Raw genomic sequence first — 110,107 nt, forward strand, 5'->3', positions numbered from 1 at the left:
TAAGTGGAAGAACACAGGGCCTGACGTCTATACCGATTTGACAACGCCGCTCACGCCCATGCGGCGAGCGGTCGGTCCGCAGGTGAGTTGCTCGCGCTCGTGGATCCATTGGGCGAGGCGCTGGCTCGCCTCCGAGGTCGCGCCGTGCCCTCCATGGAGCCCGAGGCCGAGTCGTGGAGGGGCGCCCATCCGGCCGGGTCCGGCGGGCGTCACGCGCGACAGCCGGGCTCCGCCTACGGGTGGGGTGGGGCCGTCGAGCCGGGTGGTACGAGTTGTGAGGTGGCCACGGACTCCCGCGGCGGCCATGACGTGGTCGTCGTGGACGACGGCCGTCGGCCGATCCGACGCCAACAGCAGCGATCGTGTCGCGCGAGCCCGCTCCTCTCCCGCGATGCCGGACTCGACAGGCACTCCGCGGTCGAGGCCGAGTTCCGCCACCGCCCTCTCGGACGCCTCCGTACGGATGGCGCTGTGTCCCAGCCCGGCCGGCCCGCCCACCCGGGCGATGCGGCGGTGTCCGAGGACGGCGAGGTAGCGGACGGCCTCGGACACCGCGGTGGCGTCATCGGTCCCCACCGAGGGGAGACCGGCCGTCAGCGTGAATTGCCGACCGCCACCGCCGGCAGGCCGAGGCGTCAGAGCCGGGCCCGCAGGGAAGTCGCAGCGAGGGGCGGTGCGGTCCGGCAGGTGGCGCCGGGCTTCCGGGTTCGCACCGCCCGGCCACACCGCACTCAGTTCAGCGCGGCGAAACTCTCCACCGCCTGGGTCTTGCCGGTGACGATGATGACGTCGCCCTGGGCGATCACCGTCTCGGCGGTGGCGTGGGTGAAACCCTCGCCGGGGCGTTTGATGCCGACGACCGTCACGCCGTACTTGGTGCGGACCCCGCTCTCGCCGAGCGGGACGCCGGTGGCGGCCGCCGGCGCGACGGTCTTGACGAGGGCGTAGTCGTCGTCGAACTCGATGAAGTCCAGCATGCGTCCGGTCACCAGGTGAGCGACGCGCTCGCCCATCTCGTGCTCGGGGAGCACCACGTGGTGCACCCCCAGTCGTTCGAGGATCTGACCGTGCTGCCGGCTGATCGCCTTCGCCCAGATGTTGGGGACGTCGGCCTCCAGCAGGTTGGAGGCGATGAGAATGGACGCCTCGATGTCGGTGCCGATACCGACGACCGCGCTGGTGAACTCGTGCACGCCGAGTTGCCGCAGGACCTCGGGGTCGGTGCAGTCGGCGACCGCCGCGTGGGTGAGGTCGTCGCTGTACTTCTGGACCAGGTGGGGGTCGGTGTCCACGCCGAGCACGTCCCACCCCCGGCTCATCAGCTCGTTGGCCAGCGAACTGCCGAACCGGCCCAGGCCGATCACGGCCACGCGCTGGTCGCCGTACGGGGCGGGGTGTTCGGCCGCCCGCCGCCTGCGGCGGCGCAGGCGCAGGGAGTGCAGGTAGTTACCCAATGACAGGTCGCTCCTCAGGAAGCTGGTAGCGGCGGGTGCGGTCGCGCAGGGCGAGCGCCGAGACGAGGGTGACCGGGCCGAGCCGGCCGACGAACATGAGCACGATGACGATCAGCCGGCCCACGGTCGGCAGATCCCCGGTGATGCCGGTGGACAGTCCCACCGTGCCGAACGCGGACACCGCCTCGAACAGCACCTGTTCGAAGGGCGCGTCGACGACGGAGAGCAGGGCGAGGGTCGCGGTCATCACGAAGCCGACCCCGGCCAGCGCCACGGTCAGCGCCTGGCGCAGCACGTGCGGGGCCAGCCGGCGGCCCATGACCCCGGAGTGGGGTTCACCGCGCACCTCGGCCAGCATCGCGGCGCCCAGCACCGCGAAGGTGCTGACCTTGATGCCGCCCGCGGTGCCGGCGCTGCCGCCGCCGACGAACATCAGCATGCAGGTCAGCAGCAGCGTGGCCGCCGTCATCGAGCCGACGTCCACGCTGTTGAACCCGGCCGTGCGGGACATGGCGGAGTGGAAGAACCCGGCGAGGATCTTCTGGTGCGACGACAACGGCCCGAGGGTCGTGGCGTTGTTCCACTCCAGCACACAGGTCAGCAGGGTTCCGCCGGCGAGCAGGAGGGCCGTGGTGACGACCGTCAGCCGGAAGTGCAGGGACCAGCCACGCCGACCGGTGCGCTGCTTGCGCCGGTGGTGGCGCAGCAGTTCCAGCAGCACGGGAAAACCGATTCCTCCGAGGATCACCGCCACGGCGACGGGCAGTGTCACCCACGCGTCCCGCGCATAGCGCGTGAGGCTGTCGGGGTGCAGCCCGAACCCGGCGTTGTTGAACGCCGACACGGAGTGGAAGAGGCCGAGGTACGTGGCGTCCCCGATCGACTCCCCGTATGCGAAGCGCAGCCGCAGCGCCAGTACGGCCCCCACGGCCAGCTCCACGGCCACGGTGCACCCGGCGACGCCCAGCAGCACGCGCCGTACGTCGCCGATGTCGAGGCTCTTGGTCTCGGCCTGCGCCGTCAGCTGCATACGCAGCCGTAGCTTGCCGGAGAGCAGCAGTCCCAGCAGTGAGGCCATGGTCATGATGCCGAAGCCGCCGACCTGGAAGAGGGCCATGATCACGCCCTGTCCGAAGCCGCTCCAGTAGGTGCCGGTGTCCACGACCGCCAGACCCGTCACGCAGACCGCCGAGGTGGAGGTGAACAGCGCGGTCACCACGTCGGTCCGGATGCCGTCCTGGCTCGCCACGGGCAGCGTCAGCACCGCCGTACCGAGCAGGATCACCGCGCCGAAGGCCGTCACCACGGTGCGGGCGGGGTGGGCCATGACCAGTGCATGCCACACCCGGCCACCGCGCTCGGCGTGTCCCCTCACCCTCCGGCCCTTCCGCCTGTCGGTCACGCGGAGTCCCGCGTACGCGTACGTCGTGGATCCGACAGGTTGACGCCAAGATCCGGCAGGTCACCTTAGCCGAGCCCCTGCCGGGTGGGCAGGCGGGGTCCGATGTCGGCCGGGGAGGGACGGGCGTGCCTGGAGCCCGGCGCGCCCCGGCGTCGCCGCCCCGGGGCGCCCGCGCCCGTACGGCCGGGCGCCGTCACCGCTCGCACCGCCGCGTGCGGGGCGGCGAGTCGGAGGCGGCCCCGTCCCCGCCGGCCCGGGCCGGCCGGATGCTCAGCGGCGGGTCCTGGCCCGCTCCAGAGCCGTGACGCCCACAGCCGCCAGGCCGGTCTGGATGGCCAGTTCGATCCAGTCGACGCCCCTGGTGTCGGCGACCCCGACCCCCGCGGCGATCGCCGTGCCGACGAACGCTGCCGCGATGCCGACGAGGATCGTCCAGAACACGCCGATGTGCTGACGGCCCGGCACGACGAGTCGGCCGAGGACACCGATGACGACGCCGATCACGATCGCGCTGAGAATTCCCGAGATCTCCATGCCAACCCCCTGGATGCCTGCCTCTGCCGAGCGGTCTTCCCCGACTCAGTCTTCCCCCGGGCGGACGGAGCACTCGCTTCGGCGGCGACCCCTGTCCAAGTCGGCCGCTGCCACGGTGAAACCCACCGCCGGAACTTTCCGGCGTGGCCGCTAGTTTCTACGTTGCTGTAGATGAAGCTGGGGCAGCGGGTCGCCGTCGGGCGGCCCGGCCCCGATCGACGTATGGAGTTCTCATGGCCCTGTGGGACCGCATCAAGGAGTCCGCATCGACGATGCAGACTCAGCTCGTGGCGAAGAAGAACGACCTCAAGAGCGGCGCCTTCCGAGACGCGAGCATGGCGATGTGCGCCCTGGTCGCTGCGGCGGACGGCACCATCGACCCCTCCGAGCGGCAACGCGTGGCCCAGCTGATCGCCACCAACGAAGTGCTGCAGAACTTCGACGCCGACGATCTGCGCCGCCGCTTCGAGGACAACCTCACCAAGCTGACCACCGACTTCGCCTTCGGCAAGGTGAGCGTGTTGCAGGAGGTCGCCAAGGCGAAGAAGAAGCCCGCCGAGGCGCGTGCCGTTATCCAGATCGGCATCGTCATCGGGGGCGCAGACGGCGACTTCGACAAGACCGAGCAGGCCGTCGTCCGTGAGGCGTGCTTCACCCTCGAACTGCCGCCGCACGAGTTCGACCTCTGACCGCCCTACCGCCCGCGCCGGGCGCACGCCGACGACACCGGCCCGGCGCGGGCGGGCGACGGCGTGGCGAGCGGGTCGACGCGGGGACGGATCCGGGCACGCCCTGCCGTGCGCCGGCCGGGCCACCGGTTCTGAGGGGCGGGCACCCCGCCGCGCGGCCTTCGGGCCGGGCTCGGTCGCCATGTGACTGAGCGTTGTACTTCTTCGGGCCCGGCTGCGCGCCGCCGTCAACGCGGTCTTCACCCGCCTCTCCCGCCGCAACCAGTCACTGATCGAACGCCAACTCGCCCTGATCGGGGACCTGGAGGACCACGAGACCGACCCGGACCAGCTTGCGAACCTGTTCAAACTGGACCACCTCGCCACACGGGTGCGCCGCAACGGCGAGAACCTGCTGGTGCTCGGCGGCGAGAAACCCGCCCAGCAGTGGGACCGGTCGCTGCCCTCGTCGACGTGGTCCGGGCGGTCGCCTCCGAGGTGGAACAGTACGAGCGCGTCGAGCTGTCCGGGGTCCCGGAGGTGGAGATCGACGGCCCGGCGGTGACCGACCTGGTGCATCTGCTGGGCCGAACTCCTGGAGAAAGCCACCACCTTCTCCTCGCCCCGCTCCCCGGTGCGGGTGACCGCGGTCCGGCTGCCCGACGGGCGGGTCACCGTCGAGATACCCGACCAGGGCATCGGGCTGACGCCCGAGGACTTCGCGGTGCTGAACCACAAGCCGGCGCAGCCGCCGGCCGCGGATGGCGGCGTCTACCAGCACATGGGGCTCTTCGTGGTCGGCAGGCCGGCGGACCGGCACGGCATCACCGTCCGGCTGCGCCCGTCCGGCGCCCGGTCGGGCACCACCTGCCTCGTGACGCCGCCCGCCACGGTCACCCACCGGCCGCCCGGCTCCCCCGCCACCGACACCCTGGCCCTGACCGTCGTCACCGCCGTGTCAGCGCCGGCTGGCACCGGCGGCGTCACCGACGACGAGGACCCGTTCGCCGCTTACGAGGCGTGGGACGACCCGCGGCCCGGCGCTCGCCGCTGAAGCCGGACGGACCCCCCGGCCGCGCCCCCGGGGGCGTACTGCGTGGATGACGGCCCGGTCCACGCCCCTCAAGCGGGCTGCGCCGGCCCGGTGGAGGTGACCACCCACCCCACCGACCACGCCACCGCGGAGGCCGCGTACGCGCAGGCCCCGAGGTGCTCGGCGAGGGCCGGACCCCAGCGGTGGTCCCGGACACGATCAGGACGGCAGTCACGGTCAACGCGTTCCACCGGGTCCCGCCGCCGAGCGGGCATCCGCTGCACCGACCGGGGAACCCGGGGCTCGTCCCCGTCACCAGGAGACGATCATGACCTGGCCCACTCCCTCCCAGGCCGAGGGCGAGCGTGACCCCGAGGACCTGCCCGTCGAGCCGGACCGCACGACCCCGTCCCAGGCCGAAGGTGAGGACGAGGACGAGGACGGCGGACAGACCGACGACGTCGTCTGAGGCCCGCCGCCCGGCCTGACACGACTGACACTCCTCGCCCGCCCGCGCCACTCGTCCGCGTCCGGACGCCCGCCCGCTCACTCGATCTCGTGAGGCCGCCGCCGCGTCCCCCGCCGTGGTCGCCCCGGCCGGTAAGACTGTGCCCGGGACGACCGAGGGGGGTCCGTGGCGCAGCCGCTCGCACATCTTCACAGCCGCCTCCGCAGCAGCCGGTCAGCCCTGCTCACCGCGCTCGTCACGCTGCTCGGAGCCGTCCTCGGCGGAGCGCCGCCGGCCCGTGCCTCGACCTGGACCGTCGTCGCGCCGGGTGTGCTGTACCGGGCGTACGAACTGCGGGCGGCGGCCGGGCCGGCCCGCGCGCACGTGCTGGGCGTCGATCTGACGGACAGCGGGGCGCGGCTCGGCCTGCTCTCTCCTGGGGTGGTGGCGGGCCGGGCAGCCGTCTCCCGGATGGCGGACCGCCGGGGGGCGGTCGCGGGGGTCAACGGGGACTTCTTCGACATCAGCGAGGCACAGCACCCGGGGGTGCCGGCGACGGGTGCGAGCGTCGGTCCGGTGATCGTGGACGGGCGGGTGCTGAAGGGGGCGGTGCCGGACGGCCAGCGGTTCGGGCCCGCGCTGCCGCCGGGGACGTCGACCCGGGACGTCGTCGGCGTCGGTACCGACGGCCGGGCCCGCACGGACAGCCTGTCGTTCTCCGGCTCGGTGGCGACCGGTTCCTGGTGGACCCCGCTGGCCGGGCTCAACCAGTACGCGCTCCCGGAGGACTCGATCGGCGCGTACGACCGCCGTTGGGGCTCGGTCTCCCGGCTGCGGTCGGTCTGCGGCACCGACACCGAGCGGTCCGCGCCGTGCGCCGCGGACGCCTACGAGGTCACGGTGCGCGGGGGTGTGGTGGTGTCGGCCGCGACCGCCCCGGGCAGCGGTCCGATCACCGCGGGCACCACCGTCCTGGTGGGCCGGGAAGCGGGGGCACGGCGGCTGCGCGCGCTGGTCCGGGGGGCCCGGGTGTCGGTGCGGTACGCGCTCACCTCGGCCCGCGGGGTGTCGTACCGCTTCGCGCTGGGCGGCTACCGACTGCTGTCGGGCGGGCGCCCGCTGCCGGGAGTGGACGGCACGACGTCGGCGGTGCGTACCGCCGTCGGGATCGCCGACGGCGGGCGGCGGGTGCTGCTGCTGGCGCTGGACGGCGCTCCGGCCCACCGCTTCGGCCTCACGATCGCCGAGGTCGCGGACGTGCTGCGGGGGCTGGGCGCCACCGAGGGCTTCAGCCTGGACGGTGGCGGCTCCTCGACACTGGTGGCACGCCCGCCGGGAGCGGACTCCGTGACGGTGCGCAACCATCCGGCCGGGGGTGTGGAACGCCCGGTCCCCAACGGCATCGGGGTGTTCTCCCGGTGACCGCTCCGCTCGTCAGGGCCGCAGGCTGCTGACGAGGTCGGCCGTCGCGGTGATGCCGCTGCTGATGGTGGGGGCCATGCTGGTGCCGGCCAGGAAGAAGCCGAGCAGCAGGCAGACCAGCGCGTGCGAGACCTTGAGTCCGCCGTTGCGCAGGAAGATCACTGCCAGGACCAGCAGCAAGAGCACCACCGAGATGGAAATGGCCATCGCCAACCTCCTCCGCTACGTCCGCTTTCGCGGCGTTCGGCCGCAAGTGTGGCGTAGCGGAGGGCGGGTCGGTGCTGCTGAGCCGTAGGCCGATCGGGTGGTGTCCTCGGACGGCGGGTCAGGGGTGGGCGTCGAGGAAGGCCTCCAGCCCCGCGAGGTCGTCGGTGTTGAGGTGATCGACGCCCGCGGCGAGGAGTTCGCCCCACAGGGCGTCGCGGGCGGGGCCGGGCAGGTCGGGGGTGGCCCAGAACCGGACCCGCTGCCCGCGCCGGTGGGCCGCCGCGGCGACGGCGTGCAGCTTGCGGCGTTCGGTGTCCGGGAAGGTGCCGGTGCCGAGCCAGGTGAAGGTGTGCGTCCAGTTGTCACTGATGAGGGGGATGAAGGAGGCGGGCGTGGCGGAGCCGAGGTCGGTGAGGCGCCCGTCGTAGAAGGCACGGCGGACGGTCTGGGCTGCCATGGGCTCTCGGGCGGCGCGGTCCCCGGAGACGACGACGGTGACCGGGCCGGGCCGCACCCGGCCGTGGGCGTACGTCGTGAAGAGGTGGGGGTAGCGGCGCAGCAGTCGGTCGAGGACGAGGTAGGTGGCGACGCCCTCGGTCTTGAGGTCGACGAGCAGTTGCAGCGGCCGTCGCCGACCCCGGTACACGGAGCCGTGGTGGGCCCTGACACGGGCGGCGAGCGGGTCGAGGTAGAGGGCTTCGAGGCTCCGGGCGGGGTCGAGGTCCTCGGGGTCGTGGGCGACCAGAAGCCGGTCCCCGACGAGGTAGACGTCGGCCTCGACGCTGCCGAAGCGGTGATCGAGGGCGTCGAGGAGGGGGCGGTGGTGTTCGTAGTCGTTGTGGGCGTGCGCGCGCCACAACGGGCGGGGGCCGTGGTGCTGTTCGCCGGCCAGCGCGGTGCCGGCGGGCAGCGCGACCGCCCCCGTGAGGGCGGCGCCGAAGGTGGTGAGGGCTCTGCGGCGGGTGGTGAGGGGCATGCGGCTGACTCCCTGTGGACCGGACAGGACCACAGGGAGTATGCGATCGCGATCACCCCAACCAACCCTTCCGGGACAGGAGTTGGCCGGACCGCCGCCACGCGTTCACCCCTTCGGCCGGAACCTCAGGGGGCCTGGAGGCCGACCAGATCGGCCAGAGCGGCGCGGTGCGCGCCCGCGGTGCCGAACGCGATCGAGTCGGCCTTGGCCCGCTTGAGGCAGAGGTGCGCCGGGTGCTCCCAGGTCATGCCGATCCCGCCGTGCAGTTGCAGCGCCTCCTCGGCCGCTCGTACGGCGACGGGTGCCGCGTAGGCCTGGGCGACGGCGACCGCCACGTCCACGTCCCGGCCCGCCGCGAGGGCGCCGGCCGCGTTGCGGGCGGCGGCGCGGAGGCTCACGACCTCCAGCCACAGCTGGGCGAGCCGGTGCTTGAGCGCCTGGAAGCCGCCGACCGGCCGGTTGAACTGCTTGCGGTCCTTGAGGTAGCGGACCGTCTCGGTCAACGACCGGTCGGCGAGCCCCAGTTGCTCGGACGCGAGCAGTCCGGCACCGGCACGCAGGGCGCGCCGAACGGCGGGTTCGGCGGGGCCCAGGCGGCGGGCACCGCGCGCACCGTCCAGGACGACGCGCGCCACCGGCCGGGTCAGGTCCAGGGACGTCTGCGGGACGATCGTCGCGCTGTCGGCGGCGAGGGCGTACAGGCCGCCGTCGTCCGCCGGGACGAGGAGGGTTCCGGCGACGGCCGCGTCCGCGATGCCGGTCAGCTCGCCGTGCAGCGCCCCGTCCCGGACCTCGACGACCGGGAAGGCGGCGCCGGGGGCGGTGTGCAGGCCGACGCAGAGCGCGGCGACGGACGAACCGGTCGCCAGCAGGGTCAGCAGGTCGTCCCCGCCGCACTCCAGCAGTGCCTCGGTGGCGACGACGGCGCTCGTCAGGAACGGCACCGGAGCGACGAACCGCCCCAGCTCCTCCAGGACGACGGCGGCCTCCCGGTGCGTGGCGCCCTGGCCGTCCAGTTCCTCGGGGATCAGCAGGCCGGCCAGGCCCATGCCCTCGGTGAGCGCCTTCCACGCGGCGATGTCGTGCGGGGTGTCGGACTCGGCGCGGGCGATCAGCCCGGCCGTGTCGCAGTGGTCGGCGAGCAGGTCCCGCACCGCGGCGCGCAGCGCCTCTTCCTCCTCGGTGTGGAGGAGATCCGGCTGTGTACTCATCGGGCGAGGTCCTTCCAGGCGACGTCCTTGTCGGTGCGCGGCTCGGCGGGCAGGCCCAGGACGCGCTCGGCGACGATGTTCAGCAGGACCTCGCTGGTCCCGCCCTCGATGCTGTTGCCCTTGGAGCGCAGGTAGCGGTAGCCGGCCTCACGGCCGGTGAAGTCCACCAGTTCCGGGCGGCGCATGGTCCAGTCGTCGTACAACAGGCCCTCTTCGCCCAGGAGTTCCACCTCAAGGCCGCTGATCTCCTGGTTGAGGCGGGCGAAGGCGAGCTTCATGCCGGCGCCCTCGGGGCCGGGCTGGCCGACGGCGAGCTGCTGGCGCAGCCGTTCGCCGGTGAGCCGGGTGACCTCGGCCTCGACCCAGAGCCGCAGGAGGCGCTGGTGCAGGTCGTGGGTGCGCAGTTCCGGGCGTTCGCGCCAGGTCTTCGCGACGGGGCCGATCATGCCGCCCTCGCGGGGCAGCCGCATGCCGCCGATGGCGACGCGTTCGTTGTTGAGCGTGGTCTGGGCGACCCGCCAGCCGTCGCCCACCTCGCCGAGCCGGCGGTCGTCGGGGATGGGGACGTCGGTGAGGAACACCTCGTTGAACTCGGCCTCGCCGGTGATCTGGCGCAGCGGGCGCACCTCGACGCCCGGGTCGGTCATGTCGCACAGGAAGTAGGTGATCCCGGCGTGCTTGGGGACGTCCGGGTCGGTGCGGGCGATAAGGATGGCCCAGCGGGCGACGTGGGCGCTGGACGTCCACACCTTCTGTCCGTTGACGACCCAGGTGTCGCCCTCGCGCACGGCGCGGGTGCCGAGCGCGGCGAGGTCGGATCCGGCACCCGGTTCGCTGAAGAGCTGGCACCACACCTCTTCGCCGGTCCACAGGGGGCGCAGGAACCGCCGCTTCTGCTCCTCGGTGCCGTACTTCAGGATCGTGGGGGCGGCCATGCCGAGGCCGATGCCGATGCGGCGCGGGTCGTTGTCGGGGGCGCCGGCGGCCTCCAGTTCGGCATCGACGACGGCCTGCAGGGAACGGGCGGCGCCGAGTCCGCCGAGACCCTCGGGGAAGTGCACCCAGGCCAGGCCGGCGTCGAAGCGGGCGCGCAGGAAGTCCAGGCGGTCGGTGGTGGCGGGCGGGTGCGCGGCCAGCAGTCGCGCGGTGCGGGCCCTGAGTTCTGCTGCGTCGGTCATGCTGCGTCCTCCATGAGTACCGCGACCCTGCCGGTGGTGACGCCGTCGGCGACCCGCTGCACGGCCGCGGCGGCCCCGCCCAGCGGCACCCGGTCGCTCACCAGCGGCCGGATGGCGCCGCGTGCGGCGAGTTCGGTGAGCTGTTCGTGGCAGTGCTGGACCAGTTTCGGGTTCTTGGTGTTGTACAGGCCCCAGTGCAGGCCGAGGATCGCGTAGTTCTTCACCAGGGCGTGGTTGAGGGCGGGGGTGGGAATCGTGCCGCCGGCGAAGCCGACGACCACGATCCGGCCCTCGAAGGCGACGACCTTGGCGGACTGTGCGTAGGCCTCGCCGCCGACGGGGTCGTAGATCACGTCGGCGCCCCGGCCGCCGGTGGCCTCCTTCACGGCGGCGACGACGTCCTCGGCACGCCGGTCGACGACGACGTCGCAGCCCAGGTCGCGGGCGACGGCGGCCTTCTCCGCGCCGCCGACCACGCCGATGACGGTGGCGCCGGCGGCCTTGCCCAGTTGCACGGCCGCGCTGCCGACCCCGCCCGCGGCGGCGTGCACCAGCAGGGTCTCCCCGGCTTCCAGACGCGCCCGGCGGTGCAGCCCGAACCAGCCGGTCTGGTAGCCGATGTGCAGGGCGGCCGACTCCGCGTCGTCGAGGCCGGCGGGGGCGGGCAGGAGGGCGGCGGCGTCGGCGACGGCGTACTCGGCGAAGCCGCCGTGCGGCAGCGCGGGGGTGGCGAGCACCCGGCGGCCGTCCGGGGTCTCGCCGCAGATCTCCACACCGGGGGTGAAGGGCAGCGGCGGCCGGACCTGGTAGTGGCCCCGGCACATCAGCACGTCCGGGAAGTTGATGTTCGCGGCGCGCACCTTGAGCAGGACCTGGCCCTCGCCGGGGGTGGGCCGCTCGACCTCGCCGAGCCGCATCACCTCGCTCGGCTCGCCGTTCTCGTGCACCTGCCATGCCTGCATGCGGAGCCTCCACGGGACTGCTTCGTCTGACCGGGTCGATCGCATACTAAGCGGTCGCTTGCCGATCAGGGAACAGTCGCGGAGGTCACTTCCCGGAGGCCGGCCGCGCCCGGACGTGCATCCGCTCCCCCTGCGGCCCGAACAGGCTGAGGAACTCCACCGGCCCCTGCCCCGTCGACCCGAACCAGTGCGGCACGCGGGTGTCGAACTCGGCGGCCTCCCCGGCCGTCAGCACCACGTCGTGCTCGCCGAGGACGACCCGCAGCCGCCCGGACAGGACGTAGAGCCACTCGTAGCCCTCGTGGGTGCGCGGTTCGGGTTCCGCCTGCTGCTGCGGCACGAGGATCTTGAACGCCTGGAGGCCGCCGGGCTGCCGGGTGAGCGGGATGTAGGTCCGCCCGTGCCGCACGATCGGTTCGGCCCGCACCCTGGGGTCACCGACCGGCGGGGCGCCGACCAGTTCGTCCAGCGGCACCTGGTGGGCCTGGGCGATCGGCAACAGCAGTTCCAGGCTGGGCCTGCGCAGTCCGGACTCCAGGCGGGACAGGGTGCTCACGGAGATCCCGGTCGCCTCGGACAGCCCCGCGAGCGTCACCTCCCGCTCCTTGCGGATCCGTCGCAGCCTCGGACCGACCTCGGCGAGCACATCATCGGTAGTCATGACATCTATTGCAGGAACGGCAAACAAGCTTGTCAATTCCGCACCCTCACGGCGACCGTGTCCGCATGACCGAGACCTACGAAGTGATCGTGATCGGCGGCGGCGCGGCGGGCCTGTCCGCGGCGCTGGTCCTGGGCCGGGCCCGGCGCCGCACCCTCGTCGTCGACGCGGGTGAGCCGCGCAACGCCCCAGCCGCCCACATGCAGGGCTTCCTCTCCCGGGACGGCATGGCGCCCGCGGAGTTCCTCGCCGTCGGGCGCGAGGAGATCGCCCGTTACGGCGTGGAGCTGGTCCGCGACCGGGCGGTGGACGCCCGCCGCGATACCGGAGCTCCGCCCGCGGGCCGGGATCGGGGCTTCGCCGTCACCCTGGCGGGCGGACCGACTGTGCGCGCCCGACAGCTGGTCGTCGCGACCGGCCTGAAGGACGAGCTGCCCGAGGTGCCGGGCCTCGCCGAGCGGTTCGGGCGGGATGTGCTGCACTGCCCGTACTGCCACGGCTGGGAGGTGCGCGACAAGGCGTTCGGCGTGCTCGCGACCACGCCGATGAGCGTGCACCAGGCGCTGATGGTCACCCAGTGGTCGAAGGACGTGACGTTCTTCCTGCACTCGGTGGCCTCGGACGAGCTGTCCGACGACGATCTGCGGCGGCTCGCGGCGGCCGGGGTGAAGGTGGTGCCGGGCGAGGTGGCGGGCCTGGTCGTCGAGGACGACCGGCTCACCGGCGTGCGCCTCGCCGGCGGCGCCCCCTCTGGGGGAAGCGCGGTCCACGCCCGCGACGTGCTGTTCGTGGCTCCGAGGGCGGTGCCCCGGACCGGACTGCTGGAACGGCTCGGCGCCGAAATGCGCGAGACACCGTTCGGCCGCTACCCGGTGATCGACGAGCGGGGCCTGACGACCGTGCCCGGCCTGTGGGCGGCGGGAAACGCCAGCGGCTTCTCCGAACAGGTGGTCAACGCGGCCAGCCGCGGCTACCGGGCCGGCGCGGCGATCAACGGGGAGCTGCTGATGAGCGACCTGGACTCCGCGGTGGGGAGGTAACCGCCGCGCGGGCGTTGCACCATGGCTGCATGTTGCTGATCCGGCTCGCCGACGTGTCCCGGGAGGTCGCCGCCACCTCGGCGCGCTCCCGCAAGATCGCACTGCTCGCCGACCTGTTCCGCGAGGCGGGCCCCGAGGACGTGCCGGTCGTGATCCCGTATCTGGCGGGCCGGCTCCCCCAGGGCCGCCTGGGCGTGGGCTGGAAGGTGCTGGGCCGGCCGGTCGCCCCGGCGCCGGAGCCGTCGCTGACCGTGCGCGAGGTGGACGCCCGCCTCACCGAGCTGGGCAAGGTGTCCGGCCCCGGCTCCCAGGGCGAACGCACCCGGTTGGTCGGCGCGTTGATGGGCGCGGCCACCGAGAGCGAGCAGCGCTTCCTGGTCGGCCTGCTGACCGGCGAGGTCCGGCAGGGCGCGCTGGACGCGCTGGCCGCGGAGGGGCTGGCCCGGGCGACGGGAGCGCCGGCGGACGAGGTGCGGCGGGCGGTGATGCTGGCCGGGGGGCTGCAGCCGGTCGCCGAGGCGCTCCTCGCGGACGGACCGCAGGCGGTGGACCGGTTCCGGCTGACCGTCGGCCGCCCGGTGCTGCCGATGCTCGCGCACACCGCGTCCTCGGTGGCCGAGGCGGTGGAGCGGCTGGGCGACTGCGCGGTGGAGGAGAAACTGGACGGCATCCGCGTCCAGGTCCACCGCGACGGCGACGACGTGCGCCTGTACACCCGCACCCTGGACGACATCACCGACCGGCTGCCCGAACTGACCGCCGTCGCACGGGAACTGGGCGGCGGCCGGTTCATCCTGGACGGCGAGGTGATCGCCTTCGACGAGCGGGGCCGGCCCCGCTCCTTCCAGGAGACCGCCGGGCGGGTCGGTTCGCGGGTGGACGTGGCGACGGCCGCGCTGGCGGTTCCGGTCTCGCCGGTGTTCTTCGACGTGCTGTCGGTGGACGGCCGCGATCTGCTCGACCTGCCGTTCACCGAGCGGCACGCGGAGCTGGCCCGGCTGGTCCCCGAGCCGATGCGGGTGCGCAGGACGGTGGTGGCGGGGCCGCAGGACGTGCCGTCGGCCCGGGAGTTCCTGGCGGACGCCCTGCGCCGCGGTCACGAGGGGGTGGTGGTCAAGGCCCTCGACGCGCCCTACAGCGCGGGCCGGCGCGGCGCCTCGTGGCTGAAGGTGAAGCCCGTGCACACCCTCGACCTGGTAGTCCTGGCCGCCGAGTGGGGACACGGCCGGCGCACCGGCAGGCTCTCCAACCTCCACCTCGGCGCCCGCACGGCCGACGGCGGCCTCGCCATGCTCGGCAAGACCTTCAAGGGCATGACCGACACGATGCTGGCCTGGCAGACCGAGCGCCTCCAGCAGCTCGCGGTCGAGGACGACGGCCAGGTGGTCACCGTACGCCCGGAACTCGTCGTGGAGATCGCCTACGACGGTCTGCAGCGCTCCACCCGCTACCCGGCCGGCGTGACCCTGCGTTTCGCGCGCGTGGTGCGCTACCGGGAGGACAAGCGTCCCGAGGACGCCGACACGGTGGACACCCTGCTGGCCGCCCACCCGGAGGTGCGGCCGTGACAGCCGGGCGACACAGCGCCGGACTGCTGCTGTTCCGGCACGCCGGCGGCGGGCTGGAGGTGCTGCTCGGCCATATGGGTGGTCCGTTCTTCGCCCGGAAGGACGCCGGGGCGTGGACGGTGCCGAAGGGCGAGTACGAAGCCGGTGAACCCGCCTGGGACGCGGCCCGCCGCGAGTTCCGCGAGGAACTGGGGGTGGCGCCGCCGGACGGCGAGGCGATCGGCCTCGGGGAGGTGCGCCAGCGGGGCGGCAAGGTGGTCACCGCCTGGGCCGTGGAGGCCGACCTGGACCCGGCGAGCGTGGTCCCGGGCACCTTCACGATGGAGTGGCCGCCCCGCTCGGGCCGCGTGGCGGAGTTCCCCGAACTGGACCGGGTCGCCTGGCACGGCCTGGACCGCGCCCGGGAGCTGATCGTCACCGCCCAGCGCGCGTTTCTCGACCGGCTGGCGGAGCACTCGGCCTGAGCGGCCGGGTACGCGTTGCGGCGGGCCCCGCCGCGCGGGAAGGTCGAAGCACAGTCAGCATCTCAGGAGGTCGGTCATGCCCATCGCGACGGTGAACCCGGCGAACGGCGAGACGCTCAAGACGTACGAGCCCATGGGCGAGGAGGAGCTGGAGCGCCGGCTCCAGCTCGCGGAGGCCACGTTCCGGACCTACCGGACGACGTCGTTCGCCGAGCGCGCCCGGCTGCTGACCCGGGCCGCCGAACTCCTCGACGAGGACCAGGCTGACATCGCCCGGACGATCACCACGGAGATGGGCAAACCGATCGTGCAGGCCCGCGCGGAGGCGGCCAAGTGCGCCAAGGCGATGCGCTGGTACGCCGAGCACGCGCCGGGACTGCTCGCCGACGAGGAGCCGGCCGAGGCCGACGTGAAGGACTCGGGTGCCTCACGGGTCGTGGTGCGCTACCGGCCGCTGGGCCCCGTCCTCGCGGTCATGCCGTGGAACTTCCCGCTGTGGCAGGTGGTCCGGTTCGCCGCGCCGGCGCTGATGGCGGGCAACGTGGGCCTGCTCAAGCACGCCTCGAACGTGCCGCAGACCGCCCTGTACCTGGAGGAGCTGTTCCACCGGGCGGGCTTCCCCGAGGGCTGCTTCCAGACGCTGCTGGTCGGCTCGGCCGCGGTGGACGAGATCCTGCGCGACGAGCGGGTCAAGGCCGCCACGCTCACCGGCAGCGAGCCCGCAGGCCGGGCCGTCGCCGCCACCGCCGGAGAGATGATCAAGAAGACCGTGCTGGAGCTGGGCGGCAGCGACCCGTTCGTCGTCATGCCGTCCGCCGACCTGGACCGGGCCGCCGAGGTCGCGGTGAACGCGCGGGTGCAGAACACCGGGCAGTCGTGCATCGCCGCCAAGCGCTTCATCGTCCACTCGGAGGTGTACGACGCGTTCACCGAGCGGTTCGTCGACGGGATGAAGGCGCTGAAGGTGGGCGACCCGATGGACGAGGCAACCCAGGTGGGGCCGCTGTCCAGCGAGCGGGGCCGGGACGATCTGGAGGAACTGGTCGACGACGCGCGCCGCGCGGGGGCGACGGTGCTGTGCGGCGGCCACCCGCTGCGCCGGCCGGAGCTGCCCGGCTGGTACTACCCGCCGACCGTCCTGGCCGGCATCACCCGGGAGATGCGCATTCACCGGGAGGAGGCGTTCGGGCCGGTGGCCACCCTGTACCGGGCCGCCGATCTCGACGAGGCGGTACTGATCGCCAACGACTCGCTGTTCGGGCTGAGCTCCAACGTGTGGACGCGCGACGAGGCGGAGGCCGAGCGGTTCGCCCGGGATCTGGCGGCCGGCGGCGTGTACGTCAACGGCATGACCGTGTCCCATCCGGCGTTCCCGTTCGGCGGCGTGAAGCGGTCGGGGTACGGGCGTGAGCTGTCCGGGCACGGAATCCGGGAGTTCTGCAACATCACGACGGTTTGGCACGGTGCGTGAGGATCGCGCGGCTACGATCTGCGCTTGTGAACCGCGAAGTGACTCTGCCCCTGATCGTCGACGACCAAGGCTCCCTGCAGGTGGCGGCCGCGGATGTGAGCAGGTTGCTGCGGACCGTGGGGACGCGGTGGGTGCGGCTCGTGGAGGCCGGGGAGGATCTGGACGAGGACACGGTGGCCGCGCTCACGATCGAGCTCGCCAAGCTCGCCGACCGCATCGACGTGGCCTGTATCGCGCACAGCAGCGGGGCGCCGTAGTCCCCTCGTTGGAGTAGCAACACGCGAGATCGTCGCCCTCCCGGGTGATCGTGGGTGGAGCACCTTCTGAGGTGAACCACCTTCGAAAGCAGGCACGGTTCATGGCGACTCTGTGCAGACCCTCGGTGTCCGTCCCGGAGCATGTGATCACGATGGATCAGACGCTGGAGCTGGCGCGCTCCCGTCACGCGGATCATCCTCAACTGCCGCTGGCGTTCCGGTTGATCGAGAACACGGGAGTGAAGACGCGGCACATCGTGCAGCCCGTCGAGGAGACCCTCAGGCACCCCGGCTCCGAGGAGCGCAACAAGCTGTACGCGAAGGAGGCCAAGGCCCGCGTGCCGGCAGTCGTCCAGCGGGCGCTCGACGACGCGGAGCTGCTCACCACCGACATCGACGTGATCGTCTACGTCTCGTGCACGGAGTTCATGATGCCCTCGATGACGGCCTGGCTGATCAACGAGATGGGTTTCGACAACACGACCCGCCAGATACCCATCGCCCAGCTGGGCTGCGCGGCCGGCGGCGCGGCGATCAACCGGGCTTCTGCACGGCCTATTCCGAGGCCGACGCCCTCATCGTGGCCTGCGAGTTCTGCTCGCTGTGCTACCAGCCCACCGACCTCGGTGTCGGCTCGCTGCTCTCCAACGGCCTGTTCGGCGACGGCATCGCGGCCGCCGTGGTGCGCGGCCGGGGCGGTGAGGGTGTCCGGCTGGAGCGCAACGGCTCGTACCTGATCCCGAAGACCGAGGAGTGGATCATGTACGACGTTCGGGCCACCGGGTTCCACTTTCTGCTGGACAAGCGGGTGCCGACCACCATGGAGCCGCTGGCCCCGGCGCTTCGCGACCTGGCCGGGTCCCACGGCTGGGACGCCTCCGACCTGGACTTCTACATCGTGCACGCGGGCGGCCCCCGCATCCTCGACGACCTGAGCAGGTTCCTGCGGGTCGATTCGCAGGCCTTCCGGTTCAGCCGCGCCACGCTGACCGAGTACGGCAACATCGCCAGCGCCGTCGTGCTGGACGCGCTGCGCCGGCTGTTCGAGGAGGGCGGCGTCCGGAACCGGGCGCGCGGACTGCTCGCCGGGTTCGGTCCCGGCATCACCGCGGAGATGGCCGTCGGCCACTGGACCTGCGAGGACGAGACGACATGAGCGACGAGACACTCACCGACAGCCGCCCCCCGGTCCGGCAGTGGCCCGCCCTGGACCTGACCGGTGCGGACTTCGACCCGGTGCTGACGGAGCTGATGGCCGAGGGACCGGTCACCCGGATCCGGCTGCCCAACGGCGAGGGCTGGGCCTGGCTGGCCACCCGGATGGACGATGTGCGCACGGTCACCAACGACCCGCGCTTCAGCCGGGAGGCGGTCATGGACCGTCCGGTCACCCGGCTCGCCCCGCACTTCATCCCGGGCCGGGACGCGGTGGGCTTCCTCGACCCGCCCGACCACACCCGGCTGCGCCGCGCGGTGGCCGCCGCGTTCACCGCGAAGGGTGTGGAGCGCGTCCGTGAGCGGGCGCGCGGCATGCTCGACGAGCTCGTGGAGGAACTGCTGTGCGACGGCCCGCCGGCCGATCTGACCGAGGCGGTGCTCGGACCGTTCCCCATCGCGGTGATCTGCGAGCTGATGGGCGTCCCGGCCGCGGACCGGCAGTCCATGCACACCTGGACCCAGCTGATCCTGTCGTCCTCGCACGGCGCCCATGTCTCCGAGCGGGCCAAGGAGGAGATGGGCGCCTACTTCTCCGACCTGATCGGGCAGCGCGAGGGCAGCACCGGCGAGGACGTCACCTCGCTGCTGGGCGCGGCCGTGGGCCGGTGCGAGGTGTCGCTGAGCGAGGCGGTGGGCCTGGCGGTGCTGCTGCAGATCGGCGGCGAGGCGGTGACCAACAACAGCGGCCAGATGTTCTATCTGCTGCTGACCCGACCGGAGCTCGCCGACCGGCTGCGCACGGACCCGGCGATCCGCCCCCAGGCCATCGAGGAGCTGCTGCGCCTCATCCCGCACCGCAACGCGGTCGGGCTGTCCCGGATCGCCCTGGAGGACGTGGAGATCGGCGGCGTGCGCATCCGCGAAGGGGACGCGGTCTACGTGTCGTACCTGGCGGCCAACCGCGACCCGGAGGTCTTCCCGGACCCGGAGACGATCGACCTCACGCGCGCGCCGAACCCGCACGTCGCCTTCGGCTTCGGGCCGCACTACTGTCCGGGCGGGATGCTGGCCCGGCTGGAGTCGCAGTTGTTGATGGACGCGCTGCTGGACGGTGTCCCGAGGCTGCGGCCGGCGGTCGCTCCGGAGCAGGTGCCGTTCCGCAGGGGCGCGCTGATCCGGGGCCCCGAGGCCCTGCCGGTCACGTGGTGATCCGCCGGTGACCGCGACCGAGGGCCTGCTGGTGCCGCCGGGGCACGGCCGGATCGTCGACACCCCTGCCCAGCGCGTCACCTTCAAGGTGACCGGCAGTCACTCCCGTACCGCCTCCACCTTCGAGGTGGAGGTGCCGCCGGGCTTCGACGTCGGTGCCCATGTGCACACCCGCAGCGAGGAGTTGTTCTACGTGCTGGAGGGCGAGCTGGACGTGCTCGCCTTCGAGCCGCGGGTGCGCACGCCCGACCACTGGCAGCGCTGGGAGTCCGCTGCGGGCCACCGGGTGGTACGGGCGACGCCGGGCACGGTGATCGTCGTACCGCCCGGGCGCCCGCACGCGTTCGCGAACCCGACGGACGCCCCCGCCAGGATGTTGTTCCAGGCGTCCCCGCCGCCCGACCACGAGCGGTACTTCGAGGAGCTGCTGGAGATCCTGGGCGGGGGCGGGCCGCCCGACCACGCGGCGATCGCAAAGCTGCGGGCGCGGTACGACATCGAGCAGCTGACCCCGTTGCGCCACCGCTAGCGGATCGGCGTCCCCGACAGCGTCCGGGCGATCACCAGCCGCTGGATCTCGCTGGTGCCTTCGAAGATGGTGTAGATGGCGCTGTCGCGGTGCATGCGCTCCACCGGGTACTCGCGGGTGTAGCCGTTGCCGCCGAGGATCTGGATCGCCTGTGCGGTGACCTTCTTGGCGGTCTCGCTGGCGAACAGCTTGGACATCGAGCCCTCGGCCGCCGTGAACGGCTTGCCGTTGACCGCCATCCAGGAGGCGCGCCAGACCAGCAGCCGGGCGGCGTCGATCTGCGTGCGCATGTCGGCGAGCTGGAAGGCGACGCCCTGGTTGTCGATGATCGGGCGGCCGAACTGCTCGCGGGTCGTCGCGTAGTCGAGGGCGACCTCGTAGGCGGCGCGGGCGGTGCCGACCGCCATGGCACCGACGGCCGGGCGGGACGCCTCGAAGGTGGCCATCGCCGCGTTCTTGACGCGCTCACCGCCGGCCTTCGCCCGCTCCCGGGCCCGGGCGAGGCGCTCGTCCAGCTTCTCCTTGCCGCCGAGCAGGCAGGAGCCCGGGACGCGTACGTCGTCGAGGACGACCTCGGCGGTGTGCGAGGCGCGGATGCCGTGCTTCTTGAACTTCTGGCCCTGGGTCAGGCCGGGCGTGTCCGGCGGGACGATGAAGGAGGCGTGGCCCTTGGAGCCCAGCTCCGGGTCGACGACGGCGACGACCACGTGGACGTTGGCAATGCCGCCGTTGGTCGCCCAGGTCTTGGTGCCGTTGATCACCCATTCGTCCTTGGCCTCGTCGTACACCGCGCGGGTGCGCATGGAGGCGACGTCGGAGCCGGCGTCGGGTTCGGAGGAGCAGAACGCGGCGACCTTGACGTCGCTCGCGTCCCCGTACATCTGGGGGATCCAGGTGCCGATCTGCTCCTCGGTGCCGTTGGCGAGGACGCCGACGGCGGCGAGGCCGGTGCCGACTATGGAGAGCGCGATGCCCGCGTCGCCCCAGAACAGCTCCTCCATCGCCATGGGGATGCCGAGGCCGGTGGGGTCGAAGTACTGCTGGGCGTAGAAGTCGAGGGAGTAGATGCCGACCTTGGCGGCCTCCTGGATGACCGGCCAGGGAGTCTCCTCACGCTCGTCCCATTCGGCGGCCGCGGGGCGGATGACGTCGGCGGCGAATCCGTGCAGCCAGTCCCGGACCTCCTTCTGTTCGTCGTTGAGCTCCATGGTGAACTCGGCCATGTCCCCTCCAGCGGCGGCACACCGACGTGCCGTATCGTGTTACTAGCGGTAACGCGAGTGTGTTACCGGCCGGTAGGAAAAGTCAACTCCTGATGACAGCTCGGCATCCCGTTCGAGGTGTCCCCGCCGTCAGGTGCTAGTTTGCGCAGGCGTCACCGAATCAGCACGGGTGGGGAGAGCACATGGACACCACGCAGCGCAGCGACCAGCAGCGGTCCGCCGACCGCCGACGGCGCGAGCTGCTGGAGGCCGCGGACCGGGTGGTGCTCCGGGACGGCCCGCAGGCGTCGATGAACGCCATCGCCGCCGAGGCGGGCATCACCAAGCCCATCCTCTACCGCCACTTCGGCGACAAGGGCGGGCTCTACGCGGCCCTGGCCAAGCGGCACACCGACGCGCTGCTGGACTCGCTGCGGGCGGCGCTGGACGCGCCCGCCGACCGGCGCGAGCGGGTCGAGGCCACCCTCGACACCTACCTCGGGGCGATCGAGGCGCGACCCCAGGTGTACCGCTTCCTGATGCACCCGGCCGAGGGCTCGCAGAGCGGCGACCAGGGCTTCGACGTCGGCAAGCACAGCGCCCCGCTGCTGCGGCGGATGGGCGAGGAGCTCGCGCAGGTCATCGAGGAGCGGCTGGATCTCGGGCCGGCGAGTCAGCAGCTCGCCCGCGTGTGGGGCCACGGCATCGTCGGCATGATGCACGCGGCCGGGGACTGGTGGCTGGGCGAGCGTCCCTGCTCCCGCGCCGAGCTGGTACGGAGCCTGGCGGACCTGCTGTGGGGGCGGCTGGCGGCGGCCGGCGACAAGATGGGCGGTCCCGGTTTCTGAGCCGCGCTCAGCGGGGCGGGGAACACACCCGCGCCGCCCCCTCGCGCGGATTCACCGCGCCCACGGCGCTCGGGCGGCCCGACGCAGCACCCTCCGCCTGCGCCACCCCGTGAGGCGGTCCACATAGAGCGTGCCGTCCAGGTGGTCCACCTCGTGCTGGAGGCACCGGGCGAAGAACCCGGTCCCGTGCACGGTCACCGGCTCCCCCGTCACCGTGCGGCCCTCGACGACCGCGTGGTCGTACCGCTCCGTGCCCGCCTCCAGCCCCGGCAGGGACAGGCAGCCCTCGGGGCCGCGGAGCACCACGCCGTCCGCCTCGACCAGGCGCGGGTTCACGAGGTGGCCCAGGTGGCGGACGTCCTCGTCGTCGGGGCAGTCGTAGACGAAGACCCGCAGCCGCTCCCCCACTTGGCTGGCGGCAAGGCCCACTCCGCGAGCCGCGTACATCGTCGCGAACAAATCCTCCACGAGCGCCGCGAGTTCCGGACCGAAGTCCGTGACATCCTTGCAGGGCTCGTGCAGCACCGGGTTGCCGAGCAGGGTGAGGGGCCGGACGCGCCCGCGGGCGCCCGGGATCGAGCCGTGTCGCATGGCCGCAAGGGTACGGTCCTCACTGCCCACGCCACCGCCGCGCGCGCGTGGGCCGGGATTCGGGAGTGTGAATGGATCTCGATAGGCTGACCACCCACCACGGTGCCGTCAGGCTTCAGGCGCGGCGCGAACGCAAGGAGGATCGAGAACTGATGGCAGGCAACTCGGACCCGCTGACGCCACGGGCCAAGCTGGCCGTGACCGCGGGCAAGGCGGTCGCTGCGGCATCCCGCGCCGCCGGGCGCGGCAGCGGATCGGTGATCGGCGGCCGGGTCGCGCTGAAACTCGACCCCGACCTCCTCGCCCGGCTCGCCCAGCACCTGGACGTGATCCTGGTCTCGGCGACCAACGGCAAGACCACCACCACCCGGCTGATCGCCGAGGCCCTGCGCGCCGCGGGCCCCGTCGTCTCCAACGCCCTCGGCGCCAACATGCCGGCCGGCATCACCTCGGCCCTGGCCGGCGGCTCGGACGCCAAGTTCGGCGTCATCGAGGTCGACGAGAAGTACCTCGCCGGGGTGGCCCGGGACACCGCGCCCAAGTGCATCGCGCTGCTCAACCTCTCCCGGGACCAGCTGGACCGCGCCGCCGAGACCCGCATGCTCGCCGAGAACTGGCGCGAGGGGCTCGCCGGGTCCAAGTCGGTCATCGTGGCCAACGCCGACGACCCGCTGGTCGTGTGGGCCGCATCCTCCTCGCCCAACGTGGTGTGGGTCGCCGCCGGGCAGATGTGGAAGGACGACGCCTGGTCCTGCCCGTCCTGCGGCGGTGTGATGCAGCGGCCGGGCGAGGACTGGTTCTGCGGCGAGTGCGGCTTCCGTCGGCCGACGCCGAGCTGGGTGCTGTCCGGGGACCACGTCCTCGACCCGCACGGCTCCGCGTGGCCCATCCACCTCCAGCTCCCGGGCCGCGCCAACAAGGCCAACGCGGCCAGCTCCGCCGCCGTCGCGGCCGTCTTCGGCGTCCCGCCGCAGGTGGCCCTGGAGCGCATGTACCAGGTGCAGGCGGTCGCCGGGCGCTACGACGTGGTGCAGTTCATGCAGCGCGACCTGCGGCTGCTGCTGGCGAAGAACCCGGCCGGCTGGCTGGAGACCTTCAGCCTGATCGATCCGCCGCCCACCCCGGTGATCCTGTCCGTCAACGCCCGCGGCGCCGACGGCACCGACACCTCCTGGCTGTGGGACGTGGACTACACGCGTCTGACCGGCCACCCGATCTTCGTCATCGGCGACCGGAGGCTGGACCTCGCCGTGCGGCTGGAGGTCGCGGGCCAGCACTTCCAGGTGTGCGACACCCTCGACCAGGCGGTGCAGCAGGCGCCGCCCGGCCGGATCGAGGTCATCGCGAACTACACCGCCTTCCAGGACCTGCGCCGCCGCGTCGGCAACTGACACACAGGGGACTTACGTGAGCGACAACCAACTGCGGGTCGTCTGGGTCTACCCGGACCTGCTCAGCACCTACGGCGACCAGGGCAACGTGCTGGTCGTGGAGCGCCGGGCCCGGCAGCGCGGCCTGGACGTGGCACGCCTCGACGTGCGCAGCGACCAGCCGATCCCCACCTCCGGCGACATCTACCTCATCGGCGGCGGCGAGGACCGGCCGCAGCGGCTGGCCGCGGAGCGGCTGCGGCGGGACGGCCACCTGTACCAGGCGGTGAACAACGGCGCGATCGTGTTCGCGGTGTGCGCCGGCTACCAGATCCTCGGCCACGAGTTCGTCAACGACCTCGGCCAGCGCCAGCCGGGCCTCGGCCTGCTCGACGTCACCACGGTGCGCGGCGAGGGCGAGCGGTGCGTCGGCGACGTCCTCGGCGACATCGACCAGCCCCTGGGCCTGCCGCCGCTGACCGGGTTCGAGAACCACCAGGGCATCACCCACCTCGGCCCCACCGCCCGCCCCCTGGCCCGGGTCCGCCTCGGCCGGGGCAACGGCACCGGCGACGGCACCGAGGGCGCGTACAACGACACCGTCTTCGGTACGTACATGCACGGCCCGGTGCTCGCCCGCAACCCGCAGATCGCGGACCTGCTGCTGAAGCTGGCCCTGGACGTCAACGCGCTGCCGCCGACCGACGACCGCTGGTACGAGGCGCTGCGCAACGAGCGCATCGCGGCGGCGCAGCAGCCCGCGTGACCGGCGGTCGCGCGACCGGGCTGTTCACCTGATCTTCGGGGCACCGTCAGCAGCCCGTCTGACGGTGCATCCGCGCAGGTGAGCGGGGCCGTCCAGCAGGCGGACGCACGGTACGGCCCCGCCCCCTCCTGACGCTAGGGTGGCGGGGATTCGTGCCGGACGACGGGGTCCGGTCCCCGCGCCCACATGGAGAAGGTTGTTTCGGGCTATGCGCATTGGTGTCCTCACGTCCGGCGGCGACTGTCCCGGCCTGAACGCCGTCATCCGGTCCGTCGTACACCGTGCCGTCGCCGACCACGGCGACGAGGTCATCGGCTTCCGCGACGGCTGGAAGGGCCTCCTGGAGTGCGACTACCTCAAGCTCGACCTGGACGCGGTGGGCGGCATCCTCGCCCGCGGCGGCACCATCCTCGGCTCCTCCCGGGTCCAGCCCTCGCACCTGCGCGACGGCGTGGAGCGGGCCCGCGGCCACGTCGAGGAACTGGGTCTCGACGCGATCATCCCGATCGGCGGTGAGGGCACCCTGAAGGCGGCCCGGCTGATGTCGGACGCCGGTCTGCCCGTCGTGGGCGTGCCGAAGACCATCGACAACGACATCGCGGTCACCGACGTCACCTTCGGTTTCGACACGGCCGTCGGCGTCGCCACGGACGCCCTGGACCGACTGAAGACGACCGCCGAGTCGCACCAGCGGGTGCTGGTCGTGGAGGTCATGGGCCGCCACACCGGCTGGATAGCGCTGCACTCCGGGATGGCGGCCGGCGCGCACGCCATCGTGGTGCCGGAGCGGCCGTTCGACATCGAGGAGCTGACCCGGCGGGTCGGTGAGCGGTTCGAGGCGGGCAAGCGGTTCGCGATCGTCGTCGCCGCCGAGGGTGCCAAGCCGCGGCCCGGCACCATGACCTTCGACGAGGGCGGCAAGGACATCTACGGGCACGAACGGTTCGCCGGCATCGCGCGCCAGCTCTCCATCGAGCTGGAGCAGCGGCTCGGCAAGGAGGCGCGGCCGGTGATCCTTGGCCACGTCCAGCGGGGCGGCACGCCCACGGCGTACGACCGGGTGCTGGCGACCAGGTTCGGGTGGCACGCGGTGGAGGCCGTGCACCGCGGGGAGTTCGGGGTGATGACCGCGCTGCGGGGCACCGACATCGTGACGGTGTCGCTGGCCGAGGCCGTGAAGACGCTGAAGACGGTGCCGGCCGAACGGTACGCCGAGGCCGAGTGCGTGCTCTAGCCTCCGGCGGGCGCCGGCGGTGCGTGACCGCCCGCGCGGTTCGTCCCGCCCCGGACGGCGGTGGCCCCCGGTCACGAGGGTGACCGGGGGCCGTCCTAGTCTTGTGGGGACCGTTTGAGCGCAAACCCCCACGAAAGCAGGAGCCGGCCGATGGATCACAGTGGGCACGGCATGGACATGGATCTGCAGCCCTTCACCCTCGGGCGGGGGCTGCAGTGGTCGGCGGAACCGTTCTTCCTCGTCGCCTGTGCCTTGGGGCTCGGCCTGTACCTGTGGGGTGTCGTACGGCTGCGGCGGCGCGGGGACGCATGGTCCCCGGGGCGGACGGTGGCGTTCGTCGCCGGCGTGCTCACCGTCGCGCTGATGATGTGCACCAAGCTGAACGACTACGGCATGGTGATGTTCAGCGTGCACATGGTGCAGCACATGGTGATCAGCATGCTGTCGCCGATCCTGGTCCTGCTCGGCGCCCCGGTGACGCTGGCGCTGCGGGCGCTGCCGGTGGCCGGTCAGGGACGCAAGGGGCCGCGCGAGCTGCTGCTGATGCTGCTGCACAGCCGGTACATGCGGGTCGTCACGCATCCGCTGTTCACGATCCCGATGTTCATCGCGAGCCTGTACGCCCTGTACTTCACCCCGCTGTTCGACTTCCTGATGGGGTCCAGGACCGGGCACGTCGCGATGATGGTGCACTTCTTCGCCGTCGGCCTGGTGTTCTTCTGGCCGATCATGGGCGTCGACCCGGGGCCGCACCGGCCCGGCTATCTGATGCGGATGCTGGAGCTGTTCGCGGGCATGCCGTTCCACGCGTTCTTCGGGATCGCGCTGATGATGGCCTCGACGACGATGGTCGAGACCTTCCAGAACCCGCCCGCCTCGCTGGGTGTCGACCCCCTCTCCGACCAGACCGCGGCCGGCGGAATCGCCTGGGCGTTCAGCGAGATCCCGTCGGTGCTGGTCCTGATCGCCCTGCTGTTCCAGTGGTACGGCTCCGAGCAGCGCCAGGCCAAGCGCAAGGACCGCGCCGCCGACCGGGACGGTGACAAGGAGCTGGAGGCGTACAACGCCTACCTCGCCTCGCTGGACGCCCGCCGGAGCTGACCGGGATGCGCCGGGGCATCGCCGCGCGGCCGCCCGCCGGGGCACCATGGAGGGAACGCGCCCTGCCGAGGGGCGTGCCGAGGAGGGTGCCGCGATGCCCGGTTCCACTGAAGGTTCCACCAGGACGATGGGGGCGCTCACCGTCGGCGGTCTGGTCGTGGTGACCGCCTACACGGTGGCGATCGGCAGCAACGGCTGGCTGTGGTTCGGCTGGGTCGTGCTGGGACTGATCACCCTGGCGCTGATCATGATGCGCGGCAGTTGAGCGGAGCCACGGGAGCCCCGTGGATCACGGGGCTCCCAGGCCGGCCGCCGAGTGCACCCCGGGCTGGTACTTCGGCAGCCGGGCGGTGATCTTCATGCCGGCGCCGGGGGCGGTCTCGATGACGAGGCCGTGGTCGTCGCCGTAGACCTGGCGGAGCCGGTCGTCCACGTTGGACAGGCCGATGCCGCCGGACGGGCTGACCTCACCGGCGAGGATGCGGCGCAGCAGCGCGGGGTCCATGCCCGCGCCGTCGTCCTCGATGGTCACCAGGGCCTCGGCACCGGCGTCCTGGGCGGTGATCCGGATGTGGCAGCGGTCGGCCTTGCCCTCCAGACCGTGTTTCACGGCGTTCTCGACGAGCGGCTGCAGGCACAGGAACGGCAGGGCGACGGGGAGCACCTCGGGGGCGATCTGCAGGGTGACGGCGAGGCGGTCGCCGAAGCGCGCGCGGACCAGGGCCAGATAGTGGTCGATGGCGTGCAGTTCGTCGGCGAGGGTGGTGAAGTCGCCGTGCCTGCGGAACGAGTAGCGGGTGAAGTCGGCGAACTCCAGGAGCAGCTCGCGGGCCCGCTCGGGGTCGGTGCGGACGAAGGACGCGATCACCGCGAGCGAGTTGAATACGAAGTGCGGGCTGATCTGGGCGCGCAGCGCCTTGATCTCGGCCTCGATGAGGCGGGTGCGGGAGTCGTCGAGGTCGGCCAGCTCCAGCTGGACCGACACCCAGCGGGCGACCTCGCCGGCCGCCCGGACCAGGACGGCGGACTCGCGCGGCGCGCAGGCCACCAGCGCCCCGTGGACGCGGTCGTCGACGGTGAGGGGGGCGACCACCGCCCAGCGGACCGGGCAGTCGGGGGCGTCGCAGTGCAGCCGGAACGCCTCGCCACGACCCGTTTCCAGCGGTCCGGCCAGCCGCTCCATGATCTCGGCGCGGTGGTGGGCGCCGACGCCGTCCCAGGCCAGCACGTCCTTCTCGTCGGTGAGGCAGAGGGCGTCGGTGCCGAGCAGGGAGCGCAGCCGGCGGGCCGACCTGCGGGCGGTCTCCTCGGTGAGGCCGGCGCGAAGCGGGGGCGCGGCGAGGGAGGCGGTGTGCAGGGTCTGGAAGGTGGCGTGCTCGACGGGGGTGCCGAGCCCGCCGAGGTTCTCGGGGCGTGCGGTGCGCCGGCCGAGCCAGAAGCCGGCGGTCAGCAGGGGGAGGATGGCGACGAGGAAGCCGGCCAGGAAACCGCTCATGCGCGCTCCTGCGCGGGGTGGGGCTCCTCGGGTGGCGGGTACGCGGGTGTCCGCAGGGCCTCCGGCAGGTGGAAGCGGGCGAGGACGGCGGCCGTGTCGGCGGGGACGCGGCCCGGGGTGGCCAGGGACACCAGGATCATGGTGAGGAAGCCCAGCGGTACCGACCACAGCGCGGGCCAGGCGAGCAGGGCGTGCAGGCGGCCCGTGCCGGGCAGTCCGGCCATGGTCGCGGCGACCGCGACGAAGGCCGCGCCGCCGCCGACGAGCATCCCGGCGGCCGCGCCGGGCGGGGTGAGCCGCCGCCACCAGATGCCGAGGACGAGCAGCGGGCAGAAGGACGACGCGGACACCGCGAAGGCCAGCCCGACCGCGTCGGCCACGGGCAGCCCGCCGACCAGCAGGCTGGCGGCGAGCGGCACGGCCATGGCGAGCCCGGTGCCCAGCCGGAAGTGGCGGACGCCCCGGGTGGGCAGCACGTCCTGGGTGAGGACGCCCGCGACGGCCATGGTCAGTCCCGAGGCCGTGGAGAGGAACGCGGCGAACGCGCCGCCGGCCACCAGTGCGCCGAGCAGGTCACCGCCGGGGCCGCCGATCATCCTGCCGGGCAGCAGCAGCACCGCGGCGTCGGCGTCGGCGGTGAGGGTCAGTTCGGGGGCGTACAGCCGGCCCAGGGCACCGTAGAGGGGCGGGAGCAGGTAGAAGGCGCCGATCAGGGCGAGGACGGCGACCGTGGTGCGGCGGGCGGCGACGCCGTGCGGGCTGGTGTAGAAGCGGACGACGACGTGCGGCAGGCCCATGGTGCCGAAGAAGGTGGCGAGGATCAGTCCGTAGGTGGCGTACAGCGGGCGCTCGGCACGGCCCTCGGCGAGCGAGGTGGACAGGCCGCCGTTGCCGGCGCGGTCGGCGGCGGGGACGGTGGTGTGCGCGGCGAAGGTGAGACGGGTGCCGCCGGTGACGCGGTGGGTGCCCGGGGGCAGCCGCACCTCGGTGCCGTCGAGGGGCCGGCTGTCCACGGTGCCGGTGACCGTCACGGTCAGGGGCGAGTCGAGTCTCAGGTCGAGGGTGTCGTCGACGCGCACGGCACGCTGCTCACGGAAGGCGGCCGGTTCCGCGAAGGCCTGCCGGGGCGCGCCGTCGGACTGCCAGGCGAGGACGAGGAAGAGCGCGGGGACGAGCAGGGCGGTGAGCTTCAGCCAGTACTGGAAGGCCTGGACGAAGGTGATGCTGCGCATCCCGCCGGCGGCGACGGTCACGGTGACGACCACGGCGACGATGATCCCGCCGAGCGAGTCGGGGGCGTCGGTGAGGACCGCGAGGGTGAGTCCGGCGCCCTGCAGCTGGGGCAGCAGGTAGAGCCAGCCGACGCCGACCACGAAAGCGCCCGCGAGACGGCGCACGGGCCGGGAGGCGAGCCGGGCCTCGGCGAAGTCGGGGAGGGTGTAGGCGCCGGAGCGGCGCAGCGGGGCGGCGACGAACAGCAGCAGGACCAGGTACCCGGCCGTGTAGCCGACCGGGTACCACAGCATGTCGGGACCCTGGACGAGGACGAGTCCGGCGATGCCGAGGAACGAGGCGGCGGAGAGGTACTCGCCGCTGATGGCGGCCGCGTTCAGGCGGGGGCCGACGGTGCGCGAGGCGACGTAGAAGTCGGAGGTGGTGCGGGAGACGCGCAGGCCGAAGGCACCGACGAGGACGGTCGTGACGACCACCAGGGCGACGGCGGGGACGGCGTAGGCGGAGTTCACGGCGGTGCCCGGTGCTCAGCGGTCCTCGACCAGCCGCACGAAGTCCCGCTCGTTGCGTTCGGCGCGGCGCACGTACCAGCGGGCGAGCAGGACCAGCGGCGCGTACAGGCAGAAGCCGAGCACCGCCCACTCCAGGCGGCGGGCCTGGGGCATGGCGGCGAAGACCAGCGGCAGGGGTCCGACGAGGAGGGCGAGGACGGCGAACACGGTGAGCGCGGCGCGCAGCTGGCTGCGCATGAGGGAGCGGACGTAGGTGTGGCCGAGGGTGGTCTGCTCGTCGATCTCGGTGCGCGGGCGGTAGTGGCCCAGGGCACGCCGGGTGCGGCGGGGCGGGCCGGTGACCACGACACGGCGTTCGGCTCTGCGCTCGGCGGGGGCGGCGGGGTCGTGCGGCACCGTCAGGCCCTCCTCATCAGCAGGTCCCGCAGTTCGCGGGCGTGCCGACGGCTGACCTGGAGTTCCTCGCCGCCGATCAGGACGCTGACGGTGCCGGCGTCCAGGCGCAGCTCGTCGATGTGGTGCAGGGCGACCAGGTGGCGGCGGTGGATGCGCACGAAGCCGCGGGCGCGCCAGCGCTCCTCCAGCGTGGACAGCGGGACGCGCAGGAGGTGGCTGCCCCGGTCGGTGTGCAGACGGGCGTAGTCGCCCCGTGCCTCGACGTGGGTGATGTCGGCGACGGCGACGAACCGGGTCACCCCGCCGAGTTCGACGGGTATGTGGTCCGGGTCGGGTTCGTGGACGGGGATGGGCGGCGGGGCGGTGCCGGCCGCCGCGTCGGGGATGGCGGCGGCGCGCCGTTCGGCGACGCGGCGCACGGCCTCGGAGAGGCGTTCGGTGCGCACGGGTTTGAGGACGTAGTCGACGGCCTTGAGGTCGAAGGCCCGGACGGCGAAGTCCTCGTGGGCGGTGACGAACACGACGAGCGGGGGCTGGGCGAAGCCGGTGAGCAGCCGGGCCAGGTCGAGGCCGTCGAGGCCGGGCATCTGGATGTCGAGGAAGACCACGTCGAGGGCGTCGGGGCCGTCGGGGCCGCACTCCAGGGCACGGTTGATGCGGCGCAGGGCCCCGGTCGCGTCACCGGCGCCCTCGACCGTGCCGATCCGCGGGTCCGCGGTCAGCAGGTAGAGGAGTTCCTCCAGCGAGGGCCGTTCGTCGTCCACGGCGAGCGCGCGCAACATGAAGGTGGAGTGTAGGGGCGATCCGCGCCGGGGGACACGTGCCGTGCGCGGCCGTCCCGCCGGTCGGGCGCGAGGGTCCTCCCCACTGGATACAGTGCCCGCATGCACAGCGTTCCCGCCTCGTTCGACGAGCTCGACCGGAAGATCATCACGGCTCTGATGGCGAACGCCAGGACCAGCTTCGCCGAGATCGGGACGGCGATCGGGCTGTCGTCGACGGCGGTGAAGCGCCGGGTGGACCGGTTGCGGGACGCCGGGGTGATCACCGGCTTCACGGCGACGGTGAAGCCGTCCGCGCTGGGCTGGCGCACGGAGGCGTACGTCGAGGTGTTCTGCGAGGGCGCGGCCCCGCCGCGGCGGCTGGCGGAGGTGGTGCGCAACCACCCGGAGATCACCGCCGCGATGACGGTGACCGGTGGGGCGGACGCGCTGCTGCACGTGCGGGCGCGGGACGTGGAGCACTTCGAGGAGGTGCTGGAGCGGATCCGGGCGGAGCCGTTCATCCGGAAGACGATCAGTGTGATGGTGCTGTCGCACCTGCTGCCGGAGAGCCCGGAGGCCGGCGCCAGCCAGCCCGCACCAGACGTGCGCTGAGACCGTTGAACACGCAGCATCGTTGCGTGGACACGCAGCTCTTGTTCCTTGTCGGGCGGTTCGGTCAGTTTCTACCGTGGTGTCAACCCTCAGTCGACACCGCTGACAAGCGGAGGACCCCAGCGGAGGAACCCCTCTGTGACCGACAGCCGTGTGCCGCGCCCCCGGCGCTTCCTGGTCTGCGAACCCAGACACTTCGCCGTGCAGTACGCGATCAATCCCTGGATGCATCCCGACACCCGGGTCGACGTCGACCTGGCGCAGGAGCAGTGGCAGGCGCTGATCAGTGCCTACCGCGCCCACGGTCACGCCGTGGACACCCTGGAGCCGGTCCCCGGCCTGCCCGACATGGTCTTCGCCGCGAACTCGGCGGTCGTCGTCGACGGCCGGGTCCTCGGCTCCCTCTTCCACGCCCCCGAGCGGCGGCCCGAGTCCCTGCACTACGACACCTGGTTCAAGGACGCCGGCTACGCCGTGCACCGGCCGGAGTCGGTGTGCGAGGGTGAGGGCGATCTGGTGTGGACGGGGCGGTACGTCCTGGCCGGCACCGGGTTCCGCACCACCCGGGAGGCGCACCGCGAGGCGCAGGAGTTCTTCGGGCACCCGGTGATCAGCCTGACGCTGGTGGACCCGTACTTCTACCACCTCGACACGGCGTTGTTCGTGCTCGACGACGACAACATCGTGTACTACCCGGAGGCGTTCTCGGCAGGCAGCCGGGAGGTGCTGGCCCGGCTGTACCCGGACGCCGTGCTGGCCACCCGGGAGGACGCCATGGCGTTCGGCCTGAACTCCGTCTCCGACGGCCGCCACGTCTTCATCGCGCCGCAGGCCGAGGCGCTCGCCGGCCGTGTCGCCGAGCACGGCTACATCCCCGTCCCCGTCGACCTGTCGGAGTTCCACAAGGCCGGCGGCGGTATCAAGTGCTGCACCCAGGAGATTCGTTGATGACCGCTCTCGCCACCACCCGTTCCTCCGCCGAGCTGATCCAGGCCGAGGGGCCGGTGCTCGCGCACAACTACCATCCGCTGCCGGTCGTCGTCTCCCGTGCCGAGGGCGCCTGGGTGGAGGACGTGGAGGGCCGTCGCTACCTGGACATGCTGGCGGGTTACTCGGCGCTCAACTTCGGTCACCGGCACCCGGCGCTGATCGAGGCGGCGCACCGCCAGCTGGACCGGCTCACGCTCACCTCGCGGGCCTTCCACAACGACCAGCTCGCGGAGTTCGCGGAGCGGCTGGTGCGCCTCACCGGCATGGACATGATGCTGCCGATGAACACCGGCGCGGAGGCCGTGGAGAGCGGTATCAAGGTGGCTCGCAAATGGGCCTACGAGGTGAAGGGCGTGCCCGCGGACCGGGCCACGATCGTGGTCGCCGCGGAGAACTTCCACGGCCGTACGACGACGATCGTCAGCTTCTCCACGGACGAGACGGCCCGCGCGGGGTTCGGGCCGTTCACCCCGGGCTTCCGGATCGTGCCGTACAACGACCTGGCGGCGCTGGAGGCGGCGGTCGACGAGACCACGGCGGCCGTGCTGATCGAGCCGATCCAGGGCGAGGCCGGGGTGATCATCCCGGACGAGGGCTATCTGGCCGGGGTGCGGGAGATCACCCGCCGGGCGAACTGCCTGTTCGTCGCCGACGAGATCCAGTCGGGTCTGGGCCGTACCGGGCACACGCTGGCCGTGCAGCACGAGGGCGTGGTCCCGGACGTGGTGCTGCTCGGCAAGGCGCTCGGCGGGGGCATCGTGCCGGTGTCGGCGGTGGTGGGCCGGCGCGAGGTGCTGGAGGTGCTGCGGCCGGGCGAGCACGGCTCGACGTTCGGCGGCAATCCGCTGGCGGCGGCGGTCGGCACGGCGGTGGTGGAACTGCTGGAGAGCGGCGAGTACCAGCGCCGGGCGGCCGAGCTCGGCGCGGTGCTGCGGGGCGGCCTGTCCGAGCTGGTCGGCGAGGGCGTCGTCGGGTTCCGCTCGCGCGGTCTGTGGGCGGGCGTCGACATCGACCCGGGCATCGGCACCGGCCGGGAGATCAGCGAGCGGCTCATGCGCGAAGGGGTTCTGGTCAAGGACACCCACGGCTCGACGATCCGGCTGGCCCCGCCGCTGACCGTCACCGCCGAGGAACTGGCCTCGGCGCTCGCCACCCTGGGAGGAGTACTGCGGCAGGACGCCTGACCGCACCGGTCCGGGCCCGGCGCGCCTGCCCGCGCCGGGCCCGGACCACCCGCACTCCCCCGCACGCCGTCGGCGGTGACCGGCGGCGCGTTCACCGCGCCGTCCAGGTAGCCGACCGGACCCCGGGCGGGCAGGGTGAGGGGGAAGGAAGAGGTGGTAGACCACTCTCAGCGACGGAGAGGTCGGCCGTGGGCGTTGACGAGGACCATGACGTCGGCCGCCGCTGGTTCGACGTGGCCGACGCCGCACCCCTGCTGCTCGACGCGGAGGGCGTGGTCACGAGCTGGACCGGCAGCGCGCGGCGGCTGCTGGCGTATCCGGCCGCCGAGGCGGTCGGGACGGGGCTGGAGCGGCTGCTGGGCCGGGAGGACGCCGCCCGGGTGCCGCAGTTGCTCGCGCGGTGCCGCACCGACGGCGGATGGGCCGGGCTGCTCACCGCCCGGTGCCGCGACGGTCGGTCGCTGCGGGTGATGGCCCGGATCACCTCCGCCGCCGAAGTGCGCGGCCCCTCCCGCTGGCTTGTGCTGCTCAACGAGATGGCCGAGGCACCCGGCTGGAACATGGACCGCCAGGTCCTGGAGCAGATGGTGGCCGGCTCACCCATCGGCATCGCCATCGTGGACACCGACCTGCGCTTCGTGTGGTCGAACGCGGCCCTCGCCCGGTTCGGCGGCGGCCCTCCGGCCGAGCGGCTGGGCCGCCGGCTGGCGGACATCCAGCCGGGGCTGGACGCCTCGGCCATCGAGAGCCGGATGCGGCGGGTGCTGGCCAGCGGGGAACCGGTCGTCGGGTACGAGCACGTCGGCCGTATACGGTCCGCACCGCACCGCGAGACCGCGCACATGATGTCCTTCACCCGGCTCGACGACGAGTACGGCCACCCGATGGGGGTCTACTACACGGTCGTCGACATCACCGAGCGGCACCGTGCCCGGCAGCGGCTGGCCCTGCTCGACATGGCCGGCCGGTCGATCGGCCGCAGCCTGGACTGCGCGCGCACCGCGCAGGAGCTGGCCGACATCGTCGTGCCGGGCTTCGCCGACCTCGTCACCGTGGACCTGCTGGAGTCGGTGCTGCGGGGCGTGGAGCCGGCACCGGTGCCGGAGGGCGACGGTGCGGCCGGGGTGGCGTTGCGGCGCGCGGGGCACCAGTCGGTGAACGAGGGCGTTCCGGAGGCGTTCGTACCGGCCGGCGGGCCGGTGGAGTACCTGCCCGGCTCACCGCCGCTGCGTGCTCTGGCCTCGGGCCGATCCTGGTCCCGGGAGCGGCTGGACCCGTCGACGCCGCAGTGGGCGGCCGAGGTGCCCGGCGAGCGGCGGGCCACCTTCCGGGAGCTCGGCCTGCACAGCGCGCTGATCGTTCCGTTGCGCTCCCGGGGGGTGACGCTGGGCCTGACCACGTTCTTCCGGGGGCATCGCAAGGAGCCGTTCGACGCGGGCGACGTCTCGCTCGCCGAGGATCTGGTCTCGCGGGCCGCGGTCTGTGTCGACAACGCCCGCCGCTACACCCGCGAGCGCGACGCGGCGCTGCTGCTGCAGCGCAGTCTGCTCCCCCGCCGGCTGCCGGAGCAGGACGCGGTCACGGTGTCGGCCTGCTACCGCCCGGCCGACGAGCTGACCGGTCTCGGCGGCGACTGGTACGACCTGATCCCGCTGTCGGGCGCCCGGGTGGCGCTGGTGGTGGGCGAGGTGCCGGGGCACGGCATCGCGGCCGCGGCGGCCATGGGCCGGCTGCGCACCGCGGTGCGCACGCTGGCCGCGCTGGACCTGTCGCCGGACGAGGTCCTCGCCCACCTGGACGACCTGGTGGCGCGCACCGCGAGCGAGGAGGGCGTCGACCCCGAGGGGGCGGCGGGCGAGGGCGCGGGTGCCGTGGGCTCGGGCTGTGTGTACGTGGTGTACGACCCGGTGGACGGGCGGTGCGCGATGGCCGCGGCGGGGCACCCGGCGCCGGTGGTCGTGGCGCCGGGCGGGGCGGTGATCTTCGTGGAGCTGCCGCAGGGTCCGCCGCTGGGCACGGGCGGCCCGCCCTTCGAGGCGGTCGAGCTGTGCCTGCCCGAGGGCAGCACGCTGGCGCTGCACACGGACGGGTTGCTGGCGCGGCGCGGGCCGGGGGCGCCGGACAGCGGCCGGGACGGGCTGCGCCGGGCGCTGGAGGGCACGGTGGACTCGCTGCACCTGCGCTGCCGGGCGGTCGTCGACGCCCTGGCCCCGGCCCGGCCGAACGACGACGTGGCGCTGCTGATGGCGCGCACCCTGCGGCTGGGCGCCGGGCAGGTCGCCGAGTGGGAGGTGCCGGCCGATCCGGCGACGGTCGCCGATGCGCGGCGGGCGGCGGCCGGGCGGCTCGCGGACTGGGGTCTGGAGGAGCTGGTGTTCACCACCGAACTGGTGGTGAGCGAGCTGATGACCAACGCCATCCGGCACGCCGCGGGGCCGATCCGGGTGCGGCTGATCCGGGGCCGGGCGCTGGTCACCGAGGTGCACGACGGCGGTGCCACCGCGCCGCATCTGCGCCATCCGCGTACCACCGACGAGGGCGGGCGCGGACTGCTGCTGGTGTCCCAGCTCACCCAGCGGTGGGGCACCCGCTTCACGGACGATGGCAAGATCATCTGGGCCGAGCAGTCGCTGTCCGGACCCGAGCTCTGACAGGTCACCCCCGACACATCATGCGAAAATGACGCAAGACCGGCAGATGGGGCGCGGCGATGAACGACTCGGAGATCGACTACGCGACGGTGTTCCAGGCTTTGCCCGGCATGGTGGCCCTGCTCACCCCCGGCCTGGTGTACGCCGACGCCAACGAGGACTTCCAGCGGCTGTCCGGACGCACCCGGGAGCAGTTGGTGGGCCGCTACATCTTCGACGTCTTCCCCGACAACCCGGGCGACCCGACCGCCACCGGGATGCGGGACCTCCGGGCGTCGATGCTGCGGGTGGTGGACACCGGCGAGCGCGACACCATGGCCCTGCAGCGCTACGACGTCGAGGACCCCCAGCGGCCCGGCGAGTGGGCCGAGCGCTACTGGAGCCCGGTCAACGCGCCCGTTCTCGGCCCCGACGGCCGGGTGGCGCTGATCGTGCACCGGGTGGAGGAGGTCACCGAGCTGATCAAGGCCCGGCGCGGGCGGGCGAACGGCCACACCGGCAGCCAGGCCCGGGTACTGGAGGCCGAGCTCTACACGCGCGCCCGTGAACTGCAGGAGCTCAACGAGCGGCTGCGTCAGGCCCACGCCCGGGAACGCGAGGTGGCGCTCGCCCTGCAGGGCGCGATGCTGCCGGCCAACCGGCAGCTGAAGTACCGGCAGCTGGCCGTGCGGTACCGGCCCGCGGTGGGCGCGTTGAACGTCTGCGGCGACTGGTACGACGTGGTGGACCTGGTCGGCGGCGACCGGATCGGGGTGTCCGTGGGCGACGTGGTGGGCCACGGGCTGGAGGCGGCCGGGGTGATGGGCCAGTTGCGCAGCGCGCTCAGCGCGGCCTCCCGGGTGGCGGCGGGCCCGGCCCAGGCACTGGACGTCCTGGGCCGGTACGCCAACGTGGTGGACGGCGCCGAGTCGGCGACCGCCGTGACCACGTTCATCGACTTCGACCACCGCACCATCAGCTACAGCAGCGCCGGGCATCCCCCGCCGATCCTGGTCCACCATGACGGCCGGGTGGAACTCCTCGACCAGGCCACCGACCCGCCGCTCGACGCCCGGCCCGACCCGATGCCCAGACCGCAGGCGGGAATGCGCTACGACCGGGGGGCCACGCTCGTGCTGTACACCGACGGGCTGGTGGAGCGGCGCCGCGAGGACATCGACACCGGTCTGGCCCGGCTCGCCGAGTCCCTGGTCCGCCACCGGGGCAAGGACCCCGAGTCCCTCGCCGACGCGGTCCTGCTGGAACTGCTCCCTCCGGGCGGCGCCACGGACGACACGGCGCTGGTGATCGTACGGCTGTGAACGCGGTGCCGGGGTGGGCAGGACGGGGCCGGGCGGGAGCCGTCCGGCCTGTTCCGGACGGTGACCGTCGCGCCTACACTGACAGCGCTTTCGGCGAATGGAGGCGGGATCCCGTTGTTCTACTACCTCCTGAAGTACGTCGTGCTGGGACCGCTGTTGAGGCTGCTCTTCCGGCCCCGCATCGAGGGCTTGGAACATGTGCCGGAGTCGGGCGCGGCGATCGTGGCGGGCAACCACCTCTCCTTCTCCGACCACTTCCTGATGCCGGCGGTCCTCAAGCGGCGGATCACCTTCCTCGCCAAGGCCGAGTACTTCTCCGGTCCGGGGGTCAAGGGGCGGCTGACCGCGGCCTTCTTCCGCAGCGCCGGTCAGATCCCGGTCGACCGCTCCGGCAAGGAGGCCGGCAAGGCGGCCATCCGGGAGGGGCTCGGGGTGCTGCGCAAGGGCGAGTTGCTCGGCATCTACCCGGAGGGCACCCGGTCGCACGACGGCCGCCTGTACAAGGGCAAGGTCGGCGTGGCGGTGATGGCCCTCAGGGCGCAGGTGCCGGTCGTGCCGGTGGCGATGATCGGCACCTTCGAGGCGCAGCCGCCGGGGAAGGTCGTCCCGCGGCTGCGTCCGATCACGATCCGCTTCGGCGAGCCGCTCGACTTCTCCCGCTACAGCGGCATGGAGAACGAGAAGGCCGTCCTGCGCGCCGTCACCGACGAGATCATGTACGCCATCCTGACCCTGTCGGAGCAGGAGTACGTCGACCAGTACGCGGCCGTCGCGAAGGCGGAGCAGGCGGCGGCAGCGGAGAAGGAGCGCAGGTTCCCGCGGCTGCCGCTGCGCTGAGGCGGAGCGGGTGGGAGGGGCCGCCGGGCCCCTCCCACCCTGGGTGGTGGCCGGTTACGGCTGCGGCGTGGCGTGCGGGGCGCAGGTCACGTCCGCGGTGTCGAGCGTGCCGTTCAGCAGGTAGGCGTCGACCCTGCTGTTGACGCAGGAGTTGACCAGTCCGGTGACGCCGTGGGAGCCGGCGCCCTTCTCGGTGATCAGGCGGGAGCCCTGGAAGCGCCGGTGCAGTTCGACGGCCCCGGCGTAGGGGGTGGCGGCGTCCCGCTCGGACTGCACGATGAGCACCGGCGGGAGCCCGTGCCGCGTCCTGACGTCCACCGGGGTGCGCTGCTTGACCGGCCAGGTGGCGCACGGCAGGTTCATCCAGGCGTTGGCCCAGGTCATGAACGGGTGGTCGCGGTGCAGCCGGGTGTTGTCACGGTCCCAGGTCCGCCAGTTGCGGGGCCACTTGGCGTCGGTGCACTCGACGGCCGTGTAGACGGCGTTGCCGTTCTCCGAGGCGATGTTGCCCTCGGTGTCGGACAGGTCGGGGGCGGCGGCGTCGATCAGGGGCTGGGGGTCACCGGCGACGTACTTGCTGAAGGCCGCGGCGACCCGCTTCCACGCGGAGTCGTAGTACGGGGCGGCCTGGAAGAAGCCGATCAGCTCGGCCGGGCCGACGACCCCGCCCAGCGGGTGCGCTTCGGCGGTGGCGCGCAGGTCGAGCCACTTGGCCTGCACGGCGTCCCGGGTGGTGCCCAGGTGGTAGGTGGCGTCGTGGGCGGCGACCCAGTCCTGCCAGTCCCGCCAGCGGGTCTCGAACGCGACGTCCTGGTCCAGGTTGGCCTGGTACCAGATCTTCTCGCGGGACGGGTTGACCACGCTGTCGACGACCATGCGGCGCACATGGCCCGGGAAGAGGGTGCCGTAGACGGCGCCGAGGTAGGTGCCGTAGGAGACGCCGAGGAAGTTGAGCCGGCGCTCGCCGAGGGCGGCGCGGATGACGTCCAGGTCGCGGGCGGTGTTCGGGGTGGTCATGTGCGGCAGCATGGCGCCGCTGCGCTCCTGGCAGCCCTCGGCGTACTCGCGGGCCAGCTTGCGCTGGGCCCGCTTGTCGGCCTCGTCGTCCGGGACCGGGTCGGCCTTGGGCGCCTTGACGAACTCCTGCGGGTCCGCGCAGGAGATGGGCGCGGAGTGGCCGACACCGCGCGGGTCGAAGCCGACGAAGTCGTAGGCCTTGGCCACGTTGGCCCACACCGCGCTGCCGGTGGTGACCCGGCGCGGGAAGTACAGCCCGGAGCCGCCGGGCCCGCCCGGGTTGTAGACGAGCGCTCCCTGGCGCTCGTGCGGCGTGCCGGTGTTGCCGATGCGGTCGACGGCGAGCTTGATCTGCTTGCCGTAGGGGTGGGCGTAGTCGACCGGCACGGTCACCCAGCCGCACTGGATGGGCTTCTCCAGGCCCCAGTCGGCCGGGCAGTCCTGCCAGTCGATCCCGGTCTTCGCGGCCCGTGCGGCGGCGATCGCCGCGCCGCGCTGCTCCCGGCCCTGGCCGTGGCGGTCGGTGGTGGCGCCGGCGGTGGGCGCGGCGACGGCGCCGGCCAGCAGCGTCGCGGTGACGAGCACACCGGCCGAACCCAGCGCGCGCGTCCGTCTGTTCGGTCGTATCTCCCTCAACTGAGGTACTCCCCCTACCTGGTGACATGCGGACAGTTGGTCAGGGGGGATCCTCGCCGCTGTGCGGACCCGGGCAACAGGTCTCGCGGGGCTTCTTTGCCAATCCGATAAGCGTACGGTGCGCACCGCTCACCGGATGGCCACGCGGACCTCGTCCAGGGCGGCGTCGAGTACTCGGCGCAGCCGCAGTCCGTCCGCCGCCACGGCGGTGACCAGCACGGCGGGCCCGGCCAGGGGCAGCAGGGCGGCGGTGTCACCGAGGACCCGGGCGGCCACCGGTCGGTCGTGCAACTCCGGTGATACGAGGACCACTTGGCCCACGGCGCGATGTCCGGCCAGTACGGCGGGCCCGTCCCAGCCGCCCGGTGCGCCGGGGCCGCAGGCCAGTTCCTGGTCGAGCACCGCGCGTTCACCGATCCGCAGGACGAGCCGGCTGGTGAGCCGCCCTGGCTCCTCGCCGGTCCGGCCCAGCACCTGCTCCTCCCGCAGCACCAGGCCGGCCGTGGGGGCGAGGTCGACGCGGGTGGTGACCCGCAGGTCGCTGCCGCGGGCGGAGATCAGCGGCTCGGGCAGCCAGCGCAGCCGGGCGTGGTCGGCGACCCGGATCCGGACGTCGTAGCAGGCGTGGTCCTTCACCTGGCCGGGGAGGGCCAGCGTGGCGGCGGCGGAGGACAGCCGCAGCCGGGCGTGCTCCGCCACGTCCGCCCGCACGGCGAACCGGTCGCCGCCGAGCGGCCCGCTCATCGCGCCGACGAGCACGGCGTGCGCCTCGCCGTCCGTGCCCCGGGCGCGGCGCAGGGCCAGGGGCCCGTCGCTGCCGAGCACCGGCAGGGCCGTGCCGCCCCGGCCGTCGGCCCGGGCCACGATGCGCGCGGCGGCACGGACGCCGAGCGTGCCGGCGGCGCTCACGCGGTCCACGCGGCGAGCCGCTCCCGCACCCAGGCGGCGACGTCGCGCACCCCGGCCTCGCCGCGCAGCGACTGCAGGACGACCGGCAGTCCGGCGCGCTGCGCCTCGGCGTCGGCGGCCATCCGGCCGAGGTCGGACCCCACGTGGGGAGCGAGGTCGGTCTTGTTCACCACCAGCAGGTCGGCGGTGGTGACGCCGGGGCCGCCCTTGCGGGGGATGTCGTCCCCGCCGGCCACGTCGATGACGAAGATCTGCGCGTCCACGAGCCCCTTGGAGAAGGTGGCGGTCAGGTTGTCCCCGCCGGATTCCACCAGCACCAGGTCGAGCGGGCCGACGGCGTCCTCCAGGTCCTCCACGGCCTCCAGGTTGGCGGAGATGTCGTCCCGGATCGCGGTGTGCGGGCAGGCCCCCGTCTCCACGGCGGCGATCCGCTCGGGCGGCAGCACGGCCTCCCGCAGGAGGAACTCGGCGTCCTCGCGAGTGTAGATGTCGTTGGTCACCACCGCCAGCGAGAACTCCGCGCGCAGCGCCCTGCACAGGGCGGCCACGGTGGCGGTCTTCCCGGAACCCACGGGCCCGCCGAGCCCGATGCGCAGGGCTCGGCGGGCCCCGTCGGGCCGGCGGGCGTCGGCGCTGACGGCGGCGGGGCCGTCGTGTGAGTGGTCGAGGTGCATGGAGCTCCGTAAGTCGTCGGGCGGCCCGTCAGGGCCGGCTGAGGGGGTTGTGCCGTCCGTGGCTTCCGAGGGGGATGCGGAGCCTGCCGCGGCGACGGCGGCAGGCCCGCGGGGTACGCGTGGCGGTCTACGACGCGAACAGCCGGACCGGCCGGGCCGCGTGAGCCTCCGCCCCGATCTCCAGCACGGGCGCGGAGGCGGCGGGCAGCGCGTCCACGCCCTCCTCGGCCGCCGCCCGTCCCGCGGCGACCGCCCGGTCCACGACGATGTCCGTCTCGGGCGCCAGCCGGGCCAGCACCGCCGTCGCGTCGAAGGGGTCGAGGCCGAGCAGCCGGACGACGGCCGTCGCCGGTCCGCTGACGCTCTCGTAGGCCGCGCAGTGCGCCGCGTCCTCGGGACCGAGGCCGGCGGCGCGGGCGGCCAGCCCCAGGACGACCGGCTGGTGGGCCCCCTTGGGGAACGCTCGTGCCAGCGCGTCGAGTTCGGCGGAGGGCCAGGTCGCCCGGGCGGCCCTGGTCAGCTGCCGTCCCAGCTTGCGCGCCGCGACACGCAGCGCCGGGGAGGGGGTCCGGGCGTCGGCCGCCGCGTCCAACTCGGCCGGTGCGGCGCCGAACGCCGCCGCGGCGGCGAGTGCGGCGGCCACCAGACCCGTCGTGTGCAGCCGGCCCCGGCAGAAGTCCGCCAGATCCGCCGCGCCGGTGATCCGGCCGGCCCCGACCGCGGCCTCCGCCCCGCCGGAGTGCGCGTGCCCTCCGGCGGGGAAGCGCCCGTCGGCCAGGACCAGCAGTGCGGCCCGTGTCATGAGGACCCCCGTCAGAAGAGGAAGTAGCGCTGGGCCATCGGAAGTTCGGCCGCCGGTTCGGCCTCGACCAGTTCGCCGTCGATGCGCACGGCGAAGCTGTCGGGGTCGATCTCGACGCGTGGGCGGGCATCGTTCTCCCGGAGGTCCGCCTTGGTCACCCCGCGCGTCGAGTCGATCGCGACGAATCGCTTGCCCAGCTCCAGCCGCTCCGGCAACCCGTCATCGATCGCGAGCGCGGCCACGAAGTTGACCGAGTTGGCGGCCGGTGCCCGCCCGATCGCCCCGTACATCGGGCGGGGCAGGATCGGCTGCGGCGTCGGGATGGAGGCGTTGGCGTCGCCCATCTGCGCGTAGGCGATCTGCCCGCCCTTGAGGACGAGGTGCGGTTTGACGCCGAAGAACGCCGGTTCCCACAGCACCAGGTCGGCGAGCTTCCCGATCTCCACCGAACCCACCTCGCGGGCCAGCCCCTGGGCGAGTGCCGGGTTGATCGTGTACTTGGCGACGTACCGGCGGACCCGGTGGTTGTCCGCGCGCCCGTCGCCGGGGAGCGCGCCCCGGCGCCGCTTCATCACGTGCGCCGTCTGCCAGGTCCGCAGGATCACCTCGCCGACCCGGCCCATGGCCTGGGAGTCGGACGAGATGATCGAGATGGCGCCGAGGTCGTGCAGGATGTCCTCCGCGCCGATGGTGGAGGGCCGGATCCGGGATTCGGCGAACGCCAGGTCCTCGGGTACGGCCGGGTTCAGGTGGTGGCACACCATCAGCATGTCGAGGTGTTCCTCGGCGGTGTTCACCGTGTACGGCCGCGTCGGGTTGGTGGAGCTGGGCAGCACGTTGGGCTCCGAGACCACGGTCATGATGTCGGGCGCGTGCCCGCCGCCCGCACCCTCCGTGTGGTACGCGTGGATCCCGCGGCCGGCGATCGCGGCGAGGGTGTCGCCGACGAACCCGGCCTCGTTCAGGGTGTCCGTGTGGATGGCGACCTGGATGCCGGTCCGGTCGGCCACCGTCAGCGCGGCGTCGATGACGGCCGGCGTCGAGCCCCAGTCCTCGTGCAGTTTCAGGCCGAGGGCGCCGCCCCGGATCTGGGAGAGCATCGCCTCGTGCGAGACGGTGTTGCCCTTGCCGAGGAAGCCGATGTTCAGCGGGTACTGCTCCATCGCCGCCATCATCCGGGCGAGGTGCCAGGGGCCGGGCGTCACGGTCGTCGCCTTGGAGCCCTCGGCCGGCCCGGTCCCGCCGCCGACCAGCGTGGTCACGCCGGACGCCAACGCCTCGTCGGCGATCTGCGGGCAGATGAAGTGGACGTGCGCGTCGATCGCCCCGGCGGTCAGGATCCGCCCGTTGCCGGCGACGACCTCCGTCTCGGGTCCGATGACCAGGTCGGGGTGGACGCCGTCCATGGTGTCGGGGTTGCCGGCCTTGCCGATGCCGGTGATCCGGCCGTCCCGGACACCTACGTCGGCCTTGACGACGCCCCAGTGGTCGACGATCACCGCGCCGGTGATCACGGTGTCGGGGGTGCCGTCCGCACGGGTGGCGCACGCCTGGCCCATGGATTCCCGGATGACCTTGCCGCCGCCGAACACCGCCTCGTCCCCGGCGAGTCCGGGCCCGCCGCAGCGGTCCTCCTCGATCTCGACCAGCAGATCGGTGTCGGCGAGCCGGATCCGGTCTCCGGTGGTCGGCCCGAACAGGTCGGCGTACGCGGCACGCGAGATCTCAGGCACCTGCCGCTCCGTCCGTCCCGCCGCGCGGGCGGCTGGTGTCGCTGTCGCCGGCGCGGCGCCCGCGCGGGCCGGTGGTGCTCCGCGGCCCGGCGGTCCCGGGTGCGTCGCCCCCGTCGAGGGCGCCCGCGGTCTCCCCGCGGAGCCCGGGCACGATCCGCGCACCGGCCAGGGGGACGAGTCCCACCTCGACGGGGATGCCCGGCTCGAAGCGCACGGCGGTGCCGGCGGGGACGTCCAGCCGTCGGCCGCGGGCGGCGGTGCGGTCGAACTCAAGGCCGGGGTTGGCTTCGGCGAAGTGGTAGTGGGAGCCGACCTGGACGGGCCGGTCGGCGGCGTTGAGAACGGTCAGCCGGGTGACCTCGCGGCCCTCGTTGCAGACGATCGGGCCGTCCGCGAACAGGATCTCGCCGGGAATCATGGCTCTCCCTCAGACGATCGGGTCGTGGACGGTGACGAGCTTGGTGCCGTCCGGGAACGTCGCCTCGACCTGCACCTCGCGGATCATCTCGGGGACGCCGTCCATGACGTCGTCCCGGGTGAGCAGCTCACGCCCGGAGGACATCAGCTCCGCGACGGTACGGCCGTCGCGTGCGCCTTCGAGCAGGTGGGAGGTGATGAGGGCGACCGCCTCGGGGTGGTTGAGCCTGAGGCCGCGGGCCCGGCGCCGGTCGGCGACGTCGGCCGCCACATGGATCAGCAGCCGCTCCTGCTCGTGCGGGGTCAGTTGCACGTCCCACCTCACATCCTCGCTGTGGGCCGTACGGGGCCCGGTCGCCGCGGCCCCGGGCAACGTGCCGGGTGGCGTGGAGGGGCAGGCTAGTTGGGGCGCATTTCCGGCAAGTAAACCGAGCTGTGGTCCCCTCGGGGGACCCGCGTCCCTCGTTCAGGTGCCGGAGCGCGGCCCCCGTACGCCGGCCAGGCCCCGCAGACCGTCCTGGAGCACCGCGACGGGTGCCGCGCCGAAGAGGACCTGCTGGACGAGGAACCCCTGCACGGCGGCGATCATGGTGCTCGCGACGTGCTCCGGCGGAACGTCGGCGGGCATCATCCCGCTGTCCTGGTAGGCCCGGACCAGCGTCATCCAGCCGTCGTGGACGCGGCTGTAGCCCTCGTGCATGGTGGCGGCGAGTTCCTTGTCGCGCAGGGTCTCCGCCCACACCTGGACCACCAGGCGGGGGAAGGCCGGCTCGCCGTCGCAGGTCAGCGACGCCCGGGCGCCGAGGGCCCGGCCGAGGACCGAGCCGACCAGTTCGTCCGGGGGCGGCGGGGGGCTCAGCCGGGCGGCCTGCTCGAAGGCGCCCCGCACTTCGTCGAGCACCTCGGTGACGATGGCGCGGATGAGCTCGTCCTTGCCGCTGAAGTAGCGGTAGACCGCGCCTGCGGACAGGTCGGCCTCCTTGAGCACGTCCTGCATCGAGGTGGCGTGGAAGCCGTTGCGGGCGAAGCAGAGCGCGGCGGCGTCGAGGATCTGCCGACGCCGGGCGTCGAGATGCTGCTGGGATACGCGAGCCATACCCCCAAGCTAAAACGAACGTTCCTTCTTGACAAGAGGCGGCTACCGGAGCACGGTGAGGGCAACTGTAAAACGAACGATCCTTCTTTTTTGGGGGAAGTCATGCCCACCAGCAGCACCGCCTCGCCCACCGGCGCCGCGCAGCCCGCACAGCCCGCCGAGGCCGCCCCGCCCCCCGTCGGCCGCCGGCTGCTCGCCGCCACCCTGCTCGCCCCGGCCCTGGCACTGCTGGCCCTGTGGGCCTTCGCATGGCCGGCCGCCCGCACCGCGCCGCACGACCTCCCGCTGGGCCTGGCCGGACCCGCCGCCGCCACCGCCCCGCTGGAGCAGCGACTGCGCGAGGGGCACGAGGGCGCCTTCCGGATCCACCGCTACGCCGACGAGGCCGCCGCCCGCGAGGCCGTCGAGGACCGGACCGTATACGGCGCCGTGGTCGCCGCACCCGACGGCCCGAAACTGCTCACCGCCTCCGCCGCGAGCCCGGTCGTCGCCCAGCTCCTGCGGCGAGCGGTGGGCGAACAGGCCGCCGCGAGCGGGACACCGCTGCGGACCGAGGACGTGGTGGCCGCCCCGGCGGCCGATCCGCGCGGCGCGACCCTGACCGCGAGCGTGCTGCCGCTGGTGATGGCCGGGCTCGCGGCCGGGTCGGCGGTGACACTGCTCGGGCTGCGCGGCGGCCGGGCCGCGGTCGCGCTGACCGGCGCCGCCGGGCTGGTCGGACTGGCCGCCGCCACCCTCGCCGACAGCTGGCTCGGGGTGCTCGACGGGAACTGGTGGGCCGAGGCGGGAGCGTTCGGTCTGGCCACGCTGGCCGTGGCCGGTGCGGTCGCCGGGGCCGCCGCGCTGGCCGGCCGGGCGGGAATCGCCCTCGTCGGCGCCCTGATGATGCTGATCGGCAACCCGTTCTCGGGTGCCGCGACGGCACCGCACCTGCTGCCCGAGCCGGTGGGCACCCTCGGCCAGTGGCTGCCGCCGGGCGCGAGCGCCTCGCTGCTGCGTTCGGTGGGTTACTTCGGCGGCGCGGCGGCGACCGGCCCCCTGATCACCCTCGCCTGGTGGGCCGCGCTGGGCCTCGCGGCGGTCCTGCTCGGCACCCGGCTGACCTCCCGCGCCGGGAGCCCGGCACCGGCGGTCGAGCGGGAACTCGCCCCCGCGAGCTGACCCCGGCCGGCTCCGCGCGGGACCGGCGCGCCCTCCGCTCGGCGGGTGCCGGCCTCGGTACGGGGCCGGCGAGTCCGTCAGGACGGGTTCGACCCCGGATGTTCCGCCGCGATGCCGAACCGGCGATGCTCGCGGGCGGCGGCCCCGGCCTCGCGCACCGCGGAGACCGAGCTGATCACCTGGTCGGTGATGGGGGCGTCGAGGGCGTCGAGGCGTTCCAGGTCGGCGGCGGAGACCAGGGCGACGAGGGGCTTGCCGTGCCGGGTCACGACGACCCGTTCTCCGCCGTACACCACCCGGTTGATCAGTTCGGCGAGCTCAGCCCGGGCTTGCGTCACTGGGATCTCGTAGGCCATGCTCCCACCTTACGTCATGTACGTCCTGTACATTTTTTACGGACGCCGAAGGAGGGGGCTCACATGATCCGGCCGTCAGCCCGTCACGTTCTGCCCGAGTTCACCGAGCGCACCGGCCCCGGTCACCGCACGACGGATCCGTACGGGAAGCTGCTGGAGGAGCGGATCGTGCTGCTCGGCACACCGGTCGACGAGACGTCGGCGAACGACGTGGTGGCCCAGTTCCTCCATCTGGAGCACCGGGAGCCCGACCGGGACATCGCGCTGTACATCAACTCGCCGGGCGGTTCGCTCGACGCCATGGCGGCGATCCACGACACCATCCGGTACGTGGGCTGCGATGTCGCCACCACCTGCCTCGGCCGGGCCGGTTCCGCCGCCGCGGTACTGCTCGCGGCGGGCGCCCCGGGCAAGCGGCAGGTGCTGCCCGGGGCGCGCGTGACGCTGCGCCAGCCGGCGCTGTCCGGCCCGGTGACCGGCCAGGCGAGCGATTTGGCCCTCCAGGCCGAGGAGTTGACACGGCTGCGGGCGCTGCTGGTGGAGCTACTGGCCCGGTACACCGGGCGCGACCGGGAACGGGTGAGCGCGGACATCGAGCGGGAGCGGGTGCTCGACGCGCGGGAGGCGGTGGAGTACGGGCTGGCGGACCGGATCGTGGCCGGGCGCACCGAGTCGCTCTCCGGGTCCGGCGGGAGGTGAGACGGTCGATGCTGCCCCCCGAGCTGCCGCCCCTGCCCGCTCTGACGCGCGCGGAGGCGGAGTTGATCGACCGTTACCTCGACGTGGTCGATCTGATCGGCCGGATCAATCCGTCCCGCCCCGGTGACACCTACGGCGGGCTGCGAGCGGCCCAGACCCTGGTCGGCAAGGCGATCGCGCTGCGGGACGCCCTGGAACTGATGCACCAGCGCGGAGAGAGCGAGGTCCACGCACCCACGCTGGCGCGTGCGCTGCGCGTGCTGGACGGCGACCGCCGCACGGCGCGCGTCGCCCTGCCGCCGCTCTCCGACAGTTGACCCACCCGCCACCGGGTGCCGCCCGACGGCCGGGTGCGGCGGGTGTCCTGACCGCGATTCAAACGGCCCAAGGGAGTTACCCACGGTTGGAGTACCGAGGGACCGAATTTTCGACCAGCGGCGAGGGTCCCCGGCTTGCGCGACGCGCGTAGCTTCGGGTCGTATCGGGACATTTCTTCGCTGGTCCGCAGGGTCATGGGCCTCTTGACACCAGGTCGCGGATCGGGATGTCCACCCGAACGGGTGAGTGGTGAGTAACACCACAAATCCTCGGTTCCGTTGGGATTTTCGGACATCGGTCAGCCAAGATCCCTGACTGACGACAAGCCCCCGCCACAAGCGGCGGGGCGGTCCGGGCGGACGCCGAGTCCTGCCGCCGCCCGGACGACCGGTCGACAGGATGGTTCGGCAGGAGTGGAGGACCCGAGCACGACGGGTCGCCGGCACGGTCACGCCATGACCGGACCGAGGGACTCTTGGGGTGAAGCCGCGTCAGCGGCCGGGCAACTTCGCCAGCCCGAATCCGACAGGTCATCCTTCACAGGCGGCTGACGAAGGGTTGCGCATGACCGCGCTCAATCGTGTCCCGTCCCTCATGGTCCGGGCCGGTACGGCCTCGGCCTTCGCCATCGCCGCCGTGGGCGGCTCGATCGTGGTCCCGGGTGCCGCCGCCGACGCGGAGGCCGTCACGCCGGCGACGAAGGCCCTGCAGATCGCGGCCTCGAAGAAGGGCTCGCCCTACCGGTACGGCGCCGCCGGCCCCCACCGCTTCGACTGCTCCGGGCTGACGATGTACTCGTACAAGAAGGCCGGCAAGAGCCTGCCGCGGACGGCGGCCCAGCAGTACAACCGGACGCGACACGTCTCCGCGTCCAGCCGCAAACCCGGTGACCTGGTCTTCTTCCACTCCGGGTCGAACGTGTACCACGTCGGTCTCTACGCCGGTCACAACAAGATCTGGCACTCGCCGAAGACGGGGGACGTCGTGAAGCTGCAGAAGCTCTGGACCAGGAGTGTCTGGTACGGGCGCGTCCGCTGATTCCCAGGCCCCGGAGCGGACTCCCTGACAACCCTTCCGGGGCCTGCCCGCCGCCGCCCCGCGGGCCGTGTCCGGCGGGGCGGCGGATGAGGGACACGGGGGGCACGGGGGCACGAACGGCCGGGGCAGCGGTAGACGGGACAGGATTCCGGGGGCTACTGCTCCTGGGGGCCCGCCATGTCCTGGGGGCCCGCCATGGTCACCTGTTCGGCGGGGACGGCCCAAGGGACCTCTACGGACACCGTCTTGCCGCCCTCGCGGGTGGGCCGTACGCGCAGCCTGCCGCCGCACTCGGCGGTGAGGCAGCGGATGATGACCATGCCGCGGCCGTTGTCCTGCTGAACGGCGGCCGGGAGGCGTCTGGGGAAGCGCGGGTGGCTGTCGGTGACACCCACCCGCAGGTTCTCGTCGTGTTCGAGAACCAGGTCCACCGTGAAGGTGGGTGATCTCCCGAAGGTGTGCTGTACGGCGTTGGTGGCGAGTTCGGAGACGATCAGACGGATGGTGTCCGCGAGGTCGGCGTCCACCGGCAGCCCCCACTCCCCCAGGGTGCCGACGGCGAAGGCGCGCGCTGCCGCGACCGAGCCGGGATCGCTCGGCAGGGTGACGGATGCTTCCAGGTGGTCTGCCATGGCGACGTCGTCCCTTTCCCGCGGGACCGGAGTCCGACACGCTGCGGATGGTTCGAGTACGGTCCCGGACTGGTGCTTCGTCGTCAGCCTGCCATTGCCGCACCGGTCACGGGGGCGATCCACCAAGATATGCATATATCTGTCCCCCGAAGCGGTGAACTCTGCCACGGCAGCGCGTTGCCCGGGGGTTCGTCGGCAGTTGGGAGTACTCCATGCAGCACGGCCCCGTGGTGCGCCGCCGCAAACTCGGCGCCGAGCTGCGTGCGCTGCGCACCCGCGCGGGTCTCACCAGTGGTGAGGCGGCCCGGCTGGCGGGGTGGCACCAGTCCAAGGTGAGCCGCATCGAGACCGGGACGAGCGGTGCGAAACCGTCCGACGTCCGGTTACTGCTCGACACCTACGGCGTCGCGGACCCCCAGCTGCGCCGGCTCATGCTGATGCTGGCCGGCGCCGACGGCGCCGGCGCCGGACGGGAGCACTGGTGGCAGGCCTACCGAGGCGTGCTGCCGCCCACCTACCGGGACTTCATCAGCCTGGAGTCGCAGGCCACCGCGATGCGCACGCTGGAGACCACCGTGGTCCCGGGGCTGCTGCAGACCGCTGCTTACGCACGCGCGGTGACCCGGGCCGCGGTGGAGGGAGTGTCCGAGGACCGCCTGGACACGCTGGTCGAGGTCCGGCTGGCCCGGCAGGACGTCCTGCGGGCGAATCCGCCGCTGCGGCTGTCCGCGGTACTCGACGAGGCGGTGCTGCGTCGCGAGGTCGGCGGCCCCGAGGTGATGGCGGAGCAGCTGCGCCGCCTGGTGAGCGCCGCGCGCCTGCCCCAAGTGCGGCTGCAGGTGCTGCCGTTCGCCGCCGGGGCGCACATCGGGGTCACCGGACCTTTCGTTGTCTTCTCATTTTCGAGCACTTCTGATCTGGATGTGGTTGTTCTCGACCACTTGACGAGTAGCCTCTATCTGGAGCGGAAAGAAGACCTCCGGGCCTACACCGAGGCCTTCGACGCCCTTCGGATCCACGCCCTTTCGCCCGAGGACTCGCTGGATTTCATCGCCGCACTAGGTGACGGCGGTGCATAAGGAGGCACCCCCCATGACCGCATCGCCTCGGCACGTCCCCTCCACCCCCCGACCGGCCGACGTGCGCTGGCTGCGCAGCAGCTACAGCACGGGAGCCAACAACTGTGTCGAGACCGCCCGCCCGGCCACCGGGCCCTGGGCCGGACGGCTCGCCGTACGCGACTCGAAGAACCCGTCCGGACCCGCGCTGCTCTTCTCGCCCGAGAGCTGGACGGACTTCACGGCCGCGCTGCGCTGACCACGGCCGCGGCGACCGCCGCGCCCCGCCGGGACACGGGCGTGGACCGCCCGCTCACGGCCGCGTCTCGCCGATCACCCGTACCGCGTGCTCCAGTTGTGCCTCGGTGAGGTCCGCCCGCGCGGTCAGCCGGAGCCGTGAGACACCGTCGGGCACGGAGGGAGGACGGAAGCAGCCCACGACCAGACCGGCCGCACGGCAGTCGGCCGCCCACCGCACGGCCTCGTCCCGCGAGGGCGCGCGCACCGAGACGACCGCGGCGTCCGGACGGACCGCCGTCAGACCCGAGGCCGTCAGCCGGGTGTGCAGCTCGCCCGCCACCGCACGCACCCGTGCCGCCCGTTCCGGTTCGCGGCGCAGCAGCCGCAGGGCGGCCAGGGCGGCTCCCGCCGCCGCCGGGGCGAGGCCCGTGTCGAAGATGAAACTGCGGGCCGTGTTCACCAGATGGGCGATCACCCGTGCCGGGCCGAGCACCGCGCCCCCCTGACTGCCCAGCGCCTTGGACAGGGTGACGGTGACGACCAGGTCGTCGGCGCCCGCGAGACCCGCCGCGTGCGGGGCGCCACGCCCGCCCGCGCCCAGCACGCCGAGGCCGTGGGCGTCGTCCACGACCAGTCCGGCGCCGTACTCCCGGCAGGCGGCGGCCAGTGCCGTCAGCGGGGCGGCGTCGCCGTCCACGGAGAACACCGTGTCGGACACGACGAGGGCCGGCCCGTCATGGGCGCGCAGCGCCTTGCGCACCGCCTCCGGGTCGGAGTGCGGCACCACCTCGGTGGCGGCGCGGGCCAGCCGGCAACCGTCGATGAGGGAGGCGTGGTTGTCGGCGTCGGCGACGATCAGGGAACCGCGCGGGGTCGTCAGCGCGGTGACGGCGGCCAGGTTCGCCGCGTACCCGGAGGAGAAGACCAGGGCCGCCTCGAAGCCGCAGAACCCGGCCAGCTCGCGCTCCAGCTCGGCGTGCAGCTCGGTGGTGCCGGTGACCAGCCGGGAGCCGGTGGCGCCGCCGCCCCAGGTCCGGGCCGCCGCGGCGGCGCCCTCCACGACCTCGGGGTGGCGGGCCAGGCCCAGGTAGTCGTTGCTGGCGAGATCGAGCAGCGGCGAGTCGGCGGGGCGGGGGCGCAGGGTCCGTACGAGTCCGACGCGGCGGCGCCGCTCCGCCTGTTCGTCGATCCAGCCGAACGCCATGGGTCCTCCGGGGCTTTTGTAGGTAGCGCACAGACCCTAGCGGTCCGGCCCGCCACCCAGGGTGTGGCAATACCCACACGTCAAACCGGGTGTGTTGTGCGATCCCTACCTTGGCCGGAGGCGGGTGCGTAGGACAGGATCACGTTTTATGGACCTGCTGAACACGCTGGTGGACAAGGGGCTTCGGCGCGAGCTGCCGACCCGCCAGGAGGCGCTGGCCGTCCTGGCCACGTCCGACGACGACCTGCTCGACGTGGTGGCCGCGGCCGGAAAGGTGCGCCGTCACTGGTTCGGGCGACGGGTCAAACTCAACTATCTCGTCAATCTGAAGTCCGGGCTGTGCCCCGAGGACTGTTCGTACTGCTCCCAGCGGCTCGGCTCGAAGGCCGACATCCTGAAGTACACCTGGCTCAAGCCCGAACAGGCCTCCGAGGCGGCGGCCGCGGGCCTGTCCGGCGGTGCCAAGCGGGTCTGTCTGGTGGCGAGCGGGCGCGGGCCGACGGACCGGGACGTGGACCGGGTCTCCGAGACCATCAAGACGATCAAGGAGCAGAACGAGGGCGTCGAGGTGTGCGCCTGCCTCGGCCTGCTCTCCGACGGCCAGGCGGAGCGGCTGCGCGAGGCCGGCGCGGACGCCTACAACCACAACCTCAACACGTCCGAGGAGACGTACGGGGACATCACGACCACGCACACCTACGCGGACCGCGTGGACACCGTGCACAAGGCGCACGCGGCCGGCCTGTCGGCCTGTTCGGGGCTCATCGCCGGCATGGGCGAGAGCGACGAGGACCTGGTCGACGTGGTCTACTCGCTGCGCGAGCTGGACCCGGACTCCGTTCCGGTGAACTTCCTCATCCCCTTCGAGGGCACGCCGCTCGCCAAGGAGTGGAACCTCACGCCCCAGCGGTGCCTGCGCATCCTCGCGATGGTCCGGTTCGTCTGCCCGGACGTGGAGGTGCGCATCGCGGGCGGCCGCGAGGTGCACCTGCGGACCCTGCAGCCGCTCGCCCTGCACCTGGCCAACTCGATCTTCCTCGGTGACTACCTCACCAGCGAGGGCCAGGCCGGCAAGGCCGACCTGGAGATGATCGCGGACGCCGGTTTCGAGGTGGAGGGCGCCGACCAGGTGACCCTGCCGGAGCACCGGGCGACGGCCGGCGGGGGCTGCGGCTCCCACGAGAGCGCGGGATGCGGCTCTCACGAGAGCGCCGGGTGCGGGTCGCAGGCCGGCACGGGCTGCGGGTCGCACGAGGGCGGCGGTGTCTGCGGTACGGCGGCCGAGGCGCCGGCGGCCGCTCACGAGCCGCGCCCCGACCTGGTCGCCGTACGCCGCAGGGGTGCCGGGACGGACCTCGCGCCCAATGCCTGACCTGAGCGTGCGCGAGCTGCTGGAGCTGGACCGGCGGCACGTCTGGCACCCGTACGGCCCGATGCCCGGCCGCACCGAGCCGCTCGTCGTCGAGTCGGCGAGCGGGGTGCGGCTGCGTCCGGCGGACGGGTCCGGGGAACTGGTCGACGGGATGTCGTCCTGGTGGTCGGCGATCCACGGCTACAACCACCCGGTGCTCAACGAGGCCGCGCGCGAGCAGCTGGGCCGGATGAGCCACGTCATGTTCGGCGGGCTCACCCACGAGCCCGCCGTCCGGCTGGCGAAGCTTCTCGTCGACATGTCGCCGGACGGGCTGGAGCACGTGTTCCTCGCCGACTCGGGTTCGGTGTCGGTCGAGGTCGCGGTCAAGATGTGCCTGCAGTACTGGCGCTCGCTGGGCCGTCCGGAGAAGCGGCGGCTGATGACCTGGCGGGGCGGCTACCACGGGGACACCTGGCAGCCGATGTCCGTGTGCGACCCCGAGGGCGGGATGCACGAGCTGTGGACCGGGGTGCTGCCCCGGCAGGTGTTCGTGGACGCGCCGCCGGCCGAGTACGAGGAGTCGTACGCGGAGCGGTTGCGCTCGGCGGTCGAGCGGCACGCCGGTGAACTGGCGGCCGTGATCGTCGAGCCGGTGGTGCAGGGCGCGGGCGGGATGCGGTTCCACTCCCCCGCGTATCTGCGGGTGCTGCGCGAGGCGTGCGACGCGCACGGTGTGCTGCTGGTGTTCGACGAGATCGCCACCGGGTTCGGGCGCACCGGCGCGCTCTTCGCGGCGGAGCACGCGGCCGTGACCCCGGACGTGATGTGCGTGGGCAAGGCGCTGACCGGCGGCTATCTGACGCTGGCGGCCACGCTGTGCACGGCGCGGGTGGCCGACGGGATCTCGCGGGGCGAGGTACCGGTCCTCGCCCACGGGCCGACGTTCATGGGCAACCCGCTGGCGGCGGCCGTCGCCTGCGCGTCGATCGAACTGCTGCTCGGGCAGGACTGGCGGGCGGAGGTCAAGCGGATCGAGGCGGGACTGCGCGCGGGGCTCGCGCCGGCGGCCGCACTGCCGAACGTCCGCGACGTCCGGGTCCTCGGGGCGATCGGAGTGGTCCAGCTCGACCATCCCGTCGACATGGTGGCGGCGACGCGGGCCGCGGTCCGCGAGGGCGTCTGGCTGCGGCCGTTCCGTGATCTGATCTACACGATGCCGCCGTACGTCACCGGGGACGCGGACCTGGCGCGGATCGCCCGCGCGGTGTGCGCCGCGGCGGCCGAGCCTGCGGCGGGAGGAGACCGAGCATGCCGATCCTGATCGTCACGGGAACCGGTACGGAGGTCGGCAAGACCGTCACCACGGCGGCCGTCGCGGCGGCGGCGCTCGGCGCGGGCCGCTCGGTCGCCGTGCTGAAGGCGGCGCAGACCGGCGTACGACCGGACGAGCGCGGCGACGCCGACGAGGTCGCGCGGCTCGCCGGACCGGTGACCACGGCCGAACTCGCCCGGTATCCCGAGCCCTTGGCGCCCGCGACGGCGGCGCGGCGGGCGGGGCTGGCGCCGGTGCGGCCGGCCGAGGTGGCCGAGGCCGCCCAGAAGCTGGCTGCCGAGCACGACCTGGTGCTGGTGGAGGGCGCGGGCGGGCTGCTCGTCCGGTTCGACGAGGCGGGCGGCACGCTGGCCGACGCGGCGCGGCTGCTGCGGGCGCCGGTGCTGGTCGTCGCCGCCGCCGGGCTGGGCACGCTGAACACCACCGAGCTGACGGCCCGTGAGCTGCGCCTGCGGGGTCTGGAACTGCTGGGCGTGGTGATCGGCAGCTGGCCCGACGCGCCGGACCTGGCGATGCGGTGCAACGTCACCGACCTGCCGGAGGTCTCCGGTGCCCCCCTGCTCGGCGCCCTTCCGGCGGGCGCCGGCAGCCTGCCCCCCGCCGGCTTCCGCGCGGCGGCCCCGGGCTGGCTGGCCCCGCGGCTGGACGGCACCTGGGGCGCCCAGGAGTTCCGGGAACGCGCGGCCACCGCGTAGCCCCACCACCGTTCGACCGCAGGGAAGCGGGCGGCGACGGCGACTGCGACGGACCACCGTTCGACCGCCGGTCGGCAGCGGGCAGGCCGTGAGCGACGCCGGCGGACGGGCCCCGCATCCGCGGGTGTCGGCGCTCGGGGTGGTCGGCCCGGCTCGCTCCGGTTGCGAGCCGGCGTACGGGACGGTGCCCGGGAGCGCCGACGCCACGCCGTACGCCCCGCCCCTGTCCGGTGCGGAAACGGCTCCGCCACCGGTTTCGTCGGTCCGTCGGCCGGGGAGCGGCGGGCAGGAAGGCGTAGGGCTGCGCGGGGCCGGCCCACGGGTCCGGGGTGTCGTCGGCGCCGTCGCGGCACCGCCCGGGCGGGCGTGGCGGCCCGGGGCGCCGCAGCACCTGACCCGGCTCGCCCGCGGCGGGGCCGCGGCCGTGGGGGTGGCCCCGGGCGTGCGAGGGCAGAATCGCGGTAGCGGTATCCGCCCGCAGGAGGTCCGTCATGTCGTCAGCAGCCGCCAAGGACGCCGTCCACCACCCCCTCTTCGCCCGTTTCTACGCCCGCTGGAGCGTGACCGCGGAGCCTGTGGTCGGGCCGCTGCGGACCGAACTGCTGGCTGGGCTGTCCGGCCGGGTGATCGAGGTCGGCGCGGGCAACGGGCTGAACTTCGCCCACTATCCGCGCACCGTCGCCGAGGTGGTGGCGATCGAACCGGAACGCCGGCTGCGGGAGGCCGCACTGACGGCGGCCCGGCGCGCGGAGGTCCCGGTGGACGTGGCGCCCGGCATGGCGGAGGCGCTGCCGGTCAAGAGCGAGGCGTTCGACGCCGCCGTGCTGTCGCTCGTGCTGTGCAGCGTGCGGGACGCGGAGCGCGCGCTGCGGGAGATCCGGCGGGTCCTGAAACCGGGCGGTGAACTGCGGTTCTTCGAGCACGGGCGGGGCGGCGGCCGGGCCATGCGGCTGACCCAGCGCGCCCTGGACCGGACCGTGTGGCCCCGGCTGTTCGGCGGCTGTCATGTGGGGCGGGACCCGGTGGCCGAGATCGGGGCCGCCGGTTTCGAGACCGGCCCGTACCGGCGGCTGGTGGTGCCGGAGAAGGGTCCCGCGCTGCCCAGTTCGTACTGTGCGCTGGGTTCGGCACGCCGGTCCGCGGACCCCGGAGCGTGAGGCTCACTCGCACCACGCGCGCAGCTCACGCGCGATGTCGTCCACCGACGCTTCGCCGCTCTTGACCAGCCGGGCCAGGTCACGGACCTGCTCGGCGGAGGTGACCACCTTCAGCCCGCCGGCCACCAGACAGGCGTAGGCGACCGCCGACGCGAACAGCGCGTTGGAGTGCTCCAGCGCCGGGACGTGGATGAGGAGTTGCAGCAGTGACGCGGCCCGCTCGTACGGCGTGCCGTAGACGGGGCGGCCGAGTACTTCGGCCTGATGGCGTGCGACGGCGGCGACGAGGGCGCCCCAGTCGGTGACCTGGGGGTCCCCCGGCGTCCGCTGCTCGGCGAGCATCAGCAGCCAGGCGAGGTCGATCTTCAGCTCGCCCAACGGTTCAGCGGCGGTCTTCGCGGGCGCCGTCGCGGGTGCTCCGGCGATCGGCGCCGAACTCCTCCGCGAAGACGGCCTCGTACTGCTTCATGAAGTCGGCGGCGGCCTCGACGAAGGTGTGCCCGGTGTCTCCGGTGTCCTGTCTGACCAGCTCTTCGATGTAGCGGTTGACGCTCATGCCGCGCGCGAGCGCGCGTTCGCGGGCGGCCCGGGCGGTGCCCTCGTCGACGCGTACGTTCAGCTGGGTCTTGGCCATGTCCCGACGCTAGCGCCGGAGCGCTAGTACCGGCAAGAGTGCCCCGGGCGGGGCACCGGGCCGCGACTCCTCCCCCGGATGGAGCATGCCCCTTACACGAGAATCCGGGACAAGACCTGAGCACGAAACGACATCGGCCGCCGGAACGATACCGGCCGCCCGGTGCGCCACATTAGGCTCGGCCGGAGATCCAGCAACGTTCCCGCGTACGAGGAGGCCGCCTTGTCCACCCCAGTCGCGCAGCACGCTCCCGGTCTGGCCGAGGCCGATGGGGTCGCGGCCCGCGCCCGCGGCCTGACCAAGGCGTACGGCACGGGTGAGACCGCCGTGGTGGCCCTGGACTCGGTCGACGTGGACATCATGCGCGGGCGTTTCACCGCCGTGATGGGCCCCTCGGGGTCCGGGAAGTCCACACTGATGCACTGCCTGGCCGGGCTCGACAGCGTCTCCGCCGGGCAGGTCTGGCTCGGCGACACCGAGATCACGGGGCTGCGGGAGCGCGAGCTGACCCGGCTCCGGCGCGACCGGGTCGGGTTCGTCTTCCAGTCCTTCAACCTGATCCCCACGCTGACCGCCGCCGAGAACATCACGCTGCCCATGGACATCGCCGGGCGCAAACCCGATCAGGCGTGGCTGCGGGAGGTCGTCGACGCGCTCGGGCTGCGGGACCGTCTTGGCCACCGGCCCACCCAGCTCTCCGGCGGCCAGCAGCAGCGGGTGGCCTGCGCGCGGGCCCTGGTCTCCCGCCCCGAGCTGATCTTCGCCGACGAGCCGACCGGCAACCTCGACTCGCGGGCCGGCCTCGAGGTGCTGGGCTTCCTGCGCAAGTCCGTGGACGAGCTGGGCCAGACGGTCGTCATGGTCACCCACGACCCGGGCGCCGCCGCCCACTCCGACCTGGTGCTGTTCCTGGGCGACGGGCGGATCGTGGACGAGATGGAGCAGCCGACGGCGGAGGCGGTGCTGGAACGGATGAAACGCTTCGACGCGATCCGCGGCAAGGCGGACGGCACCGAGGCCGCCCCGGGCACGGGCCCGGCCGACGACACCCGCCGAGAGGACTGAGCCGGTGCTGAAGGCCACGCTCAGAAGCTTTCTCGCCCACAAGGGGCGGCTGCTGCTGTCCGCCCTCGCCGTGCTGCTGTCGGTGGCGTTCGTCGCGGGCAGTCTGATCTTCTCCGACACGGTGACCCGGACGTTCGACCGGCTCTTCGCGTCGACCGCGGCCGACGTGACGGTGGAGCCGAAGGACGACCTCGACTCCTCCGTTCCCACGGGCGCGGTCCAGACCGTGCCCGCCTCGCTCGTCGACCGGGTGCGCGGTGTCCCCGGCGTCGCCTCGGCGCACGCCGAAGTGGCCGTCGAGAACATCACGGTCGTCGACAGCCGCAACGAGAACGTCGGCCCGACGACCGGCGCCCCCACGATCGCCGTCGACTGGTACGTCACCGACCGCAGCCCGGTCGAACTCACCTCCGGGCACGCCCCGCGCGGCGCGGACGAGGCCATCCTCGACGCGGACACAGCCGACAAGAAGCACCTCGGTATCGGCGACACCCTCACCGTGCTGGCCCAGCCCGGCTCCTTCGAGGTGGAGGTCGTCGGCATCGCCACCTTCACCACCACCAACCCCGGTGCCGCCCTGGTCTTCCTCGATCCGGAGGCCGCCGCGGTCAAGCTGCTCGGGTCCGCGGACCGGGCCACCGCCATCTCGGTGGACGCGGCGCCGGGCGTGTCGGACGCCGAGCTGAAGCAGCGGGTCGCGGCGGCGCTCGGCTCGGGCACGTACGAGGTGAAGACCGCCGACGAGCAGGCCGAGTCGGCCGCCGCGGAACTGGGCGGATTCCTCGACGTGATCAAGTACGTCATGCTGGGGTTCGCCGGGATCTCCGTCCTGGTGGGTGTGTTCCTCATCGTCAACACGTTCTCCATGCTGATCGCCCAGCGCACCCGGGAGCTGGGGCTGCTGCGCGCCCTGGGTGCCGACCGCCGCCAGGTGCGCCGCTCGGTGCTCACCGAGGCGGTCCTGCTCGGCCTGGTCGGCTCGACGCTGGGTCTGGCCACCGGCATCGGCCTCGCGGCGGGGCTGATCAAGCTGATGGGCACGTTCGGCATGAACCTGAAGGCCACCGAGATGGTCATCGGGTGGGGCACGCCCGTCGCGGCGTACGCCGTCGGCCTCGGCGTGACCTTCGTCGCCGCCTATCTGCCGGCCCGCCGCGCCGCCACCGTCTCCCCGATGGCCGCGCTGACGGACGCCGAGATGGCCGGCGTGGGCCGCCCGCTGAAGGTGCGGGCGGTCGTCGGCTCGGTCGTCGGGGCGTTCGGCGCCGCCGCGCTGGCGGGGTGCGCCGCAGCCACCAAGACCTCCTCGGCCGCCTCGCTTCTCGGCCTGGGCGTGGTCCTCACCCTGGTCGCGACCGTGATCGCCGGTCCGCTGCTGGTGCGGCCGGTGATCCGGGTGCTGGGCGGGGCCTTCCCCGCCCTGTTCGGCTCGATCGGCCGGATGAGCCAGCGCAACGCCCTGCGCAATCCCCGGCGCACCGGTGCCACGGCGGCGGCTCTGATGGTGGGACTGGCCCTGGTGGGCGGGATGTCGGTGGCGAGCGCTTCCATGACCAAGTCCTTCGACGAGCAGATCGACAAGACGCTGGGCGCCGACTTCATCGTCCAGAACACCAACTTCACCCCGTTCTCCCAGGAGGTCACCGACGCGGTGCGCGACACCGACGGCGTCGGGCTGGTCGTGCGGCAGCGGTTCGCTCCCCTCGCCGTGACCCTGCCGGACGGGAAACGGGTCACGACGACCGCCGCCGGATACGACGCGCAGGTGGACGACATCGCGCACATCACCTACGCGAGCGGCGACTCGGCGGCGGCGCTGGCGCCGGGTCACATCGCGATGGACGTCCAGTTCGCGAAGGACCACGACGTGCGCACGGGCAGCGTGCTGCCCGTGGAGTTCCCGGGCGGACAGCGCACCGAGCTGACGGTCGGCGCGCTCACCGACCAGGACGCCGCCGAGGGCTTCGGCATGGAGGGCGGGATGTTCTTCGGCATCGCCACGGCCGAGAAGTACGTACCCCGCGGCCAGGACTCCGTGCTGTACGTCAACGCCGCCGACGGCACGGACGCCGACACGCTGCGCACCCGGCTGGAGCGCAGCCTGGACCCGTATCCGCAGGTGCAGGTGCGCGACCAGGCCGACTACAAGCAACTGGTGCACGACCAGATCGCGGTGCTGCTGTACCTGGTGTACGCGCTGCTCGGACTGGCGATCATCATCGCGGTGCTCGGCGTGGTCAACACCCTCGCCCTGTCGGTGGTGGAGCGCACCCGGGAGATCGGGCTGCTGCGGGCCATCGGACTCGCCCGGCGGCAGCTGAGGCGGATGATCCGGCTGGAGTCGGTGGTGATCGCGGTGTTCGGAGCGGTGCTGGGGCTGGCGCTGGGACTGGTGTGGGGCCTGTGCATCCAGCAGGTTCTGGCGCTGCAGGGCATGGAGGCGCTGGCGATCCCGTGGGGCACGATGGTCGCGGTGGTGATCGGCTCGGCGGTCGTCGGGGTGGTCGCGGCCCTGCTCCCGGCGCTGCGGGCGTCCCGCATGAACGTGCTGGCGGCGATCGCGCACGAGTGAAGCGGGGGCGGCCGTCCGCCCCCGCCGCGGAGTCGGCCGTTTGTTCCGGGTGGTCCCCGAGCGGCCGTCCGCATGCTGGAATCGCCGGTGCGTCCGCCCGGGCTCTGCTGGGATCCGATCATGACTGACCTGCGTGTACGGGCGGCCACGCCCGAGGACCTGGACCTCGTGCTCGCCTTCTGGAGGACCGCCGCGGAAGGCACGAGCATCAGCGACGACCGGGACGGGGTGGAGCGGCTGGTCTCCCGTGACCCGGAAGCCCTGCTGCTGGCGGAGGAGGGCGGGCGACTGGTCGGCACGGTGATCGCCGGGTTCGACGGCTGGCGCTGCCACCTGTACCGGCTGGCGGTGCATCCGGACCGGCGCCGCCGGGGCATCGGCTCGGCGCTGCTCGCGGCGGCCCACGAGCGGTTCGTCCAGCTGGGCGGGCGGCGCGCGGACGCGATGGTGCTGGTCCGCAACGAGACGGCGCACCGGGCCTGGGAGGCGGCGGGCTACGCGCCGCAGGAGCGGTGGCGGCGCTGGGTGCGACCGCTGGCGGACTGAGTCCGACGCTTCGTCACCTGACGCACGGCACGACACTTTGCCGATCCTTTACCATGGGTGGAGCACTCGCTCCCGTATGAAAGGTCGTGAGCGTCCTCCCATGGGCGAACCTCCCAGTACGCGCCGTCGCGCGTTCCCGCGCACCCTGTCCGATGCTGGGACGGAGGTGACCCGATGACGGAAGTGCTTCTGCTGCTGGTGGCGGTTCTGCTCTCGCTCGCCTGCGGCGCCTTCGTGGCCGCCGAGTTCTCGCTGACCACCGTCGAGCGCAGCGCTCTGGAGCGGTCCGCGGCGCGGGGTGAGCGTGGCGCCGCGGGTGCCCTCAAGGCCGTACGGAGCCTGACGTTCCAGCTCTCCGGCGCCCAGCTCGGCATCACCGTCACCAACCTGGTCGTCGGCATGCTCGCGGAACCGTCGATCGCCGCGCTGATCTCCGGACCGCTGGAGTCGGTCGGACTGTCGGACTCCACGTCCCGCTCGCTGGCGCTGGTGCTGGGCACCGCCCTGTCCACGGTGTTCCTGATGGTCGTCGGCGAGTTGGTGCCCAAGAACTGGGCCATCTCGACACCGCTGACGGTGGCCCGGCGGGTGGGCTCGGCGCAGCGCTGGTTCACCGCGGCGTTCCGGCCCTTCATCAGCCATCTCAACAACACCGCCAACCGGATCGTGCGCCGCTTCGGGCTGGAGCCCGCCGAGGAGCTCGCCTCGGCCCGCGGCCCGCAGGAACTGGCGGCGCTGGCCCGGCACTCCGCCAAGGAGGGCGCGCTGGAGCCGGACACCGCCGAGCTGTTCGTGCGCACGCTGAACCTGGCCGACCTGACCGCGGAGAACGTGATGACGCCGCGTGTCCAGGTCATCGCCCTCGACGCCCAGGCGACCTGCCAGGACGTGGCCAACGCGACCCGGGCCACCGGACTCTCCCGGTTCCCCGTCCACCGTGGCGGCCTGGACGCGGTCGTCGGCACCGCGCACATCAAGGACGCGCTGGCCGTTCCCGCCGAGCGCCGCGCGCGCGTGCCCGTCTCCGACATCATGCGCGAGCCGCTGCTGGTGCCCGAGTCCCTGACCGTGGACCGGCTGCTGGACCGGCTGGGCGGCCGGCGCACCATGGCCGTCGTCATCGACGAGTACGGCGGCACGGCCGGGGTGGCGACCCTGGAGGACATCGTCGAGGAGGTCGTGGGCGAGGTCCGCGACGAGCACGACCCGCACGAGACGCCCGACCTCGCCCCGGCGGGCTCCGACGACGCCGGCCACGCGCTGTTCTCGGCCGACGGAGCCGCCCGCACCGACCAGCTCGCGCGCGTGGGCCTCAAGGCCCCCGAGGGCCCGTACGAGACGCTCGCGGGCCTCGTCGCCACCGAGCTGGGCCGGATACCGGCCGTCGGCGACACCGTGGAGGTCGCCGGGTGGCGGCTGGACGTGGTGGACGCCTCCGGCCACCGGGCCGCTCGGGTCCTGCTGCGCGCGCCGCTCGACGACGAGGCGGAGGAGTACGGGACGCGGGAGACTCGGCAGGCGCCGCAACCCCCGCCCGAGCCGCATGAGGCACGAGAACCGCGCCACCGGCCGCACCGGCCGCACCGGACGCACAAGACGTCCGGGACCTTCGGGCAGGAGGCCGACAAGTGACCGCCGTCCAGCTGCTGATCGCCCTGGCGACCCTGGTCCTCAACGCCTTCTTCGTCGGGGCGGAGTTCGCCCTGATCTCCGTCCGCCGCTCCCAGATCGAGCCGTACGCCGAGCAGGGCGACCGGCGCGCGCGCAGCGTGCTGTGGGGGCTGAAGCACGTCTCCGCGCTGATGGCGGCCGCGCAGCTCGGCATCACGCTGTGCACCCTGGTCCTCGGCGTGGTCGCCGAGCCGGCGATCGCGCACCTGCTGGAACCGGTGTTCCACGCGGTGGGCGTCCCCGAGGGCGCGGGGCACGCGGTGTCCTTCGTGATCGCGCTGGCGCTGGCCACATACCTGCACATGCTGCTCGGCGAGATGGTGCCGAAGAACATCGCGCTCGCGGAGCCGGTACGCAGCGCGCTGCTCCTCGGGCCGCCGCTGGTCACCCTGGCGCGGACGCTGCGCCCGGTGATCTTCACGGTCAACGCGTTCGCCAACGGCCTGCTGCGGCTGCTGCGCGTCGAGACCAAGGACGAGGTCGCGGCGACCTTCTCGGACGCCGAGCTGGCGCAGATCGTCAAGGACGCCGGTGAGGCCGGCCTGATCGACGACCGCGCCCAGGAACGGCTGCACGACGCACTGGAGCTGGGCCGCCGGCCGGTGCGCGACGTCGTCCTGCCGCTGGAGCGCGTCGTCTACGCGCGCGTGGGCGTCACGCCCGAGGAGCTGGAGGGGCTGTCCGCCGGGACCGGGTTCTCCCGTTTCCCCGTCGTCGACGAGGAGCGCCACATCGTCGGCTACCTCCACATCAAGGACGCGCTGGAGACCTCGCCGCGGGACATGCCGTTCCGACTGCAGGACATGCGCGCCATCGCACGCGTACGTGAGGCCACGCCCCTGGACGACGTGCTCACCGCGATGCGGGGCAGCCGTACCCATCTGGCCGCCGTGCTCGGCACCGACGGGCGGATGGCGGGGCTGGTGACGATGGAGGACGTGCTGCGCGAGCTGTTCGGCCAGCGGGCGTGAGCGGGCCGACCGGCCTCCGCCGCCGGGCGGGGGAGGCCGGTCTTCGCCGTACCGGACGTGCTCTTCGTCGACCGCGTCCTCGATGAAGACCGCCACCTCGCAGGCCCGCCCGCCCTAAGGCCGACCGACCGCTGGGTATGTGTCCGGGTTACCATCGCTGACGCCATGACGACGAACCCCATGTACTCCAGCCTGGTCGCGGTCGGCGACTCCTTCACCGAAGGCATGTCGGATCTGATGCCCGACGGCTCCTACCGGGGCTGGGCCGACCTGCTGGCGGGCCGGATGGCCGCCGGCGCGCCCGGTTTCCGGTACGCCAACCTCGCGGTGCGCGGCAAGCTCATCAGCCAGATCGTCGAGGAGCAGGTGGGGGTCGCGGCCGCGATGGGCGCCGATGTGATCACCCTGGTCGGCGGCCTCAACGACACCCTGCGCCCCAAGTGCGACATGGGCCGGGTCAAGGGCCTGCTGACGGAGGCGGTCGAGCGGCTCGCCCCGTCCTGCAAGCAATTGGTGCTGATGCGCAGCCCGGGCCGGCAGGGGCCCGTCCTGGAACGGTTCCGGCCGCGCATGGAGGAGCTGTTCACCTGCGTCGACGACCTCGCCGAGCGGCACGGCGCCGTCGTCGTCGACCTCTACGGCGCTCCCGCGCTCGGCGACCCGCGCATGTGGGACGTCGACCGGCTGCATCTGACGGCGGAAGGGCACCGCCGGGTGGCCGAGGCGGTCTGGCAACGCCTCGGCTACCCGCCGGAGGATCCGCGGTGGCACGCCCCGATACCGGCGACGGCGCCGCCCGGGTGGGTCGCCCGCCGCGCCGCCGACGCCCGCTTCACCCGGCAGCATCTGCTGCCCTGGATAGGCCGTCGCCTGACCGGCCGCTCCTCGGGTGACGGCCGGCCGGCGAAGCGGCCCGAGCTGCTGCCGTACGAGCCGGCCGCCGACGCCGAGGCGTGACGGCCGTCTCGTAGCTTCCGCCGAACGGAGCCATGGCGCTGGCCTGCACGAACCGCCAGTAGACTCTGGACACGTGACTGCTGCTCCCGCCAAGCCCCGCATCCCCAACGTCCTCGCCGGACGGTACGCCTCCGCCGAGCTCGCCACGCTCTGGTCGCCCGAGCAGAAGGTGAGGCTGGAGCGTCAGCTCTGGCTCGCCGTGCTGCGGGCCCAGAAGGACCTCGGCATCGAGGTGCCGGACGCGGCGATCGCCGACTACGAGCGCGTCCTGGACCAGGTCGACCTGGCCTCCGTCGCCGAGCGCGAGAAGGTCACCCGGCACGACGTGAAGGCGCGGATCGAGGAGTTCAACGACCTCGCCGGGCACGAGCAGGTGCACAAGGGCATGACCTCCCGGGACCTGACGGAGAACGTGGAGCAGCTGCAGATCCGGCTGTCCCTGGAGCTGATCCGCGACCGTACGGTCGCGGTGCTGGCGCGGCTGGGCAAGCTCGCCGCCGAGTACGGCGAGCTGGTCATGGCCGGCCGCTCCCACAACGTGGCCGCGCAGGCCACCACCCTCGGCAAGCGTTTCGCGACCGCCGCCGACGAGCTGCTGGTCGCCCACGGCCGGGTCGAGGAACTGCTCGGCCGCTACCCGCTGCGCGGCATCAAGGGCCCGGTCGGCACCGCTCAGGACATGCTGGACCTGCTGGGCGGCGACGCCGCCAAGCTGGCCGAGCTGGAACGGCGCATCGCGGGCCACCTGGGCTTCTCGCAGGCGTTCACCTCGGTCGGCCAGGTCTACCCGCGCTCGCTGGACTACGAGGTGGTGACCGCGCTGGTGCAGCTGGCGGCCGCGCCGTCGTCGCTGGCGAAGACGATCCGGCTGATGGCCGGGCACGAGCTGGTGACCGAGGGGTTCAAGCCGGGCCAGGTCGGTTCCTCGGCGATGCCCCACAAGATGAACACCCGGTCGTGCGAGCGCGTCAACGGCCTGATGGTCATCCTGCGCGGCTACGCGTCGATGACCGGCGAGCTGGCCGGAGACCAGTGGAACGAGGGCGACGTCTCCTGCTCGGTGGTGCGCCGGGTCGCCCTGCCGGACGCGTTCTTCGCTCTCGACGGGCTGCTGGAGACCTTCCTGACGGTGCTCGACGAGTTCGGCGCCTTCCCGGCGGTCGTGGCGCGCGAGCTGGACCGCTATCTGCCGTTCCTGGCGACCACCAAGGTGCTGATGGGTGCGGTCCGCGCCGGTGTGGGCCGCGAGCTCGCACACGAGGCGATCAAGGAGAACGCGGTGGCGTCCGCGCTGGCGATGCGCGAGCAGGGCGCCGAGCGCAACGAGCTCCTGGACAAGCTGGCCGCCGACGAGCGGCTGCCGCTGGACCGGGCCGAGCTGGACGCGCTGATGGCCGACAAGCTGTCCTTCACCGGTGCCGCCGCCGACCAGGTCACCACGGTCGTCGGCCGGATCGAGGAGATCGTCAAGCAGCGTCCCGAGGCGGCCGGCTACACGCCCGGGGCGATCCTCTGACCCCCGGCCGGCGATGACCCCCCGCTTCACCCCGGCGCAGCTGGAGGCCGCCCGCGACCGGCTCGTCCCGGACCTGGTCGCGGAGGGCCTCCACGTGCTGTTCTGCGGGATCAACCCCGGGCTGATGACGGCCGCCACCGGCCATCACTTCGCCCGCCCCGGCAACCGCTTCTGGCCGGTGCTGCACCTGTCCGGTTTCACGCCGCGGCTGCTGCGACCGGCCGAGCAGGGCGAGTTGCTGTCGTACGGGCTCGGCATCACCAACGTCGTGGCGCGGGCCACCGCCCGGGCCGACGAGCTGACGGCCGAGGAGTACCGGGAGGGCGGGCGGCTGCTCACCGCGAAGGTGGCGCGGCTGCGGCCGCGCTGGCTGGCGGTGGTCGGGGTGACGGCCTACCGGGCGGCCTTCGACGACCGCAAGGCACAGGTGGGACCGCAGAAGCGGACCGTCGGCGACGGCACGCGCGTGTGGGTGCTGCCCAACCCCAGCGGGCTGAACGCGCACTGGACGGCGGCGACCATGGCCGAGGAGTTCGCGCGGCTGCGGGCGGCCGCACGCGAGGAGCCGCTCAGGGCGGATCGACCTCGGTGACGACCGCGAGGAGCTGGAAGGGCAGTTCCTTGTCCCACTGGGAGACGCCCAGGGCGACCCAGCGGTCCGAGCCCGGGAGGCGCCACAGGTGCAGGTCCGGCACGTGGTTGCTGAGGGCGTGCCAGGGCTCCGGTATCTCCTCGCCCTCCATGGACCGGATCAGCACGCCGGCCAGGCCGAAGCGGTCCGGGGGTCCCCAGCGGGCGGTCAGCCGCTCCGTCAGACCGTCCCGGTCCGCCTCGTACTGCTCCTCTGTCGCCTCCCGTGCCGTCCCGTCGTCGTCCCAGAAGTCGTCGCTGGTCGCTAACTCCGCTATGAGGTAGCCGGGGCCCGCCTCGCCGGCGTCCGTCCTGCCGGGCGCCTGTGCGAGGTCACGGGCACACAGCACGTCGATGGTGTCCAGGCAGCGTGCGATGTCCATGCCTCCAGTAAAGCCCCGGCCACTGACAATTGGCGGGGCGTCAGCCCGGCGCCGTGTCAGGCGTCCCTGCGCCGCACGCTCCACGCGCCCGCCGCGAGGGCGGCAGCCGTCCACAGGGCGGTCACCGCGAGCCCCGTCCACGGCCCGAGAGGACCGTCGGACGTGCCGTGGAGGACGACCTGCCCCGCCCGGTCCGGCAGGAAGTCCGCGACGGTGCCCGCCGCGTCGCCGATCACGAACGACACCACCAGGATGAACGGGATCAGCAGCGACAGGGTCGCGACGCCGCTGCGCAGCAGCGCCGTCAGGCCCGCCGCGAGCAGCGCCATCAGCATGAGGTAGATCCCGCAGCCCACGACGCCGCGCGTCTGCTGCCCCGCGGTGAGCCCGTCCGCCGCCCCGCCGAGCCCCGCCCGCGCCACGGCCAGGGCGGCGCACGCGGTGCACAGACCGACCAGCAGGGTCGGTGCGGCGACGGCCGCCAGCTTGGCCGCGAACCACCGCCCGCGCCTCGGTACCGCGGCGAGCGAGAGCCGGAGCGCACCCCCGTGGTACTCCGACGACACCGCCAGCGCCCCGAAGGAGACGGCCGCGATCTGGCCGGGCAGCACCCCGGCCAGGGCCGTGAACAACGGGTCGAAGTCCGGGTCCGCGGTGTCGGCGGCGGCCGCCGACACGGAGAACGCCGTCGTCACGACGAACAGCGCCGCCAGCGACCCGAGGAGCGAGCGCAACGTACGGATCTTCAGCCACTCGGCGCGGAACACCGGTGCGAACTCCATGGTCAGACCTCCTGCGGCCGGGCGGTGAACTCGGTTTCGGCTGCCGTGAGATCGAGGTACGCCTGTTCCAGGGTGGCCTCCTCGGCGGCCAGTTCGAGCAGGGGCACGCCCGCGGCGGACGTGATGCGGCCGATGTCGTCCACGCGCGCGCCGGCCACCGTCCAGTGCCCGTCGGCGTGCGGTGCCGCCCGGTGGCCATGGCGGGAGAGGGCGGCCTCGAGCGCGGCGGCGTCCGTGGTGCGGATCCTGACTCCGGGTCGCACCCGCGCGTGGACGAAGTCGCGCAGCGGGGTGTCGGCCAGCAGACGGCCCCGGCCGAGGACGACGAGGTGGTCGGCGAAGGACGCGGTCTCGTTCATCAGGTGGCTGGAGACCAGGACCGTGCGGCCCTCCTCGGCCAGGCGGCGCAGCAGCGTGCGGATCCAGACGATGCCCTCGGGGTCGAGGCCGTTGGACGGCTCGTCGAGCATCACCACCCCGGGGTCGCCGAGGAGGGCGGCGGCGATGCCGAGCCGCTGGCGCATGCCGAGGGAGTATGTGCGCACCCGGCGCCGGGCCACCGACGCGATGCCCGTCCGCTCCAGCACCTCGTCCACGCGGCGGTCCGGGATCCGGTTGGCCGCGGCCAGGACGCGCAGGTGGTCCCGGCCGGTCCGGGAGCCGTGCGCGGCCTGCGGGTCGAGCAGCGCGCCCACGTGGCGCAGGGGTTCGGGAAGGGTGGCGTAGGGGCGGCCGCCGAGGGTCGCGGAGCCGGAGGTCGGCCGGTCCAGGCCGAGCACCAGCCGCATGGTGGTGGACTTGCCGGCGCCGTTGGGTCCGAGGAACCCGGTGACGCGGCCGGGCCGTACCCGGACGGTGAGGTGGTCCACGGCCCGGCGGGCGCCGTAGTCCTTGGTGAGGTCCTTGAGGTCGATGCTGGTCATGGCCGTCAGCCTGGCCGTCCGCGCCCGGTGGGGGCCTCCCCCGGCGGTGGAGATCGTCTCCCCCGCTCGGGGGAGGTGGCCGTCGGCGGTGGCTGGCACGATGGCCGGATGACCCGGCTTCTGCGCCCCCTGACCAGGGGGGCGACCTACACGCGTCTGCTGCACCTGTGGGTGCCGATGCTGATCGTGAGCGTGTGGTTGTTCATCGATCTGTCGACACCGTGGGTGCCGGCGCTGGTGCTGGTGCCGGTCGGGCTGATCCCGGCGGTGCGGGCCGGCGAGGGGGTCCAGGCACAGTGGCTGCTCACCCCCGGCGAGCGGGACGCGGGCTTCTCGCTCGCGCCGTCGGTCACCTGGCAGGACCGCGCGCGAACCGTGCTGTGGCTCGAAACGCGCATGGCCCTGGGAGCGTTGACCGTGCTGGTCTGCGTGTGGCTGCCGATGCTGACCGTCGACCTGGTCGCCGCCGCGGCCGGCCACCCGGACGGCGCCGTGCCGGTCGTGCGTGAGCTGCCCGCGCACAGGGCGTGGGCGCTCCTGGCGCCCGTGCCGCTCGTCGCGCTCTACGGCGCGGTGGCCGGTCTGGGGGAACTGATCACGACGGCGGCCCGTGCCCTGCTCGGCCCCTCGGCGGCCGAACGGCTGGCCGCGCTGGAGGAGCGCACCGAGCAGCTGCTGGAGCGCAACCGCATCGCCCACGAGTTGCACGACTCCATCGGGCACGCGCTGACGGTGGCGGTGGTCCAGGCGGGCGCGGCGCGCGCGGCGGGCGACCCCCGGTTCACCGACCGGGCTCTGCGGGCCATCGAGGAGACCGGGCGGACCGCGCTCGAGGACCTGGATCGGGTGCTGGGCGTCCTGCGGGAGGACGGCCGCCCGGTGAGCGGCCGTCCGACCCTGGCCGACGCCGGCCGGCTGCTGGAGTCGGCACGCGCGTCCGGCGCCGAGGTCGACGTGGAGCTGACGGGGGCTCTGGAGAGGGTTCCCGCACCGGTGTCCCGGGAGGGGTACCGCATCCTTCAGGAGGCGCTGACGAACGTGTTGCGGCACGCGGGGGCGGTTCCCGTGCGCGTGCGTGTCGACGTCGCCTCCGACGTACTGGACCTGGAGGTGCGCAGTCCGCTGCCCGCCGCCGCTCCCGGTCCGGGGCGCGGCAGCGGGCTGCGGGGCATCCGGGAGCGGGCCGCGCTGCTGGGTGGCCGGGCGCTGACCGGCCCCGACGGGGGCGACTGGCTGGTGCGCACGGAGCTGCCGCTGGGCTGATCCCGTGCCTCGCGGCAGGCGTCGGACGCGGCCCCCGGCCTGGCGAAGGACGCGGCTCCTGGCCGGCCGAGGAGGGTCCTGCGGGGCCACTAGGCTGGGCGGATGCCGGTGACCGTGCTCCTCGTCGACGACGAACCCCTGGTGCGCGCCGGTCTGCGCGCCGTACTGGAGGCGCAGCCCGACATCGAGGTGGTCGGCGAGGCGGCCGACGGAGCGGCGGTGATCCCGCTGGTGCGGCGACTGCGGCCGGACGTGGTCGCCATGGACGTGCGGATGCCGCTCCTGGACGGCATAGAGGCCACGCGTGCCGTGCTGCGCACGGTCGACGACCCGCCGAAGATCCTGGTCGTGACCACTTTCGAGAACGACGAGTACGTCTACGAGGCGCTGCGCGCAGGCGCCGACGGGTTCCTGCTGAAGCGGGCCCGGCCGGCCGAGATCGTGCACGCCGTGCGGCTGGTCGCCGAGGGCGAGTCGCTGCTGTTCCCGGCGTCGGTGCGGCGGCTGGCCGCCGAGTACGGCGGCGCCGACGCCTGCCGCGCGGCCGGTGACCTGCCCGCCCGGGCCCGGCTGACCGACCGGGAGGCCGAGGTGCTGCGGCTGATGGCGGGTGGGCTGTCCAACGCGGAGATCGCGGCCCGGCTGGTGGTGGGCACGCAGACGGTCAAGTCGCATGTGAGCGCGGTGCTGGCGAAGCTGGGGGCGCGGGACCGCACGCAGGCGGTGATCGAGGCGTACGAGTCGGGCTTCGTGACACCGGGGTGAGGACGGCGGCGGGCGATGCCACCGGGTGCCCGCGCTCGCCGGGGTGCGCCGCGACGAGTACGATCCGGCCAACATCGCGCACGACCCGGGAGGACGGACGGTGGGGCGGCTGACCGGCGGGGATCCCTCGCTGCTGCGAAGGATCAACTCCGCGGTGGTGCTGCACGCGCTGCGTGCCACGGACTGCGCGACCTTGACCGAGATCACCCGGGTGACGGGGCTGTCCCGGCCGACCGTGGAGGGTGTGGTCGAGGACCTCATCGCGGCCGGGCTGGTGGTGGAGAAGGCGGCCGAGGAGGGCGCGGCCCGGCGGCAGGGGCGGCCGGCCCGGCGGTTCCGGTTCCGGGCGGAGGCCGGACATCTGCTCGGTCTGGAGATCGGGCCCCACCGGGTGGCCGCGCTCCTCTCCGATCTGGACGGGCGGGTGATGGGCGCGCAGGCCAAGGACGTCGACCCGGCCGCACCGGCGGACGAGCGCCTGGAGCGGCTGCGCACGGCGGTCGCCGAGCTGCTGCGCCGGGCGGGCGTGCCACGCGGTTCGCTGCGCGCGGTGGGGGCGGCCACCCCGGGCATCGTGGAGGCGGATGGCCGGATCCGGCTGGGCACCGCGCTGCCGGAGTGGACCGGGCTGCCGCTCGGTGAGCGGCTGAGCCGCTCCTTCAAGTGCCCGGTGCTGGTGGAGAACGACGCCAACGCGGCGGCCGTGGCCGAGCACTGGAAGGGATCCGCCACCGAGTCCGACGACGTGGTGTTCGTCCTCGCCGGCCTGAGCCCCGGCGCCGGGTCGCTGATCGGGGGGCGGCTGCACCGCGGCTACGGCGGGGCGGCCGGGGAGATCGGGGCGCTGCATCTGCTCGGCCGGGACGTCACGCCGGAGGCGCTGCTGTCGACCACGGGCGAGCCGTTGCACCCGCTCGACGAGCAGGCCGTCGCCGCGGTCTTCGCCAAGGCGCGCGAGGGCGACCAGGGTGCCCGGGCGGCCGTGGACCGGTTCATCCAGCGGCTGGTGCACGACGTGGCCGCGCTGGTGCTGGCCCTCGACCCGGAGCTGGTCGTGGTGGGCGGCTGGGCGGCCGGCCTGGACGGTGTGCTGGAGCCGCTGCGCCGGGAACTGGCCCGGTACTGTCTGCGCCCGCCCAAGGTCGCGCTGTCGCTGCTGGGCGAGGCGGCGGTGGCCACGGGCGCGCTGCGGCTGGCGCTGGACCACGTGGAGGAGCAGCTCTTCGCCGTCGAGGGCACGGTGACGGCGGGGCGGGCGGTACGCCGGTGACGGCGCCGGAGTGACGGTCATCCGGCCTGGGCGAGGGTGACGGTCATCCGCCCTCGCGGCGACGGTGACGGCCGTACGGCCCGCGTCCCGGACTCCTGGAGGGGACGCGCGGGCGGCAGGCCGTCCCCACGACCGCAGCCGTGACCGACGGTCGTGGGGTCCGAGGGGGTGTCAGGAAGCCTGGCGCTGCGGTCCGTGGTGGATCTCGACGCCGCCCGAGTCGCCGAACGTCAGTCGACACGTGTCAGCGCGGTACGTGGCGACGGAGAGGGCCGCGGTACGGCCCTCCGCGACGAAGCGCGTGGTGACCACCAGGACGGGCGCGCCGGGCAGCCGGTCGAGCTCCTTGGCGTCGTCCGCGCGGGCCGAGCCCAGCTCCACCGCGCGCTCCTGGCTGTCGAGCCGGAGCCGTTGCAGCTCGCGCAGCACCACGCGCGCGCGTGCGCCGCCGGGCGGGGTGTCGATGGCGGTGAGGTCGGGCACCGAGGACCGCGGTACGTAGAGCAGTTCCGCGGCGACGGGCTGTCCGTGGGAGACCCGGGAGCGGCGCACGGTGTGGACGGGCTCGTCGCGTCCGCTGACCAGGGTCTCCGCGACCGCGGCGGGCGGGGCGGCGAGCGTACAGTCGACGGGCTGCCAGCCGTCGTCCCCGGCGCCGGGCCAGGCTTGTCCGGCGGTGCCGACGGCGACCCCCACGCGCGGCGGCGCGACCGTGGTGCCGACGCCGCGCCGGCGCTGCAGCCTGCCCTCCAGTTCGAGCTGTTCGAGCGCCTGGCGGAGCGTGGCACGGGCCACGCCGTAACGGGCGGCCAGTTCCCGTTCGTTCGGCAGGATCTCGCCCACCGAGAACTCGTTCTCCAGCGCTTCGCTGAGCACGGTCCTGAGATGCCAGTATTTCGGCTCCGGCACCGTTTCCAGTTGCGTGGTCCCCACCCTGTCCTCCGCAATCGCCGTGGCCCGGCGGCGTTTTCGCGCCCTTGTTTATTAAAGGTTGTTGCACTTGTCTGCGACCATAGGGCGGCCCCAACCCTTGGTCAATACCAATGCGAGTCGGGCGGAAGCAGGGGGCTACCGGCGGGTAGCGGTAGCTGACAAGCTGTCTCACGGCATCCGTCAGCCCGCCCGGACGAGGAGTACCGATGTCCCCCATGCCACCCGTGTCACCCGTGTCGCCGGTGTCCGAGACCGTCACCTTCAAGGTCCCCTCCTCCGAGGGTCCACGACCGGTGACCGTGTCGTACGCGCGCGTGGGCAGCGGGGAGCCGCTGCTCCTGCTGCACGGCATCGGTCACCACCGCCAGGCGTGGGATCCGGTGGTGGACATCCTGGCCGCCGAGCGGGAGGTGATCGCGGTGGACCTGCCCGGGTTCGGGGCGTCTCCGGCACTCCCGGAGCCGCTGGCCCACGACCTGGCCACGACGAACGCCGTGCTGGGCGCGTTGTGCGAGGCGCTGGAGCTGGACCGGCCGCACGTGGCGGGCAACTCGCTCGGCGGTCTCCTCGCCCTGGAACTCGGCCGCACGCGGCAGGTGCGGTCGGTCACGGCGCTGTCCCCGGCCGGGTTCTGGTCACCGGCCGAACGGCGTTACGCGTTCGGGGTCCTGCTCGCGATGCGGCGGATCTCCCGGCGGCTGCCGCTGCCGCTGGTGGAGCGCATGGCGCGGTCGGCGGCCGGCCGTGCCGCCCTGACGAGCACCATCTACGCCCGGCCCGCGCGCCGTTCGCCCGAGGCCGTGGTCGCGGAGACACGGGCGCTGGCGGGGGCGACCGGCTTCGACGCGACGCTGCGGGCGGGGACGACCGTACGGTTCACCGACCCGCTGGCGGGACTGCCGGTCACCGTGGCCTGGGGCAGCCGGGACATGCTGCTGGTGCCCCGCCAGGGCGTCCGGGCGAAGCAGGTCGTCCCCCACGCCCGCCTGGTGCGCCTCCCGGGCTGCGGGCACTGCCCGATGAACGACGACCCGGCGCTGGTGGCACGGGTGATCCTCGACGGGAGCCGATGAGCCGGCACCGCCGGGGGCCCGACGCCACCGCCGGGCCCCCGGCCGCCAGGCCTCAGCGGCGGGGGCCGGCCGACGGCGCCGGCACGGAGGCAGCGGCGTCCCCCTCGGCGGGCCGGGGCTGCGGGCTCGGGGCGTCGGCCTCGGCGGGGCCGGCGGCCGTCGCGCCGGGCGCCCGCCGGGCCCGGCTGAGAGCACCCGAGCCCAGGGCGACCCCGGTGCCCACCAGGGCGCTGCCCACCGCCTGGGCGGGGCCGTAGGACCCCGTGGCGACGAGGGGAGCGGTGCAGGCGGCGGCGACGGGGATGAGGCCGGAGAACAGGGTGGCGCGTTCGGCGCCGATGCGCTGGATGGCCATGTACCAGCACACGAAGCCGATGACGGTGACGACGACCGCCTGCCACAGCAGGGCGGCGCTCTCCACCGCGTCCGGCCGGCGCAGCCACGCGCCGCCGTCCAGCGCCACGCCGGCCAGCGCGGACTCGGCCGCCGCGAGCCCGCACACCGTGGCGGACAGCAGCCGGGGACCCAGCGGCCGCAGCACCGGCACGGCGAGCACGGCGAAGCCGACCTCGCCGCCCAGGGCGCAGACGGACCAGACGAGGCCCATGGCGTCGGTACGGCCCCAGCCCTGCACGGTGAAGGCGCCGACCGCCACCAGCGACGCCCCGTACATGACGGCGCGGCGTGGCCGACGGCCCTCCAGGAGGGGGACGAGGACCGCCACGACCACCGGTGCGCAGCCGACGAGGACGCCGGGCACGGCCGGTTCGGCGGTGCGTTCGGCGGCGAGGACGGCGAGGTTGAAGCCGACGTTTCCGACGGCCGCGAGCAGCGCGAGGCGCAGCCACTGGCGCCGGGTGAGGGCGCGCAGGCGGGCTCTGACGCCCCCGCGGGCCAGTGGCAGCAGGAGCAGGCAGGCCAGGCCGTAGCGCAGGGTCTGCCCGCCGGCGTACGGGTAGTCGCCGAGGACGCTGTTGGCGGTGAAGGAGGCGCCGACGAGAACGCAGGCGAGCGCGGCGAGGAGCGCTCCGCGCGAGGCGGTGGGGTTCATGCCACTGACGTTAGGAGCGGCGGCGGTCCGGTTTAAGGTCCACTTCCATGGCGTCATCACGGACCAATCCGCAGGGCTCCGCCGCGTCGGCCGGCGAGGAGGACCTGTCGGCCACCCCGTCCGCCGCCTGGGAGGTGCTGCTGCCGGCCGTGTCGGCGCCGGCACGCGCGCGTGGGCGCGCGTTGCAGGCCGCGCTGCGCGAGGCGGTGCGCTCGGGGCGGCTCGCGCCGGGCACCCGGCTGCCGTCGAGCCGGGACCTCGCCGCCGACCTCGGGGTGTCCCGGGGCCTGGTCACCGAGGCGTACGAGCAGCTGACGGCGGAGGGCTATCTGCGCAGCGGCCGGGGTGCCGGGACCTGGGTGGGCGGTGCCGCTCGGGCGGCCCGGCCGCGCGCCCGGGACCTCGCGCCCCGGGTCCCCGGCGCGCGGGCGGACTTCGTGCCCGGCACCCCGGACCTGTCGCTGTTCCCGCGCCCCGCCTGGGCCGCGGCGCAGCGCGCGGTGCTGGCCGACCTGGCGCACCACGAGCTCGGCTATCCCGACCCGCGCGGACTGCCCCGGCTGCGCACCGCGCTGGCCGAGCTGCTGGCCCGGCGCCGGGGTGTGGTCGCCGACCCCGAGCGGATCGTGGTGGTCTCCGGGGTCGCCCAGGCGAGCGCGCTGCTCGGCTGCGTGCTGCACGCGCGCGGGCTGGACGCCGTCGGGGTGGAGGATCCGGGCAGCCCGCAGCACAGCGCGCTGTACGCGGCGGCCGACATGACCGCCGTACCGCTGCCGCTGGACGGCGAGGGACTGGCTCTCGGTCCGCTGGCCGCGTCGGGGGTGCGGGCCGTGGTGACGACGCCGGCGCACCAGTTCCCCACCGGTCTCGCGTACTCGGCGCGCCGCAGGACCCGGCTGCTGGAGTGGGCGCGGGCGGTGGACGGTTACGTCCTGGAGGACGACTACGACGGCGACTTCCGCTACGACCGCGCGCCCGTGGGTGCCCTGCAGGGGCTGGACCCGGAGCGGGTGGCGTACACCGGGTCGGTGAGCAAGTCGCTGGCGCCCGGGCTGCGGCTGGGCTGGCTGCTGGTGCCGGAGTCGCTGGCGGAGGACGTCGTCGAGCGGAAGCGGACCATGGATCTCGGCCATCCCACGCTGGACCAGGCGCTGTTCGCGCGGTTCCTGGAACGCGGCGACTACGACCGTCAGCTGCGCCGCTGCCAACGGGCGTACCGGGAGCGGCGCGACGCCCTGGTGGCGGCGTTGCGGGAGCACTTCCCCGGTTCGCGGGTCACCGGCATCGCGGCGGGCCTGCACGTCATCGCCTCGCTGCCGGGACGGCACGGCCCCGAGGCGGAGTTCGCCGCCCGGGCGCAGGCGGCCGGCGTGTCGGTACGCACCCTCGCGGACTACGCGCACGACCGATCGGACGGACGACCGGACGACCGAGCGGACGGACGACCGGACGGACGACCCGCGCGGGGCGGCGCTCCGCCCGCGGCACGCGTGCGTGCCGGCGGATCCGGTGGGGGGCGGGTGCAGCTCGTGCTCGGCTACGCGCATCTGCCGCCCGCGCGGATCCGGGACGGCGTACGGATGCTGGCCGAGGCCACGGCGCGGTGAACGGGGTGCGGCGCGGCGCCTCCGCGGGGGCCGGGAGGAGTTGTTCACTCGTGGTTCGCGTGGCCGCCGCGCCGCCCGCGTAGGTGTGGGCACGACACATCGGCCGGTTCCCGTCCCAGGAGGCCCCTCCATGTCCGATCGTCCGTTCCCGGGGCGCCGCGGCGTCCTGCGCGGCACCCTCGCCGCGTCCGCCGCCCTGACCCTGCCCGTCGCCGCCGGTGCGGCGCCCGCCCTCGCCCGGTCCGGGCGGCCCGGCGCGGCGTGGGGCGTGCAGACGGGAGACGTGGGCGCGCACTCGGGGCTGGTGTGGGTGCGCTCCGACCGTCCGGCCCGCATGGTCGTCGAGACGTCGGCCACCGAGTCGTTCCGGGGCGCGCGCCGCTGGTGCGGCCCGCTGCTCGGCCCGGACACCGACTTCACCGGCACCACCCGGCTGCACGGTCTGCCGGCCGGCGAGCAGATCCACTACCGCGTGCTGCTGGCCGACCCGGACGACCCGCGGCGCACCGGCGAACCGGTGGCCGGCACCTTCCGCACCGCGTCCTCGCGGCGCCGCGACGGGGTGCGGTTCGTGTGGTCCGGGGACCTCGCCGGGCAGGGCTGGGGCATCAACCCGGACCGCGGCGGCTACCGGATCTACGACGCGATGGCCGCGCTCGACCCGGACTTCTTCCTGTGCAGCGGCGACAACGTCTACGCCGACGGCCCGATCGCACCGTCCGTCAACCTGCCCGACGGCAGTCTGTGGCGGAACGTCACCACGGAGGAGAAGTCCAAGGTCGCCGAGACGCTGGCCGAGTTCCGCGGGAACTTCCGCTACAACCTGCTCGACGCGAACCTCCGCCGGTTCAACGCGCAGGTGCCCTCGATCGTCCAGTGGGACGACCACGAGGTGACCAACAACTGGTACCCCGGGGAGATCCTCGCCGACCCCCGCTACACCGAGAAGCGCGTCGACGTGCTCGCCGCGCGGGCCCGGCGCGCGTTCTCGGAGTACTTCCCCATCCCGACGCTGCGCCGCCCCCGCGGCCGGGTGTACCGGGTGGTGCGCCACGGACCGCTGCTGGACGTGTTCGTGCTGGACATGCGCACCTACCGCAACGCCAACTCGCCGGACGACCGGACCACCGACCCCGAGGGCATCCTCGGCGCCGAGCAGCTGGCGTGGCTCAAGCGGGAACTGGCCCGCTCCCGGGCGGTGTGGAAGGTGCTCGCCTCGGACATGCCGCTCGGCCTGGTGGTGCCGGACGGCACCGACGGCCTGCCGAACATCGAGGCCGTCGCCCAGGGCGATCCCGGGGCGCCCCTGGGCAGGGAGCTGCAGATCGCCGAGCTGCTGCGGTTCGTCAAGCACCGCCGGATCACCGGCACGGTGTGGCTGACCGCCGACGTCCACTACACCTCGGCCCAGCACTACCAGCCCTCACGAGCGGCGTTCGACGACTTCGAGCCCTTCTGGGAGTTCGTCTCCGGCCCGCTCAACGCGGGCGCGTTCCCGGCCAACGCCCTGGACGGCACGTTCGGGCCGGAGCGGGTGTTCGTGAAGGCGCCGACGACCGCGAACGTCTCCCCCGCCGGCGGGTACCAGTTCTTCGGCGAGGTGGACATCGACGGCGGCAGCGGGGAGTTGACGGTCCGGCTGCGCGAGCAGGACGGCACCGTGCTGTTCACCCAGGTGCTGCGGCCGGGCCTGGTGGGACAGTAGGGCCCGGGTCCCGTACGCTCGGCGCAACACCGCGCACCGGCGTCATCCCCCGGTGCGCGGTGTTCCGTTCGCCCGCACGCGGTTCAGCCGCACGCCGTTCATCCGGACGCCTTCGCGCGGACGCCGCCCTCTCGGGCAGGCAGAGGCGGTTGCAAAGCGGACAAATTCAGCATTTACCCATCAGTCACAAACCGTTCGTGATCACGCAACACCCTTCCTCCACAGTGGCCGTATGAACCGGAAGACGACTGACGTGACACGCGCCAAGAACGGGCGCCCCGTCCACCACTGGCGGCGGGACATCGTGGAGCTCGCCGCCCTGTTCACCGCGGTGGCGGTGGCCGACGTGGTGGCGAACCTGGTGGGCCACGGCCCGGACGGGCCTGCCCTGCTCACCCTGTCGGCGGCCGCCCTCGCCGCCACGGCCTGCTTCCACACCTGGTGGTCACGCCGCCACGGCCACGCACCGCCGGTGAGCGATACCGGCGATACGAGCGCCCGGCCGGGCTCCGCGCGGGAGCAGGCCGGGCCGTCCGCGCTGCCGGAGGAGGCGGCCCGGCCGAGCACCCTGTGGCGGATGCGGACGACCGTGAAGGACGAGCCGGGCGCGCTGGCCGCCCTGTGCACCGCGCTCGCCGGGCAGCGCGTCGACATCCTCACCCTGCAGACGCACCCGCTGGGCACGGACACCGTCGACGAGTTCCTGCTGCGCGCCCCGCGCGACCTCGCCTGCGCCGAGATCACCCGTGCCGTGGCGGGCGCGGGCGGCTCGGGCACCTGGATGGAGCGGGCCGACGCCCACGACCTGGTGGACGCGCCGACCCGGGTGCTCGGCCTGGCCACCCGCACGGCGCTGGACGCCGCCGAACTCCCTCTGGCACTGCGGCAGTTGCTGGGCCGGTGCACGATCCGGTCGCTGCCCGCCACCGCGCACGGCGACGGCCGGGGCGCCGACCGGGTGCCCGTGGAGGGCGTGCTGGAGGAGACGGTGCTGCGACTGCGGGCGCCGGAGGGCGGGGTGATCACCGTGGAGCGGCCGTATCTTCCCTTCACCCCGACGGAGTTCGCCCGCGCGCGGGCCCTGGTCGAGCTGGACGCCCGGCTGGGCCCGAGGGTCCCGTGCGGCCAGGACGTACTGACGCTGCCCGAGGGCAACGACATCACCGTGCGCCGGGCCGACGTCGGTGACCTGCAGGCCGCGAAGGAGATGCACGAACGGTGCTCCAGCCGGACCCTGGGCATGCGGTACCACGGGCCGGTGGGTGACGCCGACCGCTATCTCAAGCATCTGCTCAGCCCCCGCTTCGGCCGCACCCTGGCGGTGCGCACCCCCTCGGGCCGCATCGTCGGCCTCGGCCACCTGCTGTGGGACGGCGACGAGACGGAGGTCGCGCTGCTGGTCGAGGACCGTTGGCAGCGGCGCGGCATCGGCGGGGAACTGCTGCGCAGGCTGGTGGCCATGGCCCGGGAGGCCGGCTGCGAGAGCGTGTACGCGGTGACGCAGGCGTCCAACACGGGCATGGTCGCGGCGATGCGGGGGCTGGAGCTGCCGCTCGACTACCAGATCGAGGAGGGCACGCTGGTGATCACGGCCCGCCTGCAGAGCTCGGTGGTCAGGACCTGAGCACCGCCGCGGGGCGGGCGACGGCCACCGCGGTGTCCCGGTCGCCCGCGCCCCCCGCGGACAGTGCCGTGTCCAGGTCGGCCCACAGGTCCTCGACGTCTTCCAGGCCCACGGACATCCGCAGCAGGCGGTCGCTCACGCCCGCGCCCCTGCGGTCCTCGGCGTCCACGATGCGGTGGCTGATCGACGCGGGGTGCTGGATCAGCGTGTCCACGCTGCCGAGGCTGACGGCCGGGGTGACGAGGCGGACGCCGGCGATCACCTCGTGCGGGTCGCCGTGCACCTCGAAGGCGACCATGGCACCGCCGATGCCCGGGTAGTGGACGCGGGCCACGCGCGGGTCGCCGGCGAGGCGGCGGGCCAGCTCGGCCGCGGTGTCCGAGGCGGCGCGGACCCGGACCGGCAGGGTCGACAGGCCCCGCAGCAGCAGGTAACCGGCGAGCGGGTGCAGGACACCACCGGTGGCGAAACGTATCTGCCGCAGCTGTCCGGCGAACTCCTCGTCACAGGCCACCACCCCCGCGAGCACGTCCCCGTGCCCGCCGAGGTACTTGGTGGCGCTGTGCAGCACCAGCCGGGCGCCCGACTCGGCGGGGCGCTGGAGCACCGGGGTGGCGAAGGTGTTGTCGACCAGCAGGGGCACGCTGCCGCAGGCGTGGGCGACGGCCCGCAGGTCGACCTCGGCGAGGGTGGGGTTGGCGGGCGACTCGACCATGACCAGGCCGGTGTCCGGGCGCAGTGCGTCGGCGATCCCGGCCGGGTCGGTCCACGTCACCTCGGTGCCGAGCAGCCCGGCGGTCAGCAGGTGGTCGCTGCAGCCGTACAGGGGGCGCACGGCGACGACGTGGCGCAGCCCGGAGGCGGCGCGGGCGAGGAGCACCGCACTGAGCGCGGCCATGCCGCTGGCGAAGGCGACCGCGCTCTCGGTGCCCTCCAGCCGGGCCAGCGCCGTCTCGAAGCGGGCCACGGTGGGGTTGCCGAGCCGGCCGTAGACGGGCGGGCCGTCGGGGTCGGCGCCGGTGGTGGCGAAGGCGTCGATACGGGCCGCCTCGGCGCGGCTGTCGTAGGACGGGTAGGTGGTGGACAGGTCGATGGGCGGGGCGTGCAGGCCCTGGCGGGCCAGGTCGTCCCGGCCGGCGTGCACGGCCTCGGTGGCCAGTGCCCGGGGTGCTCTCGGTGCGGGGCGGCGTACGTCGTCGTACGCGGGCGTACCAGCTGTGTCCATGGGCGGAAGGGTGAACACCGACCGGGTTCCGGGGACCAGATCCCGTGCTACGTTCGGGCCATGGCCGAATCTGTCGTACTGGACCCGGTGGATCTGCATCTGCTGCGGCTGCTGCAGAACGACGCCCGGACCACCTACCGGGACCTCGCCGCGCAGGTGGGGGTGGCACCGTCGACCTGCCTGGACCGGGTGACGCGGCTGCGGCGGTCCGGGGTGATCCTCGGCCATCAGCTGCGGCTCGATCCGGCCAGGCTGGGGCGGGGGCTGCAGGCCCTGCTGTCGGTGCAGGTCCGGCCGCACCGGCGGGAACTGGTGGGTCCGTTCGTGGAGCGGGTGCGGGCGCTGCCGGAGGCGCTGACCGTGTTCCACCTGACCGGCCCGGACGACTATCTGGTGCACGTGGCGGTCGCGGACATGGCCGATCTGCAGCGGCTGGTCCTCGACGAGTTCACGGCCCGGCGGGAGGTGGCCCGGGTGGAGACCAGGCTGATCTTCCAGCGGTGGGACTGCGGTCCCCTGCTCCCGCCGGACACGCTCTCGGCGAAATCCGGCTGATCCGGCGACCGGACCGGCGAAACGGGGCTGACGCGGCACCGGTATCCGTACGACGATGTCCGCATGTCAGAGACGAACAGCAGCCCGCTGCCGCGGCAGGTCGCCGACGCCTACGTCGACGAGCTCGTCGCCCTCGATCCGGTCACCGGCACCTACCTCGGCGTACAGGAGAGCGCCGGCCGCCTGCCCGACCTCTCACCGGCGGGACAGGACGCGCTCGCGCGGCTGGCCCGGGACACCCTGGCCCGGCTCGACGAGGCCGAGAGCCGGCCCGGCGCGGACAGCGACATCGAGCGCCGGTGCGCGCGCCTGCTGCGCGAGCGGCTGACCGCCGAACTCGCCGTGCACGAAGCGGAGGAGGGGCTGCGCCACGTCGGCAACATGGGCTCGCCGGCGCACCACGTGCGCGAGGTGTTCACCGTGACGCCGACCCGGACGGAGGAGGACTGGGCGGCGATCGCCGAACGGCTGCGCGCGGTGCCGGCCGCCCTCGCCGGGTACCGGGAGTCCCTGACCCTCGGTCTGGAGCGCAAGCTGTACGCGGCGCCGCGGCCCACGGAGACCTTCGTCGGACAGCTCACCGAGTGGGCCGACACGGACGGGTCCGGGCGCGGCTGGTTCGAGGACTTCGCCGCCGCCGGCCCCGACACGCTCAGGGCCGAGCTGGACGAGGCGGCGCGCGCGGCGACCGCCGCGGTGGCCGGGCTGCGCGACTGGATGCGCGACGTGTACGCGCCGGCCGTCCAGGACGCGCCGCAGACCGTGGGCCGTGAACGCTACGCCCGGTTCGCCCGCTACTACAACGGCACCGACCTCGACCTGGACGAGGCGTACGCCTACGGCTGGGCCGAGTACCACCGGCTGCTCGGCGAGATGCGGCAGGAGGCGGAGAAGATTCTGCCGGGTGCCGAGACGCCGTGGGCGGCGCTGGCCCACCTCGACGAGCACGGCCGGCACATCGAGGGCGTCGACGAGGTCCGGGCGTGGCTGCAGGGCCTGATGGACGAGGCGATCGACAAGCTGGACGGCACCCACTTCGAACTCGCCGAGCGGGTACGGAAGGTGGAGTCGTGCATCGCGCCGCCCGGCAGCGCCGCGGCGCCCTACTACACGCCGCCGTCGGAGGACTTCTCGCGGCCGGGCCGCACCTGGCTGCCGACGATGGGCGAGACCCGGTTCCCGGTCTACGACCTGGTGTCGACCTGGTACCACGAGGGCGTGCCCGGCCACCACCTCCAGCTGGCGCAGTGGGTGCACGTCGCCGGGAACCTCTCCCGCTACCAGGCGTCCGTCGGCATGGTCAGCGCCAATGCCGAGGGCTGGGCGCTGTACGCGGAGCGGCTGATGGACGAGCTGGGCTTCCTCACCGATCCCGAACAGCGGCTCGGCTATCTCGATGCGCAGATGATGCGGGCCGTGCGCGTCATCATCGACATCGGCATGCACCTCGGCCTGGACATTCCGGCGGACTCCCCCTTCCGTCCGGGCGAGCGCTGGACGCCGGAGCTGGCCGAGGAGTTCTTCGGGTCGCACAGCAGCCGCCCGGCCGACTTCGTGGTGAGCGAGCTGACCCGCTATCTGACCATCCCCGGCCAGGCCATCGGCTACAAGCTGGGCGAGCGGGCCTGGCTGCTGGGCCGGGAGCGGGCCCGCGCGCGCCACGGCGCCGCCTTCGACCTCAAGGCCTGGCACATGGCGGCCCTCTCGCAGGGTTCGCTGGGTCTGGACGACCTGGTGGACGAGCTGTCCCGGCTCTGACGCGGATGCCGGGCGGGGCACGCGGGGCGACCGAGGCGACCTCGGCGACCTCGGCGACCGGGCAGGGCACGCGGAGCGACCGGGTGGGGCGGCGGACCCGCCGTGTCGGTGTCCTGCCCGGGCCGCGGATATTCGCTGTCCCTCCCGGCCGCCTCTCGGGCACTCTTCGGTTCCATGACCACTGGCCGCACCCTGTTCCTGTCCCCGCGCGTCACCGCCACCGGCCGCGCCCTCGCGGATGCGGCACGGCGGCGCGGTGTGGGGGTGGAGACCCTGCGCGAGTGGCGGGTGCCCCAGGAGCGGCGGCGCTGTCCCGGTGCCTCGCTCTACGCGGGCCCGCTGTTCGCGGACGCCGTCGGCCGGGAGCTGGGCGTCGGGCTGCTGGAGCCCCCGGCGGACTGGCTGGCCAGGCTGCCGCGCGAGCTCACCGGCCGCGACATCGCGTGCACCACCATCGACGCGGCGCGCGGGCTGCGGAGGCCGGCGTTCGTGAAGCCGCCCAACGACAAGAGCTTCCCGGCGCGCGTCTACCCCGACGGCAGCCGGCTGCCCGGCCCGGACGCGGTGGACGGTACGGAGCCGGTGCTGGTCAGCGACATCGTGGCGTTCGCCGTGGAGTACCGGCTGTTCCTGCTGGACGGCGAGGTGCGCACCGGCAGCCGGTACGCCGTCGGGGGCGACCTCGACGTGGCCCCGCTGGAGGCGGACCCGCGCCGCGGCGAGGTGCTGGCGTTCGCCTCCCGGCTGGCCGGTACCGGGCTGCCGAGCGCGATCGTCGTGGACGTCGGGCTGGTGGCGGACGCCGGGTGGGCGGTGGTGGAGGCCAACGCCGCATGGGCCAGCGGGCACTACGCGTGCGACGCGGACGCCGCGCTGAAGGTGGTGCTGCGCGCGGCGCGACCGCGGGACGGCTTCACCGCGGCGGAGCGGGGGTTCCTGCGGCCGGCGCCCGCGGTGGTGCGGGCCTGACCTCAGCAGCCGCAGTCGGCGGCGTCCACCGGGACGGTCAGCGGGTCGGCCGGCTTGCGCTCGCCACCCTCTCGGGTCTCGTAGGCGAGGCCCTCGCGCACCCAGTACTCGAAGCCGCCGAGCATCTCCTTGACCCGGTAGCCGAGTTCGGCGAGGGCGAGGGCCGCGCGGGTGGCGCCGTTGCAGGCGGGGCCCCAGCAGTACGTGACGACCGGCACCGCCTTGTCGAGGAGGTGCTCGGCCTGCTCGGGGATGAGCGCGGTGGGCAGGTGGACCGCGCCGGGGACGTGCCCCTGGTCCCAGGACTCGGTGGAGCGGGAGTCCAGCACGACGAAGCCGGCGTCGCCGCCGGCGGCAAGCGCGGCGGCCACGTCGGAGACGTCGGTGTGGAAGGCCAGGCTCGCCCGGAAGTGGGCGGCGGCCTCGGCAGGGGCTGCGGGAGGGGTGCGCAGGACGGGGTTCACGGGGGCGGCAGCGTGGGCCGCGTTCTCGGTGGAGGTGTTCATGGCAGAAAATCTACGGCCGGTGATCATTTCGTTGAAGTGACGATCCCCGGCACCTGCCTTGATCCACCGGGGATTTCCCTGCTATTCCTCGCTCATGACCGCGTATTCCCCGGACGCCACCGACTGGCGCATCCTCGACGTCCTGCAACGGGAGGGCCGGGCCAGTTACGCCGAGCTGGCCCGTGCCGTGTCCATGTCCGCGAGCGCGGTGACCGAACGGGTGCGGCGGCTGGAAGAGGCGGGCGTCATCCAGGGGTACGCCGCCGTCGTGGACCCCGAGCGTATCGGCCTGCCGATCCTGGCGTTCGTACGGCTGCGGTACCCGACCGGCAACTACAAGCCCTTCCACGACCTGGTGGCCGTCACGCCCGAGATCCTGGAGGCGCACCATGTCACGGGCGACGACTGCTTCGTGATCAAGGTCGCCGCCCGTTCCATGCGCCATCTGGAGGAGGTGTCCGGGAAGATCGGCGCGCTCGGTTCGGTCACCACCAGCGTCGTCTACTCCTCGCCGCTGCCCCGGCGTCCGCTGGGCCGGTGACCGCGCTGCCGCACCACCGACCCCGACCGGTCCTTCACGACCTCCAGCTGGGCGTGGATGCGCCGCCGGAGGTCGGCGACGTGGCTGACGATGCCGACGCTGCGGTCCCGTTCGCGCAGGGAGTCGAGGACGTCGAGAACCTCGTCCAGCGTCTGGTCGTCCAGGCTGCCGAACCCCTCGTCGATGAACAGGGTGTCCAGCCGCACTCCCCCCGCCTCGTCGGTGACCACGTCGGCGAGGCCGAGCGCGAGGGCGAGCGAGGCGAAGAAGGTCTCGCCGCCGGACAGGGTGGCGGTGTCCCGCTCCCGGCCGGTCCAGGCGTCGACGACGTGCAGGCCCAGTCCGCTGCGACCGCGTCCGGTGCGGTCGTCGGAGTGGACGAGGGTGTAGCGGCCCGAGGACATCCGGTGCAGCCGGACGCTGGCGGCGGCGGCCACCTGCTCCAGCCGGGCGGCCAGAACGTACGACTCGAGACGCATCTTGCGCCCGTTGTCGGCGGAGGTGCCCGCGGTGAGCCCGGCGAGGCGGGCGACCCGGTCGTACTCCTCACGCAGCGGCGCCAGCCCGCGCGCGGCGGCGGTCGCGCGCTCGGACAGCCGGTCCAGTTCCGCGCAGCGGCGGGCGGCGGCGTCCTGCGCGGAGGCGGCCTGCCGCAGCCGTTCGGCGGCGGCGCGGGCGGCCGTCTCGGCGGCGGTGAGGCCGGCGGGCGGGCACTGGGCGGCGGAGGCGGTGTCGGCCTCGGCGAGCACGGCCCGCACGGCGGCCTCCTCGGTCTGCCAGGCGTCGAGAGCGCGCTGCAGCTCGCGGTGGGCGGCGTCGTCGAGGAGGGCGTCGGCGGCGGCCCGCGGGGTGTCGAAACCGGCCCGGAACGCGGCCTCGTCGAGGTGCCCGTCGGCGGCCTTGAGGCGCTCGGCGCTCTCCTCGGCGGCCCTGGCCGCGTCGGCGGCGTCGGTCAGCAGCGCGGCCTGCCGCTCCAGCTGCGCCGCGCGCGCGGCCACGCTGTCCAGGGCGCCCCGGGCGTGCGTCACCTCGTCCTGGAGGGCGGCCCGTTCGCGGTCCAGTCGCTCGCGGTGGCCCACCCGGGAGGCGAGCCGGACGGCGGCCTCACGCTGGACGGCGGTGCGCCGCCGGTGCTCCTGCTCGGCCCGGCGCAGCTCCTCCTGCGCCGGGTGCAGTGCGGAGGCGTCCGCGCGGGCGCGCGCGTAGTGCTCCTCCAGCTCGGCGGCCTCGGCGCGGAGCTGGTCCGTCGGAGCGTCACCGGCCTCGGCGGTCGCGGCGGCCAGCTCCTCCCGTACGGCGCCCAGGCGCCGTTGGTCCGCGGCGTGTTCGTCCTCGGTCTGCCGGTAGGCGGCGAGGGCGGCTTCCTCGGCGGCGCGGTCGACGTGCCCGGCGTCCTTGCGGGCGGGAGCGGGATGCTCGGTGGCCCCGCAGACGGCGCAGGGCGCACCTGCGACCAGGCCGGCGGCCAGTTCGGCCGCGATGCCGTCGAGGCGCTGCTCCTTGAGGTCCAGCCAGTGGGCGCGGGCGGCGACCGCCCGCTCGCCGGAGGCGAGGGCCCGCCGCTCGGCGGCGTCGAGGTCCCCGGCGAGCCGGTCGCGCAGTGCCGCGGCCGTCAGCCGGGCCTGCGCGGGTTCCCGCCGCTCGGCGAGCTGTTCGGCCCGGGTGGCGGCCTGCTGGGCGCTGTCGACGCGGGCCAGGAGTGCGGCCCGGGTCTCCTCCCACCCGGCGAGCCAGCTCTCCGCCTCCGTGAGGACCTCCTCGTCGGCGCGCTCCTGGCGGTCCAGATCGGCGCGCTCGGCGGCGAGGCCGGCCAGCCGCAGCTCGGCGCGCCGGGCCGACTCCAGTCCGCCCAGTTCCTCGGCGGCCCGGCGGGCGGCGGCGGCGAGGCCGGCGGCCCCGGCGTCGGTGAACCGCTCCGGCAGCTGCGCACGCGCGCGTGCCTCGGCCTCGGCGGCCGCGCGGTGCTCGGAGTCGGCCGACGCGCGCAGTGCGAGGACCGGAGCCACCGCCTCGGCCTTGCGCGCCCGCTCCATCCGAGCCCGCTGCTCCCGGTGGGCGCCCGCCCGCTCCTGGAGGCGCGCGGCGCGCTCCTGCGCATCGGCGAACCGCCGCTGCAAGCGGGCTAGTTCGCGTGTGTCGTCCAGGTGGCGCTGGGCTGCCGCGTGGGCGGATTCGGCGGCGAGGCGCCCGCAGTCGGCGACGGCAAGCTGCTCGCGCGCGGTGGAACGGGCGACGGCGGCCGCGGTGAGGACGGCCTCGGCCAGGCCCGGCTCGCCCGGCGCCGGTTCGGGCAGCTCCATGGTGTCGCCGGCGACCTGCTGCATGCGGTGGGCGTCGGCGAGCAGCGCGGTGTCGCCCTCCTTCACCCTGGCCTCGGCGGCGCGGCGGCGGTCGGCGAGGCGCTTCTCGACGTCGGTGAAGCGCTGGGTGTCGAACAGGCGGCCGAGCAGTCGGCCGCGCGCCTCGGCGTCGGCGCGCAGGAAGCGTGCGAAGTCGCCCTGGGGCAACAGCACCACCTGGCAGAACTGCTCCCGGCTCATGCCGCCGAGCAGCTGGGTGATCTCCTCGCCGATCTCCTGGTGGGAGCGGCTGAGGTCCTTCCAGGCACGGGCCGCCGCGTCGTACTCGCGCAGCCAGGACTGGGCCTTGTCGACGGTCGTGCCGTGGCCGCGTTTCTTGGCGCGTTCCCAGGGCGGCTGCCGGGTGATCTCCAGGCGGCGGCCCGCGACGGTGAGGTCGAGGGTGACCTCGGTGCGGGTGCCGGGGGCGGCGTGGTCACTGCGCAGGGTGAGGCCCTGGCCGTTCTGGCGAGCCCCGGGGACCGCGCCGTACAGGGCGTAGCACACGGCGTCGAGGACGGAGGTCTTGCCGGCGCCGGTCGGGCCGTGCAGCAGGAACAGGCCGGCGGCGGACAGTTCGTCGAAGTCCACCGACAGGGTGCCGCCGAACGGTCCGAAGGCGGTGAGGTCGAGCCGGTGCAGTCTCACCGGGCCACCTCCCGCACGGCGTCGTCCGCACGGACCGCGTCGAACGCCGCCCGCAGCACGCGGCGCTCGCTCGGGTCGGGTCCGGCGCCGCGTACGTGTGCGACGAAGTCCTCGGCGATCTGCTGGTCGTCCCGCCCGGCGAGGCGGCTCGCATAGCTGGCGTCGGGGTCGTCGGGGGCGCGCTCGGGGGCGAAGACGAGGCTGAGGGTGTGCGGGAACCGTGCGGTGAGGCGGGCCATGGGCTCGGCGGGACGGACGGCGTCGACGAGGGTCGCCTCCACCCAAGCCCCTTCGTGCCGGGCGAGGGCCGGGTCGGCGAGCAGGTCCTCCAGGGTGCCGCGCAGGCGGGCCAGCGGGCGCGGCACGGGGCAGTCGATCCGCTCGGCGGTGACCGCGCCGGTGGCGTCGAGGTCGACCAGCCACATGCTCTTGCGGTGGTCGGCCTCCGAGAAGGAGTACGCCAGCGGGGAGCCGGAGTAGCGCACCCGCTCGGTGATCGTCTGACAACCGTGCAGGTGACCCAGCGCCACGTAGTCGACGCCGTCGAAGACCCCGGCCGGCACCGCGGCCACTCCGCCGACGGTGATGTCCCGTTCGCTGTCGCTGGGCCGGCCGCCGGTGACGAAGGCGTGGGCGAGGACCACGGACCGGGTGCCCGTCGGGCGTGCGGCGAGGTCGGCGCGGACTCGGTCCATGGCGGCGGCCAGCACCGCCTCGTGGCCGGCCCGCTCGACGCCGAACTCGTCCTTGACCAGGGCCGGTTCGAGGTAGGGCAGGCCGTAGAAGGCGACGTCACCGTGCGCGTCGGACAGGACGACGGGGGTACCGGCGGCCGACGGGTCGGTGCGCAGGTGGATGCCCGCGCGGTCGATGAGGCCGGCGCCGACGCCGAGACGGCGGGCCGAGTCGTGGTTGCCGGAGATCATGACCGTGGGCACGCCCAGGCCGGCCAGGCGGTGCAGGGCGTCGTCGAACAGCTCGACCGCGGCGAGCGACGGGACCGCCCGGTCGTAGACGTCCCCCGACACGACCACCGCGTCGACCTCGCGCTCCCGCACGGTGGTGACGAGACGACCGATGAACTCGGCCTGCGCCCCGAGCAGGTTGACCCGGTGGAACGCCCGGCCGAGATGCCAGTCGGAAGTGTGCAGCAGCCTCATGATCCCCGAGACTAACGGGAGGGACTGACAGCACGGGCGGATACGGCGGCCTCACGCATCACCGTACGCCTCCCCGCCCAGCTCGAACCCGGCCGTCCCGGCCGTCGCGTCCGCCAGCCAGGCCCGGAAGGCGTCGACGTCGGCGTCCGGCAGTCCGATCTCGAGGGTGACGGCCTCGCCGTAGCGCACGTCTCGCACCTCGCGCCCGGTGGCGCGCAGGTCGTTCTGCACCTTCCCGGCGCGCTGGTGGTCGACGGTGACCGTGGCCAGTCGGTACCGGCGCCGGGTGAGGGTGCCGAGGGCGTCGACGGCCTCCCCCACCGCCCCTCCGTAGGCGCGGATGAGGCCGCCCGCGCCGAGCTTGACGCCGCCGAAGTAGCGGGTGACGACGGCGACCACGTACCGCATGTCGCGGCGCAGCAGCATCTGCAGCATGGGGAGGCCGGCGGTGCCACCCGGCTCCCCGTCGTCGTTGGCCTTCTGGACGGCGGCGTCCGCGCCGATGACGTACGCCCAGCAGTTGTGCGTGGCGTCCGCGTGCTCCCTGCGAACCGCCGCGATGAACTCCCGCGCCTCCCGCTCGCTGCCGGCCGGCGCCAGCGCGCACAGGAATCGCGAGCGGTTGACCTCTGTCTCGTGCACACCCGCGCGCGCGACGGTGCGGTACTCGTCCTGCATCGGACCAGCCTATGCGGTGGTGCGGAAGCTCCCCCCACCCGGTCAATCCGCCCCGTTCCGGCATGCTCTACCCGCTTTTGCCGTGTTTCCTGCCGCGCGGGACCGTGACCGAGGTGAGCAGGGCCGCGCCCGGTACGAGGGTGCGCCAGGTGGGGCCGTACCAGGAGAGCACGGCGAGGGCGGAGGTGGGGAACTTGGTGCGGACGGTGTCCAGGGTGTCGCCGAGGCCGTCGCCGGCGAGGGTGAGCACCAGGTCGGTGAGGCCGGGGTTGTGGCCGACCAGGAGCAGGGTCCGCACCTCGGGCGGTGTCTCGTGCAGCACGTCCAGCAGGTCGGGCGCGTCGGCCGCGTACAGCCGTTCGTCGTACCGCACCGGCGGCGGGGTGCCCCACTGCGCGGAGGTCAGTTCCCAGGTGCGGCGGGCTCTCAGCGCGGTGGAGCACAGGGCGAGGTCGGGCAGGCAGTCGGCCTCGGCGAGCGCGCGTCCGGCGGCGGGGGCGTCCCGCCGGCCACGCGGGGCGAGGGGCCGCCCGTGGTCCGGGGTGCCCTCCGGCCAGGCGGACTTCGCGTGCCGCAGTATCACCAGCCGCCGCAGCGGCCCGCTGCCGGCGCGGGCCCCGGGCCGGGACGCGGTCGGCCGCGCCGTCGCGTCACCGCCCATTGCGACCGACCGCCTTCCCCTGACGTGTCACACCGGCGACCCGAGGTCCCGGGTCAGATCGAGGCCCAGGAGGCGGTCGGCGTAGGCGTGCGTCTCGAAGCGGGCCCCGGGCGCGACGTCCGGGTCCTGCTCGATCCGCCGCAGCACGCGCAGCACCTCCGGTACGTCCAGGTCGTCCTCCCAGGCGGCCCGCAGCCGCCCGCGCACCTCCTCGGGGACCGGCCGCGAGGGCTGCCGCGCCCACCGGGCGACGTCCTGCCGCCAGCGTACGAGGGTGTCGCGGGCCTCCGCCAGGTCGGCCGCTGTCAGCCGTACGGGGGTGTCCCGGGGGCGGGTGAGCAGGGCGAGGCGCAGGGCGGCCGGCTCCGCACGGTCCGGCGGGCCCGCGGACGGTAGCGGCGGACCGTCCACCGGGGCCACGGCCACCACCACCCCGTCGGGGACGTCGGACGCCCGCCGCGCCACGTGCACGACCTGCGCCTCGCCGAGTCCGGTGCCCATGTCCCGGTTGTCCTCGAAGGGGCGGATGCCGAGCTCGTCGGCGTCCGTACGCAGCCGGGTCTGCTCACCCCGCCCGGTCAGCAGGCCCCAGACGGGTGTGCCGCCGAGTTCCAGGGCACGCACCAGCAGGTCGGCGACGAGCAGGACGCGCAGATCGCCGGTACCGCAGCCGTCGGCATGGGCCTCGACCCGGGTCAGGCCCCGGCGGACGGGGGCGGCGGGGACGTCTGCGCCGGTTCGGGCGTCGGTGATGCGGAGCACGGCCCGAGCGTAGGCGGGCCGGCGGCCGCGCGCAGGCGGGCGGCGGGATTTCCGGACACGTACCGGGGCGTCGCACGGCTGCCCGGGCCGGCCCGCACGAACCGCTTCCGACTCGGAATGACCGGTTGTGATCAGATGTTGTCCGACCTGAGGTTCCAAGGTTCCCCAGCCGGCCACCCGACAGGAGGCACGCCGTGCACGGCGACGACGCAACGGTCCGCAAGATCCTCACCGAGCTCGGCGGTACCTGGGCGGTGGTGGGCCTGTCCACCAACCGGGCGCGGGCGGCGTACGGGGTGGCCGAGGTGCTGCGGCGCCACGGCAAACGGGTCGTCCCCGTCCACCCCAAGGCGGAGACCGTGCACGGGGAGCGGGGATACGCCTCCCTCGCGGACGTCCCCTTCGACGTGGACGTCGTCGACGTGTTCGTCAACAGTCGGCTCGCCGGGGCCGTGGCCGACGAGGCGGTCGCCCGGGGTGCGAAGGCGGTGTGGTTCCAGCTGGGTGTGGTCGACGAGGCGGCTTACGCGCGCACGCGTGCGGCGGGTCTGGACATGGTGATGGACCGCTGCCCGGCCATCGAGTTCCCCCGGCTGCGCCGACCGTGACGGCCGTGGCGCGGGGCGGGTGACCGGCTGAGCGGTGCCGTCGCCGGTCACCCCTGTCAGTCGTGCACCGGCCGGTCGCCCAGCCGGTGGTCGGCCACGTTCAGCGCCTCGCCGACCAGGCGGCGCAGGTGGCCGTCGCACAGGGCGTAGATCACCCTTCGGCCCTCCTTGCGGGTGCTCACCAGGCCGGCCAGCCGCAGCCGCGCCAGGTGCTGGCTGACCGCCGGGCGGGCCGCGCCGCAGACCTCGGTCAGCGTGCCGACGTCGGCCTCGCCGGTCGTCAGGGCGTGCAACAGGGTGAGGCGGGTGCGGTCGCCGAGCAGGGCGAGGATCTCGGCCGCGAGCGCGAAGTGCTCTTCGCCGGGTGTGCGCGGGTGGACATCGCCGGGGGTGCGCGGGTGCGCATCGTGTGCAGATGACAGGTGCATGCGTGCGCTCATACGCACATATTGGCGCTGCGGACGGGAAGACGTCCAGTGTGAGGCAGCGGCCGGAAGGGGACCGACGTGACCGACCACGATGACCTTGCTCATCTTCCTCACCACGGGCACCACGGGCACCACCGGCACCACGGGCACCACGGGCACCAGCACGACTCCGGTCCCGGCGATCACGAACACGGGCGGGGGCGGGAACCCCGTCCCTCGCGCCGCCGTCTCGCCCACCTCCTCACCCCTCACTCCCACGAGACCGCCGACCGGATCGACCCCGCCCTGGAGTCCTCGGCCCGCGGACTGCGCGCCCTGTGGGTGTCCTTCGCGGTGCTCGCCGCGACCGCGCTGGCTCAGGCGGCGGTCGTCCTGGCCTCCGGGTCGGTGGCGCTGCTCGGCGACACGGTGCACAACACGGCGGACGCGCTGACCGCCGTACCCCTCGGGGTCGCCTTCGTGCTGGGCCGGCGGGCCGCCACCCGCCGTTTCACCTACGGGTACGGGCGCGCGGAGGACTTGGCGGGGATCGTGATCGTGCTGACGATCGCCGCGTCGGCGGCGTTCGCCGGCTGGACGGCGGTGGGGCGGCTGCTGGACCCCCGCCCGGTGGAGCACGTGGGGGTGGTCGCGGTCGCCTCGCTGGTGGGCTTCGCGGGCAACGAATGGGTGGCCCGGCACCGGATCCGTGTCGGCCGGTCGATCGGTTCGGCGGCGCTGGTCGCGGACGGACTGCACGCCCGGACCGACGGGTTCACCTCCCTGGCCGTGCTGCTGGGCGCGGGTGGTTCCGCACTCGGCTGGCAGCGCGCCGACCCTGTCGTCGGGCTGGCGATCACGGCGGCGATCGCCCTGGTGCTGCGGGACGCGGGCCGGGAGGTGTTCCGGCGGGTGATGGACGCCGTGGACCCGGCCCTCACCGAGCGGGCGGAGCGCACGCTTCGGGTGGTGCCGGGGGTGCGCGGTGTGGGCGAGCTGCGGCTGCGCTGGATCGGGCACCGCCTGCGCGCGGAGGTGGCGTTGGTGGTGGACGGCGAGGTGACGGTCCGTGAGGCGCACGCGATCGCGGTGGCCGCCGAGCACGCACTGCTGCACGCGGTGCCCCGGCTGACCGCGGCCCTGGTGCACGCCGACCCGGCGCCCCTGCCGGGCGAGGCGGATCCGCACCTGGCCCTGGCGCACCACGGCGCGGCCTGACGAGCGGGGCCGGCCGCCACCGTCCGCGCCGCCGGCCCACAGTGCCGGACGGGCACCGGGGCGGGGACGACGCACCTTTCCTGGCGCCGACAGCGGACCCACCGGACCGGCACCCCGGCATCCGCCACCCGCCACCCGCCACCCGCCACGCACGAGACCGGACCGGCGCCGCGGTCGCACCGGGCGACGGACATCTCCGGAGCAGTACCTCGGGCACACCGGGCGACGGACGTCACCGGTCCGGCACCCCGGTTCAGGCGACGCCCAGACCCTCCAGCACCACCGCGCCGGGCAGGGCGGCGAACACCTTGCCGGGGACCAGGAGTTTGCCGCGACGGCGACCGCTGCCGACGAGGACCCACGGCAGCTCGACGACGGCGGCGTCGACCAGCAGCGGCCAGGAGGCCGGCAGTCCGATCGGCGTGATGCCGCCGTACTCCATGCCGGTCTCCCCGGTCGCCGTCTCCGTCGGCGCGAACGATGCCTTCCGCGCGCCCAGCTGACGGCGCACCACACCGTTGACGTCGACGCGGGTGGTGGACAGCACCAGGCAGGCGGCGAGCGTGGTCTCGCCGCCCCGCTTGCCCGCCACGACCACACAGTTCGCGGACCGCTCCAGCAGTTCCCGGCCGTAGTGCTCGACGAAGACGGCGGTGTCGGCCCACCGCGGGTCGGTGTCGACGTGGAGGATCTGGTCGGCGGGGACGTCCTCGCCGAACCGGCGTACGGCGTCGGCCACCGGGGCGATCAGCTCGTCGAGGCAGTCGGGGGCCGGGGTGGCGGTGTCGAAGTCTCCGATCGGTGCGCGCATGGCCGCACCGTAACAGCCGTGCGACGGCGGCCGGCGAGGCGTCTCAGCGCACGGGCGGCGCGGCCCAGACCAGCACCATCTCGGCGACGGTGTCGCCGTGATTGGCGTACGTGTGCGGCGCGTCGGCGTCGAAGGTGGCGCAGGCGCCGGCCGGGACCCGGTACTCCTCGCCGCCGACCGTGAGCGCCAGCTCGCCGGCGGTGACGTGCAGGACCTCGACCGTGCCGGCGGGGTGCGCGTCGGAGGAACTGCCCTCGCCCGGCATCAGCCGCCACTGCCACAGCTCCAGCGGCCCCGGCGCCTCCGCCCCGGCCAGCAGCCGGCTGTAGCTGCCCGCGTCGGTCTGCCACAGCCGTACCGTCCGGTCCGCCGGGACGATCCGGACCGTGGGTCCCTGCTCGTAGTCGAGGAGGGTGGGGATGCTGACGCCGAGCGCGTCACCGATCTTGACGACCGTGCCGAGGCTGGGGTTGGTGCGGGCCTGCTCGATCTGGATCAGCATGCCCCGGCTGACCCCGGCCCGGGTGGCCAGCGTGTCCAGTGTGAAGCCCCGTTCGGTGCGCCAGCGCTTGACGTTGCGAGCCAGGGACTGGGTCAGCAGGTCGAGGTCCGACACGTTTCGTCCCGTTCCGGAGTCCGATGGGGTGAGCGATGTTGTCCGAGTGTTCTGGTGGACGCTCCGGTGGGAAGCCGGCGCGACGCGCACGGCCTGGTGCACCACAACGTCCACCGAACTGTACTGCGCGGATCGGCGGCGCGGACGGGTGCCCGCGCGCTCAGCTCTCGCGTTCCAGCGCCGGCAGCCCCGCGGCCGCCTCACCGTCGACCCCGGCGAACCGTGTCGCGCTCTCGCCGCCCAGTTCCGCGAGCCTCCCCGCGCTCTCGCCGCCCAGTTCCGCCAGCCCCGCCGCGCTCTCCTCGTCGAGCTCGGCGAGCCGTGTCACGGTCTCCTCGTCCAGCCCCGAGAGGGCGACCAGTTGCTCGGAGGTGACACCGTCCGGTATCGGCACGGGCGCCGGGGTGCGCAGTGGCGGCTGCCAGCCCGCCTCGGGCGTCCAGCGCCGTACGACCCGGGCCGGCGCGCCGGCCACCACCGCGTGATCGGGCACGGTGCCGCGCACCACCGCCCCCGCGGCCACCACCACGTTCCGCCCGATCCGCGCGCCCGGAAGGATCACCGCGCCGGTGCCGATCCAGCAGCCGGACCCGATCTCCACGGGCTCCATGCGCGGCCACTGCTTGCCGATCGGCTGGTGCGGGTCGTCGTAGGAGTGGTTGGTGGAGGTCACGTAGACATAGGGCCCGAAGTAGCAGTCGCTGCCGATGGTGACCGTCGTGTCCGCGATGACATGGCTGCCCCGGCCCAGGACCACGCCGTCGCCGATGCGCAGGATCGGCTCGGGACCGAGGTCGAGATCGGGCATCAGGCCGGCGGTGAGGGTGACCTGCTCGCCGACGATGCAGTGCGCGCCCAGATGGATCCAGGGCTCGCCGAAGACGGTGCCGAGCGGGAAGGCGAGACGCGTGGCCTCACCGATTGAGCCGAAGCGGAACCGGCCGGGGCGGTCGGCGGTCACCGAGCCCGTGCGCTGCAGCCAGGCCCAGCCCGCGTGGACGGCGCGCTGGGTGAGGCGGCCCCGCCAGGATGAGAACGTGTTCTTGCGCTTGGGCACCCGGACACCGTACTCAGGTCGGGCGGTGCCCATCGGGCGCAGGGCCTGTGATCTTCGCCCCACCGGGTGGCGTACGGTGCCGGGGTACCCGGACCGACAGGAGACGGTGATGACGCAGAGGGCGCTGATCGCGGGCATCGGCGGCAAGGAGCCGAAGATCGACGAGGCGGCCTTCGTGGCCCCCAACGCCACGGTGATCGGGGACGTGACCCTGGCGGCCGGCGCGAGCGTCTGGTACGGCGCGGTGGTACGCGGCGACGTCGAGCGGATCTCCGTCGGCGTGCAGAGCAACATCCAGGACAACTGCACGCTCCACGCGGACCCGGGGTTCCCGGTCAGCGTCGGTGAGCGGGTGTCCGTCGGTCACAACGCCGTCGTCCACGGGGCGACGGTCGGCGACGACTGCCTGATCGGCATGGGTGCGACCGTGCTGAACGGTGCCGTCATCGGGGCGGGTTCGCTCGTCGCCGCGCAGGCGCTGGTGCCGCAGGGGATGGTGGTGCCGCCGGGATCGCTCGTCGCCGGGGTGCCCGCGAAGGTCAGGCGGGAACTCACGCAGGAGGAACGGGAGGGCGTCACCCTGAACGGAACGATGTACGCGGAGCTGGCGCGGGCGCACCGGGACGTTCAGGCGTAGCACCCGTCCCCCGTGTCAGGCGTGGTGCCCGCCGCGTCCAGATGTGGCGCCCGCCCGGGGAGCGGCGCGGCGGACCGCGCGGTCCGCCCCGCGCCGTCCGCGCCGCCCGGCTACTCGGCCGCGACCAGGTCCTTCTCGGCCTCGTCGGCGGCGCGCTTCGCCTTGCGCTTCATGACGAGCATGGACGTGACGCCGATGAGCACGGCCGCCACCAGGCCCAGCCAGGAGAACTTCTTCAGCCAGGACTCGGCGACGACGCCCAGGTAGTAGATGACGGCCGTCGTGCCCCCGGCCCACACCACGCCGCCCAGCATGTTGGCGATGAGGAACTTCCAGTACGGCATGTGCAGGACGCCGGCCAGGGGTCCGGCGAAGATGCGCAGGAGGGCGATGAAGCGGCCGAAGAAGACGGCCCACATGCCCCACTTCTGGAAGGAACGCTCGGCGGTGGCGACGTGCGCCTCGCCGAAGTGGCGCGGGAACTTGCCACCCAGCCAGGCCAGCAGCGGCCTGCCGCCCTTGCGGCCGATCGCGTAGCCGATGGAGTCGCCGATGATGGCTCCGGCCGTGGCGCAGGCGCCCAGGATGACCGGGTTGACGCCGGTGTGTTGCGAGGACATCAGGGCCGCCGACACCAGGACGATCTCGCCGGGCAGCGGGATGCCCAGGCTCTCCAGTCCGATGACGAGTCCCACCAGCGCGTAGACGGCCGCCGGAGGCACCGTGTCGAGCCACTCCTGGACGTGCACCGCCGGTCCCTCCCGTTTGCTTTCCTCGTGCTGCCGGCCGGGCGCCCGATGGTCGACCGGCACACCCCCTGGCGAAGCCTACCCGGTCACCGGGGCGCGCCGGCCTGTCCCCGGCGCGGGACCGGGGAGGCTCGGGGCTCGCGGCCCACGACGGAGACCGCGGCGGACGAGGAGGCGCCGGTTGCGTGGGGCTCGCCGGGAGCGGCGGGCCGGACGGTGTCACCGACCGGCGCCCCCCAGGTGGCCTCGGGCCCCGGGACACCGTTGGCGCCGGAGCCGCCCCGCACCGCCGGCACGCCGACGAGCAGAGCGAGCGTGGCCACACCGGCGCCGATGCCGGCCGCCTTGGCGCGCCGCCCGGCCCGGGCAGCCCCGGAAGCGGCGGACCCGGGCCCGGCGGGACGGGCACCGTGCGCGCCCCGGTGACGGCCGGCGGGCGCGGGGGGCGCGGCACGCCGGGCGGACGCGGCCGCGGGTGTCCGAGGGGCCGTGAGCCAGGCGGGTACGACCGCCCGCAGTGCCGTGCGCCACCACGCACCGGCCCCCCGGCCCGTCGTGCCCCGGGCGGAGGACGGCGGCGCGGGGGGGCGCCCCGGGCGGGAATCGAGGTAGCGGCGGGCGCCCCAGCCGAGTACCGCCTCGGCCAGCAGAACAGCCAACTCTTCGTCGAAATGGCTGAGTTGCTCGGCGGTGTGCCGACAGTGACGGCACTGGGCGAGATGGTCGCGGACATCGGGCAGCAACTCGGTGCCGCGCCGCAGGGGAATGTCGAGCAGCCGGTGGTAGAAGCGGCATTCGACGGTCGGCGCGAGGTCGAGATGCGCGCGGACGCACTTCGCCCGGAATTGCTCGCGGGCCTGGTCCAGACCGGCGGTCGCGGTGATGGTGTCGACACCCAGCAGACCAGCCGGTACGGATATCGGCTCGGCCTCGACCTCGCAGTGCCACAACAGACATTGCGAGGCCGCCGGAAGGGACTGGAAAGCGCGTTCGGCGAGCCGCCTCCTTTCCGGTGTTCCAGCGCGGGCGGCGCGCAGTCCGCGCGCTCCGATGGTTCTGTCCAGCTCCGGGAGTTCGGCGGGAACTCCGTCCGCACCGGCCCATTCCCGGACCATGTCACGTACGACGACCAGGAGTTGGGGCCGCAGCGCACCGGCGGACCGGTCGCTCGCGAGACGGGTGAGCAGCCGGTGCACGGACGCGGCGGCCACGAACTGGGCCGCGGGGCCGGCGGAGGCGAGGCAGATGGCGGCGTAGTCCTGTGCGGCGCGCCAGTGCCGGGCCAGCAGCAACGCGACGGCGCCGCCGTCGTCGCCGGCCGCGATCAGGGCGGCGAGAACACGGTCGGATTCGCCCGGCGCGCGGCCGGGGCCCGGCGGATATGAGGGGCGTGGGGGGCTGGGCGAGTGCACTGAACCATTTCCTTCCAAGCCGACGGACGGCACACGCAAACGTGTCCGCCGGAAAGCAGGTGATTGATTGGTGCGTACCTACGGCGCGTCAGACCGCACGGCCTGGTCCGAACCGTCCCGCGGGGACGCTCACCTTGGCACACACGTCTCGCAGGAAACAAGAAGTTCGAGTGACGCGAGGTCAATGTGCGTGAATACGACCCGCGTTACCGACGGTATAGGTGCCGGTATTCGACAACGCGACAACAACGACCCGGCCGGAACACACAGGATTCTCCGATCCCGCTCCCTGCTCGCTCCCATACGGGCGGGCCAGCATGTCGCGCATGAGCGCCCCGGATTTCCCCCTCTCCACACCCTCCGCACCGGCCGCCCCCGCCGCCCCCGCCGTTCGCAAGGCGGTCATCCCGGCCGCCGGGCTCGGCACCCGCTTCCTGCCCGCCACCAAGGCGACCCCGAAGGAGATGCTGCCGGTCGTCGACAAGCCGGCGATCCAGTACGTGGTGGAGGAGGCCGCCGCGGCCGGGCTCGACGACATCCTGATGGTCACCGGCCGGCACAAGCGGGCCATCGAGGACCACTTCGACAACGCGCTCGAACTGGAGCAGGCGCTCACGGCCAAGGGCGACACCGTACGCCTGGACGCGGTGCGCGATCCGGCGCGTCTGGCCGACATCCACCACATACGGCAGGGCGATCCGCTGGGCCTCGGCCACGCGGTGCTGTGCGCCCGTCACCATGTGGGCGGCCAGCCCTTCGCCGTGCTGCTCGGCGACGATCTGATCGACCCGCGCGAAACCCTGCTGAGCCGCATGCTGGAGGTCCGACAGCGGTGCGCCGGGAGCGTCGTGGCCCTCATGGAGGTCCCGCCGGATCAGATCCACCTGTACGGTTGCGCGGCCGTCGAACCGTCCGGCTCCGGGGACGCCGACGTGGTCCAGGTCACCGGCCTGGTGGAGAAGCCGCCACGCGACCGGGCGCCGAGCCGCTACGCGGTCATCGGCCGTTACGTCCTGGACCCGGCCGTCTTCGAGGTGCTGGAGCGGACCCGGCCCGGACGCGGCGGCGAGGTCCAGCTGACCGACGCCCTGCAGGAACTGGCAGCCGCCGGCGCGGTCCACGGGGTCGTCTTCGAAGGCCTGCGCTACGACACCGGCGACAAGGCGGACTATCTACGTACGGTGGTACGACTGGCCTGTGAACGCCCGGATCTGGGACCGGAGTTCAGGTCGTGGCTGAAGGAGTTCGCGGCGGGCCTGGCGGACGACCCGGCCCCGGGCGGGTGGCAGGCGGCCTGAGCCGGCTCCGGCGGCGCAGGCCCGCACCCGTGAGGGACCCACGGGGCCCGGGTGGCCCGGCATCACGGCCGCGCCGCCGGGCCACCCGCCCACCCGGGCCGACCAGTTGGCGCGCCCTGCCCGCCGGCCCGACCGCGCCACCCGACCGCCGGCCGGTCACCCGGCCGGGCGCCGCTCAGCCGTTGGGCCGTAGGGTCCAGACGACGGTCATCTCTCCCGTGACCGCACCGTCGCCGCGGCGAATCTCGATCGCGACCGGGAACTCGGGCCGCTCCCCCGCGTCCAGTTCGGCGACGACCTCGGCGGCCGGCCGACCCAGGGTCGCGGTGGCCGTGACCGGACCCATGGCGAGCTTGCGGTAGGCGATCTCGGCGCGGACCGCGAGCGGCACGGCGCGGGAGAGCTGGTCTCCGAACGCCGCGAGGACGATGGCCCCGCTGGCGGACTCCCCGAGCGTGAACATGGCGCCGGCGTGCGGCCCGCCCACGTGATTGTGGAAATCGCCCTGGTCCGGCAGGGCGACCACGGCCTTGTCCGGGGTGGTCTCCAGGAACTGGAGGTTCAGGGTCCGGGCCATGGGAACCGTGGCGGCGAGCATCTCGCCGACGGACATCTGGTCTGCGCTCATGGCGAGATGTTACCCACGAGTAGCCTCTGCTCGCCAGAGCCCGGCCCCAACCCACACCCGAGCCGGCATCGGACCTGCTCCCGCCCCCTTCCCGGCCCCCTCCGGGGACCTCCCGTGCAGACCACTCCGCAACATCTCCCGGCCACTCGACCACTCGCCCGGCCGCCCACTCGCCCGGCCGCCCAGTGGCCCGGCTGCCCGGTGGCCCGGTGGCCCGGCCGCCCGCTGGCCCGGTCAGCCTCCCGGACGACCGCCGAACCGGTCTTGCGAGCAGCCTGTCGAGCACCCTCGCGATCCTCCGCCCGAAGGGCTTCCCGGCGCCCGCGGAACCGGCCCCCGCGGAACCGGCCGCCCCGGACCGGGCGCGGGACCCCCGCATGATCGCCGTATGCTTGCCGCCCATGTGGCCAGGAGAGCAACCGCCGGCGGACGGCCGGAACCCGGCGAACCAGCCCGCGAACCCGTATCTGCAGCCGGGCTACCAGCAGACCCCGCAACAGCACCCGCACGCGGGACAGCCGAGCGCGGGACAGCCGTCCGGCCCCTGGACCGCCCCCACGGCCACCATGGGTCCGTCCCCGGCCGGCCCGGGTGGCGGACGCCGCACGAAGGTGATCGCGATCGCGGCGGCCGCCGCGGTGGTCGCCGCCTCGGCGGTGACCGGCGTGGTGCTGCTGCGCGACGGTGACGGCGGCACGCCCGAGCCGGGGCCGACGGCCACCTCCGCACCAGCCCCCGGCCAGCCCTCCGCCTCCGCCGACCCGCGCGGCGAGGACACCGTGCGGCCGACCGTCGCCGGCTGGAAGGTCGTGGTGAACCCGGACCTCGGCGTCGCCTTCGACGTGCCCGCCGGCTGGGAGGTGCAGTCGACGTCGTGGGCCTGGTGGGTCTCGGAGGACGGCGACCCGGACGAGAAGATCCTCGTCGGCATGAAGGCCCCCGCCGTACTGAAGTCCAAGTGGTGCCTGTCGGACGACGACCGCGACGGCCGCGAGGACAGCACCGCCCTGGCCATCATGGGCACGCGGGCCAACAAGAGCGCTCGTTCCACCGAGGAGATCGCCCGCGCCGACTCCGCCAACTGGGTTTACGGCGACTACACCCAGCCGGACCGGAAGAAGGTCACCACCGGCCCGGTCACCCCCTTCACCACCACCTCCGGACTGTCCGGCAGCGTGGCCACCTCATGGTCCGCGGGGGTGGAGAAGAAGCACAAGTGCGACTCCGACGGCAAGTCCACCACCTTCGCGTTCAAGACGCCCGACGGGGACCTGGCCTCGTGGTCGTTCTCCGGCGCCAAGGGCGTCAAGGACGAGGTCTCCGACGCCACCCTCCGCGAGGTCATGGCCACCATCCGCCTCTACGAGCCGTCCGGCTCCTGAGCCGGATACCGATTCGGTACGTCCCTGACAAGGGGCGGTGACCGACTCCGGTTCCGGGCGGCACTAGGGTTGCTGCGCATGTGGCCAGGACAGCAGCCGCCCGGGGGAGAGCAGAACCCGCAGGCGCAGAACAACCCGTACCAGCAGCCGGGATACCAGCAGCCGAATCCCTACCAGCAGCCCGGCTATCAGCAGCCCAACCCCTACGCGCAGCAGCAGCCGCAGCAGCAGCCCCAGCAGCCCCAGTGGGGTGCCCCCACCGTGCCGGGCACGCTGCAGCCGCAGCCCGGGGGCGGGGCCGGCGGAGGCGGCGGCAACCGCACCAAGCTCGTCGCGATCATCGCGGCCTCGGCCGTCGTCGTGACCGCCGGCGTCACCGGCTTCCTGGTGCTGGGCGGCGACGGTGACGACACCGACGTCACCGGCAAGGGCCAGAGCCCGAGCCCGACCGCCACCGGCACCGCCAGCCCGGAGCCGACCGCACCGGCCACGACCGGGGGTGCCAACCCGCGCAGCAACGAGACGGAGAAGCCGACCGTCGCCGGCTGGAAGGTCGTCGTGAACCCCAAGTGGGGCATCGCCTTCGACGTGCCGGCCGACTGGGAGGTGCAGTCGCCGGGCGTGGGCCTCGGCTTCGAGTGGGAGGACGACAAGGAGCCGAGCGGCTACGGCTCGATCCTCATGTCGGGCGCCGCCAAGTACAAGTCGAAGTGGTGCTCGGTCGACAGCGACAAGGACGGCGAGACCGAGGACACCCCCCTGGCCGTCGTCGGCACCAAGGGCGCGTCGGGCGCCAAGAACACCGACGAGATCGCGATCAACACGCCCGCGTGGTGGGTGTTCGGCGGCTACACCGAGCCGGACCGCAAGAGCATCACCTTCGACAAGAAGGCCACGCCCTTCAAGACGGCCTCAGGCATCCAGGGCAGCTACGCCTGGGCCCAGTCGACGAACACGCCCCAGAAGGGCAAGTGCGCCAGCGACGGCAAGGCGATCACGTTCGGTTTCAAGAACTCCAACGGCGACTTCGTGTCCTGGAACCTGCACACCGCCAAGGGCGTGAAGGACGAGCTGCCCAAGGAGACGATCCTGAAGATCCTCAGCACGGTGCGGCTGCACGGCGAGCCCACCCAGAACTGAGCCGCGACCCCGGCGGGATCCGGTTTGGCACACTGGGGCCCCGGCGGCGATAGTCACCCGGTGACCCCAGCCGCCGAAACCCGCCGCCGCCTGCGCCGACCCTCCTGGGCGGGCCGCAACTACAGCCTGCTGACCGCCGCCGCGTTCGTGACGAACCTGGGCAGTCAGGGCGCTCTCATCGCCGCCGCCTTCGCCGTGCTGGAGGCGGGCGGCGACGGCGGCGACGTCGGTCTGGTGGCCGCCGCGCGCACGCTGCCCCTGGTGCTGTTCCTGCTGGTCGGCGGCGCGGTCGCGGACCGGCTGCCGCGACACCGGGTGATGGTCGCGGCCAACGCCCTCAACTTCCTGTCGCAGGGCGCCTTCGGCGCGCTGGTGCTGCTCGGCGAGCCCCGGTTGTGGCAGATGATGCTGCTGACCGCGCTGGGCGGCACCGGCCAGGCGTTCTTCAGCCCGGCGGCCGAGGGCATGCTGCTGTCCTCGGTCGAGGGCGAGCAGGCCGGCCGTGCCTTCGCGGTGTTCCGGATGGCGATGCAGGGCGCGGCCGTGGGCGGTGCGGCACTCGGCGGGGCCCTGGTGGCGGTCGTCGGCCCCGGCTGGGTCCTTGCGGCGGACGCCGCCGCGTTCGCCGTCGCCGGTGCGCTGCGCGCGTTCCTCGACGTCCGGGACCTGCCGCGGCGCGCGCCGGGCGGCGGGCTGCTCGCCGACCTGCGTGAGGGCTGGCGGGAGGTGAGCGGCCGGCCCTGGCTGTGGGGCATCGTGCTGCAGTTCTCCATCGCGAACGCCGTCGTGGGCGCCGCCGACGCCGTCTACGGGCCGCTCGTGGCCGACGATCACCTCGGCGGACCGGGCCCCTGGGGTCTCGCCCTGGGCTGTTTCGGCGCCGGCACCGTGGCCGGCGCCCTGCTGATGACCCGGTGGAAGCCGCGCCGCCTGCTGTTCGTGGGCACCCTGTGCGTCTTCCCGCTGGCGCTGCCGTCGGCCGCGCTCGCGGTCCCCGTCCCGGTCGCGGTGCTGTGTGCGGTGATGTTCCTGACCGGCGTCACCCTGGAGGTGTTCGGCGTGTCCTGGATGACCGCGCTGCACCAGGAGATACCGGAGGACAAGCTGTCCCGGGTCTCGGCCTACGACTGGTTCGGCTCGGTGGCGCTGGTGCCGCCGGCGACGGCGCTGGCCGGTCCCGCGGAGTCGGCGTTCGGCCGGCCGGCGGCGCTGTGGGGCTGCGCCGGGCTGGTCGTCGTCGTCACGGCCGCGGTGCTGTGTGTCCCCGACGTACGGCACCTGACCCGGCGCACCCAGCGGGTGACGGGCCGGACCCCCGAGGCCGGACCGCCGCCGGGCGGGTATCCGGCCGAGTCGTCAGCCGATCCCGAAGGAGCCCTCGGGGGGCAGGGGTGACGGGACCGCGTCCGCGTCCCGCACGGGCCGGGCGTCCCCGGTGAACGCCCGGACCGCGGCCCCCGACTCCACCCGGGCCGGAAACGCGTCGCCCGCCGTCAGCCGGGCCAGCGCGGCGACGTCGAGGGGGCGGTGCGCGGCGGCCAGCACCGCGTTGCCGAACCGCCGCCCGCGCAGCACGCCCGGCTCCGCGATGAGGACGAGTTCCGGGAACACCGCGGCGAGGGTGGCGAGCTGGGAACGCAGGAAGGTGAACGGCGCCCCGTCGGGGAGGTTCGCCACGTAGACCCCGTCGGGGCGCAGCACCCGGCCGGCCTCACGGGCGTAGGCCAGGGTGGTCAGGTGCGCGGGGACCCGGGAGCCGCCGAAGACGTCGCCGACCACCACGTCTGCGGAGCCGTCCGGGGCGTTCTCCAGCCCGCGCCGGGCGTCGCCGTGGTGGAGGACGATCCCCGAGCCCTCTCCGAGCGGCAGGAACTCGGCGACCAGCGCCAGCAGCGCCCCGTCGGCCTCGACCACGTCCTGCTGGGACCCCGGCCGGGTGGCGGCGACGTAACGGGGCAGGGTCAGCGCGCCCCCGCCGAGGTGGAGCACGTCCAGCGGGCGGCCCGCCTCAGCGGCGGTGTCCAGTACGTGTCCGAGCCGCCGGGCGTACTCGAACTCCAGATGGGTCGGGTCGTCCAGGTCCACGTACGACTGGGGCGCCCCGTCCACGGTCAGCAGCCAGGCCCGCGCCCGGTCGACGTCGGGCATCAGTTTGGCGGTGCCGTGGTCGACGGCGCGGGAGACGGGGACGGCTTCGTTCACCGTCCCATTGTGCCCGCGGCCGGCCGGCTCCCGGCCGGCCGCGGGCGGGCAGTCGGCCCGAGGAGGCGCCGGCGGCAGGCAGCCCGAGGAGGCGCGGGGAACCGCGCGGCCGGTGCCGTCCGGCCAGCGGTTCCCCTCCCCGTCCGCGTCGTCCTCACCCGAGGGCCGTGACGGTCCCCGCACCCACGGTCCTGCCGCCCTCGCGGACGGCGAAGCCCAGCCCTGGCTCCAGCGGGACGTCCCGCCCCAGCTCGACGGTCATCGTCACCGTCTCCCCCGGCCGGGCGACGCCCGCCTCACCGAGGTCCACGTCCCCCACGACGTCGGCGGTACGGATGTAGAACTGCGGCCGGTACCCGCTGGTGATCGCCGTCGTGCGACCGCCCTCGCGCGCGGAGAGCACGTACACCCGCGCGGTGAAGCGGCGTCGCGGCACCACGCTGCCCGGCGCGGCGACGACGTGTCCGCGCCGGACGGCGTCCCGGGGAACGCCGCGCAGCAGCAGCGCCACGCTGTCCCCGGCCTGCGCCTCGGCCATCGGTTTCCCGAAGGTCTCCAGGCCGGTGACGACGGTCTGCACACCGGCGCCGAGCACGTCGACCCGGTCGCCGACGCGCACCGCGCCCCGCTCGACGGCACCGGTCACCACGGTGCCCCGCCCGGTGATGGTCAGCACGTTCTCCACCGGCAGCAGGAAGGGCGCGTCGACGTACCGCTCCGGCATCGGCACGTAGGTGTCCACGGCGTCGAGCAACGCCTCCACGGCAGCCGTCCACCGGGGGTCGCCCTCCAGCGCCCTGAGGCCCGAGACCCGTACGACCGGCGCGGAGTCGCCGCCGTAGCCGTGGGCGGAGAGGAGGTCGCGGACCTCCAGTTCGACGAGGTCGGCGAGCTCCTCGTCGCCCGCGTCGGCCTTGTTGAGGGCGACGACGATGTGGTCGACGCCCACCTGGCGGGCGAGCAGCACGTGTTCGGCGGTCTGCGGCATGATCCCGTCGAGCGCGGAGACGACGAGGATCGCCCCGTCGAGCTGCGCGGCACCCGTGACCATGTTCTTGACGTAGTCGGCGTGGCCGGGCATGTCGACGTGCGCGTAGTGGCGGGTGTCGGTCTCGTACTCGACGTGCGCGATGTCGATGGTGATGCCGCGCTCGGCCTCCTCCGGCGCCCGGTCGATCCGGTCGAACGGTACGAAGGTGCCGCTGCCGCGGTCGGCGAGGACCTTGGTGATGGCCGCGGTGAGCGTGGTCTTGCCGTGGTCGACATGGCCCATGGTGCCGATGTTGAGGTGCGGTTTGGTGCGGACGTACGCCGTCTTGGGCATGGCTGGGTACCTCGAAGCCTCCGCGCGGTGCGCGGTGAGAAGGAAGCGGGACCCCAGTCACTCGCCGACCCTCCCCCTGGGGGGTCCGCCGGACGATCCGGGGAGGGTCAGCCTCGGGCGCCGTCGAGGGCGGCCGGGAGGTGCGCGGCGGCAGCCTTCGGAGCATCCGCGACGGCGGATGCTGCGACGACGAAGGCGTACCGGACCATGGCGTCGATCCTCGCCGACCCACCGCCCGTAGTCGAACGGTTTTCCGAACGCCCGGACCGGTGGTGTCCTGTCGCCGACGGCCGGATCGATGGCGCCCGTGAGACGGACCATACGGCGATCAGACATGTTCGTCGGTTACTGTCGCCGGATGCTCGACGCACCCATCCGCTCTGGGAGCACCGGCGCGGCCGCACCCCCGGCCGCCGTCGCGGAGCTCGCTCTCGCCCCCGCCTCGGTCGTCGTCCCCACGCCGTCCCCCGGGTTCGCCACGCGCTGCACGCGTGTCCTGCTGTCGCCGTGGTCCCGGTTCGCCCTGCTGGTCGCGCTGCTGGCGTCGGCCGCGACCGGGGTGCTGATGTTCGAGCCGCAACGGCTGCTCGCCGACGGCTGGCCACCCCACCTGGGCGGGGTCGGTGCGGCGGCGGTGTTCGCGGTCGCCTACGGCCTGTGCACGGTGGCGTTCGTGCCGCGCCCGCTGCTGAACCTGGCGGCCGGCGCGCTGTTCGGTTCCCAGCTGGGGCTGGGGGCGGCGCTGGCGGGCACCGTGATCGGCGCCGGCCTGGCCTTCGGGCTGGGCCGACTGCTGGGCCAGGACGCGTTGCGGCCGCTGCTGCGGGGGCGGTGGCTGACCGCGGCGGACGGACAACTCAGCCGGCGGGGTTTCCGCTCGATGATGGCGGTACGGCTGTTTCCCGGGGTGCCGTTCTGGGCGGCGAACTACTGCGCGGCGGTCTCCCGGATGGGCTGGCTGCCGTTCCTCGTGGCGACCGGGCTGGGCTCGGTGCCGAACACGGCCGCGTACGCGGTGGCGGGGGCCCGGGCGTCGGCGCCGACCTCACCGGCCTTCCTGGTGGCGCTGGCCGGGATCGCGGTGCCGGCGGTGGCGGGCGCGGTGGTGGCCTGGCGCAAGCGGCACCATCTGCGCGCGAAGTGAGAGGCGGTACGGGGGCGTTCACGAAGCCCCTGTGACGGACCAGTCATACCGGGGCGCTAGGCTGCCCCCGGCACACGTGATCAGTCGCGGCGAACGCCGCGTCCGTCTGTCGCCCCTCCCACCGATCGGCACTTGGACTCCGTAACTTCATGTCTTGGTTTGAATCCCTCATCCTCGGACTCGTCCAGGGGCTGACCGAGTTCCTTCCCGTCTCCTCCAGCGCGCACCTGCGCCTCACCGCGGCGTTCTCCGGATGGGAGGAC

At 73.7% G+C, this 110,107-nt stretch carries 108 protein-coding genes, 4 pseudogenes and 1 riboswitch (1 of these 113 cut by a window edge); of the genes and pseudogenes, 62 read left to right on the forward strand and 50 right to left on the reverse strand.

Features of this window, described 5'->3' with window-relative positions; all coding sequences use genetic code 11:
* Positions 1–288: 288 nt before the first annotated feature.
* The 4 genes and pseudogenes from AC3ET3_RS16685 to AC3ET3_RS16700 all read right to left on the reverse strand — a co-directional run.
* Positions 289–635, reverse strand: a pseudogene (locus AC3ET3_RS16685) (substrate-binding domain-containing protein); the annotation flags it as partial.
* 96 nt (positions 636–731) lie between these two features.
* A complete protein-coding gene (locus AC3ET3_RS16690) occupies positions 732–1,454 on the reverse strand; it encodes a potassium channel family protein (protein ID WP_432158126.1) in 723 nt (240 codons plus the stop codon).
* Positions 1,447–2,781, reverse strand: coding sequence for a TrkH family potassium uptake protein (locus tag AC3ET3_RS16695; protein WP_432136953.1), 1,335 nt, complete (start codon positions 2,779–2,781; stop codon positions 1,447–1,449). Before AC3ET3_RS16695 ends, AC3ET3_RS16690 begins: the two co-directional genes overlap by 8 nt.
* Positions 2,782–3,126: 345 nt before the next feature.
* Positions 3,127–3,390 (reverse strand): GlsB/YeaQ/YmgE family stress response membrane protein, encoded by a 264-nt coding sequence (locus tag AC3ET3_RS16700; RefSeq protein ID WP_432136952.1) that lies wholly within the window; start codon positions 3,388–3,390, stop codon positions 3,127–3,129.
* A gap of 233 nt (positions 3,391–3,623) precedes the next feature.
* Between AC3ET3_RS16700 and AC3ET3_RS16705 the strand changes: the two genes are divergently transcribed.
* The 4 genes and pseudogenes from AC3ET3_RS16705 (at position 3,624) to AC3ET3_RS16720 (ending at position 6,961) form a co-directional block, all read left to right on the forward strand.
* On the forward strand, positions 3,624–4,079 hold the full coding sequence (locus AC3ET3_RS16705) for a tellurite resistance TerB family protein (protein ID WP_432136951.1): 456 nt from the start codon (positions 3,624–3,626) through the stop codon (positions 4,077–4,079).
* Positions 4,080–4,284: 205 nt separating this feature from the next.
* Positions 4,285–4,959: pseudogene (locus AC3ET3_RS16710) on the forward strand (ATP-binding protein); the annotation flags it as partial.
* A 460-nt stretch (positions 4,960–5,419) separates the two neighbouring features.
* Positions 5,420–5,560 carry a hypothetical protein gene (locus AC3ET3_RS16715; RefSeq protein ID WP_432136950.1) on the forward strand — a complete coding sequence of 47 codons (141 nt, stop codon included), beginning with the start codon at positions 5,420–5,422 and terminating at the stop codon, positions 5,558–5,560.
* A 165-nt stretch (positions 5,561–5,725) separates the two neighbouring features.
* Positions 5,726–6,961 carry a phosphodiester glycosidase family protein gene (locus tag AC3ET3_RS16720; RefSeq protein ID WP_432136949.1) on the forward strand — a complete coding sequence of 412 codons (1,236 nt, stop codon included), beginning with the start codon at positions 5,726–5,728 and terminating at the stop codon, positions 6,959–6,961.
* A gap of 12 nt (positions 6,962–6,973) precedes the next feature.
* Here AC3ET3_RS16720 and AC3ET3_RS16725 read toward each other — a convergent pair whose 3' ends face one another.
* The 6 genes from AC3ET3_RS16725 to AC3ET3_RS16750 all read right to left on the reverse strand — a co-directional run bounded on the left by AC3ET3_RS16725 (position 6,974) and on the right by AC3ET3_RS16750 (position 12,156).
* Positions 6,974–7,168: a hypothetical protein gene (locus AC3ET3_RS16725; protein WP_432136948.1), complete on the reverse strand. Its 195-nt coding sequence runs from the start codon at positions 7,166–7,168 to the stop codon at positions 6,974–6,976.
* A gap of 118 nt (positions 7,169–7,286) precedes the next feature.
* Positions 7,287–8,144 (reverse strand): phosphatidylinositol-specific phospholipase C/glycerophosphodiester phosphodiesterase family protein, encoded by an 858-nt coding sequence (locus tag AC3ET3_RS16730; protein ID WP_432136947.1) that lies wholly within the window; start codon positions 8,142–8,144, stop codon positions 7,287–7,289.
* 125 nt (positions 8,145–8,269) lie between these two features.
* On the reverse strand, positions 8,270–9,355 hold the full coding sequence (locus AC3ET3_RS16735; RefSeq protein ID WP_435612408.1) for an acyl-CoA dehydrogenase family protein: 1,086 nt from the start codon (positions 9,353–9,355) through the stop codon (positions 8,270–8,272).
* Positions 9,352–10,533, reverse strand: a complete 1,182-nt coding sequence (locus AC3ET3_RS16740; protein WP_432136945.1) for an acyl-CoA dehydrogenase family protein — start codon at positions 10,531–10,533, stop codon at positions 9,352–9,354. The genes AC3ET3_RS16735 and AC3ET3_RS16740 overlap by 4 nt, the downstream gene beginning before the upstream one ends.
* On the reverse strand, positions 10,530–11,495 hold the full coding sequence (locus tag AC3ET3_RS16745) for an NADPH:quinone oxidoreductase family protein (RefSeq protein ID WP_432136944.1): 966 nt from the start codon (positions 11,493–11,495) through the stop codon (positions 10,530–10,532). The genes AC3ET3_RS16740 and AC3ET3_RS16745 overlap by 4 nt, the downstream gene beginning before the upstream one ends.
* A gap of 85 nt (positions 11,496–11,580) precedes the next feature.
* Positions 11,581–12,156, reverse strand: a complete 576-nt coding sequence (locus AC3ET3_RS16750; protein ID WP_432136943.1) for a helix-turn-helix domain-containing protein — start codon at positions 12,154–12,156, stop codon at positions 11,581–11,583.
* A gap of 65 nt (positions 12,157–12,221) precedes the next feature.
* Between AC3ET3_RS16750 and AC3ET3_RS16755 the strand changes: the two genes are divergently transcribed.
* From AC3ET3_RS16755 to AC3ET3_RS16790, 8 genes and pseudogenes are all read left to right on the forward strand, one after another.
* On the forward strand, positions 12,222–13,196 hold the full coding sequence (locus AC3ET3_RS16755) for an NAD(P)/FAD-dependent oxidoreductase (protein WP_435612409.1): 975 nt from the start codon (positions 12,222–12,224) through the stop codon (positions 13,194–13,196).
* 29 nt (positions 13,197–13,225) lie between these two features.
* Entirely contained in the window at positions 13,226–14,764 is a 1,539-nt protein-coding gene (locus AC3ET3_RS16760; RefSeq protein ID WP_435612410.1) for an ATP-dependent DNA ligase, read from the forward strand.
* Positions 14,761–15,228, forward strand: coding sequence for an NUDIX hydrolase (locus AC3ET3_RS16765; protein WP_432136940.1), 468 nt, complete (start codon positions 14,761–14,763; stop codon positions 15,226–15,228). The genes AC3ET3_RS16760 and AC3ET3_RS16765 overlap by 4 nt, the downstream gene beginning before the upstream one ends.
* 76 nt (positions 15,229–15,304) lie before the next feature.
* Positions 15,305–16,699, forward strand: coding sequence for an NADP-dependent succinic semialdehyde dehydrogenase (locus AC3ET3_RS16770; RefSeq protein ID WP_435612411.1), 1,395 nt, complete (start codon positions 15,305–15,307; stop codon positions 16,697–16,699).
* A gap of 26 nt (positions 16,700–16,725) precedes the next feature.
* Positions 16,726–16,956, forward strand: a complete 231-nt coding sequence (locus tag AC3ET3_RS16775; protein ID WP_432136938.1) for a DUF6213 family protein — start codon at positions 16,726–16,728, stop codon at positions 16,954–16,956.
* A gap of 101 nt (positions 16,957–17,057) precedes the next feature.
* Positions 17,058–18,112: pseudogene (locus tag AC3ET3_RS16780) on the forward strand (type III polyketide synthase).
* Complete coding sequence (locus AC3ET3_RS16785; RefSeq protein ID WP_435612412.1) at positions 18,109–19,323, forward strand: cytochrome P450; 1,215 nt, start codon at positions 18,109–18,111, stop codon at positions 19,321–19,323. The pseudogene AC3ET3_RS16780 and the gene AC3ET3_RS16785 overlap by 4 nt, the downstream one beginning before the upstream one ends.
* Before the next feature lie 7 nt (positions 19,324–19,330).
* Complete coding sequence (locus tag AC3ET3_RS16790) at positions 19,331–19,852, forward strand: cupin domain-containing protein (protein ID WP_432136936.1); 522 nt, start codon at positions 19,331–19,333, stop codon at positions 19,850–19,852.
* Here the strand turns inward: AC3ET3_RS16790 and AC3ET3_RS16795 are convergent.
* Complete coding sequence (locus AC3ET3_RS16795; RefSeq protein ID WP_432136935.1) at positions 19,849–21,075, reverse strand: acyl-CoA dehydrogenase family protein; 1,227 nt, start codon at positions 21,073–21,075, stop codon at positions 19,849–19,851. The two genes, AC3ET3_RS16790 and AC3ET3_RS16795, sit on opposite strands and share 4 nt — an antisense overlap.
* 182 nt (positions 21,076–21,257) lie before the next feature.
* Here AC3ET3_RS16795 and AC3ET3_RS16800 point away from each other — a divergent pair, with 182 nt between their 5' ends.
* On the forward strand, positions 21,258–21,902 hold the full coding sequence (locus tag AC3ET3_RS16800; RefSeq protein WP_432136934.1) for a TetR/AcrR family transcriptional regulator: 645 nt from the start codon (positions 21,258–21,260) through the stop codon (positions 21,900–21,902).
* Positions 21,903–21,953: 51 nt separating this feature from the next.
* Here AC3ET3_RS16800 and def read toward each other — a convergent pair whose 3' ends face one another.
* Positions 21,954–22,493, reverse strand: a complete 540-nt coding sequence (gene def, locus AC3ET3_RS16805; protein ID WP_432136933.1) for a peptide deformylase — start codon at positions 22,491–22,493, stop codon at positions 21,954–21,956.
* Between the two features lie 152 nt (positions 22,494–22,645).
* Here def and AC3ET3_RS16810 point away from each other — a divergent pair, with 152 nt between their 5' ends.
* The 5 genes from AC3ET3_RS16810 (at position 22,646) to AC3ET3_RS16830 (ending at position 27,229) form a co-directional block, all read left to right on the forward strand.
* Positions 22,646–23,884: a DUF1727 domain-containing protein gene (locus tag AC3ET3_RS16810; RefSeq protein ID WP_432136932.1), complete on the forward strand. Its 1,239-nt coding sequence runs from the start codon at positions 22,646–22,648 to the stop codon at positions 23,882–23,884.
* Between the two features lie 16 nt (positions 23,885–23,900).
* Positions 23,901–24,629 carry a type 1 glutamine amidotransferase gene (locus tag AC3ET3_RS16815; RefSeq protein ID WP_432136931.1) on the forward strand — a complete coding sequence of 243 codons (729 nt, stop codon included), beginning with the start codon at positions 23,901–23,903 and terminating at the stop codon, positions 24,627–24,629.
* 208 nt (positions 24,630–24,837) lie between these two features.
* Positions 24,838–25,863, forward strand: a complete 1,026-nt coding sequence (locus tag AC3ET3_RS16820; protein WP_432136930.1) for a 6-phosphofructokinase — start codon at positions 24,838–24,840, stop codon at positions 25,861–25,863.
* 150 nt (positions 25,864–26,013) lie between these two features.
* Positions 26,014–26,964, forward strand: a complete 951-nt coding sequence (locus AC3ET3_RS16825; RefSeq protein WP_435612413.1) for a cytochrome c oxidase assembly protein — start codon at positions 26,014–26,016, stop codon at positions 26,962–26,964.
* Between the two features lie 94 nt (positions 26,965–27,058).
* Positions 27,059–27,229 (forward strand): hypothetical protein, encoded by a 171-nt coding sequence (locus AC3ET3_RS16830; protein WP_432136928.1) that lies wholly within the window; start codon positions 27,059–27,061, stop codon positions 27,227–27,229.
* A gap of 24 nt (positions 27,230–27,253) precedes the next feature.
* Here AC3ET3_RS16830 and AC3ET3_RS16835 read toward each other — a convergent pair whose 3' ends face one another.
* The 4 genes from AC3ET3_RS16835 to AC3ET3_RS16850 are packed head-to-tail and all read right to left on the reverse strand — an operon-like array spanning position 27,254 to position 31,382.
* The gene (locus tag AC3ET3_RS16835; RefSeq protein ID WP_432136927.1) at positions 27,254–28,459 is read right to left on the reverse strand and encodes a sensor histidine kinase; all 1,206 of its coding nucleotides are present in this window, start codon (positions 28,457–28,459) and stop codon (positions 27,254–27,256) included.
* The gene (locus AC3ET3_RS16840) at positions 28,456–30,204 is read right to left on the reverse strand and encodes a sodium/solute symporter (protein WP_435612414.1); all 1,749 of its coding nucleotides are present in this window, start codon (positions 30,202–30,204) and stop codon (positions 28,456–28,458) included. Before AC3ET3_RS16840 ends, AC3ET3_RS16835 begins: the two co-directional genes overlap by 4 nt.
* Positions 30,205–30,219: 15 nt before the next feature.
* The gene (locus AC3ET3_RS16845; protein WP_432136958.1) at positions 30,220–30,606 is read right to left on the reverse strand and encodes a hypothetical protein; all 387 of its coding nucleotides are present in this window, start codon (positions 30,604–30,606) and stop codon (positions 30,220–30,222) included.
* On the reverse strand, positions 30,603–31,382 hold the full coding sequence (locus AC3ET3_RS16850; RefSeq protein ID WP_435612415.1) for a LytR/AlgR family response regulator transcription factor: 780 nt from the start codon (positions 31,380–31,382) through the stop codon (positions 30,603–30,605). The genes AC3ET3_RS16845 and AC3ET3_RS16850 overlap by 4 nt, the downstream gene beginning before the upstream one ends.
* Positions 31,383–31,484: 102 nt before the next feature.
* On the opposite strand from AC3ET3_RS16850, the gene AC3ET3_RS16855 reads away from it, so the two are divergent.
* The 6 genes from AC3ET3_RS16855 (at position 31,485) to AC3ET3_RS16880 (ending at position 38,939) form a co-directional block, all read left to right on the forward strand.
* Positions 31,485–31,976 (forward strand): Lrp/AsnC family transcriptional regulator, encoded by a 492-nt coding sequence (locus AC3ET3_RS16855; protein WP_435612416.1) that lies wholly within the window; start codon positions 31,485–31,487, stop codon positions 31,974–31,976.
* 138 nt (positions 31,977–32,114) lie between these two features.
* Positions 32,115–32,924 carry a dimethylargininase gene (gene ddaH / locus AC3ET3_RS16860; protein WP_432136923.1) on the forward strand — a complete coding sequence of 270 codons (810 nt, stop codon included), beginning with the start codon at positions 32,115–32,117 and terminating at the stop codon, positions 32,922–32,924.
* Positions 32,924–34,150 carry an ornithine--oxo-acid transaminase gene (rocD, locus tag AC3ET3_RS16865; RefSeq protein ID WP_435612417.1) on the forward strand — a complete coding sequence of 409 codons (1,227 nt, stop codon included), beginning with the start codon at positions 32,924–32,926 and terminating at the stop codon, positions 34,148–34,150. The genes ddaH and rocD overlap by 1 nt, the downstream gene beginning before the upstream one ends.
* A gap of 188 nt (positions 34,151–34,338) precedes the next feature.
* A complete protein-coding gene (locus tag AC3ET3_RS16870; RefSeq protein WP_435612418.1) occupies positions 34,339–36,801 on the forward strand; it encodes a SpoIIE family protein phosphatase in 2,463 nt (820 codons plus the stop codon).
* A gap of 59 nt (positions 36,802–36,860) precedes the next feature.
* Complete coding sequence (locus AC3ET3_RS16875) at positions 36,861–38,102, forward strand: PP2C family protein-serine/threonine phosphatase (protein ID WP_432136920.1); 1,242 nt, start codon at positions 36,861–36,863, stop codon at positions 38,100–38,102.
* Between the two features lie 114 nt (positions 38,103–38,216).
* Positions 38,217–38,939 (forward strand): lysophospholipid acyltransferase family protein, encoded by a 723-nt coding sequence (locus AC3ET3_RS16880; RefSeq protein WP_432136919.1) that lies wholly within the window; start codon positions 38,217–38,219, stop codon positions 38,937–38,939.
* A gap of 54 nt (positions 38,940–38,993) precedes the next feature.
* Here AC3ET3_RS16880 and AC3ET3_RS16885 read toward each other — a convergent pair whose 3' ends face one another.
* The 8 genes and pseudogenes from AC3ET3_RS16885 to AC3ET3_RS16920 form a co-directional block, all read right to left on the reverse strand.
* Positions 38,994–40,592 (reverse strand): alpha/beta hydrolase, encoded by a 1,599-nt coding sequence (locus tag AC3ET3_RS16885; RefSeq protein WP_432136918.1) that lies wholly within the window; start codon positions 40,590–40,592, stop codon positions 38,994–38,996.
* Positions 40,593–40,721: 129 nt separating this feature from the next.
* Entirely contained in the window at positions 40,722–41,510 is a 789-nt protein-coding gene (locus tag AC3ET3_RS16890) for an urease accessory protein UreD (protein WP_432159130.1), read from the reverse strand.
* Positions 41,498–42,175, reverse strand: a complete 678-nt coding sequence (ureG, locus tag AC3ET3_RS16895) for an urease accessory protein UreG (RefSeq protein ID WP_432136916.1) — start codon at positions 42,173–42,175, stop codon at positions 41,498–41,500. Before ureG ends, AC3ET3_RS16890 begins: the two co-directional genes overlap by 13 nt.
* 127 nt (positions 42,176–42,302) lie before the next feature.
* Positions 42,303–42,977: an urease accessory protein UreF gene (locus tag AC3ET3_RS16900; protein WP_432136915.1), complete on the reverse strand. Its 675-nt coding sequence runs from the start codon at positions 42,975–42,977 to the stop codon at positions 42,303–42,305.
* 11 nt (positions 42,978–42,988) lie between these two features.
* The gene (locus AC3ET3_RS16905) at positions 42,989–44,710 is read right to left on the reverse strand and encodes an urease subunit alpha (RefSeq protein WP_435612419.1); all 1,722 of its coding nucleotides are present in this window, start codon (positions 44,708–44,710) and stop codon (positions 42,989–42,991) included.
* A 112-nt stretch (positions 44,711–44,822) separates the two neighbouring features.
* Positions 44,823–45,128 (reverse strand): annotated as a pseudogene (locus AC3ET3_RS16910) (urease subunit beta); the annotation flags it as partial.
* A 9-nt stretch (positions 45,129–45,137) separates the two neighbouring features.
* Entirely contained in the window at positions 45,138–45,440 is a 303-nt protein-coding gene (locus tag AC3ET3_RS16915; protein WP_432136913.1) for an urease subunit gamma, read from the reverse strand.
* Between the two features lie 153 nt (positions 45,441–45,593).
* Entirely contained in the window at positions 45,594–46,223 is a 630-nt protein-coding gene (locus AC3ET3_RS16920) for a TetR/AcrR family transcriptional regulator (RefSeq protein ID WP_432157116.1), read from the reverse strand.
* A 102-nt stretch (positions 46,224–46,325) separates the two neighbouring features.
* Here AC3ET3_RS16920 and AC3ET3_RS16925 point away from each other — a divergent pair, with 102 nt between their 5' ends.
* Positions 46,326–47,384: an ABC transporter permease gene (locus tag AC3ET3_RS16925; protein WP_435612420.1), complete on the forward strand. Its 1,059-nt coding sequence runs from the start codon at positions 46,326–46,328 to the stop codon at positions 47,382–47,384.
* 77 nt (positions 47,385–47,461) lie between these two features.
* Here the strand turns inward: AC3ET3_RS16925 and AC3ET3_RS16930 are convergent, their stop codons facing one another.
* Positions 47,462–47,740, reverse strand: a complete 279-nt coding sequence (locus AC3ET3_RS16930; RefSeq protein ID WP_435612421.1) for a type II toxin-antitoxin system Phd/YefM family antitoxin — start codon at positions 47,738–47,740, stop codon at positions 47,462–47,464.
* A gap of 63 nt (positions 47,741–47,803) precedes the next feature.
* On the opposite strand from AC3ET3_RS16930, the gene AC3ET3_RS16935 reads away from it, so the two are divergent.
* The 3 genes from AC3ET3_RS16935 (at position 47,804) to AC3ET3_RS16945 (ending at position 49,795) form a co-directional block, all read left to right on the forward strand.
* Complete coding sequence (locus tag AC3ET3_RS16935) at positions 47,804–48,439, forward strand: ATP-dependent Clp protease proteolytic subunit (protein ID WP_435612422.1); 636 nt, start codon at positions 47,804–47,806, stop codon at positions 48,437–48,439.
* Positions 48,440–48,447: 8 nt separating this feature from the next.
* Positions 48,448–48,756: a hypothetical protein gene (locus AC3ET3_RS16940; protein WP_432136908.1), complete on the forward strand. Its 309-nt coding sequence runs from the start codon at positions 48,448–48,450 to the stop codon at positions 48,754–48,756.
* A gap of 442 nt (positions 48,757–49,198) precedes the next feature.
* Positions 49,199–49,318, forward strand: a riboswitch (cyclic di-AMP (ydaO/yuaA leader).
* Positions 49,319–49,321: 3 nt separating this feature from the next.
* On the forward strand, positions 49,322–49,795 hold the full coding sequence (locus tag AC3ET3_RS16945; protein ID WP_432136907.1) for a C40 family peptidase: 474 nt from the start codon (positions 49,322–49,324) through the stop codon (positions 49,793–49,795).
* Positions 49,796–49,950: 155 nt separating this feature from the next.
* Here AC3ET3_RS16945 and AC3ET3_RS16950 read toward each other — a convergent pair whose 3' ends face one another.
* The gene (locus tag AC3ET3_RS16950; RefSeq protein ID WP_432136906.1) at positions 49,951–50,427 is read right to left on the reverse strand and encodes an ATP-binding protein; all 477 of its coding nucleotides are present in this window, start codon (positions 50,425–50,427) and stop codon (positions 49,951–49,953) included.
* A 212-nt stretch (positions 50,428–50,639) separates the two neighbouring features.
* On the opposite strand from AC3ET3_RS16950, the gene AC3ET3_RS16955 reads away from it, so the two are divergent.
* Both AC3ET3_RS16955 and AC3ET3_RS16960 read left to right on the forward strand, forming a co-directional pair.
* Positions 50,640–51,506, forward strand: coding sequence for a helix-turn-helix domain-containing protein (locus AC3ET3_RS16955; RefSeq protein WP_432136905.1), 867 nt, complete (start codon positions 50,640–50,642; stop codon positions 51,504–51,506).
* Positions 51,507–51,519: 13 nt separating this feature from the next.
* A complete protein-coding gene (locus tag AC3ET3_RS16960) occupies positions 51,520–51,744 on the forward strand; it encodes a DUF397 domain-containing protein (protein WP_432136904.1) in 225 nt (74 codons plus the stop codon).
* A gap of 54 nt (positions 51,745–51,798) precedes the next feature.
* Here AC3ET3_RS16960 and AC3ET3_RS16965 read toward each other — a convergent pair whose 3' ends face one another.
* Entirely contained in the window at positions 51,799–52,929 is a 1,131-nt protein-coding gene (locus AC3ET3_RS16965; RefSeq protein WP_432136903.1) for an 8-amino-7-oxononanoate synthase, read from the reverse strand.
* 148 nt (positions 52,930–53,077) lie between these two features.
* Between AC3ET3_RS16965 and bioB the strand changes: the two genes are divergently transcribed.
* From bioB to AC3ET3_RS16985, 4 genes are all read left to right on the forward strand, one after another.
* Entirely contained in the window at positions 53,078–54,301 is a 1,224-nt protein-coding gene (gene bioB, locus AC3ET3_RS16970) for a biotin synthase BioB (protein WP_432136902.1), read from the forward strand.
* Positions 54,294–55,604, forward strand: coding sequence for an adenosylmethionine--8-amino-7-oxononanoate transaminase (locus tag AC3ET3_RS16975; protein ID WP_432136901.1), 1,311 nt, complete (start codon positions 54,294–54,296; stop codon positions 55,602–55,604). The genes bioB and AC3ET3_RS16975 overlap by 8 nt, the downstream gene beginning before the upstream one ends.
* On the forward strand, positions 55,592–56,311 hold the full coding sequence (gene bioD, locus AC3ET3_RS16980; RefSeq protein WP_432136900.1) for a dethiobiotin synthase: 720 nt from the start codon (positions 55,592–55,594) through the stop codon (positions 56,309–56,311). Before AC3ET3_RS16975 ends, bioD begins: the two co-directional genes overlap by 13 nt.
* A gap of 491 nt (positions 56,312–56,802) precedes the next feature.
* Positions 56,803–57,468: a class I SAM-dependent methyltransferase gene (locus AC3ET3_RS16985; RefSeq protein WP_432136899.1), complete on the forward strand. Its 666-nt coding sequence runs from the start codon at positions 56,803–56,805 to the stop codon at positions 57,466–57,468.
* A 3-nt stretch (positions 57,469–57,471) separates the two neighbouring features.
* Here the strand turns inward: AC3ET3_RS16985 and AC3ET3_RS16990 are convergent, their stop codons facing one another.
* Together AC3ET3_RS16990 and AC3ET3_RS16995 are read right to left on the reverse strand one after the other, a co-directional pair.
* The gene (locus AC3ET3_RS16990) at positions 57,472–57,846 is read right to left on the reverse strand and encodes a fic family toxin-antitoxin system, toxin component (protein WP_432136898.1); all 375 of its coding nucleotides are present in this window, start codon (positions 57,844–57,846) and stop codon (positions 57,472–57,474) included.
* A gap of 4 nt (positions 57,847–57,850) precedes the next feature.
* Positions 57,851–58,102, reverse strand: coding sequence for a toxin-antitoxin system HicB family antitoxin (locus AC3ET3_RS16995; RefSeq protein ID WP_435612423.1), 252 nt, complete (start codon positions 58,100–58,102; stop codon positions 57,851–57,853).
* A gap of 222 nt (positions 58,103–58,324) precedes the next feature.
* Here AC3ET3_RS16995 and AC3ET3_RS17000 point away from each other — a divergent pair, with 222 nt between their 5' ends.
* The 8 genes from AC3ET3_RS17000 to mug all read left to right on the forward strand — a co-directional run bounded on the left by AC3ET3_RS17000 (position 58,325) and on the right by mug (position 67,992).
* On the forward strand, positions 58,325–59,167 hold the full coding sequence (locus AC3ET3_RS17000; RefSeq protein ID WP_432136896.1) for an ABC transporter ATP-binding protein: 843 nt from the start codon (positions 58,325–58,327) through the stop codon (positions 59,165–59,167).
* Between the two features lie 4 nt (positions 59,168–59,171).
* Complete coding sequence (locus AC3ET3_RS17005) at positions 59,172–61,739, forward strand: ABC transporter permease (RefSeq protein WP_435612424.1); 2,568 nt, start codon at positions 59,172–59,174, stop codon at positions 61,737–61,739.
* Between the two features lie 120 nt (positions 61,740–61,859).
* Entirely contained in the window at positions 61,860–62,285 is a 426-nt protein-coding gene (locus tag AC3ET3_RS17010; protein WP_432136894.1) for a GNAT family N-acetyltransferase, read from the forward strand.
* Between the two features lie 174 nt (positions 62,286–62,459).
* Positions 62,460–63,917 (forward strand): hemolysin family protein, encoded by a 1,458-nt coding sequence (locus tag AC3ET3_RS17015; RefSeq protein ID WP_432157110.1) that lies wholly within the window; start codon positions 62,460–62,462, stop codon positions 63,915–63,917.
* Complete coding sequence (locus AC3ET3_RS17020; RefSeq protein WP_435612425.1) at positions 63,914–64,927, forward strand: hemolysin family protein; 1,014 nt, start codon at positions 63,914–63,916, stop codon at positions 64,925–64,927. Before AC3ET3_RS17015 ends, AC3ET3_RS17020 begins: the two co-directional genes overlap by 4 nt.
* A 165-nt stretch (positions 64,928–65,092) precedes the next feature.
* Positions 65,093–65,884 carry an SGNH/GDSL hydrolase family protein gene (locus AC3ET3_RS17025; protein WP_432136891.1) on the forward strand — a complete coding sequence of 264 codons (792 nt, stop codon included), beginning with the start codon at positions 65,093–65,095 and terminating at the stop codon, positions 65,882–65,884.
* A 73-nt stretch (positions 65,885–65,957) separates the two neighbouring features.
* Positions 65,958–67,400: an adenylosuccinate lyase gene (purB, locus tag AC3ET3_RS17030; RefSeq protein ID WP_432136890.1), complete on the forward strand. Its 1,443-nt coding sequence runs from the start codon at positions 65,958–65,960 to the stop codon at positions 67,398–67,400.
* A gap of 13 nt (positions 67,401–67,413) precedes the next feature.
* Positions 67,414–67,992 (forward strand): G/U mismatch-specific DNA glycosylase, encoded by a 579-nt coding sequence (mug, locus tag AC3ET3_RS17035; RefSeq protein ID WP_432136889.1) that lies wholly within the window; start codon positions 67,414–67,416, stop codon positions 67,990–67,992.
* Here the strand turns inward: mug and AC3ET3_RS17040 are convergent.
* From AC3ET3_RS17040 to AC3ET3_RS17050, 3 genes are read right to left on the reverse strand one after another with little or no spacing between them, the layout of a single operon-like run.
* The gene (locus tag AC3ET3_RS17040; protein ID WP_432136888.1) at positions 67,970–68,413 is read right to left on the reverse strand and encodes a hypothetical protein; all 444 of its coding nucleotides are present in this window, start codon (positions 68,411–68,413) and stop codon (positions 67,970–67,972) included. The two genes, mug and AC3ET3_RS17040, sit on opposite strands and share 23 nt — an antisense overlap.
* Positions 68,414–68,469: 56 nt before the next feature.
* Complete coding sequence (locus AC3ET3_RS17045; protein ID WP_432136887.1) at positions 68,470–69,195, reverse strand: ABC transporter permease; 726 nt, start codon at positions 69,193–69,195, stop codon at positions 68,470–68,472.
* 2 nt (positions 69,196–69,197) lie between these two features.
* A complete protein-coding gene (locus AC3ET3_RS17050; RefSeq protein ID WP_432136886.1) occupies positions 69,198–70,118 on the reverse strand; it encodes an ATP-binding cassette domain-containing protein in 921 nt (306 codons plus the stop codon).
* Positions 70,119–70,226: 108 nt separating this feature from the next.
* Between AC3ET3_RS17050 and AC3ET3_RS17055 the strand changes: the two genes are divergently transcribed.
* From AC3ET3_RS17055 to AC3ET3_RS17065, 3 genes are all read left to right on the forward strand, one after another.
* On the forward strand, positions 70,227–71,381 hold the full coding sequence (locus AC3ET3_RS17055; RefSeq protein WP_432136885.1) for a sensor histidine kinase: 1,155 nt from the start codon (positions 70,227–70,229) through the stop codon (positions 71,379–71,381).
* Positions 71,382–71,483: 102 nt separating this feature from the next.
* Positions 71,484–72,146: a response regulator transcription factor gene (locus tag AC3ET3_RS17060; protein WP_435612426.1), complete on the forward strand. Its 663-nt coding sequence runs from the start codon at positions 71,484–71,486 to the stop codon at positions 72,144–72,146.
* A 100-nt stretch (positions 72,147–72,246) separates the two neighbouring features.
* On the forward strand, positions 72,247–73,416 hold the full coding sequence (locus AC3ET3_RS17065) for an ROK family transcriptional regulator (RefSeq protein WP_432136957.1): 1,170 nt from the start codon (positions 72,247–72,249) through the stop codon (positions 73,414–73,416).
* Between the two features lie 171 nt (positions 73,417–73,587).
* On the opposite strand, the gene AC3ET3_RS17070 is transcribed toward AC3ET3_RS17065, so the two are convergent.
* Positions 73,588–74,349, reverse strand: coding sequence for a GntR family transcriptional regulator (locus tag AC3ET3_RS17070; RefSeq protein WP_432136883.1), 762 nt, complete (start codon positions 74,347–74,349; stop codon positions 73,588–73,590).
* 242 nt (positions 74,350–74,591) lie between these two features.
* Between AC3ET3_RS17070 and AC3ET3_RS17075 the strand changes: the two genes are divergently transcribed.
* Positions 74,592–75,422, forward strand: coding sequence for an alpha/beta fold hydrolase (locus AC3ET3_RS17075; RefSeq protein WP_432136956.1), 831 nt, complete (start codon positions 74,592–74,594; stop codon positions 75,420–75,422).
* A gap of 52 nt (positions 75,423–75,474) precedes the next feature.
* Here the strand turns inward: AC3ET3_RS17075 and AC3ET3_RS17080 are convergent, their stop codons facing one another.
* Positions 75,475–76,473 (reverse strand): DMT family transporter, encoded by a 999-nt coding sequence (locus AC3ET3_RS17080; protein WP_432136882.1) that lies wholly within the window; start codon positions 76,471–76,473, stop codon positions 75,475–75,477.
* A gap of 47 nt (positions 76,474–76,520) precedes the next feature.
* Between AC3ET3_RS17080 and pdxR the strand changes: the two genes are divergently transcribed.
* The 3 genes from pdxR to AC3ET3_RS17095 all read left to right on the forward strand — a co-directional run bounded on the left by pdxR (position 76,521) and on the right by AC3ET3_RS17095 (position 81,409).
* Positions 76,521–78,080 carry a MocR-like pyridoxine biosynthesis transcription factor PdxR gene (pdxR, locus tag AC3ET3_RS17085; RefSeq protein WP_435612427.1) on the forward strand — a complete coding sequence of 520 codons (1,560 nt, stop codon included), beginning with the start codon at positions 76,521–76,523 and terminating at the stop codon, positions 78,078–78,080.
* A gap of 130 nt (positions 78,081–78,210) precedes the next feature.
* Positions 78,211–79,785 carry an alkaline phosphatase D family protein gene (locus AC3ET3_RS17090; RefSeq protein ID WP_432157104.1) on the forward strand — a complete coding sequence of 525 codons (1,575 nt, stop codon included), beginning with the start codon at positions 78,211–78,213 and terminating at the stop codon, positions 79,783–79,785.
* A gap of 232 nt (positions 79,786–80,017) precedes the next feature.
* Positions 80,018–81,409, forward strand: coding sequence for a GNAT family N-acetyltransferase (locus tag AC3ET3_RS17095; RefSeq protein WP_435612428.1), 1,392 nt, complete (start codon positions 80,018–80,020; stop codon positions 81,407–81,409).
* On the opposite strand, the gene AC3ET3_RS17100 is transcribed toward AC3ET3_RS17095, so the two are convergent.
* Positions 81,399–82,634 carry a trans-sulfuration enzyme family protein gene (locus AC3ET3_RS17100; protein ID WP_432136878.1) on the reverse strand — a complete coding sequence of 412 codons (1,236 nt, stop codon included), beginning with the start codon at positions 82,632–82,634 and terminating at the stop codon, positions 81,399–81,401. The two genes, AC3ET3_RS17095 and AC3ET3_RS17100, sit on opposite strands and share 11 nt — an antisense overlap.
* Before the next feature lie 60 nt (positions 82,635–82,694).
* On the opposite strand from AC3ET3_RS17100, the gene AC3ET3_RS17105 reads away from it, so the two are divergent.
* The 3 genes from AC3ET3_RS17105 to AC3ET3_RS17115 all read left to right on the forward strand — a co-directional run bounded on the left by AC3ET3_RS17105 (position 82,695) and on the right by AC3ET3_RS17115 (position 85,916).
* Complete coding sequence (locus AC3ET3_RS17105) at positions 82,695–83,189, forward strand: Lrp/AsnC family transcriptional regulator (RefSeq protein WP_432136877.1); 495 nt, start codon at positions 82,695–82,697, stop codon at positions 83,187–83,189.
* 63 nt (positions 83,190–83,252) lie between these two features.
* Positions 83,253–84,947, forward strand: coding sequence for a DUF885 domain-containing protein (locus AC3ET3_RS17110; protein ID WP_432136876.1), 1,695 nt, complete (start codon positions 83,253–83,255; stop codon positions 84,945–84,947).
* 174 nt (positions 84,948–85,121) lie between these two features.
* Positions 85,122–85,916, forward strand: a complete 795-nt coding sequence (locus AC3ET3_RS17115; RefSeq protein ID WP_435612429.1) for an ATP-grasp domain-containing protein — start codon at positions 85,122–85,124, stop codon at positions 85,914–85,916.
* A 2-nt stretch (positions 85,917–85,918) separates the two neighbouring features.
* Here the strand turns inward: AC3ET3_RS17115 and AC3ET3_RS17120 are convergent, their stop codons facing one another.
* A complete protein-coding gene (locus AC3ET3_RS17120) occupies positions 85,919–86,422 on the reverse strand; it encodes a rhodanese-like domain-containing protein (RefSeq protein WP_432136874.1) in 504 nt (167 codons plus the stop codon).
* A 94-nt stretch (positions 86,423–86,516) separates the two neighbouring features.
* Between AC3ET3_RS17120 and AC3ET3_RS17125 the strand changes: the two genes are divergently transcribed.
* A complete protein-coding gene (locus AC3ET3_RS17125; RefSeq protein ID WP_432136873.1) occupies positions 86,517–86,963 on the forward strand; it encodes an Lrp/AsnC family transcriptional regulator in 447 nt (148 codons plus the stop codon).
* Here AC3ET3_RS17125 and AC3ET3_RS17130 read toward each other — a convergent pair.
* From AC3ET3_RS17130 to AC3ET3_RS17150, 5 genes are all read right to left on the reverse strand, one after another.
* Positions 86,924–89,950, reverse strand: a complete 3,027-nt coding sequence (locus AC3ET3_RS17130) for an AAA family ATPase (RefSeq protein WP_435612430.1) — start codon at positions 89,948–89,950, stop codon at positions 86,924–86,926. The two genes, AC3ET3_RS17125 and AC3ET3_RS17130, sit on opposite strands and share 40 nt — an antisense overlap.
* The gene (locus AC3ET3_RS17135) at positions 89,947–91,110 is read right to left on the reverse strand and encodes an exonuclease SbcCD subunit D (protein ID WP_432136871.1); all 1,164 of its coding nucleotides are present in this window, start codon (positions 91,108–91,110) and stop codon (positions 89,947–89,949) included. The genes AC3ET3_RS17130 and AC3ET3_RS17135 overlap by 4 nt, the downstream gene beginning before the upstream one ends.
* A gap of 51 nt (positions 91,111–91,161) precedes the next feature.
* Positions 91,162–91,788 (reverse strand): YigZ family protein, encoded by a 627-nt coding sequence (locus AC3ET3_RS17140; RefSeq protein WP_432136870.1) that lies wholly within the window; start codon positions 91,786–91,788, stop codon positions 91,162–91,164.
* Positions 91,789–91,855: 67 nt separating this feature from the next.
* A complete protein-coding gene (locus tag AC3ET3_RS17145) occupies positions 91,856–92,449 on the reverse strand; it encodes a SixA phosphatase family protein (protein ID WP_432136869.1) in 594 nt (197 codons plus the stop codon).
* Positions 92,450–92,476: 27 nt separating this feature from the next.
* Positions 92,477–93,211 (reverse strand): hypothetical protein, encoded by a 735-nt coding sequence (locus tag AC3ET3_RS17150; RefSeq protein WP_432136868.1) that lies wholly within the window; start codon positions 93,209–93,211, stop codon positions 92,477–92,479.
* A gap of 194 nt (positions 93,212–93,405) precedes the next feature.
* Here AC3ET3_RS17150 and AC3ET3_RS17155 point away from each other — a divergent pair, with 194 nt between their 5' ends.
* Positions 93,406–93,819, forward strand: coding sequence for a CoA-binding protein (locus tag AC3ET3_RS17155; RefSeq protein ID WP_435612431.1), 414 nt, complete (start codon positions 93,406–93,408; stop codon positions 93,817–93,819).
* Between the two features lie 56 nt (positions 93,820–93,875).
* Here the strand turns inward: AC3ET3_RS17155 and AC3ET3_RS17160 are convergent, their stop codons facing one another.
* Positions 93,876–94,259: an ArsR/SmtB family transcription factor gene (locus tag AC3ET3_RS17160; protein WP_432136866.1), complete on the reverse strand. Its 384-nt coding sequence runs from the start codon at positions 94,257–94,259 to the stop codon at positions 93,876–93,878.
* A 66-nt stretch (positions 94,260–94,325) separates the two neighbouring features.
* Here AC3ET3_RS17160 and AC3ET3_RS17165 point away from each other — a divergent pair, with 66 nt between their 5' ends.
* On the forward strand, positions 94,326–95,444 hold the full coding sequence (locus tag AC3ET3_RS17165) for a cation diffusion facilitator family transporter (protein ID WP_435612432.1): 1,119 nt from the start codon (positions 94,326–94,328) through the stop codon (positions 95,442–95,444).
* Between the two features lie 253 nt (positions 95,445–95,697).
* Here AC3ET3_RS17165 and AC3ET3_RS17170 read toward each other — a convergent pair whose 3' ends face one another.
* The 3 genes from AC3ET3_RS17170 to AC3ET3_RS17180 all read right to left on the reverse strand — a co-directional run bounded on the left by AC3ET3_RS17170 (position 95,698) and on the right by AC3ET3_RS17180 (position 97,928).
* A complete protein-coding gene (locus AC3ET3_RS17170) occupies positions 95,698–96,255 on the reverse strand; it encodes a YbaK/EbsC family protein (protein ID WP_432136864.1) in 558 nt (185 codons plus the stop codon).
* Positions 96,256–96,298: 43 nt separating this feature from the next.
* Positions 96,299–96,871 carry a helix-turn-helix domain-containing protein gene (locus AC3ET3_RS17175; RefSeq protein WP_432136863.1) on the reverse strand — a complete coding sequence of 191 codons (573 nt, stop codon included), beginning with the start codon at positions 96,869–96,871 and terminating at the stop codon, positions 96,299–96,301.
* Positions 96,872–97,031: 160 nt separating this feature from the next.
* Positions 97,032–97,928, reverse strand: coding sequence for an acyltransferase (locus AC3ET3_RS17180; protein WP_435612433.1), 897 nt, complete (start codon positions 97,926–97,928; stop codon positions 97,032–97,034).
* A 109-nt stretch (positions 97,929–98,037) separates the two neighbouring features.
* Between AC3ET3_RS17180 and AC3ET3_RS17185 the strand changes: the two genes are divergently transcribed.
* Entirely contained in the window at positions 98,038–98,565 is a 528-nt protein-coding gene (locus AC3ET3_RS17185; protein ID WP_432136862.1) for a gamma carbonic anhydrase family protein, read from the forward strand.
* Between the two features lie 110 nt (positions 98,566–98,675).
* On the opposite strand, the gene AC3ET3_RS17190 is transcribed toward AC3ET3_RS17185, so the two are convergent.
* Positions 98,676–99,314, reverse strand: coding sequence for a DedA family protein (locus AC3ET3_RS17190; protein WP_432157098.1), 639 nt, complete (start codon positions 99,312–99,314; stop codon positions 98,676–98,678).
* A gap of 86 nt (positions 99,315–99,400) precedes the next feature.
* Complete coding sequence (locus AC3ET3_RS17195; protein WP_435612434.1) at positions 99,401–100,726, reverse strand: hydrolase; 1,326 nt, start codon at positions 100,724–100,726, stop codon at positions 99,401–99,403.
* 326 nt (positions 100,727–101,052) lie between these two features.
* On the opposite strand from AC3ET3_RS17195, the gene galU reads away from it, so the two are divergent.
* The gene (gene galU / locus AC3ET3_RS17200; RefSeq protein WP_435612435.1) at positions 101,053–102,024 is read left to right on the forward strand and encodes a UTP--glucose-1-phosphate uridylyltransferase GalU; all 972 of its coding nucleotides are present in this window, start codon (positions 101,053–101,055) and stop codon (positions 102,022–102,024) included.
* 175 nt (positions 102,025–102,199) lie between these two features.
* On the opposite strand, the gene AC3ET3_RS17205 is transcribed toward galU, so the two are convergent.
* On the reverse strand, positions 102,200–102,637 hold the full coding sequence (locus AC3ET3_RS17205) for a DUF4442 domain-containing protein (protein WP_432136955.1): 438 nt from the start codon (positions 102,635–102,637) through the stop codon (positions 102,200–102,202).
* Between the two features lie 416 nt (positions 102,638–103,053).
* On the opposite strand from AC3ET3_RS17205, the gene AC3ET3_RS17210 reads away from it, so the two are divergent.
* The 3 genes from AC3ET3_RS17210 to AC3ET3_RS17220 all read left to right on the forward strand — a co-directional run bounded on the left by AC3ET3_RS17210 (position 103,054) and on the right by AC3ET3_RS17220 (position 106,569).
* Complete coding sequence (locus tag AC3ET3_RS17210; protein WP_435612436.1) at positions 103,054–104,034, forward strand: DUF8017 domain-containing protein; 981 nt, start codon at positions 103,054–103,056, stop codon at positions 104,032–104,034.
* 78 nt (positions 104,035–104,112) lie between these two features.
* Entirely contained in the window at positions 104,113–105,174 is a 1,062-nt protein-coding gene (locus tag AC3ET3_RS17215) for a DUF8017 domain-containing protein (protein ID WP_435612437.1), read from the forward strand.
* A 60-nt stretch (positions 105,175–105,234) separates the two neighbouring features.
* Complete coding sequence (locus tag AC3ET3_RS17220) at positions 105,235–106,569, forward strand: MFS transporter (protein ID WP_435612438.1); 1,335 nt, start codon at positions 105,235–105,237, stop codon at positions 106,567–106,569.
* On the opposite strand, the gene AC3ET3_RS17225 is transcribed toward AC3ET3_RS17220, so the two are convergent.
* Both AC3ET3_RS17225 and tuf read right to left on the reverse strand, forming a co-directional pair.
* Positions 106,531–107,376: a spermidine synthase gene (locus tag AC3ET3_RS17225; RefSeq protein ID WP_432136854.1), complete on the reverse strand. Its 846-nt coding sequence runs from the start codon at positions 107,374–107,376 to the stop codon at positions 106,531–106,533. The genes AC3ET3_RS17220 and AC3ET3_RS17225 overlap by 39 nt on opposite strands.
* 154 nt (positions 107,377–107,530) lie before the next feature.
* Entirely contained in the window at positions 107,531–108,700 is a 1,170-nt protein-coding gene (gene tuf / locus AC3ET3_RS17230; RefSeq protein ID WP_432136853.1) for an elongation factor Tu, read from the reverse strand.
* Between the two features lie 358 nt (positions 108,701–109,058).
* On the opposite strand from tuf, the gene AC3ET3_RS17235 reads away from it, so the two are divergent.
* Positions 109,059–109,844: a TVP38/TMEM64 family protein gene (locus AC3ET3_RS17235; RefSeq protein ID WP_432136852.1), complete on the forward strand. Its 786-nt coding sequence runs from the start codon at positions 109,059–109,061 to the stop codon at positions 109,842–109,844.
* 149 nt (positions 109,845–109,993) lie between these two features.
* Positions 109,994–110,107: the 5' portion of an undecaprenyl-diphosphate phosphatase gene (locus AC3ET3_RS17240; RefSeq protein ID WP_432157092.1), read on the forward strand. 762 nt of this gene lie beyond the right edge of the window; only the first 114 of its 876 coding nucleotides appear in the window; it begins with the start codon at positions 109,994–109,996; the stop codon falls past the right edge of the window.

The sequence above is a fragment of the Streptomyces sp. bgisy159 genome (genome assembly GCF_057707805.1).

Bases quoted from the DNA above. Each gene is read 5' to 3' on its own strand.
- AC3ET3_RS16695 (WP_432136953.1), bottom strand. From the start codon at position 2,781: ATGGCCCACCCCGCCCGCACCGTGGTGACGGCCTTCGGCGCGGTGATC.
- AC3ET3_RS16700 (WP_432136952.1), bottom strand. From the start codon at position 3,390: ATGGAGATCTCGGGAATTCTCAGCGCGATCGTGATCGGCGTCGTCATC.
- AC3ET3_RS16705 (WP_432136951.1), top strand. From the start codon at position 3,624: ATGGCCCTGTGGGACCGCATCAAGGAGTCCGCATCGACGATGCAGACT.
- AC3ET3_RS16715 (WP_432136950.1), top strand. From the start codon at position 5,420: ATGACCTGGCCCACTCCCTCCCAGGCCGAGGGCGAGCGTGACCCCGAG.
- AC3ET3_RS16725 (WP_432136948.1), bottom strand. From the start codon at position 7,168: ATGGCCATTTCCATCTCGGTGGTGCTCTTGCTGCTGGTCCTGGCAGTG.
- AC3ET3_RS16730 (WP_432136947.1), bottom strand. From the start codon at position 8,144: ATGCCCCTCACCACCCGCCGCAGAGCCCTCACCACCTTCGGCGCCGCC.
- AC3ET3_RS16735 (WP_435612408.1), bottom strand. From the start codon at position 9,355: ATGAGTACACAGCCGGATCTCCTCCACACCGAGGAGGAAGAGGCGCTG.
- AC3ET3_RS16740 (WP_432136945.1), bottom strand. From the start codon at position 10,533: ATGACCGACGCAGCAGAACTCAGGGCCCGCACCGCGCGACTGCTGGCC.
- AC3ET3_RS16745 (WP_432136944.1), bottom strand. From the start codon at position 11,495: ATGCAGGCATGGCAGGTGCACGAGAACGGCGAGCCGAGCGAGGTGATG.
- AC3ET3_RS16750 (WP_432136943.1), bottom strand. From the start codon at position 12,156: ATGACTACCGATGATGTGCTCGCCGAGGTCGGTCCGAGGCTGCGACGG.
- AC3ET3_RS16755 (WP_435612409.1), top strand. From the start codon at position 12,222: ATGACCGAGACCTACGAAGTGATCGTGATCGGCGGCGGCGCGGCGGGC.
- AC3ET3_RS16760 (WP_435612410.1), top strand. From the start codon at position 13,226: ATGTTGCTGATCCGGCTCGCCGACGTGTCCCGGGAGGTCGCCGCCACC.
- AC3ET3_RS16770 (WP_435612411.1), top strand. From the start codon at position 15,305: ATGCCCATCGCGACGGTGAACCCGGCGAACGGCGAGACGCTCAAGACG.
- AC3ET3_RS16785 (WP_435612412.1), top strand. From the start codon at position 18,109: ATGAGCGACGAGACACTCACCGACAGCCGCCCCCCGGTCCGGCAGTGG.
- AC3ET3_RS16795 (WP_432136935.1), bottom strand. From the start codon at position 21,075: ATGGCCGAGTTCACCATGGAGCTCAACGACGAACAGAAGGAGGTCCGG.
- AC3ET3_RS16800 (WP_432136934.1), top strand. From the start codon at position 21,258: ATGGACACCACGCAGCGCAGCGACCAGCAGCGGTCCGCCGACCGCCGA.
- def (WP_432136933.1), bottom strand. From the start codon at position 22,493: ATGCGACACGGCTCGATCCCGGGCGCCCGCGGGCGCGTCCGGCCCCTC.
- AC3ET3_RS16810 (WP_432136932.1), top strand. From the start codon at position 22,646: ATGGCAGGCAACTCGGACCCGCTGACGCCACGGGCCAAGCTGGCCGTG.
- AC3ET3_RS16820 (WP_432136930.1), top strand. From the start codon at position 24,838: ATGCGCATTGGTGTCCTCACGTCCGGCGGCGACTGTCCCGGCCTGAAC.
- AC3ET3_RS16825 (WP_435612413.1), top strand. From the start codon at position 26,014: ATGGATCACAGTGGGCACGGCATGGACATGGATCTGCAGCCCTTCACC.
- AC3ET3_RS16830 (WP_432136928.1), top strand. From the start codon at position 27,059: ATGCCCGGTTCCACTGAAGGTTCCACCAGGACGATGGGGGCGCTCACC.
- AC3ET3_RS16835 (WP_432136927.1), bottom strand. From the start codon at position 28,459: ATGAGCGGTTTCCTGGCCGGCTTCCTCGTCGCCATCCTCCCCCTGCTG.
- AC3ET3_RS16850 (WP_435612415.1), bottom strand. From the start codon at position 31,382: ATGTTGCGCGCGCTCGCCGTGGACGACGAACGGCCCTCGCTGGAGGAA.
- AC3ET3_RS16855 (WP_435612416.1), top strand. From the start codon at position 31,485: ATGCACAGCGTTCCCGCCTCGTTCGACGAGCTCGACCGGAAGATCATC.
- rocD (WP_435612417.1), top strand. From the start codon at position 32,924: ATGACCGCTCTCGCCACCACCCGTTCCTCCGCCGAGCTGATCCAGGCC.
- AC3ET3_RS16875 (WP_432136920.1), top strand. From the start codon at position 36,861: ATGAACGACTCGGAGATCGACTACGCGACGGTGTTCCAGGCTTTGCCC.
- ureG (WP_432136916.1), bottom strand. From the start codon at position 42,175: ATGCACCTCGACCACTCACACGACGGCCCCGCCGCCGTCAGCGCCGAC.
- AC3ET3_RS16900 (WP_432136915.1), bottom strand. From the start codon at position 42,977: ATGACACGGGCCGCACTGCTGGTCCTGGCCGACGGGCGCTTCCCCGCC.
- AC3ET3_RS16920 (WP_432157116.1), bottom strand. From the start codon at position 46,223: ATGGCTCGCGTATCCCAGCAGCATCTCGACGCCCGGCGTCGGCAGATC.
- AC3ET3_RS16925 (WP_435612420.1), top strand. From the start codon at position 46,326: ATGCCCACCAGCAGCACCGCCTCGCCCACCGGCGCCGCGCAGCCCGCA.
- AC3ET3_RS16930 (WP_435612421.1), bottom strand. From the start codon at position 47,740: ATGGCCTACGAGATCCCAGTGACGCAAGCCCGGGCTGAGCTCGCCGAA.
- AC3ET3_RS16935 (WP_435612422.1), top strand. From the start codon at position 47,804: ATGATCCGGCCGTCAGCCCGTCACGTTCTGCCCGAGTTCACCGAGCGC.
- AC3ET3_RS16940 (WP_432136908.1), top strand. From the start codon at position 48,448: ATGCTGCCCCCCGAGCTGCCGCCCCTGCCCGCTCTGACGCGCGCGGAG.
- AC3ET3_RS16945 (WP_432136907.1), top strand. From the start codon at position 49,322: ATGACCGCGCTCAATCGTGTCCCGTCCCTCATGGTCCGGGCCGGTACG.
- AC3ET3_RS16950 (WP_432136906.1), bottom strand. From the start codon at position 50,427: ATGGCAGACCACCTGGAAGCATCCGTCACCCTGCCGAGCGATCCCGGC.
- AC3ET3_RS16955 (WP_432136905.1), top strand. From the start codon at position 50,640: ATGCAGCACGGCCCCGTGGTGCGCCGCCGCAAACTCGGCGCCGAGCTG.
- AC3ET3_RS16960 (WP_432136904.1), top strand. From the start codon at position 51,520: ATGACCGCATCGCCTCGGCACGTCCCCTCCACCCCCCGACCGGCCGAC.
- AC3ET3_RS16965 (WP_432136903.1), bottom strand. From the start codon at position 52,929: ATGGCGTTCGGCTGGATCGACGAACAGGCGGAGCGGCGCCGCCGCGTC.
- bioB (WP_432136902.1), top strand. From the start codon at position 53,078: ATGGACCTGCTGAACACGCTGGTGGACAAGGGGCTTCGGCGCGAGCTG.
- AC3ET3_RS16975 (WP_432136901.1), top strand. From the start codon at position 54,294: ATGCCTGACCTGAGCGTGCGCGAGCTGCTGGAGCTGGACCGGCGGCAC.
- bioD (WP_432136900.1), top strand. From the start codon at position 55,592: ATGCCGATCCTGATCGTCACGGGAACCGGTACGGAGGTCGGCAAGACC.
- AC3ET3_RS16985 (WP_432136899.1), top strand. From the start codon at position 56,803: ATGTCGTCAGCAGCCGCCAAGGACGCCGTCCACCACCCCCTCTTCGCC.
- AC3ET3_RS16995 (WP_435612423.1), bottom strand. From the start codon at position 58,102: ATGGCCAAGACCCAGCTGAACGTACGCGTCGACGAGGGCACCGCCCGG.
- AC3ET3_RS17010 (WP_432136894.1), top strand. From the start codon at position 61,860: ATGACTGACCTGCGTGTACGGGCGGCCACGCCCGAGGACCTGGACCTC.
- AC3ET3_RS17015 (WP_432157110.1), top strand. From the start codon at position 62,460: ATGACGGAAGTGCTTCTGCTGCTGGTGGCGGTTCTGCTCTCGCTCGCC.
- AC3ET3_RS17025 (WP_432136891.1), top strand. From the start codon at position 65,093: ATGACGACGAACCCCATGTACTCCAGCCTGGTCGCGGTCGGCGACTCC.
- mug (WP_432136889.1), top strand. From the start codon at position 67,414: ATGACCCCCCGCTTCACCCCGGCGCAGCTGGAGGCCGCCCGCGACCGG.
- AC3ET3_RS17040 (WP_432136888.1), bottom strand. From the start codon at position 68,413: ATGGACATCGCACGCTGCCTGGACACCATCGACGTGCTGTGTGCCCGT.
- AC3ET3_RS17045 (WP_432136887.1), bottom strand. From the start codon at position 69,195: ATGGAGTTCGCACCGGTGTTCCGCGCCGAGTGGCTGAAGATCCGTACG.
- AC3ET3_RS17050 (WP_432136886.1), bottom strand. From the start codon at position 70,118: ATGACCAGCATCGACCTCAAGGACCTCACCAAGGACTACGGCGCCCGC.
- AC3ET3_RS17055 (WP_432136885.1), top strand. From the start codon at position 70,227: ATGACCCGGCTTCTGCGCCCCCTGACCAGGGGGGCGACCTACACGCGT.
- AC3ET3_RS17060 (WP_435612426.1), top strand. From the start codon at position 71,484: ATGCCGGTGACCGTGCTCCTCGTCGACGACGAACCCCTGGTGCGCGCC.
- AC3ET3_RS17080 (WP_432136882.1), bottom strand. From the start codon at position 76,473: ATGAACCCCACCGCCTCGCGCGGAGCGCTCCTCGCCGCGCTCGCCTGC.
- pdxR (WP_435612427.1), top strand. From the start codon at position 76,521: ATGGCGTCATCACGGACCAATCCGCAGGGCTCCGCCGCGTCGGCCGGC.
- AC3ET3_RS17090 (WP_432157104.1), top strand. From the start codon at position 78,211: ATGTCCGATCGTCCGTTCCCGGGGCGCCGCGGCGTCCTGCGCGGCACC.
- AC3ET3_RS17095 (WP_435612428.1), top strand. From the start codon at position 80,018: ATGAACCGGAAGACGACTGACGTGACACGCGCCAAGAACGGGCGCCCC.
- AC3ET3_RS17100 (WP_432136878.1), bottom strand. From the start codon at position 82,634: ATGGACACAGCTGGTACGCCCGCGTACGACGACGTACGCCGCCCCGCA.
- AC3ET3_RS17105 (WP_432136877.1), top strand. From the start codon at position 82,695: ATGGCCGAATCTGTCGTACTGGACCCGGTGGATCTGCATCTGCTGCGG.
- AC3ET3_RS17110 (WP_432136876.1), top strand. From the start codon at position 83,253: ATGTCAGAGACGAACAGCAGCCCGCTGCCGCGGCAGGTCGCCGACGCC.
- AC3ET3_RS17115 (WP_435612429.1), top strand. From the start codon at position 85,122: ATGACCACTGGCCGCACCCTGTTCCTGTCCCCGCGCGTCACCGCCACC.
- AC3ET3_RS17120 (WP_432136874.1), bottom strand. From the start codon at position 86,422: ATGAACACCTCCACCGAGAACGCGGCCCACGCTGCCGCCCCCGTGAAC.
- AC3ET3_RS17125 (WP_432136873.1), top strand. From the start codon at position 86,517: ATGACCGCGTATTCCCCGGACGCCACCGACTGGCGCATCCTCGACGTC.
- AC3ET3_RS17135 (WP_432136871.1), bottom strand. From the start codon at position 91,110: ATGAGGCTGCTGCACACTTCCGACTGGCATCTCGGCCGGGCGTTCCAC.
- AC3ET3_RS17140 (WP_432136870.1), bottom strand. From the start codon at position 91,788: ATGCAGGACGAGTACCGCACCGTCGCGCGCGCGGGTGTGCACGAGACA.
- AC3ET3_RS17145 (WP_432136869.1), bottom strand. From the start codon at position 92,449: ATGGGCGGTGACGCGACGGCGCGGCCGACCGCGTCCCGGCCCGGGGCC.
- AC3ET3_RS17160 (WP_432136866.1), bottom strand. From the start codon at position 94,259: ATGAGCGCACGCATGCACCTGTCATCTGCACACGATGCGCACCCGCGC.
- AC3ET3_RS17170 (WP_432136864.1), bottom strand. From the start codon at position 96,255: ATGCGCGCACCGATCGGAGACTTCGACACCGCCACCCCGGCCCCCGAC.
- AC3ET3_RS17185 (WP_432136862.1), top strand. From the start codon at position 98,038: ATGACGCAGAGGGCGCTGATCGCGGGCATCGGCGGCAAGGAGCCGAAG.
- galU (WP_435612435.1), top strand. From the start codon at position 101,053: ATGAGCGCCCCGGATTTCCCCCTCTCCACACCCTCCGCACCGGCCGCC.
- AC3ET3_RS17205 (WP_432136955.1), bottom strand. From the start codon at position 102,637: ATGTCCGTCGGCGAGATGCTCGCCGCCACGGTTCCCATGGCCCGGACC.
- AC3ET3_RS17210 (WP_435612436.1), top strand. From the start codon at position 103,054: ATGTGGCCAGGAGAGCAACCGCCGGCGGACGGCCGGAACCCGGCGAAC.
- AC3ET3_RS17215 (WP_435612437.1), top strand. From the start codon at position 104,113: ATGTGGCCAGGACAGCAGCCGCCCGGGGGAGAGCAGAACCCGCAGGCG.
- tuf (WP_432136853.1), bottom strand. From the start codon at position 108,700: ATGCCCAAGACGGCGTACGTCCGCACCAAACCGCACCTCAACATCGGC.
- AC3ET3_RS17235 (WP_432136852.1), top strand. From the start codon at position 109,059: ATGCTCGACGCACCCATCCGCTCTGGGAGCACCGGCGCGGCCGCACCC.